Below are 115,343 nucleotides of genomic sequence, written 5' to 3' on the forward strand. Positions count from 1 at the left end.
CCTTGTACGGCTCGACCGAAAAATACAACACGGGGCAAGGCTGGCTGAACTACCAGGCTACCTCGGCGCTGCTGGCGGGTGTCGGTTATAGCTACACGAAGTCGAGCGGCGACACGGACGCGACCTACCATCAAGTCTCGGTGGGTGCGGACTACTCGCTATCCAAGCGTACCGACATCTATGTTACGGCTGCCTACCAGCACGCCAGCGGAGAAACGCGGGCGACGGTGACCAACCCCGACGGCACAACCACCACGGTGGTAACGGCCGCGCAAGCTTCGATCGGTTCGTACGGCTACAACGGTACGAACACGCAAGAGCTCGTGAACCTGGGTCTGCGTCACAAGTTCTAAGCGTCTAGTCGCTTGTTGCAAGGAAAGCCAGTCAGTGGTTTCACCACTGACTGGCTTTTATTTTTCCTGGGTTCGAAAATTACCGCTTTGCAAACCTGCATGTAACAGGATCGGTAACTTCTGCTGATTCATACGCGCAGCGCAATCGCGTAGTCGGAGTCACAGGCCGATGCTGCACTCCAATGCCACGCCCCGTGCCGCAGCGTTATATCCCGCCTCATGCCGCAGCGCCACACCACACCCCATGCCGCTGCATGCTGCCCCCGCGCTCAACGCGCCGACTTGTAGATCCATTCGAGCAGCGCATCGTGGGCCGCGCGCCCGGCCTCGGAGCGGGGATCGTTGATGAAGCTCACGACCACGTAGCTATTGCCGTCCTGGCTTGCGACATAGCCGGCGATCGCCCGGACATCGGACAAGGTGCCCGTCTTGATATGCGCATTGCCGACCACGGGCTGATTGGCCAGGCGGTGGCGCATCGTGCCGTCGACGCCGGCGATCGGCAGCGACTCCACGAAGGCCTGCGCGACCGGGCTTGAGTTGGCGGCCTGCAGCAATTCCGCGAGACCCACCGCCGTGATGCGTTCGTCGCGCGAAAGCCCCGAGCCGTTGTCGAGCACGAGATCGGGAATGGCCAGGTGGTTGGCGATCAGCCAGGTATGAACTGCCGCGGCGGCATTCGCCGTTGTCGCGGGCGCCTTGGCCTGGACCGCGCCGATCGTGAGGAACAGATTGCGCGCCATCACATTGTTCGAGAACTTGTTGATGTCGCGCACGATGTCCCTCAGCGGCGGGCTCTGGTGCAGGCCGACTGACTTTGCGCTCTCAGGTGTCGCACCCTCGCGGATCGTGCCGTGAAAGGTGCCGCCGGTCTGCTTCCAAAGTGCGAGGAAGCCGCCGCCGAAGAAGGTCGTGTGGTCGAGCACCGCGATATTGGTCACATGGTCGCCACAGCGCGCCGAATAGTCGCCTGAGAACACCGCGTCGACCGTGCCGTCCGGCTGAGGTGTGAGATCGGGTGTCAGCGCGACGCCGACGCAGGGTCCGCGGCTCAGACGCAGCTGGTTGCTCACATGCAGTTGTGCGAGCGGCGGCAAGACGTCGATGTCGACCTGCCGCGTCGCGTCGTCCGGACGGAGCGTGAACGACAGGGACTTGAACGCGTAGAGCAGGGGATCGGGCCCGACGTTGTACGGCGCGTTCGCATCGTCGTCGAGCGGCGGCGCATTGCGTGTCGAATCGGCGAAATAGCGCTTGTCGAGGACGAGATCGCCTTCAAGGTCGACGATGCCGGCCTCGTGGATCTGGTTGACGAGGTCGATCAGCTCTTCGGGTACGAGCTTCGGATCGCCACTTCCCTCGACATAGAGATTGCCGTGCAGGACACCGCCGACCAGGTTGCCGTCGGCATAGGCCCGGGTTTTCCAGCGAAAGTCGGGGCCGAGCATCGACAGGCCGGAGAAGGTCGTCACGAGCTTCATCGTCGAGGCGGGCTGCATCGGCTTGTCGCCGTTGACATCGATCAGCGGCGCCGTCGAGCCGATCTTTTCGACATAGATGCTGACGGACGACAAAGGAATATGTTCGCGTGCGAGCGCCGCGGTCACGACCGGCGGCAGTTGCTGGATAGCCGGCAGCACGATGCGCGTGCGTTTGTGCAGCGACGGTCTGGCGCCCGATTCATTCCCGACCTTGTTGCCCGAGACGCGGGCGCTCGCCTGCGCCTCGGCGGTCGCGAGCAGCGAGGCACCGAGCACCAGGCCGACGAACCATCGACGGTCGGAAAACGGGGAAAGCCGGGAACGCCGGGAACGCGTCGAAACGGGCAACGTTGCCAAGAGAGGGAACGATGCGCAAGCACGGGACAATGCGGCAGCAACGAACGACGTGGCAGCGCGGGACCACGCGAAAACAGGAGTGACGGCGGAAGCAGGAGAAAGCGCGAGGCGCGGGACGGATAGGGGCGGGCGAAAAACAAAAGGCATTGGATCGAGGCCAGGCGGACTGGGTGAAACCGAACAAGTGCAAACCGGGTCCGGACCGGACAATCCGGACCGACAGGCAAGCGGCGCCACGCGAGCGGCGGCGGCCGTGCTGCATGCTGGAGCCGTCGCGCGCCTGCGATGGATCATTGTAGAGATAAAATCACCGGAACCGTGTGCGGGGATGGCGATCCGTACCGTCTTGCCGATGCCACGTTCAGAGGACCTAGCCGTGCGCGTATTGCTTGTTGAAGATGACCGGATGATTGCCGAGGGCGTGCGCAAGGCGCTGCGCGCCGACGGATGTGCGGTCGACTGGGTTCAGGATGGCGCCGCGGCGATCTCGGCCGCGGGCTATGAGCCCTATGATCTGGTGCTGCTCGATCTCGGGCTGCCCAAGCGCGACGGCCTCGAGGTCCTGCGCGCGCTGCGCGCGAGCGGCCGCGATGTGCCGGTCATGATCGTGACGGCGCGCGATGCGGTCAGCGACCGCGTGAAGGGGCTCGATGCCGGCGCCGACGACTATCTCGTCAAACCCTTCGATCTCGACGAACTCGGCGCGCGCATGCGCGCGCTCGTGCGGCGGCGTGCGGGGCGCAGCGACGGACTGATCCGCCACGGCACCCTGACACTCGACCCCGCGACCCATGAAGTCACGCTTCACGGCGAGCCCGTTGCGCTGTCGGCGCGCGAGTTCGCCCTGCTTGCGGCCTTGCTCGCGAGGCCGGGGGCCGTGCTCTCGAAATCGCAGCTCGAAGAGAAGATCTATGGCTGGGGCGAGGAGATCGGCAGCAATGCGGTCGAAGTCTATGTTCACGCGCTGCGCAAGAAACTCGGGCCGGACCTGATCGGCAATGTGCGCGGTCTGGGCTATATGATCAACCGTCCCGTCGAATGAATTCGATCCGCCGTCGTCTGTTGCTGTGGCTGTTACTGACCGTCCTGATCGGACTGGCCGTCGCCGGCTGGCGCATCTATTCGCAGGCGCAGGCCGAGGCCAACGATATCTTCGATTTCCAGCTTCAACAGACCGCCGCGGCACTGCCCTCGGAGCCGTTCTCGTCGGTATTCGGCAACAATGGCGACACCGACGAAGGGGTCGTGATCCAGATCTGGAGCCGCACCGGCGTGCTGCTCTACTACTCGCGGCCGAACGCGCAGCTTGCGCCGAACGCGGCGCTCGGCTTCAGTACGCAGCAGACACCACATGGCGACTGGCGCGTCTACGGCGCGATGGTGGGTGACAATGTCGTGCAGCTCGCCCAGCCGATGAGCGTGCGCGATCATCTGGCGGCAATGATGGCCTGGCGCACGATCCTGCCCTTGCTCGTCCTGCTGCCTTTGCTGGCCCTGATCGTCTGGCTCGTGGTCGGGCGCGGGCTTTTGCCACTCAAGCGTTTTGCGCGCGCGCTCGATGCGCGGCGCCCCGATGCGCTCGAACCGCTCGACGATGCGCAGGTGCCGCTCGAGGTGCAGCCGCTTGCGGCTGCGCTCAACGGCCTGCTCGGGCGGCTCGGCCAGTCGCTCGATGCGCAGAAGGCCTTTGTCGCCGATGCTGCGCATGAGTTGCGCACGCCGCTTGCTGCGTTACGGATCCAGTTGCAATTGCTCGAACGCGCGCGCGAAGATGCGGATCGTACCGAGGCGCTCGACGATCTCAAGCAAGGAGTCGATCGCACGACGCACGTCGTCGAGCAGTTGCTGACGCTGGCGCGTGCTGAGCCGGGTAACGACATGCCGGGCACGGCGCGGCAGCAGGTCGATCTCATGTCTCTGCTCGGCGAATGCGTGGCCGCGCATGCGCCGATCGCGCGTGGCAAGCAGATCGACCTTGGCGTCAGCGAGCAGGACCGTGTCGAAATCGAAGGCGACCCCGCGGCGCTGCGCGTGATGCTCAACAACCTGCTCGATAACGCGGTCAAATACACGCCTGCTGGCGGCCGCATCGATGTGGCAGTGCGTCGCGACACCACGTTCGCGAAGCCCCGTGCCCGCGTCGAGATCGTCGACAGCGGCCCGGGCATTCCCGCCGCCGAGCGCGGGCGTGTGTTCGACCGTTTTTATCGAGGCGAGCCCGCGAGCGATTCGAATCCACCGGGCAGCGGGCTCGGGCTGGCGATCGTGCGGCGTATCGCGGAACGCCATGGCGCAAAGGTCGAGCTCGGCGACGCGGGGGAGGTCATGGCGAGCGGCACGGGCCTGCGCGCGACGATAGAGTTCCCGCTCGCACCGGCACGAGACAAGCCGTCCATGCCTTCGTGAATAGCAAACGTGCGGATATTCCTTTGCCGACCAACGACTTAAGTTTGTTTTAAGAGACGTCCCTTAGTCTTCGACCCATCGAATCGAAGTTGGAGCGAGGAGCCCAGAATGCAAAACAAGCAAATTACCCGCAGCCTTATCGCGATTGCTGTTGCAATCGCCGTCTCGGCCGGATTCGTAGCGGGCCGCCACGGAGGCGTCCCCCAATGGATCGACGCCGCGCATGCGGCGGGCGCCGTGCCCGAACTCAGCACCTCCGCTCCAGCGAACGGGCCGGCTCCGTTGATGCCGGCCGAAGCCGCCGCGAAAACGGGCATGCCCGACTTCTCGGGCCTCGTCGACGCCTATGGCCCGGCGGTCGTCAATATCAGCGCCGAACACATCGCCAAGCGGACCGCCGCGGCGCCCCAGCAGCGCATGCCGTTCGGCCAGCAGATGAGCCCCGACGATCCGTTCTATCAGTTCTTCAAGCGTTTCTACGGCAACCAGATGCCGGGCCAGGACCAGGGCCAGGGCCAGGACGGCGACGGCGCGCCTGATCAGGACCAGACCAGCATGAGCCTCGGCTCGGGCTTCATCATCAGCGCTGACGGCTATATTCTCACCAACGCCCATGTCGTCTCCGGCGCCAACGTGATCACGGTCAAGCTGACCGACAAGCGCGAGTTCCGTGCGAAGGTCGTCGGCTCCGACAAGCAGTCCGACGTCGCGGTCCTGAAGATCGAGGCCAAGGCGCTGCCGACCGTCAAGATCGGCGATGCGAGCAAATCCAAGGTCGGCCAGTGGGTCGTCGCGATCGGCTCGCCGTACGGCTTCGACAACACGGTAACCTCGGGCATCATCAGCGCGAAGGCGCGCTCGCTGCCGGACGAGACGTATATCCCGTTCATCCAGACCGACGTGCCGGTCAACCCGGGCAACTCGGGCGGCCCGCTGTTCGACATGTACGGCAACGTGATCGGCATCAACTCGATGATCTATAGCCGGACCGGCGGCTTCCAAGGTCTCTCGTTCGCGATTCCGATCAATTTTGCGATGAAGATCAAGGACGACCTCATCAAGACCGGTCATGTCGAACGCGGCCGCCTCGGTGTCGCCGTGCAGGATGTGAACCAGTCGCTCGCACAGTCGTTCGGCCTGCCCAAGCCGCAGGGCGCGCTTGTCAGTTCGATCGACAAGAACGGGCCGGCTGCGAAGTCGAGCCTGAAGCCGGGCGACGTGATCCTCCAGGTCAACGGTGTGCCGGTCGATCAGTCGGCCTCGCTGCCCACCATGATCGCCGACCAGAAGCCCGGCTCGATCGTGCATCTGCAGGTCTGGCGCGACAAGGCTTACAAAGACGTGGCGGTCACCATTGGCGCGTTTCCGGGCGCCAAGGTCGCGACGGACGACTCGAACGCGTCACAGGTGAAGCTCGGCGTCGCGGTACGGGCGCTGACCGCGGACGAACGCCGGCAGGCATCGGTTGCGGGCGGCCTGCTCGTCGAGCAGGTCGCGGGACCGGCCGCGGCCGCGGGCATCCAGCCGGGTGACGTGATCCTCGCGATCAACGGGCAGCCCCTGACCGCCACCGACCAGCTCAAGGACCGCCTGGCGCACACGGGTGACTCGGTTGCGCTTCTGATTCAGCGCAACAATCAGCAGATCTTCGTGCCGGTCGATCTGAACTAGTCGCCGCGAGCCGGCCCCCGAGTGTGATCTCGGGGGCCGGTTTTCTTTTGGGCGGGGCTGGGGAGAGCCCGCGGGTCGGGTGGAATCACAGGCTCGCTTCTTCCAGGTGCCCGAACGGCTCCCGGCGAATGGACCTCCGGAGGACGGCGGGGCTGGAGCCCGGCTCGTGTCAACGGGCTCGCTTCTTGCGGGATTCACTACCCTGGTCCACGAGGAGCGAACGATGAAGCGATACAAACAGTCACGCTGGGTTCAGGGTTTGGCGGCTGCAGCGGTGGTCATGACGCTGGGTTTCGGTGCCGCAAGCCATGCGCTGGCGCAGACCGACGACAGTGCGCCGACCGGCATGCCGGCGATCCAGCATGCGGGCGACATCAGCTACGTCACCGGTGGTGTCGGTCTCGACGAATCCCATGCCCTGCGTAGCGCCGCGCCGCGCTGGCCGCTCGAACTGATGTTCGCGGGCCCGACGTCGGAATATTTGTCCGATGTTCGTGTCGATATCACGAGGGGCGGAAGCAGCGTCTTTCAGGCAAATGCGGACGGCCCCTTCATGCTGGTCAAACTGCCGCCGGGCGATTATGTCGTGCGCGCGAGCTACAAGGGACAGGAAAAGACCCATGCCGTGAAGATCGGTGGCGGCCACCAGAAAGCCGACTTCCGCTGGGGGACCCAGTAAGCGCCTCGGCTGGCCAGAAGTGAAGATGGGGCAGTCGACAGGTCGACAGATCGACAGCAGCCCGTGGGGCGCGTGGCCTTGAGCCCTCCACTGCAAAACAGCGGAAGGCGGAAAGCGGTATGCGCACTGCAGGACGTAGCGGTAAAGTTTTCAAATGGCCGGCAGGGATGCCGGCCAATTTGTTTTGAACTGCCGGATTCAGATCGTGCAGCCCGACTCCGAGGTCGACGGTTCGAACGCCTCGCGACGTTGCCGTACATCGATGCCGTGCTTGACCGCCGTCATTTCCGAAAGGATCGAGACGGCGATCTCGGGCGGCGTGCGCGCGCCGATATGCATGCCGACCGGACCGTGCAGTCGCGTGAGTTCGAGTTCACTGACATCGAACAGCTTGAGACGCTCCTTGCGCTTCGCCTGGTTCGCGCGGGAACCGATCGCACCGACATAGAAAGCCTCGGTCCTGAGCGCTTCCATCAGCGCCATATCGTCGAGCTTCGGATCGTGCGTCAGCGCGACGATCGCCGTGTGCGGGTCGACGCCCATGCCGAGCACCACGTCGTCGGGCATTTCACGTGTGAATTCGACACCCTCGATATCCCATTCAGCCGCATATTCGTCGCGCGGATCACAGACGATCACGCGGTAATCGAGCGCCTGGGCGAACTGCGCGACATAGCGCGAGAGCTGGCCCGCACCGATCAGCAACAGTCGGTAACGCGAGCCGAACGTCGCGATCAGCGAACGACCGTCGAATTCGAGTTCGGGGCGGTGAACGCCGGGCGTCACCGTAGAGGCACCGCTCGCCAGATCGAGACGCCGCACGACGAGCCGGTGACGTTCGATCGACTCGAGCAGCAGATGCAACTGAGAGTGTTCCGTGATGGGCTCGAGCACGAGCTGCAATGTGCCGCCACATGGCAAGCCGAAACGGTGCGCCTCTTCGGCACTCACGCCGTAGGTCGTCACCTGTGGCAACAACGGTGCACCCGCCGGAAACAGTTGGCCGTCGCGCGCACGGTCGATCAAGTCGTCCTCGATGCAGCCGCCGGAGACCGAGCCCTTCACATGACCGTCGTCGCGAACCGCGAGCAGGGAGCCAACCGGACGCGGTGCCGATCCCCAGGTGCGCACGACGCTCGCCAGGGTCACGCGCCGGCCCTGATCGAACCAGTGCGCGGCCGTTTTCAAAACTTCGAGATCGACGCTGTCCATAAGATTGTCCATTGTTGCGGTCGAGCCGGTGCGCTGCAATTTCCCGATCGGACCCTTGAACCCGGGCGCGCGAAGCGTTTTTTGCCCAAACCGGCCGATCAAGGCTATCCCGGAATTATAGGGCGGTCAGCAATCCTATGCCGTTCATGAAAACGATGATGCACCGCAAAGCCGCGCACGCCGCGGCCGCGCGCTCGGGAGGGTCACGCGGGGCCAACTGGTCCGTGACAGCGAAAGATGTGTGTCCTATGCTGGACGCAGGCCCCCCAATGCCTGTCGCCCCGCATCAGGCGATCGACTGCCTGGATCGGGATACTGCACGAAGAGAAGGACTACCTTCCATCCGATGGAGACAATGCTCATGACTGTGTCTGTGACGCTGACCGTCAATGGCCAGCAGCATCACGCCGATATTCCCGCTGAAACCCTGCTTGTGGAATTCCTGCGCACCAATCTGCAGCTGACTGGCACCCATGTCGGGTGTGATACCTCTCAGTGTGGCTCATGTACCGTGCTGATCGACGATCAGGCGATCAAGTCGTGCACGATGCTCGCCGTGCAGGCCGAAGGGCGCCAGGTCAGGACCATCGAGGGCCTGGCGGCCGCCGACGGTACGCTGCATCCGATGCAGGCGGCATTTCGCGAGAAGCACGGTCTGCAATGCGGCTTCTGCACGCCGGGCATGGTCATGTCGGCCTGCGAACTGGCGTCTCGCCCAGGCCCGCTCAGCGACGATGAGATCCGCCATGCGCTTGACGGCAACCTGTGCCGCTGTACCGGCTATCACAACATCGTGGCAGCGGTGAAAACCGGCCTTGCGGCGATGCAGGCCGCGCGTGGGGAGACGCCGCGCGAGCCCGCATCGACTATCCAGTCGCAGACCGCTCAGGAGAGGTCACAAAGCCCGTCGGCCGCTCCGGCCGCGGTTTAAACACAGGACCGCATCGCGCCGAACGTCCAGCCTGAAGCGTGCCTCGGTGTAGCGGGGGTGTGCCGGGCGGGACGCGAATGTGCCGCGAGTGTGCCAAGGCTTTGGCGCATTCGCCGCGGACGGTTCTCGTGCACCGATCCGCCTGGAATCTCACCGACCATGACTGCCGGAGTCCGACCATGAATGACCTGTCCGCCGGGAATACCTCACCGTTGGGCGCTTCGCTGCCTCGCAAGGAAGACTATCGTTTCCTCACCGGTAGCGGCCGCTACACCGACGACGTCACGCTGCCTCACCAGACTTACGCTTATTTCCTGCGCTCGCCCCATGCGCATGCCAAGATTCTCGGCTATCGGCTCGACGCGGCGAAGGCCGCGCGCGGAGTCGTCGCGATCTTTACCGGCGACGACATCAAGGCCGCCGGCATCGGCGGTCTGCCGTGCGGCTGGCTGATCACCGACGTCGAGGGCCAGCCGATGAAGGAGCCGCCGCATCCGGTGCTCGCGATCGACAAGGTCCGCTATGTCGGCGACCACGTGGCGCTCGTCATTGCCGATACCTACGAACACGCACGCGATGCGGCCGAACTGATCGATGTCGACTACGAGCCGCTCGAGGCCGTGGTTCATGTGTCCGACGCACTCAGGCCCGGCGCGCCGGCGGTGCACGATAGCGCGCCCGACAATCGCAGCTTTGTCTGGGCGCTCGGCGACAAGGCAGCCGTCGACGCGGCCTTCGCGAAAGCCGCGCATGTGACGACCCTCGAGTTCGAGAACAACCGGCTGATCCCGAACGCGATCGAACCGCGCTCCGCGCTCGCGCACTATTCGCGCGCGGACGACAGCTACACCCTCTATGTCTCGAATCAGAATCCGCACCTCGAACGCCTACTGATATCGGCCTTCGTGTTGAACCTGCCCGAGCACAAGGTGCGCGTGATCGCACCCGACGTCGGCGGCGGCTTCGGTTCGAAGATCTATCTCTATGCGGAAGAGGCGGCGATGGTCTGGGCGAGCCAGAAGATCAACCGACCGATCAAGTGGACCGCCGATCGTTCGGAAGCCTTCGTGTCGGATGCGCACGGCCGCGATCACGTTTCAAAGGCCGAGCTCGCGATCGATGCGGACGGTCATTTCCTCGCGCTGCGTGTCGATACGAAGGCCGCGGTCGGCGCTTATCTGTCGACGTTCGCTTCGGCGGTGCCGACGATTCTCTACGGCACCCTGCTCGCCGGGCAGTACAAGACGCCCGCGATCCACGTGACGGTCACCGCCGTGTTCACCCACACGGCCCCTGTCGATGCCTATCGCGGGGCTGGACGGCCCGAAGCCACCTATCTCCTCGAACGAATCGTCGAGACGGCCGCGCGCGAACTCAAGCTCGACCCGATCGAACTGCGCAGGCGCAACTTCATCACCGAGTTTCCGCATCAGACACCGGTCGCGCTGAGCTACGACGTCGGCGACTATGCGGCGAGCGTCGACAAGGCCCTCAAGCTCGCCGACATCGCGGGTTTTCCGGCGCGCCGGGAGCAAGCGCAGCAGCGCGGCAAGCTGCGCGGCATCGGTTATTCGTGCTACATCGAGGCATGCGGTCTCGCGCCATCGAATATCGCGGGAGCGCTCGGTGCGCGCGCCGGGCTCTATGAGGCGGGGCAGGTTCGCGTGCACCCGACCGGCAAGGTGACGATCTTCACGGGTTCGCACAGCCACGGACAGGGTCATGAGACGACCTTTGCCCAGGTCGTCTCCGACCGGCTCGGCATACCGTTCGAGGATATCGACGTCGTCCATGGAGACACGGGTCGGGTGCCGTTCGGCATGGGGACGTACGGGTCGCGTTCGCTGTCGGTTGGCGGCAGCGCGATCGTCAAGGCCATCGACAAGGTGATCGCGAAAGGCAAGGAGATCGCCGCGCATGTGCTCGAGGCATCGGCGGGCGATATCGAGTTCGAGGGCGGCACCTTCAAGGTCGCGGGTACCGACAAGAGCATTCCGTTCGCCCAGGTCGCGCTGACCGCGTACGTGCCGCACAACTATCCGCTCGACAAACTCGAGCCGGGACTCGACGAGACGGCATTCTACGACCCGACGAACTTCACGTTTCCGGCCGGCTGCCACATCTGCGAGGTCGAGGTCGATCCCGACACCGGCGAAACCTCGGTCATTGCGATGACCGCGGTCGACGACTTCGGCAACATCGTCAACCCGATGATCGTGGAAGGGCAGGTTCATGGCGGCCTCGCGCAGGGGATCGGGCAAGCCCTGCTGGAAGGGTGTGTCTACGACCGCGAGAGCGGGCAACTGCTGACCGGCTCGTACATGGACTACGCCATGCCGCGTGCGTCCAATTTTCCGAACTTCTCGGTCGGCACGACCTGCACGCCGTGCTCGCATAACCCGCTCGGCGTGAAGGGATGCGGCGAGGCCGGCGCGATCGGTTCGACGCCGGCTGTCATCAATGCGATTACCGATGCGATCGGCGCGCGCGAATTGACGATGCCCGCGACACCCGAGCGGGTCTGGCGAGCGTTGCAAACGGCGCAGCATGCATGACAGGAGCACCTTGCGCGCGGGTGAGTGTACCTGCGAGGGTAACGGTTACGTTTCTCGGAGACACTGATGAAAAGTTTTGCATACCACCGTCCGACCGCGCTGCCGGATGCCGTCAAGCTTGCCGGCGACCCTGGCGCCGATGCACGCGTGATCGCGGGGGGCCAGAGCCTGCTGCCCGCCATGAAGCTGCGGCTGTCGCAGCCGACCGACTTGATCGATCTCGCGGGCGTGGCCGACCTCAATGGCATCCGCATTGAAGGCGGGACGTTGAGCATCGGCTCGATGACCACCCATGCGAGTGTCGGCGCATCCGATGAGGTCCGGCGCGCGTTTCCCGCGCTCGCCGCACTTGCCGGCGATATCGGCGACCGGCAGGTCCGCAATCGCGGCACGATCGGGGGCTCGCTCGCGAACAACGATCCCGCCGCCTGTTACCCGGCGGCTGTGCTCGGCAGCGGCGCGACGGTCCATACGGACCGGCGTTCGATCGTCGCCGATGATTTCTTCGTGGGTCTGTTCGAGACCGCGCTCGAACCGGGTGAGCTGATCACCTCGGTCGGGTTTCCCGTCCAGCAGCGCGCCGCCTATGTCCGCATCCGTCAGCAGGCCTCGCATTTCGCGCTGGTCGGGGTCTTCGTCGGTACAGGGCCGGATGGCGGCGTGCGTGTCGCAGTGACCGGGGCGGGGCAGAACGGCGTGTTTCGTGTCGACGCATTCGAGAAGGCGCTCGCACAACGATTCGAACCGGCCGCGCTCGACGGCATCGGGGTCGATGCCGGCATGCTCATGACAGACCTGCATGCGGGTGCCGACTTCCGTGCGCATCTGATCGGGGTGCTGGCGAAACGCGCGGTTGAACAGGCGAGGGCTCGCACTTCGCGATGACGTTCGCCACCATCGAAGCAGTCCAGGCCGTGCTTGCATCGGCCGACTATGTCGCCAGCCGCGCGCTGGCGACGACGGTGTTCCTCGCGCTCAAGATGGAGCGGCCCTTGTTTCTCGAGGGCGATGCGGGTGTCGGCAAGACTGAGGTCGCGAAAGTGCTGGCGCGCGGGCTCGGTCGCGAGCTGATCCGTCTGCAGTGCTATGACGGGCTCGATGCGGCGAGCGCGGCCTATGAGTGGAACTTTCCGCGCCAGATGCTCGAGATCCGGGCTGCGCAGACGGGCGAATCGCCGGGTATCGGGCAGGTTTCCGCGCAGGGCGCGGCGCTCGATCTCTACGACAGCCGCTTCCTGCTCAAGCGTCCGTTGCTGCGCGCGCTCGAACCGCATGCGGGCGGGCCGCCGGTGCTGCTGATCGATGAGCTCGACCGGGCCGACGAGCCGTTCGAGGCCTATCTGCTTGAAGTGCTCTCGGACTTCCAGCTTTCTATTCCGGAGCTCGGCGTGATCAAGGCGGCACAGCCGCCGATCGTGGTCATCACCTCGAATCGCACGCGTGAGATTCACGATGCGATCAAACGGCGCTGCCTGTACTTCTGGGTCGATTATCCCGATGCGGCGAGCGAACTCGAGATCCTCAGGCGCAAGGCGCCTGAAGCACCGGCCGAACTGTCGCGGCAGATCGTCGCCTTCGTTCAGAGGCTGCGCGGTGGGGATCTGTTCAAGGCGCCCGGCATTGCCGAGACGATCGACTGGACGCGCGCGCTGACGACGCTCAATACCCTGACGCTCGACCCGCAGGTCGTCGATGACACGCTCGGCGCGCTGCTCAAATACCAGGACGATCTGGCCCGCGTGCAGGGCGCGACCGCCGCGGCGCTGATCGCCGAGATACGGGCCGAGGCGGCGCCCTCATGAATGTCCACGAAGGTCGGCTTGCAGAAAACCTCGTGCATTTCACGCGTGTGCTGCGTGTCGCCGGGCTGCCGGTTGGTCCGGGGCAGATGCTCGATGCGCTCGCGGCGGTCCGGCTCGTCGGCGTCATGCGGCGTGAGGACTGGCAGGCCGCGCTGGCCGCGGTACTTGTCAAACGGCGCGAGCACCGAGAAGTGTTCGACCAGGCGTTCGCGACCTTCTGGCGAGATCCGGACCTGCTCGGCAAAGTGCTTGCCGCCATGCTGCCGCATGTCGAGGGGCGCTACGATGCGCCGACCGTGTCGCCGCGTGTCGCACAAGGTTTGTCTCCCCACCGCAAGGCTTCGCATCCGGGCGTGTCGCGTGAACAGGAACCCGATCTCGTGGCCTTTGGTGCCTCACGGATCGAGCAGCTTCAGCACACCGATTTCGAAAGGATGACGGCTGAAGAGTGGCAGGCCGTCGCGCGGATGCTCGAAACGGTGCCGATGCCGGTCGAACCGCGGCGGATCCGTCGCTACCGGTCAGCGGCACGCGGCGGCATCGATCCCCGCGCCACGCTGCGCGCGGCCATGCGTACCGGCGGCGATTCACTTGCCTTGCGCTATCGGTGCCACGTCCGTCACACCCCGCCGTTGGTCGTCCTTTGTGATATCTCCGGTTCGATGCAGCGCTACTCGCGCATGTTTCTGCACTGGCTTCACGGCATGGTGCAGCGCGAGCCTTCCGTGTCGGTCTTTCTGTTCGGCACGCGGCTGACGCCAATCACACGCCTGCTGCGCACGCGCGACGTTGATGCCGCGCTTGCGGCGGTGGCCGCGGGTGTATCCGACTGGTCGGGCGGCACGCGCATCGCAGCTGCGCTCGAACGTTTCAACCAGGACTGGTCGCGGCGCCTGCTTGCGCAGAGTGCGGCCGTGCTGCTCGTGACAGATGGACTCGAATGCGATGAGGAGGGGGACCTCGGCGACGATGGACCTGCTCGCGGCGGCGGTGGCGAACGGCGGGACATTCGGGCACGCGAGGGGGATGCGCGAGGGCGCGGGCAGGGCGCGGCGCATGGGGCGCAAGACGGCCTTCATGCCCGGCGGCGCTCGTCTATCGAGCGGCTCGCTTTGGCCGCTGAACGCCTATCGAAGAGTTGCCGCGAACTGATCTGGCTGAACCCCTTGCTTCGTTACGAGGGCTTCGAGCCGAAAGCTGCCGGAGTGCGCGCACTGCTGCCCAGTGTCGACCGGCATATTCCTGTTCACAATCTGGCCGCCTATGCGCAGCTCGCGGCCGCCCTGGGGGAGACGACACGATGGAAATGAGCGAGTCGCAGGTCTTGCCGGTTTCGCAACAGACCGCCTGGGAGGCCCTCAACGATCCGGATGTGCTGAAGCTGTGCATTCCCGGTTGCGAATCGATCGAGCGCACGGCCGAGAATGAATACGCGCTCGCGATGGTCGCCGCGGTCGGGCCGGTCAAGGCGCGTTTTCAGGGCAAGCTTCAGCTCAGCGATCTCGATCCGCCGCGCGCCTATACGCTGTCGTTCAACGGGCAGGGCGGCGCGGCCGGCTTTGGCAAGGGAGACGCGAAAGTCATGTTGACGGCCGAAGGCGCGGCAAGCACGCGGCTCGCCTATGAGGTGCACGCACAGATTGGCGGCAAGATCGCGCAGATCGGCTCGCGGCTGATCGACGGCGCCGCGCGCAAGCTCGCTGGCGGATTCTTTGCGGCATTCGATGCTCTGCTGCGTGAGCGCTATCCGGCCGAGGCAGGTTCGGGTGAAGGCGGTCCGAGTGAGGGCAAGGTAGGGAGCGAGACAGAAGGCGCCGCGGTGAGCGCGGGTGAAGGCCGCACGGGCGATGGAACCGAAGACGACGCCTCTGCTGCGGTTCTGGATGCGGCCGCTACGCTTGGCGCACCCGTTCCGGACCCGACCCTGACACCGGTGTCGCGCGATGCGGTCAGGGGAATCGGCGGGGCCGGCGAAGATGCGGTCGAAGCCGCGGCCCGCGTGCCGCGCGTGAGCGCATTGCCGGCCGGCATCGGCTCGGCGACGGCCGGAATGCCTGATACCGGGAGGCCATCACATCCGTCAACACCGCGCGCGATGCCGGGCTGGGGCTGGGCCCTCGTGGTCGTGGTGGCGGCGATCGTCTGGTATGTGACGCGTGCCCATTACATGGGCTGACGGTGAGGCGGGGGTTGCATTCGTTGAAGTGGGAAGCCCCTCCTAAAGGACTAGTCTTCGTTACGGCGTTGCGCGACGGCCTCACGTTCTACGATCGCGCGGGCTTCATGCGTCGACATTCCGACCGTTGTCGAGCGTGCAGCGGCCCGCGTGACCCCGGCCGGCGAATTTTCCGGGACCTCGTAAACATCGGGCGCGCGTCCGGGGCTTTGTGCAGCTTTCCCCCCTCAAACACCACTACATCAATCCGGCCAGCCTGCACTACCTTCACTGAGAGCGGCACCGCGTACCAGCCGTAGCATTTTGCGCCGCGCTTTGATAAGATATCTACCGTTGATAGATACCATGGAGAGCCAGATGCAGAACGCGAAGCTTTTCAAGAGCGGGCGGTCACAAGCGGTGCGACTCCCCAAAGAATTCCGGTTCGACGGCACCGAAGTCCGCATCCGGCGGCACGGAGCCGCAGTCATCCTCGAACCGGTTGCAGACGATTGGGCGTGGCTGGACGCACTCAGTGGAAATGTTGATGCCGACTATGAACAGGCTGCGCTCGAGCACGTCGGCGAACAGGAGCGGCCAGAACTGGAGAGCCTTTTTAAGTGAAGTACCTGCTCGACACCAATGCCGCCATCGCGCTCCAGAAGCGCGATGCGAGAATGATCAAGTTCCTGAAGCAGCATCATCCGTCCGATTTCGGAATGCCCGTTATTGCGCTGTATGAACTGCTGTACGGCGCGTACAAGAGCGAGCGGATAGAGCACAACGTCGCCAACGTAGAGGCACTCAAGTTCGAAGTGCTGGAACTCGACCGCGAGGATGGTGAGGATGCTGGGAAGATCCGCGCTCACCTCGCCAGGAAGGGAGAGCCAATCGGTCCGTACGACGTGCTGATCGCCGGTCAGGCACGCGCGCGAGGGCTGGCAGTCGTCACGCATAACACGAAGGAATTCGAACGGGTTCCTGGGCTTACCGTCGTGGACTGGACGAAGTAGCGACCAGCCGACAATACCTATCCCGCGACTCGCCGACCAGCATCGCGGGCACCGTTCGACGCAGCCCGCTACCTGACCGACGACGAGAGGATCCGGCATTATCTCGCTCAGACGTTCGAAGCGGACGACCCCACGCTGATCCGAAGCGCACTGCAAAACACGGTCTCCTGCGGTTTACAATCGGAGTTAGGGGTAATCCTCAGCCTTCAGGTAGGGGGGATGTCAAGCTTTTGTCGTGTGGTTTCGCTAGTCTGTCGCTGGAGCTTGCCGAAGGGAAGGCGCTTGCCTGACCATATCGAACAGGGCATCGACATAGGTTGCCGCGCCATAGCGAAGATCGAGCTGTTCGGGGTTCAGCAGCCAGTCGGACAATATGCCGCCAATAAAGGCATGCAACATGATCGCGGCACGCCCCGCATCGAGATCGGCGGGGAGTTGTCCCTTGTCGACCGCATTCTGAAGTCCTGCGGCGATTTTCTCGCGGGAGTCGTGAATGGCTTCCTGATGACGAGATAGCACGCCGCCCATCTCATCGGTGAACTCGCATTTGAAAAAGAGGATGTTGATTACGCGCGCACGCTGCGGATTGGCCGCGGTCCCGGCCAGACACATCATGACGAGCTCGCGCAGGCGCCCAAGCGGATCGGGTTCGTGCACATCGAAAGTCGAGTTGATCACTTCGTCCATCGGCAGCTTGATGCGCGCGAGCATCGCCTCGAACAAATCTCCCTTGTTCTTGAAATGCCAATAGATCGCGCCGCGCGTGACGCCTGCAGCTTCAGCGATATCGGTCAGCGAAGTGCGCGAGACGCCCTTTTCGAAGAACACCTGTTCCGCGGTGTCCAGGATTCGGCTACGCGTTTCCTGCGCCTCTTCCTTGGTTCTGCGCACCATTTCTTGCACTCCTCGATCCATTTACTCCGAAGTCTTGCTTGAGAGTACGGATTTTAGTAATAATTGGTTAGATACATACATGCATGATTGTATCTATAATGCGAACTTTTCGACGTCTGCCCTGGCAGGAAATTTAGGGTGGGCGGCGTTCTTGCGGTTAAGATCTTTCATTTTTCCAGCGCGGCAAGCGCGATGACCGGAGCGTGTCTGCAAGCACCGTCATCGGTCGATGGAACGCAATAAGGCGCGGGCGGCCCATCTGGGCGCCAGGCCGAACATCAATTCTCAGTCAATAGAGGTCGTTCATGCACGTCGATCGGGTACCTGCACGATTCATCGGTATTACCGGCACCGCGGCTGCAATTCTCGCAGTGTTTGCCCTGTCCGCCTGTGGCAAAAAGGAAGCACCGCCGCCGCCTCCGCCGCCCGAAGTCGGCATCGTCACCGTCCAGCCTCAGCCGGTCGAAGTGATCGCGGATCTGCCCGGCCGGACGTCTGCCTATCTGGTCGCGCAAGTGCGCGCTCGTGTCGACGGCATCGTGCTGCGGCGGGACTTTGTCGAAGGCGCGAAGGTGAAGGCCGGCCAGCGCCTCTACCAGATCGACCCGGCGCCGTACCGGGCGCAGCTCGACAGCGCGAAGGCCTCACTCGCGAAGGCGCAGGCGAATCTCGCCTCGCAAACCGCGCAGGCTCAACGCTTCAAGGTGCTCGTCGAGCAGAACGCGGTCAGCCGACAGGACAACGACAACGCCGTCGCCTCGCAAGCCCAGGCCGCGGCCGATGTCGCGACCGGCAAGGCAGCCGTGCAGACCGCGTCGATCAACCTCGGCTACACCGACGTGGTCGCGCCGATCTCCGGCACCATCGGCATTTCGCAAGTGACCCCGGGCGCCTATGTGCAGGCGAGCGCGGCCACGCTGATGTCGACGATCCAGCAACTCGATCCGATCTATGTCGACGTCGTCGAGTCGACGACCGACCTGCTCAAGTTGCGCCGCGCGGTGGCCAATGGCCAGATCCAGGCGGCCGACTCGCATTCGGTCAAGGTCACGCTGACGCTCGAAGACGGCTCGACCTTTGCGCAGCCGGGACGTCTTGAATTCTCCGACGTGACCGTCGACCAGACGACCGGTACGGTGACCCTGCGCGCCTTGTTCCCGAACCCGCAGCAGATATTGCTGCCGGGCATGTTCGTCCACGCGAAGCTCGCTCAGGGCATCAACGCGAAGGCGATGCTGGTGCCGCAAGTCGGCATCACGCACACGCCCAAGGGCGACCCGACCGCGTTGATCGTCAATGCCGACAACAAGGTCGAAGTGCGTCAGCTGAAGACCTCCGGTACGCGCGGCTCCGACTGGATCGTCGAAGGCGGCCTGCAACCCGGCGACAAGGTGATTGTCCAGGGCGTGCTGAAGGCGCCCCCGGGTGCAACGGTCAAGCCCGTGCCGGCCAACCTGCCGCCGCCGGCCACGACCGGCGAGGAAGCCGGAGTGAGCGGTGACGTTGGCGTAAGCGGTTCGGTGGCCTCCAGCGGCACCGCAGCGGCAGGCGGCGCAGGCGGCAACGCGGCAGCCAACAGCGCAGGCACATCCGGTGGCGGCAGCGCCGCCCAGGGTGGCAATGCTTCGAGCGCCCACGCGCAATAATCGGGAGCCCGTAAATGGCCAAGTTTTTTATCGATCGCCCCATCTTTGCATGGGTTATCGCGATCATGCTCATGCTTGCCGGCGCGCTGTCGATCACGCGCCTGCCTGTGGAGCAGTATCCGACGATCGCGCCGCCTTCGATCCAGATCAGCGCAAGCTATGCGGGTGCGAGCGCGAGCACAGTCGAAAACACCGTGACGCAGGTGATCGAGCAGCAGATGAGCGGGCTCGACCACTTGCTCTACTTGAGCTCCACGTCGGATGACTCGGGAACGGCGACCATCACGCTGACGTTCGCGGCCGGGACCAACCCGGACATCGCGCAGGTGCAGGTGCAGAACAAGCTGTCGCTTGCCACCCCGCTGTTGCCGTCCGCGGTTCAGCAGGCCGGCATCAAGGTCTCGAAGTCGAGCAGCAGCTTCTTGCTGGTGCTGGCGTTCGTGTCGGAAGACGGCAGCATGTCGCGGACCGACCTTGCGAACTTCGTGGCCTCGCGCATCCAGGATCCGATCAGCCGGGTCGATGGTGTGGGTACGGTGACGGTGTTCGGCTCGCAGTATGCGATGCGCATCTGGCTCGATCCGCTCAAGCTCCACAATTACGAACTGACGCCGGTCGACGTGTCGACCGCGCTCCTGGGCCAGAACGTCCAGGTGCCGGCGGGCCAGCTTGGCGGCACACCGCCGATGCCCGGCCAGATGCTGACCGCGACGGTGACCGAAGCGACGCTGCTGCGCACGCCCGAGCAGTTCGGCAACGTGCTGCTCAAGGTCAATCCGGACGGATCGCAGATCCGTATCAAGGACGTCGCGCGCGTCGACCGAGGCCAGGAAACGTACGTCTTCGACACGAAATACAACGGCAAGCCTGCCGCCGGCTTCGGTATTCAGCTCGCGACGGGCGCCAATGCGCTCGCGACCGCAAGGGCCGTGCGCGCGCGCATCGCCGAGCTCCAGCCGAACTTCCCGCACGGCCTCGTCGTCCAGTATCCGTATGACACGACGCCGTTCGTGCGCCTGTCGATCGAAGAAGTGGTCAAGACCCTGTTCGAAGGGATCGTGCTGGTGTTCCTCGTGATGTATCTGTTCCTGCAGAACCTGCGGGCCACGATCATCCCGACGATCGCCGTGCCGGTCGTGCTGCTGGGTACCTTCGCGATCATGGGCGCCGCGGGTTTCTCGATCAATACGCTGTCGATGTTCGGGCTCGTGCTCGCTATCGGGCTCTTGGTCGACGATGCGATCGTGGTGGTCGAGAACGTCGAGCGCGTGATGACCGAGGAAGGCTTGTCGCCGCGAGATGCCACCCGCAAGGCCATGGAGCAGATTACCGGTGCGCTGGTCGGCGTGGCGCTCGTGTTGTCGGCGGTGTTCGTGCCGATGGCGTTCTCGAGCGGATCGGTCGGTGCGATCTATCGGCAGTTCTCGCTGACGATCGTGGCGGCGATGGTGCTGTCCGTGCTCGTCGCGTTGATCCTGACGCCGGCGCTGTGCGCGACGCTGCTCAAGCCGGTCGAGAAGGGTCATCACGAGATCAAGACGGGCTTTTTCGGCTGGTTCAACCGGACCTTCGAACGCAGCCGCGACAAATACCATGACGGCGTGCACCATGTGATCCGTCATGCGGGCCGCTGGTTCATCATCTATGCGGCGCTGGTCGTCGCGGTCGGGCTGCTGTTCGTGCGCATGCCGAGCTCCTTCCTGCCCGACGAAGACCAGGGCACGATGTTCGTGCTCGTGCAGACGCCCCCGGGTGCCACCCAGGAGCGCACGGCCAATGCGCTCAATGCGGTGGCGCAATACCTGCTCAAGAACGAGAGCAGCATCGTCAGCGCGGTGTTCGAAGTCAACGGCTTCAACTTCGCGGGCCGCGGCCAGAATTCGGGCCTCGTGTTCGTGCGGATGAAGGACTGGGGGGTCCGCACTCGAGAGGACCAGAAAATCCCGGCGCTGATCGGCCGGCTGTTCGCGCACTTCGGGAGTTACAAGGACGCGATGATCATCCCGATCAACCCGCCGCCGATTCCTGAACTTGGCACCGCCGCGGGCTTCGACTTCGAACTCCAGGACCGGGTCGGTGCCGGCCACGCGCAGCTGATGGAGGCGCGCAACATGCTGCTCGGCCTGGCCGCCAAGGACCCGAATCTCGCGCTCGTGCGGCCGAACGGCCTGAGCGACCAGCCGTCGTACCAGGTCGACATCGATCGCGAAAAGGCGAGTGCGCTGGGCCTCAAGTCGACGGACATCGACCAGACCTTCTCGATCGCGTGGGCATCGGCGTACATCAACAACTTCCTCGATACGGACAACCGGATCAAACGCGTTTATGTGCAGGGCGACGCGCCGTACCGGATGAACCCCGAAGACGTCGGCCTTTGGTACGTGCGCAACGCGTCGGGCACGATGGTGCCGTTCTCGTCGTTCGCGACCGGTCGCTGGACCTTTTCGTCGCCGAAGCTCGAGCGCTACAACGGGATTTCAGCGGTCGAAATCCAGGGTGCGGCGGGCCCGGGCAAGAGTACCGGGGATGCGATCGCGGCGATGGAAGCGCTCGTGAAGAAGCTGCCGCCTGGCTTTGGTTTCGAGTGGACGGGACTCTCGCTGCAGGAAAAAGCCTCGGGTGCGCAGGCGCCGGCGCTCTATGCGATCTCGATTCTCGTGGTGTTCCTGAGTCTCGCGGCACTGTATGAGAGCTGGTCGATTCCGTTCGCCGTGATCCTGGTGGTGCCGCTCGGGGTGCTTGGCGCGCTGCTCGCGGCGACCGGGCGAGGACTCACGAATGACGTCTACTTCCAGGTGGGGCTGTTGACCACGGTCGGGCTTTCCGCGAAGAACGCGATTCTGATCGTCGAGTTCGCCAGGGACCTCCAGAACGAGGGCATGAGCGCCTTCGACGCGGCGACCGAGGCCGCGCGGTTGCGGCTGCGCCCGATTCTGATGACCTCGCTCGCCTTCATTCTCGGGGTGCTGCCGTTGGCGGTCTCGAACGGCGCGGGCTCGGGCAGCCAGCATGCAATTGGTACCGGCGTGATCGGCGGGATGCTGAGCGCGACCTTCCTCGCGATTTTCATGATCCCGATGTTCTTTGTCGTGATTCGCAACAAGTTCAGCAAGGGCAAGGGCGCCGCAGGCGGCGGCAGGATGCAGCCGGCCACTTCGCCGGCGCTGCCCCCGGATCCGGACGCGCCGAACCGGGAGGGACATTGATATGAACAACCTCAACACGCGCCTGAAGCGGGCGGGTTTCAAGTCCGGCTTCAAGCCCGGGCTCAAGCCGGCCCACGCGCTGAAGGCTTCATCGCTCGCCTCGCTCGTGCTGTTTGCCGCATGCACGATGATCCCGAAGTACGAGCAGCCCGCAGCCCCGGTGCAGGCTGCGTATCCGACCGCGGGTAATGCGGAGGAGGCAATGGGTAGGACGGGTGGGATGGCCGCAGCGGATATCGGTTGGCGCAATTTCTTTTCCGATCCGCGGCTGCAGCAACTGATCGAACTCGCACTGCAGAACAACCGCGACCTGCGTGTCGCGGCGCTGCAGGTCGACTCGCTGCGTGGGCAATACCAGATCCAGCGCGCGGCGCTGTTCCCCGCGTTCAATGCGACGGCGAGCGGCTCGCGTTCGAAGGTGCCGCGCAACCTGTCATTCTTCGGGCAGCAGATCACGTCCGAGTACTCGGTCGGTTTTACCCAGGCACAGTGGGAGATCGATTTTTGGGGCCGCGTGCGCAGCCTGTCGGAGGCCGCATTGCAGACGTACTTCTCGACGGCGCAGGCGCGCAAGGCGACTGAGATCCTGCTGGTATCGCAGGTCGCCGATCAGTATCTGACGACGCTCGCCTTCGACGAAGAGCTGAAGGTGACCGAGCAGACCCTGATAACTGCGACCGAGTCGTACCGGATCACCAAGCTGCAATTCGATGTCGGCACGGGTGCGGAACTCGCGCTGCGTCAGGCGGAAGGCGTGGTCGAACAGGCCAGGGCCAACTACCAGAGCCAGATCCGCTTGCGCGCGCAGTCGCTGAACGCGCTGCAATTGCTGGTTGGGGAGCCGATTCCCGACGATTTGCCGCCGGCGCTGGCGCTGGCCGACCAGAACCTGCTCGCCGATATCCCGGCTGGCCTGCCGTCGGATCTGTTGACGCGACGCCCGGACGTGATGGAGGCCGAAGCCACGCTCAAGTCAGCCAATGCGAATATCGGTGCGGCGCGCGCGGCCTTCTTCCCGAAGGTTACGCTGACGAGTTCGGCGGGCACGCTGAGTCCGACGCTTGGCGGTCTGTTCAAGCCAGGGCAGAGTGGCTGGAGTTTCGCGCCGGAAATCACGCTGCCGATCTTCGATGGCGGCGCGAACATCGCGGGGCTCCAGGTCGTCAACGCGCAGAAGAAGATTGCGATCGCGCAGTACGAGAAGGCGATCCAGTTGGCGTTCCGCGAAGTGGCCGACGGTCTTGCCGCGCGGGGGACCTACAACGAGCAGATCGCGGCCGAGGAGCGCTTTACAGCGACGACGCAGCGCCAGCTCGACTTGTCGAACCTGCGCTACAAGAGCGGTGTGGACAGCTACCTCAATGTGCTGACGGCGCAGACCAGTCTGTACTCGGCGCAGTTGTCGCTGATCGCGGCGCAACTCGCGCGCCAGGCAAATCTCGTGGATCTCTACGAGGCGCTTGGCGGTGGCTGGATCGAACACACCGGCGACGAGCCGCGCCCGGCGGAAGCCGAGTACGGCACCGCGCCGGCTGCGCCGGCCAGTGCGGCTTCAGCGGCATCGGCGGGCTAGGTTCAGAGTCGGCTCGGCTTCGGGCCACTTGCTTCTTCGGGTATCGCCAATAGAAACCCCACGCTTTGCGTGAACTGCGCCCCAAAGGTTGGATCGGTGTCCAACTTTACGGGGTCAGTTCAGCGGAGCGTGGGGTTTTTTTGTGCGTCGAGGGAGGGGGGCGTGTCACCACGTCAAGGCCAAAAAAAGGTGGCCGTGGTCATCAAGGCGCGAGGCGCCATGGCGGAGGGCACAGGGCACAGGGCACACGGGACAGGGGACAGGGGACAGGGGACAGGGGACAGGGGACAGGGCGTCGGACTGGCACGATTTGACTGTTATGTTATACCATCTGCCCTGACCCTGGCGCGCACGGACGGACCGCTGCGTTGCCTGTCTGCCCCTGGAGCCCATCGATGAATGCCGTGCTGCGCCGCTTGACCCATTTGACCCGTCTGGCCTTTGCCGCCACGACACTGAGCGCCGCCCTTGCGACTGGCGTTGCCACTTCGGCGCACGCCGCGACGAGGATTCCCGTGGTCGCCGCGGAGAGCTTCTATGGCGATGTGGTCAAGCAGATCGGTGGCGACCATGTCGCGGTCAAGAGCATCATGAGCAATCCCGATCAAGATCCGCACCTCTTCGAAACGAGCCCCTCGACGGCTCGCCAATTGTCAGCCGCGCGCGTGGTCGTCTATAACGGCGCCGCCTACGACCCATGGATGGACAAGCTGCTGAGCGCCTCGCCGCGACCCGACCGCGTGGCGATCGAAGCGGCCGCGCTCGTCGGCAAGAAACCGGGCGACAATCCCCACCTCTGGTACCTGCCCGCGACCATGCCCGCCACCGCGAAGGCCGTTGCCGACGCGCTCAAGCAGGCCGATCCGTCGAGCCAGGCCGATGTCGATCGCGGGCTTGCCGCATTCCTTGCATCGCTTGACCCGATCAATGCGAAAATCGCGGCGATGCGCGCGAAGTACCAGGGCCTGCCGGTCACGGCGACCGAGCCCGTGTTCGGCTATATGGCCGATGCGCTCGGCCTCGACATGCGCAATATGCATTTCCAGGTCTCGGTGATGAACGACACCGAGCCTTCCGCAACGGACCTTGCCGCTTTCCAGCAAGATCTCCGCGAGCGGCGTGTGAAGGTGTTGTTCTACAACTCGCAGGTGTCGGACGAGATGACGAGCAAAATGCTCGCAATCGCGAAATCGGCGGGCGTCGCGGTGGTCAGCGTGACGGAAACGGAGCCTAACGGCATGAACTATCAGAGCTGGATGCTGCATCAACTCAATGCGCTCGATGCGGCGCTGTCGCCCAAGCCGGGCGCGAACGCCAAGTGACGGCGGTCATCGAACTCGATCGCGTGACGCTCGAACTCGGTGCTCGCGCGGTGCTCGAGGACGTGAGTCTGTCGATCGGTGCAGGTGAGTTCATCGGGGTGCTCGGCGCCAACGGCTCGGGCAAGACCAGTCTCATGCGCGCACTGCTCGGTCTGCTCGAGCCCGTGAGCGGTTCGATCCGTGTGCTCGGCAAGCCCGCCTCGCGCGGCAATCCGGCCATCGGCTACATGCCGCAAATCCGTGCAACCCTGGCTGAGCGGCGTCTGCGCGGACGCGACTTTGTCGCGTGCGCCTTCGAAGGACATCGCTGGGGCACCTCGCTCGGCGGCGCGAGCGCGCGGCGCGCGGTCGACGAGGCGCTCGCACGGGTCGATGCGCTTGCGCTTGCCGAGCGTCCACTCGTCTCGATGTCGGGGGGCGAGCGTCAGCGCCTGCTGCTGGCGCAATGCCTGCTCGGCGAGCCGGGGCTCCTGCTGCTCGACGAGCCGTTGATCAGCCTCGATCCGCATCATATGCAGGCCACGGTCGATCTCGTTCACAAGCTGCAGCGCGAGTCCGGCATCACGGTGTTGTTCAGCGCGCACGAACTGAATCCTCTGCTGCACACGCTGGATCGCGTGCTCTATCTCGGCCGCGGCCACGCCGCGCTCGGCACGGTCGACGAGGTGATCAACGGGCCGGTGCTCTCGCGGCTCTATGGTTCGAAGATCGACGTCATGCGGCTCGGCGGCCGGATCTTCGTGATGTCGGGCGCGGCCGATCTCGAGCATGACGAGCACCGTCACGAAGACGGCGCACACGAACACCGGCACGATGGGGTTCATCATCCTGCCCATCACCACGCTCACCACAATTGACCCGTATCATCTCGTCTACTCCTTCAGATCCGACTCCGCATGTTTGACTACGATTTCATGATCAATGCCTTCGCGGCGGCCGGTGTCGTCGCGATCGTAGCCGGGATCGTGGGCTTTTTCCTCGTGATGCGCGGCCAGACCTTCGCGGGCCATGCGCTTTCGCATGTCGGATTCACAGGGGCAACGGGTGCCGCGCTGATCGGCATCTCGCCGCTCTGGGGGCTGATCGGTTTCACGATGCTCGCCGGCATCGGCATGGGTGCGCTCGGCGAACGGCTCGCGGGCCGCGATCTCGCGATCGGGATGATCCTTTCGCTGTCGCTCGGTTTCGGGCTGCTGTTCCTGCACTTCTTTACGGCGTATGCGACTCAGGTCACGGCGCTGCTGTTCGGCAACGTTCTCGGCGTGAGCCACGAAACGCTGAAGGTGCTGCTCGCGCTCGGCATCGTTTGCCTCGCGGCCCTCGCGGCGATCGGGCGGCCCTTGCTGTTCGCGACGCTGCAGCCAGAGCTTGCCGAAGCGAAAGGCGTGTCGCTGCGCTGGGTCTCGATCCTGTTCCTGACGATCGTGTCGGTCGCGGTTGCCGAATGCGCGCAGATCGTCGGCGTGCTGCTCGTCTTCACGCTGATGGTCGGCCCCGCCGCGACCGCGCAGAATGTGACGACACGGCTCGCGTGGGGTATCGCGCTCGCCGCGGCCATCGCACTGGCCGAGGCCTGGCTCGGCATCGCTCTCGCCTATTACACCGACTGGCCGACGAGCTTCTGGATTACCTTGTTGTCGGCGCTGGCCTATGTGGCGAGCCTGCCGATGCGCTCGCGCAACTGAGGCAAGGGCGCGGCGAAATGGTTGGGGGTGGGAGGCTGGACACGACAGCGAAGCTGAGGGCAAGCTGAAGCAGCGTGCCGTGCCGAAAAGCGCGAGGCGCTCGAGGCAGGCGCCCGTGACGAAGCAGTGGGGCGGCTTGGTATTATCCTGCCTGAGCCCTTCACAACAGATACAAGACGAGACACCATGACCACCGTACCTTCCTTGCCCCGCCTGCTGGTCTTCGGCGAAGCGCTGACCGACTTCGTTCGCACCGGCGAGAACACCTGGCAAAGCGCGGCGGGTGGCTCAGGCTGGAACGTCGCACGCGTTGCGGCGACACTCGGCTTGCCGACGGGCTGGGGCGGCGCAGTCAGCCACGATCTGTTCGGCACCGAGATCGTCGAGAAATCGAAGAGGGCGAATCTCGACATGCGTTTCCTGCAGGTCGTCGAAAAGCCGCCCTTCATGGCGATCGTCCACAACGCCAATCCGCCTGAATACTTTTTCCTCGGTACCGATACGGCCGACCTCGCCTTCGACGAACGCAAGCTTCCCGAGGGTTGGCTCGATGTATGCGAGATCGCGCATTTCGGCTGTATCAGCCTGGTGCGCCAGCCGCTTGCCGCGCGCCTCGTGACGATCGCCGAGATGCTCAAGACGCATGGCGCGAAAATCAGTTTCGATCCGAACTATCGCAACTTGATGGGGCCGGATTTCCCTGCGTTCTTCGAGCGGATGGCGACCTTGTCGGACATCGTCAAGCTGTCGGACGAGGACATGAGGAAGATCTATCCGAAGGTGAGCGCAGCCGATTCGCTTGCGCATATCCGCCGGCTCGCCCCAAAGGCCCTGATCATCTACACGCGCGGCAGCGAGGGGCTGACGCTGTACACACCGGACGGTGTGTTCGAACAGCCCGCGTACCGCGTGACGGTGGCCGATACGGTCGGAGCGGGTGACTCGTGCATCGGCGGTTTTATCACGAGCCTGCTGACGGCCCCTGAAGGCGGGTGGCAGCGCCATCTGCAATTCGCGGCGGCGACGGCGGCCGTGGTCTGTGCGCACACGGGCGCCTATGCGCCGACGCAACTCGAAGTCGAGACGCTGATCGGCGCGACGGCCTGAGTGCATCGGGGGTTCGAACGGCTTGAGCCGCCTGATGGCACATGGGCTGAGCACATGAGCACATGAGCACATGAGCACATGAGCACATGAGCACATGAGCACATGAGCGGGCCGATGCCGCCGGCCCCATCTTCGTGACGGCCCTAACCCGATGAGGCGAGCGGCCTAGCCGCCCGAGCGACTACCGGATGACTTTGAGCACTTCGTAGCAGGCGCCCATCGTGTGGTAGTCGACCTTGCCGGCGGGGCTCTTTTCGTCACTGTACTTGCGGTTCTCGGGCGTCAGGATCCGATACCACGCGCCATACTTGTGATCGACGAAGTGGTTCCACGAGTAGTCCCACAGCTTGTCGTACCACTGCCAGTATGGCGCGTCACCGGTGCGGTCCGCGAGCAGTGCGGCGGTTGCGAGCGATTCGGCCTGGACCCAGAAGTATTTGTCTTCGTCATAGAACTTGCCTTCCGTGTCGAAGCCGTAAACCAGCCCCCCATGGCGGGGGTCCCACGACAGTTCGACCGCCCGGTCGAACAGCTCGCGTGCACGCGGCAGATGCCAGTCGGCCGGCGCATGGCGATCGAGAATCAGCAGCAGCTTCGCCCATTCGGTCTGATGACCGGGCTGGAAACCCCAGGGGCGAAAGATATTGCTGCGGTCGCCCTTGTTGTATTCCCAGTCGATCGACCAGTCCTTCCGGTAGTGTTCCCAGACGAGGCCGCCGGATAGCGCGGCCTGACGGTTGACCATATTGTCGGCCAGCAGCTTCGCGCGTTCGAGATAGCGCGCTTCGCGGGTCGCCTCGTAGGCCGCAAGCATGGCTTCGCACGCGTGCATATTGGCATTCTGGCCGCGGTAGTCGGAGACTTTCCAGTCAGCCGTGGCTTCATCCGCATAGAGACCATATTGCGGGTCCCAGAAGCGTTGCTCCATCAGGTCCCAGGTTTCGTCGAGATAGCCGCGCGCTTCGTCGAAGCCGGCTTCGATCGCCTTCGCATAGGCGAGCACGACGAACGCAAGACCGTAGCAGTGGTTGGTCGCATCGTCGACCTTGCCGTCCTTGAGCTGCCACGCATAGCCGCCGGTCTGCGCATTGCGATGGACGTTGCGCAGGTAATCGATGCCATGGCGCACGCCGCCGCGATATTCGTCACGGCCGAATTGTTGCCAGGCCATCGAATAGTTGAAGACGAAGCGCGTGCTCGAGACAAGGTGACGCGTCGAACGATCATAGACGCTGCCGTCGTCGCGATAGAAATGATAGAAACCGCCGGCCGGATCGAGACAGGCCGGGTGGTAGAACGCCATCGTATGGGCGATGTGATCGAGCAGGAATTCGCGGGTACGGAAGTTGGGCATCGTCAGGAGGCGTCTCGATATTAGTATGGGTTCGCCCGGCGCGGGTTGCCATGCACAGGCTAACGAGCGTCGCTCGATGCACTGACATGGACAGGCTCAGCTGGGTCGGGGCGCGTCAAATTCTAAACCATCGGTGCGAAGCAGAAAAATGAGAACGCTCCAAGGTGCAAGCGTGCCCCATAAAGGTGAAAAAAAGCCGCTACCGGAGTTGCGGTAGCGGCTTTCTTGACTATCAGCGCCTGCCCCCTGCGCGAGGGGAGGCTACTTGACCGATCGGCTAGCCGAGGCTTACTTCGGCAGCGAGCCGTCGACGCCTTGAACGAACCAGTTCAGGCGTTGCAGTTCCGGATCGGTGAGGGTCGTGCCCTGCGCGATCTTCACAGCACCCGACTGATCCTTGATCGGGCCGGCGAACGGATCGAACTTGCCCGTTGCGATTTCGATGCGCTTGGCGGCGAGCGCCTTTTGCGCTTCAGGCGAGACGGCCTCGGTGTTGACGTCTTCGAAGTCGAGCGCCTTCTCCTTGAGGCCCCACCAGATCGGCGTGTTCTTCCACTTGCCGGTGAGCACCTGGTCGATCGCCCAGTTGTAGTAGACCCCCCATTCGCTGACGCAGGCGCCCAGTTGAGCATGCGGCCCGAACTTCCTCATGTTTGAATCCCAGCCGATCGCATGGACCTTTTTCTCTTCGGCGGTCTGCATCGTCGCGGTCGAGTCGGTGTTCTGGATCAGTACGTCGGCACCCTGGCCGATCAGCGTTTCAGCGGCCTGCTTTTCCTTGCCCGGATCGAACCAGCTGTTGATCCAGACGATCTTGGTCGTCACCTTGGGATTGACCGAGCGCGCGCCGAGCGTGAACGCATTGATGTTGCGCACGACTTCGGGCACCGGCACCGAGGCCACGAAGCCCAGCGTGTTGGTCTTGGTCGTATAACCCGCTACGACGCCCGCGAGATACGCGATCTGATAGGTTCGCACGTCGTAGGTGCCGAAGTTCGGCGCCTTCTTGTAGCCCGTGGCGTGCAGGAAGACCTGGTCGGGGAAGTCCTGCGCGACCTTGAGTTCAAAGTCCTGGAAGCCGAAGCTCGAGCCGATGATGATCTTGTTGCCCTTGGTCGCGAGGTCGCGGAACACGCGCTCGGCGTCGGCCGACTCGGGCACGTTCTCCACGCGCGTGACTTTGATCTTGTCACCGAATTTCTTCTCGACCTGCTGCACGCCCTGCTCGTGCGCATAGGTCCAACCCGCGTCGCCGGGGTTGCCCAGATAAACGAAGGCAACACCCACTGGTGCCGCGCTGGCGGCTGGCGTCACGGCGCCGAACGCGAGTGCGGCCGCAACGGCCCCGATCATTTTATAAAGCTTTTTTGTCATACCGATCTCCGGTCGTGTGAAGTCAATCAAGTGGCTGCGACGCGAAAGCCGCCTTACCGTAGTGCCATGCCGCAGTGAACTACGACTTGCAATGCCTTGTCGCAACCGACCGCGAAGGCAAAGCAAGCCCTGGACCATCCTGCCAAATTCCCGGTATATCGATTCCCGGATGGAAGCGTGTTTACAACCATTCGCTGAGGTCGTGCGGACCCGGGCTGTCGGCGGCCAGGGTACTCAGATACTCGCCTTCGACGTAGCGCACATCGTATTGACGCAGCACGCGGAACTGCGCCTCGTCGCGAATGCGCTTGAAGATCAGCGGTACCTTGAGCCGGTTTGCATAGCCGACGAGGGGCTTGACCATCGAGTCGCGGATGGCCGCGCTCGTGTCGATCTTAACGAAATCGAGGCGGCTGTCGGCAGCGGCGATGATCTGGCCCGCGTTGGAGAGGTTGCCGGCGACTTTGAAGCCATAGCTCTGATAACTCTTGGTCAGATAACCAAGAAAGGTCTTATGTGCGGATGCGGCTTCTGGAATCTCGATGACAATGCGGCCGGGATTCAGCCCGAACGAAAGAAGCACGAGCGAGAAATAGCGTCCATGGTCGTAACGCACGCTCTTAAGCAAGCGCTCGTGGACGTTGAGAAACAGCAGGCCGTTGCGATGCGTGCCGAAGAAGTTGATCGCATGGAGCGTGCGCGCCAGCCGGTCGAGCGAGACAATCTGCTGGTCGTCGCGCAGCGTGGCGAACAGGTCGGCCAGTGAGAGAATCTTGCCGGTCGCTTCATCGCGTACACGCAGCTTCGCTTCGAAGCCGACCTCATCGCCGAACTCGCCGACCCCTGACATCGCCGGCGCAGCCGAAGCGTAGGAGGCGAGGTCGTAGATCGCGAGATATTCGCTGCTCATGCCGACGCCATGCGCATGCGCTTCGACGCCGTCGCCGCTCGCCTGCAGGGCGCCCGCGAGTTGTGGATGCGAGGAAGCGAGTTCGAGCAACTCACTGACTGAATGGTTAATCATGAAATGGCACCGCGGGCGCGAGGGCACCGCCCCACGAAACGTTCATCGTAGCAGCGGCGGGAAAGCGGTCCGTGAATATTTCCGTCTATGCAAAACGCGTTCGCTTGAATAAGGAAGCGATCGGCCGAAGGCGCAACGTTATCTCCAATCGCGATGCAATAGAAAGCTATCCGCCTCGAAAATACAGATGAACAAGGGTAAACGAGCACACCGCGCCGGCGGCGGAATCGTACGTCCGCCTGCCTGCCACAGATGGGGCGCACACGTCCGGGACGCGCCACGGGGCCGCCGGCGGTCCACCTGCGGGCCGATTCTGCGGCAAAAACAAAAAATCGCTTGTCGCCGGGGCGCGGCCCGCGTCGGCTCCTGCCGGATCCTCTTGAGATTCTCACCCAGAAATCGTTGACGAAATGCTGATTACTCAAAATGAGTTCGACGTGTCAGGCATAGAGATAAGTCCGGTTAGTTATTCGGACAACGCTGAGATCATCGAGGCGTCTGGTGAATTTTGGATCGGGTCGAGCGGAGTAGAGAATCGTCTGCTGCTCTTCGTCGTAGGAAACCTGGACTGAGGCAGTCGCCTGTTTGACATCCGCCATGGGGAAGCGGACCGCGGCCGGCCCACGAGGCTTGGCGCTCGGGGCGAACCGAACCACGATAAAAAGGACGCGAAAGATGAAAAGAGTACTCATAGTCGATGACCATCCGATCATTCGCATGACACTCGCCAGCGAACTCGAGCGCAGCGGCGAGTTCGAGCTGGTCGGCCAGGCGCCCGATGGAGAGGAGGCGTTGCGGCTCGTCACGCATTGCCGGCCCGAACTGATGGTGCTCGACCTGGAATTGCCGAAGCTCGATGGTCTTTCAGTGCTTGAACGTCTGCGCTCACAAGGCAATCGCCTGCCGATTCTGGTTTTGTCGGCCAAGGACGAACGCGTGATGGGCACGCGTGTGCGGGCCGCGGGCGAGAACGGATTCGTGAGCAAGCTGCGCGACGTGCGGGAACTGCTCACCTCGATGCGCATTGTGCTGTCGGGCTATCAGTGCTTCTCGCAAAGCATCTACGAGTACCGCCTGACCGACAAGGACCTGCGCCTGCGTGACCTGTCGCAACGCGAGCTCGAAGTCCTGCGCTACGTATCGCGCGGTTTCAGCAACAAGGATATTGCCGATCGCCTGCTGATCAGCGACAAGACCGTCAGCACCTACAAGATGCGGCTCATGAAAAAGCTCGAAGCCGGATCGGTCTTCGAGCTGACTGAACTGTCACGCGCGCATCATCTGATCGACTAGCGGCCGGCAATCCGGCGGGCGGTTTTGGCCGCGCCGCCGTCGCAGGCGCCTGGAGGGCGAGGCTTCAGGCGCCTCGGCGTTCAACGATGATAGTTGTCGTACCTGCCGTGACCGTGGCCATGATACCCGTGGCGGGGCGGCGGGGGACGGTGCCAGTGATCGCCGCCGTAGTAGACGATTGGCGGTTGCGAATAGACCGGCTGGGGTGCATAGATCACCGGCGGCGGAGCGGCGACATAGCCCGGCACGCCAATTCCGATGCTCAGGTCGACGCGTGCCGATGCGGCAAAGCTGGCGCTGGCGGCAGCGATGCCGACCAGGCTCAGCAAGATCAGCTTTTTCATGGTGTTCTCCTATACGGGTGGCTGGACGCCATGGACGAGTGTCCCCGGCGGTCCTGGGATTGCCCTCTTAATTGCCCTTATAGGTGTCCGATGCCGGATCGGCCGGCGCTGCGTGCTTGCTCTTGCCCTTGCCCATCGAGTGCGGTTTGCCGGCACCGTTGCGGAAGGCGACGTCGGCGGCCTTCTTTTGTGTATCCGACAGGGCCGCGTAAAGCGGTTCGAATGCGCTTTCGAGATTCTTCACGCTGTCGGCGTGGGCCTGTGCAAGGTCTCCATAGGATTTGAGGTCGTCGACGGCAGTGAAGGAGTCGACCTTCGACATGCGTGCCTCATACAGGCCGCGCATCGTCTGGGCATTCGAGCGCATCGTGTCGGCAACCTTTCCCCACAGGGGTTCCTGCTGCGGCGTGATCTGGAGTTGCGTATGCAGGTCCTTGATTCGTTCCTCGAGACGCTTGTCGGCCTTCTGTGCCTTGGCGGACATGGCCGCGCTTGACGGCGCGGGTGCGCTCGCGGCGGCTTGTGCCCATGCGCCCGAAGCGAATGCCAGCGACGTGGCGGTAGCGAGGGTGGCGAGTACCAGTTTCATCGATTCTCCTTCTGTGGTGTGCTTCAATGTGTCGCCTGCGCACGGCCCAACCGCGGCCGACACGCAACACGCGAACGGAAAGACCGCGTCAATATGGCGTTCTTGCCAAGTGCGGACATTCTGCTCAGACCATTCGCGACGAACCGCCGGGGAGCCGAACGCGACGATGCTCCTTGTGCCGATTGACGCGCGAGCCGGGTCCGGCGTTGACCAGCGTTACAAGTGTTGCAGGATCGATTGACGCTTTGACGAAAAAATCCTTACGTGCCCAAGCAATTGCGGGTCCCGGTGTTTGAACGGTCGCGACTGCGACGGAATTCGAGTGTCGAGATAGGATAGATACTTCGTCCCCGATGTCCCTCTTCGCAGGAGCCCCTCGATGAGCCCTACCGAACTGTCGGCAGACCTCTTGCACGCCAGCGACCGCACGTCCCTTAGCAAGGACTCCTTCAAGCGCGCGTTTATCGACAACCTGTTCTATACGCAAGGCAAGTTCCTGCAGGTCGCCACCCACAAGGACTACTATCAGGCGCTTGCCTATACGGTGCGCGACCGGCTGCTCTACCGCTGGGTCAGCACCGCGACGGCCTATACCGGTCAGGTTTCCCGCACTGTCAGCTATTTGTCAGCTGAGTTCCTGATGGGTCCCTCGCTTGGCAACACGCTGATCAATCTCGGGATTCTCGATGAAGTCCGGCAGGCCGTGGGCGAGCTCGGCCTCGATCTCACCGATCTGCTCGACCAGGAGGCCGAACCGGGCCTCGGCAACGGCGGCCTTGGCCGGCTCGCGGCCTGCTTCATCGATTCGCTCGCGACACTCGAATTGCCCGCGCTCGGTTATGGCATCCGCTACGAGCACGGCATTTTTTACCAGACCATCGTCGATGGCTGGCAGGTCGAGAACACCGACAACTGGCTGCGGTACGGCAATCCGTGGGAGATCCGGCGGCCCGAATGGTCGGTCGAGGTCAAGATCGGCGGCTTCACCGAGACCTATACCGACACGGAGGATCGACATCGCGTACGTTGGGTGCCCGCGAAGACGGTGGTCGGCGTGCCCTTCGATTCGCCGATTCCCGGTTATCGCGTGAACACGGCCAATACCTTGCGTCTCTGGAGCGCCGAAGCAACGCAGTCGTTCGACTTCGAGGTGTTCAATCGAGGCGACTATCTCGGCGCGGTCAACAAGAAGGTGACCTCCGAGAACCTGACGAAGATCCTCTATCCGAACGACGAGACGCCGCAGGGCAAGGAGTTGCGCCTCGAGCAGCAATACTTCTTCGTCGCATGCTCATTGCACGACATGATCCGGATTCTCAAGGGGCAGGGCGGCTCGATCGAGCGCTTCCACGAGAAATTCGCGGTGCAGCTCAACGATACGCATCCGGCGATCGGTGTCGCCGAACTCATGCGCATCCTCGTCGACGACTACCTGCTGCCGTGGAACGACGCCTGGTCGATCACGACACAGACCTTCGGTTATACCAATCACACGCTGCTGCCTGAAGCGCTCGAACGCTGGCCGCTCGACTTGTTCAGACGCCTGCTGCCACGCCATCTCGAACTGATCTTCGAGATCAACGAGCGCTTTCTCCACGATGTGCGCGTCGCGTTCCTCGGCGACGAGGCCAGGGTGCGCGCGCTGTCGCTGATCGACGAAACGGGTGAGCGCTATGTGCGCATGGCGCATCTAGCGACAGTCGGAAGCCATGCGGTGAACGGCGTCGCGACCCTGCATTCCGACCTGCTCAAGAAGGATGTGCTCGCGGACTTCTACGCGCTGTCGCCGCAGAAATTCCACTCGATCACGAATGGTGTGACACCGCGGCGCTGGCTCGCGCTCGCGAATCCTCGCCTGTGCGAACTGTTTCGCGAGACGATCGGCGACGGCTGGGCGAAAGAGCTCGATCAGTTGCGCAGGCTCGAACGCCACGCCGACGACGCGGCGTTCGCCGAGCGCTGGCGCGCGATCAAGCTCGACAACAAGCGTCAGCTGGCCGATCTGATCGTGCAGCGTACGGGGATCGAGGTCGATCCGGAATCGATGTTCGACGTGCAGGTCAAGCGCATCCACGAATACAAGCGCCAGCATTTGGCCGTCCTGCAGATCATCGCGATGTATCACCGGCTCAAGTCCGATCCGAATGCCGAGGTTCTGCCGCGTACATTCATCTTCAGCGGCAAGGCGGCGCCCGGCTATGCCATCGCGAAGCTCATGATCAGGCTGATCACCGCGATTGGAGACGTGATCAACTACGATCCCGAGGTGCGCGGGCGGCTCAAGGTCGTCTTCATGCCGAACTTCAGCGTGACGACGGGCCAGCGCATCTATCCCGGCGCCGACCTGTCGGAGCAGATCTCACTCGCAGGTAAGGAAGCGTCAGGCACGGGCAATATGAAGTTCGCGATGAACGGCGCCTTGACGATCGGCACGATGGACGGGGCGAACATCGAAATCTGCGAGGAAGTCGGCAGCGACAACTTCTTCACGTTCGGGATGACGGCTGCGCAGGTCGAGGAGCGCCGGCGGGCGGGCTACGATCCGCGCGAGGTGATCGAGGCGAATCCGGAACTCCATGCGGTCGTCGAGCTGATCCGCAATGGCTTGTTCTCGCGCGGGGATACTGAACTGTTCAAGCCGATCATCGACGGCCTGCTGTGGCACGACACGTATATGCTGGCGGCGGACTATGCGTCGTATTCGGATTGCCAGCTCGAAGTCGATCGCGCGTATCGCGATACGGCGCGCTGGACGCGCATGTCGATTCTCAATGTCGCGCGTTCCGGCAAATTCTCATCAGACCGGTCGATCCAGGAATACGCGGACAAGATCTGGAAAGTGACGCCCGTTTCGGTTCCGCTTTTGTAAGGCGGTCAAAAGATCAGCGGGCGTACGTGACCAGCACGGTGCGCGCGGCATTCTGTGCGACGGGGTCGGAATCGAGCCAGTTGGCGATGGCTTCCGCGGCGGGCAGCGCACCGTCGGTCGAGACGCCGGCCGGTTCGGTCGCGAACGACATGCCCTTGACGCTATTGTCGAGCATGATCGCGCTGAAGATTCCGAGAAAGGCGACCACCAGCGTTGCGGTGACGCCGAGCATCAACCGGGACGGGAACGTTCCGCCGTGCGAGTCGGCAACGTGGGGTTGCGGCTCGGGCCGGCGCACGTGCGCCGACTGGCTGGCAGATTCGTTTCTGGACTTGGCACCGGTCGAAGGACCGGCTTCACGCGGAAGCGGGCAGTATGTGCAGGCACTCATGGCGACACCCTATTGCTATTGATTATGATCTGTGGACCGCATTGTCTCGCGCGGACGGGTTCGGATAAATGGGCAAATCCGGTAATCACTATTCAGAAATTCGCAACAGCGGCGGGCACGATTGATCTCGCGTCACGCGCCGATACCGCTCCGAAGCAAGCGGGCCGGACTTGTGCGCTTGTGCGCGAGGTAGGGGCCGCGCGATGAATACGGGTCGCCAAAGGGTCGCTTGGCCGGGTGCGCGCATCGCCGCAGACGGCGATTCCGGCTCTCGGCGGCCTGGAGCGTGCTCGAATTCGGCAAGCGCGAACGCGCGGCGGCGTTCATCGTGGGGCATTTCCTCTTTGCCCTGGATCCCCCGTGTTCGATCGAACCCGTCCGTCCTCCCGTCAGGTCGACGGGGCGCTGCCGTCGGTCCCGGCGCAGGCTGTCCCGTGCGCTTGCCGCGATCGGGGGCTGGAGCGGATCGGACGCCTGATCGCGTATGGCGCGGTGCTCCTCCTCGGGGTGTTGCCGGGCGCGGCCTTCGGCTGGGGCGCGACAGGCCATGCGGTCATTGCCCTGATCGCCGAACAGCACCTGCAACCCGCCGTGCGGCGGGAGGTTGAACGCCTGCTGGCGTCCGACACTTCGGGCCTTGCCGATCCCGACGATATCGCCGACCAGGCGAACTGGGCGGACCGGTACCGGGATTCGCGGGGCCGGGGCGCCCGCTATCAGCACACTCGCCGCTGGCATTTCGTCGATCTCGATCTGCACGCGCCTGATCTGACGGCCGCATGTTACGGTCGGCCCCCTTTGCGCGAAGGGCAGAATCCCGCTTCCGGACCGGCGCACGCATGCGTGGTCGACAAGATCCTGCAGTTCCGGCACGCCCTGGCCGACCCAGGCCTATCCCATCGCGCCCGGCTACGTGCGCTGCAGTTTCTTCTCCACTTGGTCGGCGACGTCCACCAGCCCCTGCATGCAAGCAACGACGGCGACGCGGGCGGCAACGACCGGCGCGTGTCCTTGCCCGGACTGCGCACGGGTTCGCTGCATCACTACTGGGACACGGTATTTGTCGAAGGGCTTGCGACGCGGCTGGCCGAAGGGGCCGCGCAAGCTCACCGTGAAGTTCACACTGAAGCCCGCCCCCAACGACCTGCCGCACGAGACGCGTTACGGCTTGTCGCCGAACGCGTCGAAAGGTCTGGCAGGGTGGGGCCGGATGCGCGGGGCGTCGACGCCCGCGCGATCGCCGAGCTGCTCTTGGCTCGGATTCGCGATGCCGACATCGTCGAATGGTCGATTCGCGATCCGCAGGCCTGGGCCTGGCCCTGGGAGGCGTACCGGGTCGCGAAGAAAGATGCGTACGGCCGGCTGCGCAAGCCTGGGCGAAGGCGCATCCACCGCCTCACGAACAACTATACCCACCACGCGGCCGAAGCCGTGGCGCTCCAACTGTCGCGCGCGGGCATCCGGCTCGCGGGCCTGCTCAACGAGGCGCTTGCAGGCAAGGCTGCGGGCACCTGAGTGCGGCCACCTGAGCGCGGCGCGGCCGGACCCGGGTGCCGTCGTTGCTGGAGACGGACGGCCGCGAATTTATCGAAACGGGGTACGAGGCCGTGAAGATGACGCAGATAGCCGTGCAGGGTTCTTCGATCATTCGGGGGAGCCGTCTCGAAGCCCGTGCCTTGACGGAACGAACCTGGCCCTCTACGCTCCTTGGGCGCCAGGAACTGTCGATGTCGACTGGCTGCGTGGGACCGACGCCGCGAGCCGGACGGCGCGGCCCGATAACAATGACTAATCAGCTATCGAGCGGGGAGTGCGATGCGTATCACACGTGCATTCAAGCGGCGCGACATTCGCTTCAGGATGGCGTCCGATCAGTTCGACCGATACTGGCTCGACGGGGATTGTCACCGCACCCGCTTCTACGATGCGCTGTCGATCATGTTCCCCGAGGGCGAGCGATTCTTTATCGAATCCGTGCGCTACTGGCGTGACAAGGCCGAGGGCAATCCGAAGCTCGAAGCCGAGATCGTGGCCTTTATCGGCCAGGAAGCGATGCACCGGCGCGAACACATCGAATACAACACACGCCTCGCCGCGCAAGGCATGCCGGTAGAAGCGCTCGAGAAATACATCACCTACCGGCATGACCGCGCACGTGCGAAGCTGAGCAAGGCGGGCTTGCTAGGCATGACCGTCGTGCTCGAACATTTCACCGCGATGCTTGCCGACCAACTGCTGCGCCATCCGGACAACCTCGCCGGGGCCGATCCGCAGATGGCGCGGATCTGGCGCTGGCATACGCTCGAGGAAGGCGAGCATCGCTCGGTCGCCTTCGACCTGTATTCGCTGGTGCGCGATAAGCCAGTGCAGCGGTATTTCTATCGGTGCCGCGCGATGCTGCTGATCACGCCAATCTTCATTTCGCAGGTGTGGGCGTTCACCTGGGCGCTCGTCAAGGCCGACGGTCGGCAGGGCGACTGGCGCGGGTGGCTGCATCTTCTCTATTGCCAGTTCATTTCGCCCGGCCCGCTCAGACGGTTGATTCCCCATTGGTTTGCATGGTTCAAGCCGGGTTTTCATCCGTCCCAACACGAGAACGAGGCGCTCATCGATCGTTATCGCGTCGAATACGACCGCCTGGCTGCCGAACAGGCCGAGGCGGATGGGGCGAACGCGAGCAAAGCGCCTGCCGCGACACCCGGCTGAAGATCGCACTCGAGTCAGGGGGCATCCCCCTGCCTCTCGTTTTTTTATCTGCTCTTGGAAAACGGCGCGCCCGAATGCTCGCGCAGTTCGTTGAAGGTGATGTCCGGCCACGCTTCCTTGGCCGCCATGATTTCCGCGACATGGCCGGCGAGGAAGGTCGGGGCCTCCGACGCGTCGGTCGCGAGGCGGTCGCTGTAGAAGTCGACAAACTTCTTCAGGCGCAGTGGATCCTCGGCGGTGATCCAGCGCGAGAGCCGGAAGCGCGCGGGCCCCATACGCACGTCGACCTTGTACTCGTTCGAGAGCCGGTGTGCGACCACTTCGAACTGCAGTGCGCCGACCGCGCCGAGCACCGTCATGCCCCCCATCATCGGCTTGAAGACCTGAATCGCGCCTTCATCGCCCAGCTGCTTGAGTGCTTCACCGAGCTGCTTGGCGCGCATCGGGTCCTTCGCCTCGACCGTCTGGAAAATTTCGGGTGCGAAGAAGGGCAGCCCGAGAAACTGCAGCGGCTCGCCCTCGGACAGGCTGTCGCCGAGACTCAGGGTGCCGTGGTTGGGGATGCCGATGATGTCGCCGGGGTAGGCGTCCGAAACCGTCTCGCGGCGCTGCGACAGGAAGGTCACCACGTTGTTCGCGCGGAAAGTCTTGCCCGAGCGCGTCACGCGCAGTGCCATGCCGCGCTCGAAGTGCCCTGAGCAGACCCGGATGAACGCGACGCGGTCGCGGTGCGCAAGGTCCATATTGGCCTGCACCTTGAACACCATGCCGGAGAACTTGGCCTCGTCGGGCGACACCGCACGCTGCGCGGTCATGCGGCTCGACGGCGGCGGCGCGAGGTCGATCAGCGAGTCGAGGATCTCCTTGACGCCGAAATTGTTGATGGCCGACCCGAACAGCACAGGCGACTGGCTGCCTTCGAGGAACGCCGCGCGATCGAACTTCGGCGTCGCGCCGGTGATCAGGTCGACTTCCTCCTTCGCCTTGCGCCAGGCATCGCCGAAGCGCTTGATGCCATCCTCGTCGGTCAGGCCCTGGAGCGTCTGGACGGCGCCGCCGAGCGTGCTGTCGCCCGGGCGGAACACCCGGACCTGGTCGGCCGCGATGTCGTAGACGCCCTGGAAGTCCTTGCCCATCCCGATCGGCCAGGTGAACGGAATGGCCGCGACGCCCAGATGCTGTTCGATTTCGTCGATCAGGTCGAGCGGCTCGCGCACTTCGCGGTCGAGCTTGTTGATGAAAGTGACGATCGGCGTGCGGCGGCTGCGGCAGACTTCGAGCAGCTTGAGCGTCTGCTCCTCGACGCCGTTCGCGCCGTCGATCACCATGACCGCCGCGTCGACCGCTGTGAGCACGCGATAGGTATCCTCGGAGAAGTCCTGATGCCCCGGGGTATCGAGCAGGTTGATCACCGCGTCGCGATACTCGAACTGCATGACCGAGCTCGCGACCGAGATGCCGCGCTGCTTTTCGATCTCCATCCAGTCGGAGGTCGCATAGCGGTTGCTCTTGCGGCCCTTGACGGTACCCGCGATATGAATCGCGCCCGAAAACAGCAGGAGCTTTTCGGTCAGGGTGGTTTTCCCCGCGTCAGGGTGCGAAATCACCGCGAAGGTGCGCCGCCGTTGAACTTCTGAGAGTGACATCTAAGCCGTCGATAACGTTGAGCATGGGGCGTGCCGCGGGGCGCCCGGGCGGGCCCGGAACGGCGCGCGCCGGCTGCGAAACGGCAGTCGAGCGCGCATTTTACCTGTAAGCGGTGCGGGGCTCCGGCACCCGGCCCGGGAACTTGCTATCATCGGCGCCCGGCCCCCCGCGTTCCGGCAAGTTTCGTTGCCGCGGACCGCTGCCGGACTGAATCAAACGGCGCGCCGGCCGTCGCCAGGCCGCCGGCACCGAGGCCCTATCATGTCGACGCCCCCCGAGATCAAGCCAGGCCAGTCGGTCGAGCTGCTGAAGGAACTCCATATCCTGACGCGCGACGGGAAAATGAACCAGGACAGCCGTCGCAAGCTCAAGCAGGTCTATCACCTCTACCAGTTCATCGAGCCGTTGCTGGCGGAAATCCGCGCCGATCATCCGGACCTCACGCTGGTCGATCACGGCGCGGGCAAGTCGTATCTGGGTTTCATCCTCTACGATCTGTTCTTCAAGGGGCTCGATTTCAAGCCAGGCGAGCCGGCGCCGCACATCTACGGCATCGAGACGCGCGACGAACTCGTGCGCAAGTCGCAGGAGCTCGCCGAACGGCTCGATTTTCAGGGCATGTCGTTCCTGAACCTGTCGGTCGCCGAGGCGACCGAATCGGCGCAACTGCCGCAGACGGTCGATGTCGTGACCGCCCTGCACGCGTGCAATACGGCCACCGACGATGCGATCCATTTCGCGCTGAAGAAAAAAGCGAAGTTCATCGTGCTGGTGCCGTGCTGCCAGGCGGAGGTCGCTTCCGTGCTGCGCAAGAACAAAGGGCAGGCGCTCGGCAAGAGCGCGCTTACCGAATTGTGGCGACATCCGCTGCACACACGCGAGTTCGGCAGCCAGATCACCAATGTGCTGCGCTGCCTGCAACTCGAAGCCCACGGCTACCAGGTCAGCGTGACCGAGCTCGTCGGCTGGGAGCATTCGATGAAGAACGAACTGATCATCGCGACGTTCAAGGACTTGCCGCGCAAGCGCCCGGCCGATCGCATGCATGAGATCCTGCAGACACTCGCGCTCGAAGAGATGCAGGAGCGCTTCTTCGTCTAGCGCTCGCCGCGTGCTTGCGGTTCCGGTTGAATCCGGATCCGGCAAGGAGGCGCGCAGGCCGTCGCTGGCGCCGGCGCATCCCTGGCAAATCCCTGGCAAATCCCTGGCAAATCCCTGGCGCAGCCGGTATCCCGAAGTGCAACTAGCCTCGGCTCAGATCGAGGTGCGTGAGGTAAAGCCGCAAGTCGAATTCGAATTGCGCGTACCCTGGCTGCATATATTCGCAGAGCCGGTAGAACGCTTTGTTGTGCTCGCGCTCCTTGAGATGGGCGAGCTCGTGGATCACGATCATTTCGAGGAATTCGGGCGGTGCGTCCTTGAACAACGAGGCGATCCGGATCTCCTTCTTGGCCGTCAGCTTGCCGCCTTGCACACGCGAGATTGCGCGATGCTGGCCGAGCGCGTGATGCAGCACATCGAGCTTGCTGTCATACAGCACCTTGTCGATCGCCGGCGCGACGCGCAGGAAACTCTGCCGGATGCCGTTCGCATAGGCATAGAGCGCCTTGTCTGTCTGGATCGCGTGGCGTTCCGGATAGCGCTTTGCAAGGTGCACGCCGAGACGGTCCGCGCGGATCAGTTCGCGCACCTGCTCCTGCAGGACGGCGGGGTAGGCACCCAGATATTTCAGGTCGGACATGTCGAACGGGGAGTGCTGTTTTGGGGCGGAAAAGACCGTGTGGATTAGGCGCGGATAACGCGAACCTGACGGGAATGTAAGCAAAATTCTCCGACAGTCGGCCGAACTATGTCGTTTTCGTGACTTCTTTCAAGTTTTTTGAGAGGAAAAAAACGGTCGTTGTGCGGATGCTACGAGGCGGAGGTGCAGATGTGAAATATAAATAATTTGTCATGATTGGGTTGGTAATCTGCGGCCAGCTATCGCGAAAGGGGTGCTTCGCGCATTCGCGAGCGGCTGTAACCATACATTGAGATTACTGAACAAATGAAAAAATCGCTCATCACGCTTGCTGTCCTTGGTACTGCCGCCACGGCTGCGCAAGCTCAAAGCAGCGTTACGCTGTACGGCCTGATCGATGCAGGCGTGACTTACGTGAACAGCACGAAGACGGCGACCGGCGGTCATTCGCTCGTCGCCATGCAAGACGGCGCAACGGCCGGTCTGTCGGGCAGCCGTTGGGGCGTGCGCGGCCAGGAAGACCTTGGCGGTGGCTCGAGCGCGATCTTCGTGCTCGAAAGCGGTTTCAGCTACAACACCGGTGCGTCGGGCCAGGGTGGCGCGCTGTTCGGTCGCCAAGCGTTCGTCGGTCTTTCGAACACCACATACGGTGTGGTCACGCTCGGTCGCCAATATGACACGGGTGTCGACCTGCTCCAGCCGCTGGCTGCCTACGGCACGTGGGGTAACCTGACCTCGCATGCCGGCGACATCGATAACATCGGCAACCTGAACCGCATCAACAACGCGGTCAAGTACACGAGCGCGACCTACTCCGGCTTCAAGGTCACGGGCATGTACAGCCTCGGCGGTGTCGCGGGTGACGTGACACGCAACAGCCTGTACTCGCTCGGCGCGAGCTACGCGATGGGCCCGGTCAAGCTGGCCGCCGACTACCTGTACGCGAAGGATCCGAACTCGGGCTTCTTCGCGATGAATCCGGGCCAAGTGTCGACCGTCAACAACTTCGGCAGTACGCACACGGCCTACTCGGGCTTCTCGACGGCAGGCGGCGAACAGATCATCGCCGCGGGCGGCAACTACGTGTTCGGTCCGGCCACCCTCGGCCTGATCTACTCGAACGTCCGCTTCAACAACCTCGGCGGCAACCCGAACGGAACCACGAACACGTTCCAGAATGGCGCCGACGCCTCGTTCAACGATGTTGAAGCGAACGTGAAGTACCAGTTCACTCCCGCGCTTATCGGGGGCTTCTCGTACAACTACACGAAGGGCAACTCGATCACGACCGTCAGCGGCATCGAAACGGGTGCAACGTACAACCAGTTCAACCTGGGCGTCGACTACCTGCTGTCCAAGCGCACCGACGTGTACCTGCTGGGTATCTATCAACACGCAAGCGGCGTCGATTCGACGGGCCAACGCGCTGTTGCTGCGATCACCGGCGAAACGCAATCGACCACGCCGAATCAGCTCGCTCTGACGACGGGTCTGCGTACGCGCTTCTAAGAAGCGGGATGGCTGGACCGCGCGGGTTGCGCTCCGCGATCCGGTGGCTGGCGATTAGGGTCGATCGCCGGCTGCACGGTTCGAGATGTAAAGGAAGCGAAAGATAGCCTCGGCTCCCAGCCCTTCACTTCTCAACGTGTTGAGGGGAAACCAAGCGGGGCAAGGCTGATTGAAGGGCGCAGACCAAAATCTGTGCCCTTTTTTATACCTTGCGGCGTAAAAGAGAAGTACAGGATTTCGCGGGCGGCGACAACCGTGCGCCAGCCCAAGGGGTATGGGCGAGACTTTCCTGTTTCTGGCGCTGGTCAGGCGCCAATCGTACCGTTTTCAATCTGTTGTGCAGATGTGGTTCGGGGACGCGCTCAGAAGAGCTGCGCGTACGCGTTCAAATCAAGACAGCGGTATCCGGCCTTCTCGAGACCGGGTGTCTCTTTCTTGGAAAATGTCGGCGAAAATAGCACCTTTTCGACTTCCCAGCCGGTGAGCTTACGCCCCTCCACGGTCGACATGAATCCCGCTATGTGATTCTCGAAGGCGGCCAGCGCCCCGTTGTCGTGCGCGCTCGCGCTTCGTTTGCAGGAGCCAAAACGCACACGTTTATCCTCGCTGTTCAATGCCACGACGTCAATCTCGACAAGTCGTTCGATTGAACGAGCGCGGTTCCAGAAGCCCACCTCTATAGAAGTGATGGGAAAGTCGCCCTTGCCCTTTCTTGAACACTCGACGTGCAGTTGCCGGATGAGCTTCTCAAACGCAAAACCCTCGAGCGTTTCGCTACGAGGTTTTGCCTTTTCCAGCACCCGCTCGCGAAGCTGCATTCGCGCCGCGTCCCGCGCGGGCCGGACAACCGCAATCCACGCCTGCAAGAAGTTATCCGTCACGTAGTATCGGGCGTTGCGGCTGCGACTGTCCGAGAACACAGGATGGCGTCGGTCAATCATCCCGTAGTTGTCGACCAGCTTCTTGAGCTGTGCGCCCAATGAACGGCCGGTGTCGGTCGGCCAGTGCACGCTCGCTACGAGTTCGTTGTGGCCGGTGCCCGGGTGGTCCGCCACGAAGTGCAGGATGGAGAGCAATTGTCCTTTCATCTCGCGCAGGAACGAGGTGTCCGCTTCTTCCGAGAGCGGGCTGCCTTCGTTCAGGAACAGGCGGACAAGAAGTTCGTTGCGCAGCGTGTCGGAGAAAGCATCGAAAAGCCCTTGTCCGTGGGCATCTCTGTAGAACTTCGGTACGCCCTCAAAGTAAGTCCACAAGAGGAGCCACTCGTACGGGTCTTCCAGGCCATGGTCGTTGTACACGGCAAGCAGGTCTTCGAAATCCCAGTGGTCGAGACGAAAGGAGTGGGTCAGTCTGCCGTACAGCGGAGCCGCCTTATCGTCGAGCAGCGCGCTCATCTCGGATTGCAATGAGCCCAGCACGAAGAGGCCGCCGCTCTTCGATTCACGCAGGACGTCTACCTCGGCCTGCAGGAACGAGTTGAACGCGGCAAGCTGTGGAGAAGTGAAGTACTGGAATTCGTCCAGAACGACGATGATGCCGGCGCGATTCATCGTGGCGATTGCGCGCGCCATTGACGCGAAGTCGTGCACGTCATTTGCCAGCGCCTGGACGGTATTCGAGAGACTGTCCTGCAGCGCGCGCCGGAACTGGCTGGCGACATCTATCTGGTCGGAGTCTGGAATCTGGACGTAGACGAGGCGCTCGACAAGCGCTTCCTCGTCCCGCGCCAGTTCGCGCAGCAGCGTCGTCTTGCCAATGCGTCGGCGGCCCTGAATCCGGCAGAAGAACCACCGAGGCTGCTCCAGCAGCCCGCGCAGTTGGTCCAACGTGCTGCGCCGTCCGTAAAAACGCCAATCCGCCATACCACCCTCGCTAAATTAGCATACTAAATTGTACGCTAATCGTTTTTCATTTCAAGTTGTTGAACTTAAACGGTAAACCAGAATCGGCTCGTGTCCGCCAAGCGGTATCGGCCGCATGGCGCGATTGTGCGGTCTCATTGAGTTCGAGGCTGACACCTTAAAATAGCATACTTTTTAGTACGCTATTGTTCATTTACGTATATATTATTGATTTAGCTAGGAAAAATTCGCAATCCTGCGTGGCGCAGCTCCCTTCGCAAGCAGGACAAAGCCCGCCAATGATGGTTGGCACCGAGGAGGTTTGGTCTCGGACGTGCAGTCGAAGGAAGGCGTGGCAGCAGTCGTTTGCGATGAGCGGGTGTGCAGGCTTTGATGACGGCACTTGCTTCTGATAGGTGCTCGCCCCTTGTCGTCGCGCACGAAGAATCTGTCGGCGATTTCGGCGGCGGGGCGGGAGATTCTGGCTTGGCGCCAGCAGAAAATTCTTCGGACAAGATAATGCCCCGGAAGCCTACTCGCGGGGCATCGTAGGAAATCACAGCCGCTTCATCAACACGTTAATTGAAGGGCTGGGCCTCGGCTCCCTTTTTGTATTTTCAGGCTTGTCTCAAAGCTGGGCCGGGCATGTCGATGTGAACGAGGTGGATGCCACCGGCATGCGAAGCAGGGATAAAAAAACGCCGGCTTGAGGCCGGCGCAAAAATACTACTGAACGATTCGCGCGCGTTCAGTCGTTGTGACCGTGCCCGTTGTCGTGGTCATTGCCATGACCATTGTCATCACCGTGGTCATCATCGTTGTCGTCACGCGAGCAGACCGCATCTTCGTGGGTCTGATCGTGGTCATGCGACTTCGACTGCGATTTCGACTTCGTTTCATCCAGCTGTTGCGCGACGAGCGTCGGCAGATCGCTCGGATCGAACGCGAACACGAAATACTTGTTCGGGTTGTCGATGCCGTCCGGATGGTTGCTGTCGGTGACGGTCGGGAGGAAGTCGTTGTCGTTCGTCACGAACAACGTGTGCTTCTTCACGCCGCCGATCGTCACGTCCGGGCCGAACGCGAGACCTTCGAGCTTTGCCGGGATATTGATCGGGTCGAAGCCGTGTGCGCTCAGCACCGCGACGATGTCGAGGAACAGCGTCTTCGTCACGGCATACGGCTCGAGGCCAGCCTCGCCGCTCGCATGCGTCACATCCTGCGCGTGGCCCAGGTCGATACGGTAGACATGCTTGAATTTCGCGACCGAGTTGTCGGCGAGGCCGTGTCCGTCGCGTTCGTCCACCAACAGCTCATGGTCGTTGATGGCGAGCACATCGCTGATGGTCGGGTAGTTCGGCTTGGCCGCGGTGCCCGTATTGGTCAGGGGATAGGCGTACTGCGTGGTCTTGCCGGTACGCAGATCGACCTTGAGAATGCGTGTGTAGGCGCCGTTCGTACCGCCGTCCTGCAGCAGTGGGCTTTGCATCGCACCGAACAGCGTATTGCCGTCCGGCGAGATCGCGAGACCTTCCATGCCCTTGTTCGCGACGCGGCCCGAGGTGTTCACGCTGATCTCGGTGGCGCCAACCGGGCTCAAGGTGGAAACGGCAAACGCATCGGGCACCTTGTAGGTATCGAGGCGGCGGCCGCTGCTGCGGTCGAAGCGATAGATGTAGGGGCCGTACTCGTCCGAGATGAACACGCTCTTGCCGTCGTTGCTCACGCGGATGCTTTCCGGGTCGAGACGGGCGTCGCGGTCGTTGTTCGACAGATGTGTCGGATCGAAGTTGTCCGAGCGGCCCGTGAAATAGAACGTGCCGTTCTTGCGGTTCAGCTTCGGTGCGCCGTCAGGCACGCCGTAGGCGGCGCCATTGCCGTAGACGAGCTTGTCTGACGTATGCAGCAGCGTCGTGTCGACGAGCTGGGGCGTGAGCGTGAACGGCAGGTCGGCGCCTTTCGAAGCGGGTTTCAGGCGCAGGTGCAAGGTCTGGAAGCGATCGATGTACGAGGCGGTGTCGTCGATTGCCGAGTTGTACGGGATCGCGTTCGGGCCACGGTCCGGCAAGGCGAGGAAGGTATGGCAGCCGGCGTAGGCGAAGCCCGAGCCCATGCCGCCGAGCAGATTGCCCGGAGCACCGTTCTCGAGCGGGGCCGATGTTTCCTTCGAAAGGTCGCCGCGGTTGCCGTCGATCTGAGCGAAAGCGATCAGGTCGACGGTGGCGTGAGCGGATGAAATGGCAAAGAGGGAGGCGATTGCGGTCAGCGCAAACAGTTTGGGTCGGAGCACGAGCGTCTTCCTGAAACGGAACTGCCGTTGTTGGTATCGTCGGCGTCCGTCCCGTTCGGGGGAAGGACGGGACGGTGCCGGCGCTTTTTTGATGCGAGTGTGAGACGTGCTTGCAGAGGTGAGACGTGCTTACAGAGGGTGAAAACTTACATGTTCCGGTCGATGACCTTACGGAAGCGTTATTTCAGGTTTGTGACTTGGGGCGGGGCTCAGGGTAAATCAGGAAGCCAGCGCGGGGAGGGGAAGGGGGATCAAGCGGGAAGGCAGCGGGGCAGATCGCTAGCGAGCGATGCCCCGTGTCGGAATACGAGTCTGACCTACGAGTGAAGCGCCAGACGATGCGGGCCGCTGTGAAGTAAACCAGTAATTGTCATGGGTGGTATCGATGTCTGCAACGTGCAATCCTCCCTACAGCACGTACTGCGCGAATGCACCGACAGCCCCCACTATCCCGAACGTGATGGCTATGGCCGTCGCAATGAACCACTGCAAGCTGTCGAACCTGCGATTAAGGCAATATGATTTCCCCCGAGTGCATCGCGACATGGCTGCGCACACTTGCATACTTCCTCCCAAGAGTATCGGAAACAATCGAGAGGCTACGCCTGAGTGGATGAATTCTCCTGTTTGGTTGCGTGCTAGGAATAGCGTTAACTATATGAAACTAAAAGAAGTTCATATTCTGCGCACGGCGAACTTCTCATAGCCTCGAACGACGTTGGGAACTCGCCGAGGCTTGCGTCGAAAGCGTCCCACAAACCCTAGACCTTTCTCTGCTGAAGTGCCCGGATTCTGCTCATCGCCGGCTGGTTCGCGGTTGCCGCGTCGTACATCTTCGCCAGGTCGGCCTTGAGCCGCGTGCGCGACCCCGCGTCAAGATAGACCATATGCCCAGACGGATAGAAGCGCGCCGACAGGTTTGCCCGCGCGTCCTTGTCGATCAGCGGCATCTGCTGAAGGTCGAGCACGGTCTGGTAGAACGGTGTGACGAAGTCGTAGTACCCGTTTGCCGACAAGACCTTGAGATCGACGTTGAGCGCCATCACCGCGGCAAGGTCCCCCGCCGTGTAGAGAATGATGTTGCCCTTGTCGTCCTTGCCCTTCTGCGCACCGGTCGGGTCGATATGGCCGAAGTCCCAGTTGAGGAAAGCCTGATCGTTCAGGTCGGTGAAGGCCGAGTTCGACGTGAACTTGAGCTGCTCGTTCAGATAGGTATTCCACATGCTCGTATAGACGCCGGTGACCGCCGTCATCGTCGGGTCGTTGCCGCCCGAGTTCGGATCGATCTGGCCGGCGATGCCGGTGCCGATCGCGGTCACGCGCCCATCGTACGAACCGAGCGACAGGCCGCGCGATTTGAGCAGCGTCGTCAGAAACAGCGAATTGCCCCGGCTGTCATACGAAGCCACGTCGAGACTCCAGGCAAGCAAGGTCGTCTTGTCGATACCGGTGTAGGCCGCGAGCTTCGTCACGGCCGCGTCGTCTTCATGCGGGAATTTGCGCAAGGCCGCGAGATAGTCGGTCCGCGCAAACTCGGCGACTGTTTCCGCCAGTGTCGCGAGATCGGACGGCACGGGTTTCTCGCCGAGCTTCTTGTGATACCAGGCATCGGCGGCTGCCGTCGGCAGCGCGCCGACAGGATTGCCGGACTGCGTGTAATCGAGGATCGATGACTGCAGCGTGACGCCGTTGAGATCGACCCCGTCCTCATGCAGCCGATAGGCAAGCACACAGCTGCGTGCCGTCCCATACGATTCACCGTACAGAAACTTCGGCGAATTCCAGCGGTTGTTCTTCGTCAGGAAGCGCTTGATGAACTGCTTGATCGAATCCGCATCCTGGTCGACACCCCAGAAATCGCGGTTCTTGCGCGGCGCGATCGCGGCCGAGTAGCCGGTGCCGACCGGATTGATAAAAACGAGGTCGCTGTGATCGAGCAGGCTGTCCGGATTGTCCTCGATCGCATACGGCGCGGGCGGGGTGAAATCCGGCATCGACGTCTTGATCCGCTTGGGGGCAAACGAACCGAGCAGCACGAAGACGGAAGACGAGCCAGGCCCGCCGTTGTAGAAGAACGTCACCGGCCTCGATTCTTCGGACTGGCCGTCCTGTGTGAACGCCACATAAAACAGCTTCGCATCGGGCAGGGAACTGCTCGGGTCGACGGTCACGAGATGGCCGACTGTTGCCGTATAGACGATCGTCTTGCCGCCGATCTTCATCGTGTGATGTGTGATCGCAGCTGCCTCAGTTGTATCGCTTACGGAATCGTCGGGGCCGTTGCCATAGGCGACCGGGTCGAAGAAAGGCTGGTCCGCGGGATGCCGGCCGGCTGCCGGGGAAGAAGAAGTCATGAATGCTCCAGTGGTCTGTTCGAGTTGAATGACTGACTTGCAAACATCATGCGGAGTGCCCGCCCGACTATTTCACGGCCGCCGCGAGCGTCGCACCATTGGGGCTGCCGAGCCCGGTGCAGGCATCCCAGCCCGTGGACGCCTCGTAGCTGCCGTTGTTGCCCTGCGTAATATCACGGCCGGCGGCTTTTGCCGCATACAGCTTTGGCTGCAGGAAACCGGCCGGACTTCCTTGCGTGGCATTGATCCGTGCAATAAGCCCGGCCCACAGCGGGGCCACCGCGCTGGTGCCGCCGACGACGGTCCGCGAGCCATCGATCAGGATCTCGTAGCCCGTTTGCGGCGAGGCATTGCCGGCCACGTCGGGCACCCCGCGCTTGCCAAGGGTCTTCATGCCGCCCTGCGTCAAGGTGGCGGACAGCCCTTTCTGCCAGACAGGCAGCGCGAACACCGTGCTCACGCCGCCTCCGCCCGCGCCACCCTGCGCGCCGTCGTTCCAGACCACCTCTCGCGAGATCGTCGTGTCTGTCGTGTCGAGTTGCGTGCCGCCGCAGGCGAGCACATAAGGGCTCGACGCCGGGAAGTCGACCTGGTCGCTGCCGTCCGTGCTGCCGTCGCTCGAGCCGCTGTCGCCCGAGGCGGCGCAGATCGTCACGCCGAGCGCCGCGGCGCTTTGCAGCACATCGTTGAACGACTGGATCGACTGGCTCGTCCATGACGATTCCGGGGCGCCCCAACTGATCGAGATGACCGAAGGCTGGTTCGCCGTGTCGTGGATCGCGCGATTCACCGCGTCGATGAAACCCGCATCGCTGTTCGGCGAAAAATAGACCGCGAGTTTCGCCGCGGGAGCGATCGCACCGGCGACCTCGATATCGAGCGTCACTTCTCCGTCGGGGCCGCCCGGGTCGCCCGTCGGGGTGTTCTTTGCCTGGTCGACACTGACTACCACGACGGTGGGCGTGACAAGGCCCAGGCCGGAGAAATAGCTCGACAGGTCCGACGTGCTATAGCCGCCGCCGAGTTCGATGATGCCAATGCACTGCCCCGCACCGTCGCCATCGGGAAAGCCGTAGAGGCGCGCAAGCTCGAGCGGCGTGAACGACGTCGCTTGCCCCGCGCGCGCAGGCCGGATTGGCGGCCGGATGCGGAAGTGCGGGTGTGCCTGCGGCCGGCTGTCGAGGCCGAGCACGGCCTTGACCATATCGTGGATTTCGTCGGGTAGCTGAACGGCGCCCGCATGGCCGCGATAGGCGCCGCTCGCATGGTGTTCGAAGCGCTCGAGCTTGACCCCGAATGCCGCTTCGAACTGCGCGACCGCGCCGCTCAACACGACACTGCGGGTGGCGACTTCCGCCCGGACGACCTGCAATTGATGCTGCTCGGCGAACGCCTCGACCTTTGCGATGTCGTTAGGTGCTGCACCGAAGCGCTGTTCGAATTCCTCACGTGAGACGGGGACCGGCGGCGCCTTGCCCTCATCGACTTTCTGCATAAGCGCGCGGAACCCATCTTCGTCCCGCCGCCGCAACATCACGACGACTTCGATCCTTTCGTTCGGATCGCACTGGCCCACACACTGGGTGCCTTCGGGCTGTGCCTTGTCGCTGCCCGCTACCGGATGCTTCGCCATGTATCGGTACTCCTAGTTCAAGGGGGTTGTACCAATGTATCCGTGGCGCAGCAGGGCGGAAGGAGAGTTACATCTGGTTTCCGGTCAGCGGCATTCGGCGGCGGCCTCGTAACAATCGACGGCTTGTTGAAAGCAACGATGCGCTCGCAGCCGCAAGTGCGCCCGCCGGTGCCCCATTACTCGACCCACGCCGCGCCTTGCGGAAAATGAAAGCGCTCAAGCGACGCTTCAATCATCTCGATGCTGTAGCCCGGCAGTTCAGGTGGCATGTACCGGCCGTCGCGAATCACGACCGGGTCGATAAAGTGCTCGTGCAGATGATCGACGTATTCGAGTACGCGATTCTCGAGCGAGGCCGAGACGCAGATGTAGTCGAACAGTGAAATATGCTGGACGTATTCGCACAGCCCTACACCACCCGCATGCGGGCACACCGGCACGCCGAATTTGGCGGCCATCAGCAGCACGACGATCACTTCGTTCAGACCGCCGAGCCGGCAACTGTCGATCTGGCAGAAGTCGATCGCGCCGGCCTGCAGGAGCTGCTTGAACATGACGCGGTTATGGCAGTGCTCGCCCGTCGCAACGCCGATCATCGGCGCCAGCCGCCGGCGTATCGTCGCATGGCCGAGGATGTCGTCGGGGCTCGTCGGTTCTTCGATCCACCAGGGATCGAATTGCGCGAGACGGCGCATGTTCGCGATCGCCTCGTCGACTTCCCAGACCTGGTTGGCGTCCATCATCAACTTGCGATCGGGGCCGATCTCCTCGCGCAGGATCCGCGCGCGCCGGATGTCCTCTTCGATGCTGCCGCCGACTTTCTGCTTGAAGTGGGTCCATCCCTGCGCGACCCCTTCGCGTGCCAGGCGCCGGATCTTCTCATCGTCGTAGCCGAGCCAGCCCGCCGACGTCGTATAGGCCGGATAGCCGTGCGCGCGCATTTCGCTTTCGCGCTCGCCGCGCGTCGCCGCATGGCGCCGGAGGATCGCCAGTGCTTCCTCGGGTGTCAGCGCATCGGTCACGTAGCGGAAATCGAGCGAACGCACGAGCGCTTCGGGACTCATGTCGACAAGCAGCTTCCAGACTGGCTTGCCTTCGCTTTTTGCCCAAAGATCCCAGACCGCGTTGACGACCGCGGCGGTCGCAAGATGGATCGCCCCCTTGTCCGGGCCGATCCAGCGCAACTGGCTGTCAGTGGTGAATGCGCGCCAGAACGCGCCCATGTCGGAGACGATGTCCTCGAGGCGCTTGCCGATGATCAGTGGAGCGAGCGCATGGACTGCGGCGACGCAGATCTCATTGCCGCGTCCGATCGTGAAGGTGAGGCCATGGCCGGCCAGGTGTTCGGGTGAATCCGTCTCGAGGATCACGTAGGTCGCCGAGTAGTCGGGCGCCGCGTTCATCGCATCGGAGCCGTCGAGCGAGCGGGAAGTCGGGAAGCGGATGTCGCGAACGCTCAGGTTCGTGATGGTGGTCATCGGATTTCCTCAAACGGATCGTGGACGGGCCATGCCTCAGCCTGTTCGTTTTGCTCAGTTTTCTTGCTTGCTGAACGCTTCGAACGCCTTCGCGTAGTCGGGATGCCAGCGTGACAACGGCGGCCGGTTCTCGACCAGATCGCCCGCGGCCCAGAGAATGCGGCGTTCGTCGAGCGAGCGCGGCACGTCGTTGTCCGGGCAGAGGATGTAGAAATCGCCCGCATCGAGCCGTTCGAACATGAAGTCGACCGTCTGGTCGGCTGTCCATGCGCCGGCCGGCTTTTCGGCGCGGCCGCGCGCGGTGAGCTCCGTGAAAACAAAGCCCGGGATCAGCAAGTGCGCGCTCAGCGACGCACCGGCGGTGTTGCGAAGTTCATGCTGAAGCGCTTCTGTGAATGCCTTCACGCCTGCCTTGGCGACGTTGTAGGCCGGATCGCCGGGCGGCGTCGTGATGCCTTGTTTGGAGCCGGTGTTGATCACGAGGCCGGGCCGCTTGCGCTCGATCATCGCGGGCACGAAGACCTGGGTGCCGTGGATCACGCCCCACAGATTGACACCGAGCACCTTTTCCCAGTTTGCCGCGGGGCCGAACATGCCGGTACCGGGCTGCACGCCCGCATTGTTCATCAGCACGTCGGTACCCCCGAAGCGCTCGCGCACCGCGGCTTCAAGGTGGCGCACTTGCTCGATGCTGCTGACGTCCGTCTCGAGGCTCATGACCTCGGCACCGGCCGCGGCGGACCCGGCGACTTCGCTCGCCGCGCGGGCGAGCCGGTCGGCACCGAGGTCGGCGATGCACACGTGCAGGCCGAGTTGAGCGAAGCGGACGGCGGCAGCGAGGCCGATACCCGATGCGCCGCCGGTGACGACAGCGACGGAACCGGGTTGGAGGGCGGAATGCGGCATCTTCAATCCTTTGTGAGTGGGAGGGCAATTCGACATTTTATGCGCACTCTTCCTTGCCTGTGCGATCGGTAAGACGGGATCGCCAAGATGAGGGCAGCAGGGCGAGGGTTACAAGGCAAGGGCAGGAAGAGGGAGGAGGGCGGCAAGCCAGGAGCCGCGGGAAAGCATCAACCAATAGGGACTGGCAAACGGGAGCGAGCTCAGGCCCAAAACGCGAGTCAGGCGCTCAATCGCGTCCGTATGACAGGAGCTTGCCGTCGCCCGCAGGCATCGTCGTGGAAGGACGGCTTTCAATGTGTACGTAGTTCGCGTGCACATCGGCCATGCGCGCGTCTTGCCCATCGCAGGCCCGCTCGCCAAAGCGCGACAGCAGGGATTCGACGCTGAGGCGGGCCGCATCGTCTTCGCTGTGCAGGTGCAGCGACAGACCCAGCGCAAGTTCGCCGAGGGCAAGCGGGACAGCCGCGCCTTCGCGCGCGGCCAGTGCAGGGTGGGCACGATTGCGGCATTCCTCGGCGAGCGCGAGCTCGAGCATCATCGGCACGACCAGTGCCGACAGCGCCGTACCGACTTCGGTATCCCCTTGCGGCGAGAGCGCCCAGTCGATGGCCGCGCGTGCGTCGTCGAGTTCATCGAGCAGCGTATCGCGGGCATGTTCGAAGGGGAGCTCGGTCAGCTCCGAACGAATGGCCTTGAGATGCCTGAGCATGTAAGACGCATGCGCGGCCGACAGCATCCGCCGCTCACCTGCGTGGTCGAGGCGGTCGAATGCATAGGAGCGTGTCGACTCGAGCAGGCGAAAATGTGTGGTCGCGGAGCCCAATCCGCGCATGAGCAAGGACTTTTCGACCAGTTCGCTGATGTGATCGGTCGTGCCGGCCCCATCCGAGCCGTCCGCCGCCGCGACGGCGCATGCGGCTTCGAGCGTGAAGCTTCCGGTGAACATGGCGAGCCGCCGGAACACCGCCTGACAGGCCGGGTCCAGCATCGCATAGCTCCAGTCGAAGGTCGCCCGCAGGGTCTGGTGGCGCGGCAAGGCGGTGCGATGACCGCCGCTCAGCAGATTGAGACGGTCGTCGAGCCGGTGCAAAAGACTGGCGACGCCGAGCGTGGCCGCGCGCGAGGCGGCGAGTTCGATCGGCAGCGGAATACCGTCCAGACGCCGGCACACTTCGCCGATCTGCTCGATCGAGCTCGAGTCGCCCGCCAGGCGGGGCTCGACCGCATGCGCACGCGCAAGAAACAGGCGCACGGCCGAGGAGCTCAGCACCTCGTCGGCCTGTGCATCGATCGGCGGCACATCGAGCGGCGCGACGGCGTATTGCTGTTCGCCTGCGATACGCAAGGGCTCGCGGCTCGTGACGAGCAGGCGAAGGCGGGAATGGCGCTGGATCAATGTCTCGGCAACCCGCGCAACGATGTCGACCAGATGCTCGCAATTGTCGAGCAGCAACAGCATGCGGCGCGAAGCGAGGGCGTCGCCGAGGCGCTCGGCAGTGACCGTCCCGCCCGGAAACTTGAGGCCACATGCTTCGGCGATCGCCGGCGGTACGAGCCGCGGTTCGGTCAGCGACGCGAGTTCGACGAGCCAGACACCATCGGGAAATGCGGCGGCGTTTTGCCGCGATACTTCAATGCCGAGTTGTGTCTTGCCGATACCGCCCGCGCCGACGAGCGTCACGATCGGCGTCTTCGCAAGCAGGCGGCCCACGTCGGCAATCGCGTACTGACGGCCGAACAAGGCCGAGCGTTGCAAGGGCAGATTGTGAAGTACGGCCGGCCACGCATCGATGCCCGTTTTGAGCGGGGGCGCAACGGCCGGCCTTTCGCCTTTTCCGCAGAAACCTACGAAGCGGTAGCCGCGCCCCGGCACGGTGATGATCAGATCGCGATCCTCGCCGAGCGTCTTGCGCAGCGCGGACATATGGACCTGCAGATTATTTTCCTCGACGATCGTTTCCGGCCAGACCTGGCGAAAGATCTCTTCCTTGCTGACAAGCGCCCCCTGCGCGTTGACGAGGACTTCGAGAATGTCGAAGGCGCGCGAGCCCATGCGCACGCGTGCACCGTCGATGCGGAGTTCGCGTGTCTGAAGATCGAGTTCGAGCCGGCCTATCTGGATCATCTTAGATACGTTTGTCCGGTTGTCGTTGTCTTTTATGACGATGGTCGTCACATCGTCAACAGATACGCGCTCGCAATCCTCGTGCTTCGGCGGCCCTTTGCCTGTCAGGCTTGCAACTCTATTACTGTAAGGCAGGGTAGAAGATAAATAGTCGCCATGCAAGCGTGGCGCCGCCCGCGGACAGCCCGCACGGTGGCCGGTCCCCACTCGCCTGCCCGATGGCACGGCAAGGATTTGCGTGCTAACTAGAAGGGGGTCTGACGCTGGCGCCAGCGTACAGGACTCTCGCCGACCAGGCGCTTGAACACGGTCGAGAAATGGGCCTGGCTCTGAAAGCCGACGCTCAGGGCGACGTCGACCACGGGTAGATCCGAGTTCGCGAGTGCGGTCTGCGCGTGTTCGATGCGCCTGTGTTGCACGTACTTAAGAGGCCGCAAGCCCGTCGATGCCTTGAAGAGCGCCGCGAAGTGCATCCGGCTCAGACCGCTCGCCGAGGCGACATCCGCGAGCGACATCTTCTCGCCGAGGTGGGCTTCAATATAGTCCGTCGCCCGGCGAAGGCGCCATGGCGCAAGCGTCGAGCCGACCATGCGTGGCGCAGGCGGCGCCGGCGGAGGCACGGGAGAATGCGCAGGTGCAAACATCACACTCGATGTCTGCGCGAGGGGTGGGGTGGTACGGCTGCCAAACCGGGTAAGGAGCCCCGGTGGGAGGGTGGCGTCGGCAGTCCGCAACGGGCCGCTCTGGCCTTGCGTTGGGTCGCTCATCAGAATATCGCTCACAGAAGGCGTGGGCCGCGCGCGAAGTGCTCCGCCTGACACGCCGGACAGGTATGCGTCGTATCGCCGGCGCACGCCAGGCTGAAAGCGCCAATCGATTCCGCACAACTCAAAGCTTAACCGGCCGAACGATTAAGGTCCTTTACGTGTTCTTAAAAGCGCTGATATGACCGCATCAGGTCAATCGTGAGGTCGGCCGCGGATTCACCGCTTGAGGAGTCCCGTCAGGGCGCCGAGCTGATCGGCGCAGGACGCATAAGCCTGCGCCTCGATCGCGCGATACAGCCGAATGATCTCTTCGCCGACAGGCGTCAGCACGCTGCCTCCGCCCGTGTTCCCGCCATGTTCCGAGATCGTGGCCGGCGAGGAGAGGGACTGGTTGAGCTGGTCCATGAGCATCCATGCGCGGCGATACGACATATCGAGGCTGCGGGCCGCGGCCGAAATCGAACCCTGATCGCGTACGGCTTCGAGCAACGTGACCTTGCCGGGCCCTAGGGCGATCGCGTCGTCTCGCGTGATGCGTAGGCGGAAGCGCACTTCGGGCGCATGAGGCGAGGGGCGGGGAGCGGGTGTCTTGACCATGAGCGAAAGGATAGCCGAAGCCGGGGTCGCCTTGCTACGGTGTGGTGGCGTCTCCCGCGACGCGGCCCGCTCCTTGTTGACACGGGAGCGACACACCCGCGCTCCGGTATGTGCGCGTCCTATCGCGGCTGCGATTGGGCCACGCCCATCTGCCGGCTCGTCGCCCGAATCATCGACGTCTTGACGCTTGCCACATGCTGTCGCATCAGGTTCTCGGCCTCTCGCGGCTCGCGCGCGAGGATCGCGTCGTAAATGCGATGGTGGAAGCGATGGCGTTCGCGGATGTCGTCGATCTGGAACGCGATGATGTTGTGAGCCAATGCCTGTGGAATCTGATGGCACAGGCGCAGCACGTCGGCGACGAGTCGCGAGTTCGCGGCTTCGTGGATGATCGTGTGAAAAACCTCGTTGATCGCCGCATATTCCGTGCGCTGAACATTCGGCCCGCTCTTGTCCGCGAGAATCTGGTCGCCGCGCGCCAGCGCTTCCTCGATTTTCATGCGAGCTTCGTCGGACAGCCCGCGTTCGGCGGCCAGTCTGGCGGCAAGCCCTTCGGCCAGTGCACGCATTTCGTAGGCGTCGACGATCTCCGACAAGGGGAACGCACGCACGGTGAAGCCGCGATTGGGGGTGTAGTTCAGCAGCCCTTCACCCGCCAGCATCTGTAACGCGGCGCGCAGCGGCGTGCGCGACACATCGAGCTGCCGGCTCAGCGTGACCTCGTTGATGCGTGCGCCCGACGCAAGCAGTCCATCCAGCAAATCCTGCCGGATACGTTCCGCGAGATCGCTGGAAAGCGTCGCTGCACGGATTCGTTCAATCATCGCGGTCCTTGTGGTTGAGACGGCATCGATTATAGGGCAAGAGTGAGCACAATTTCATCGCTTTGAGCGGCTGTGAGGTGCAGGTCGATCCCTCGAATTTCGGCACCTCGCTGCCGTATGTATCCTGCTCCACGCCCATTTCAAGCGGGTGGAGCGAGGATTCGACCACGAGACCAAGGGTTTTTACTTAGATCACAATCTCATTCAAAGTGAATACACTTTGATATTGACATTGAAATATTGTGCACAGATCATCGTTTTTGACGACTTTTTACAGTTTGGAGAATTAGCTTGACCGTGAACTCATCCCCCTATGCCGTTGCGTTGGCGACGCCTGTCCTGTCCATCGCCGGTACCAGCACGGTGTTCCCCGTGCGCCGCGTCTACTGCGTGGGCCGCAACTATGTCGAGCACATCCGCGAGATGAAGGAAGGAGACGAGCGCGACCTGCCATTCTTCTTTCAAAAACCCTCCGACTCGGTTGTCCAGGACGGCGCGGAGCTTGCCTATCCGTCGTGCACCGAGGATTTCCAGCATGAGATCGAGTTGGTCGTCGCGATCGGCAAGGACGCCTCGAATGTGTCCGTTGACGATGCGCTTGAGCACGTGTTCGGTTATGCCGTGGGCATCGACATGACGCGCCGCGACCGTCAGCGCGAGGCACGTGAACGCATGCTGCCGTGGGAAATCGGCAAGGCATTCGACGAGTCGGCACCGTGCGGGCCGCTGCATCCGGTCGAGCAGACCGGTCATTTCAGCAAGGGCGCGATCGGGCTGTCCGTCAATGGCCAGCCGCGTCAAAAGGGCGATCTCAGCCAGATGATCTGGAATGTGCCCGAGATCATCGCCAACTTGTCGACCCAGTACGTGCTAAAGGCTGGCGACGTGATCTTCACCGGCACGCCGGCGGGTGTCGGTCCGGTGGAACCGGGCGACCGGATCGAAGGAACGATCGACGGACTCGGCGCGATTCACTTTTCCATTGGTAACAGGAGCTATTGAGCATGCTGCCGAACGAACGTCTTGCCTATTCACCCATCGTCGGCCGGCCGAAGATTGCCTTGCCGGGCGATGCGAAGCTCGCCGTATGGGTGATCGTCAATATCGAAGAGTGGAACCCGCGCGAGACCATGCCGCGCACCGTGCTGACGCCGCCGGCCGGCGGTGCGCCGACCCCGGATATTCCAAACTGGGCCTGGCATGAATACGGCAACCGCGTCGCGTTCTGGCGCATGGTCGATGTGCTCGACACGCTTGGTATCCGTGCGGCGCTCGCGATCAACGGTTCGGCGATTCGCACCTACGAGCCGATCTCGCAGGCTGCGCTCGAGCGGGGCTGGGAATTCGTCGGTCACGGCTATAGTCAGAAAAACATGCAGAAGGTCGAGGACGAGCGCGCCGACATCGTGAAGACCACCGCGGCGATCCGCGATTTCACCGGCAGCGCGCCGCGCGGCTGGCTGGGACCGGGGCTGACCGAGACATGGGAAACGCCCGATATCCTGGTCGAGGAAGGGTATGACTATGTATGCGACTGGGTGCTCGATGATCAGCCGGTGATGCTCAAGACCCGCACCAAGCCGATCGTCAACGTGCCCTACACGCAAGAGTGCAACGACGTCGCCATGATGCTGATTCAGCACCACACGGCCGCGGAATACCGCAACCGGGCGATCGACCAGTTCGAACAGTTGTACGCGGACGCGCAGAACGAGCCGCGCGTCATGGCGCTCGTCGTCCATCCATACATCATGGGCGTGCCGCATCGTCTGCGTTATTTCCGCGAAGCACTGGCGCATATTCATTCGCGTCCGGGCGTGGTGTTCACGACAGGCAGCGAGATCTGCGACGCGTATCTCGCCTCGAAGCCCGCATAAGGCTGAAGCAAGGCTGACGCAAGCCGCCTGCTTACCCCATCGGCTTTTTCCGTGATTGGCGGCGGCTCCACGAGCCGCCGCGTTTTGAGATGTTCATGAACAGTCCCGCTTACCGTTCTGCTTCCGCTTCGGGTGTGCCGGCCGCTTCCCGGGCAGCCTATTCCGGCCTTGCCGCTGTGATGATGTTCGCCGTGCTGCTGGCGTCGTATTCAATCAACGCCATGGACCGGCAGATTTTCCCCTTGCTCGCCGCCGACGTGCGTCACGAGTTCGGTTTTGGCCTCGCGGACATCGGTCTGCTGTCGACCATCTTCACGCTCGGCATGGCGGTCGCCGGCGTGCCCACGGGCTTCCTGCTCGCCCGGCTCTCGCGCAAGAGCGCGACGATCATCGGCATCGCCATCTTCTCGATCGGCACCATCCTCACGACGAGCGCACACGGTTTTGCCGACATGCTGCTGTTTCGCGCCGCGACGGGCATCGGCGAGGCCATGCAGTTGACGGTGATCATCGGGATCGGCACCAGCTATTTCACGCGTTTCCGTTCGACCGCCGTGGGTGCGGTCAACTTCGCGTTCGGCGTCGGGGCGATCATTGGCCCGGTTGCGGGCGGCAAGCTGCTGGCGATTCACCATGCATGGCGCTTCCCGATGATCGTCTTCGGCGCGCTGGGATTTGTCGCGATCCTCGTGATTCTGATCGCGGTTCGAAAGGGATTCAGCGAAACGCTCGCCCTCGAAAATACGCAGGTCCAGACGCAGGCGGCGCCGACGCTCTGGAACCGCAACACCATCCTGCTGACCGTGTTGAGCCTGATCGGCGGGCTGATCATCTACGGTTATCTCGGCATGTATCCGACCTTCCTGCGCGAGCATCTGGGCTTTACCCCGGCGTTGACCGGACGGGTCATGGGTGCCTATGGCCTGGGCGTATTCGCCTCGATCGCGGGCGGCTGGGTCGGCGACAGGTTCTCGGCGCGCAAGGTGCTCTTCGTGTGTTTCCTGATTGCGGCGGCACTCGGCTACGGGCTCTTCCATGCGGCGACGACCCTGCTCGAGCAATCCGTGCTGTCGTTCTTCTGGGGTCTGGTCGTCAGCGGCACGATCTACGTGAACCTGGCGGGCTATCACATCCGCTCGGTCAGCGGCCATCTCAACAGCAAGGCATCGGGTGTATTCGTGTCCAGCCTGTACGGCTCGGCTGCCGTCGCGGGCTACACGATCGGCTGGCTGGCCACGCACGCCGGCTGGTCGGCCGCCGGGCTCACCCAGATCTCCCTCACGGCCTGTGCAGGCGCGCTGATCTCGCTCGCCCTGCAACCCTCGCGCATGGCACTGCGGGCTCGCCGAGCGACACCCCTGTCCGCCGCCGACCCTGCCTGACGAATCACCGCATTCGATAACTTCAATAATCTGTATCTAGAAGGATTACAAATGTTAAGCTCTACGAAAAGTATGCTAGGGAAAGTCGCGTGCACAGCGTTCATGGCATGCATGATTCCCGCGGTTCTTGTGACCTCAGTGCAGGCTCAGACCCAGGCAGCGGCAGAGCCCAAGCCCCAGGGGAGCGCACCGGCGCTCGGCGAGATCACCGTCAACATATTTCCGGGTGGATTCAACTGGCCCAGCTATGTTGCGCAAGATAAGGGTTTCTTCGCGCAGCACGGTATCCAGGTGGACCTGCAGAGCACGACCGGCTCGGTCGCGCAGATGACCGATCTGTCCAAGGGCCGCTTCGATATCGCGATGACCGCGATCGACAATATCGTTGCCTACGTCGAAGGCGAGGGTGAGGCGCCGATCGGCCCGCAGCCCGATTTCGTCGCGGTAATGGGCAGCGACAGCAGTTTTCTGAGCCTGGTCGCGGCACCCGAGATCAAGTCCTATGAAGACCTGCGCGGCAAAACCCTCTCGGTCGACGCGCGCACCACCGGCTATGCATTCGTGCTCTACGACATGCTGGCGCGCAAAGGCCTGACGCAGAACGACTACACAATCGAAACCGCGGGCGGCATGGTCCAGCGCTGGAACGCGCTGCAGGCGCACAAGCAGGTGGCCACGTTGTTCTCGGCGCCGTTCAACATTCTTGCGCGCAACAAGGGTTTCAACCAGATCGCGACTGCGACCGATGTCATCGGTCCGTATCAGGGCAATGTTGCTGCGACCCGCCGTTCATGGGCCAAGCAGAACAAGCCCAAGCTCGTGGCTTTCATTCAGGCCTATGTCGAGGCGATCGACTGGCTGTACGACCCGAAGAATCACGACGAAGCGATTCGCATCCTGCTCAAGAACGTGCCGCAGATGTCTCCTGAGCTGGCCGCGACCACCTACGGTGAACTGCTCGATCCGAACTCCGGCTTCTTCCACAAGGGCCGTGTCAGCGTGCCGGGGATCCGCACCGTGCTGGCGCTGCGTACGCGCTATGCGATGCCGCACAAGGTCCTCAAGGACCCGATGAAGTACTACGACCCGACCTACTACCGCGCGGCAGTCCACTGACCCGCGGCATGAACAAGAACGATATCCGGCTTACGGGGAAAACAAAAATGAAAAGGCATCTTCGTTGTGCATTGCCGGCGGCCACGCTTGCCGCCGTGTGCTGGAGCGGCGTGGCCGCTGCGCAATCCAGCCTGACGCTGTATGGCGACGTCGACGCCTTTGTCGGCGCGAAAGCGGCGCTGGGCGGCAAGACGGCGTACGAGGAAGGCAATGGCGGCCTGACCGCCTCGTTCTGGGGAGTGAAGGGCTCAGAGGATCTCGGCAACGGTTACGCGGCAATCTTCAAGCTCGAAAGCTATTTCTCGGTGCAGAACGGAAGCTATGGACGTTATGCGGGCGACACGCTGTTTTCGCGCAACGCGTGGGTCGGCATTCAGGGGCCATGGGGGCAGGTCGTGCTCGGCCAGATCGGTCCCTTGTACTGGAACTCGACGATCTGGTTCAATCCGTTCTTCAACTCATTTGTGTTCTCCCCCGCGGTGATCCATACGTATGCCGGGGTCAACGGTCAGGGTGTCGGCGGTGGTGGTGGCGAGTGGAGCAATGCGGTGACGTATTCGAGTGCACCCTATCGCGGCCTGCAACTCAACACGCAATATGCGTTCGGCAATGCGGCGGGCGAACCCGGACAGAACAAGTGGGCGGCCCAGGTCGTGTACCACGATGGCCCGCTGGCGGCCAACGTGGTCTACCAGCAGATCAAGTTCAACAACGTGGCGGGCGATCTGGCTGCCACGGTGCCGGGGCTCACCACGCAGTCGGCCACTCAAGCCGGCGTCACCTATGAAATCGGGCCGGTGAAGCTGTACGGGCAGTATCAATACATAAAGAACTCGATCACGAGCGGCGACGTCCATGAGAACTTCGGCCAGCTTGGTACGGCGATCCAGGTCGGACCCGGTAAGATTCTCGCGTCGGACGGGTTTTCGAAGAGCGGGGGTCAAGGCGATTTCATTCGTAATACGTTCTCCGTGGCTTATGATTATCCGCTGTCCAAGCGTACGGATGTCTATGGTGCCTTCCTCGTCGACCACGCGACGCACTATTCTTCGGGCGATACAATCGGTGCAGGCATTCGTACCGTGTTCTGACGCCAAGTCAGACAAACTGAAAATCCTTGAAGAGCATGACTGAATGAGCACTAGCAACCATCGATTCCTGAACCCGGTTCGCGGTCGCCGCGGCATGGCGGTCGCGCCACATGCGCTCGCCGCGCAAAGCGCGGTGGCGGCGCTGCGCGACGGCGCCAACGCGATGGAAGCCATGATCGCCGCAGCGGCGACCATCGCGGCCGTCTATCCTCATATGAACGGCCTCGGTGGCGACAGTTTCTGGCTGGTGTCGCCGCCGGATGGTCCCGCGTTCGGTATTGATGCATGCGGTGCGGCAGCGGCTTCCGTTTCCGCTGCGGAGTATCGGGCGGCCGGCCACAAGTCGATTCCCTTTCGGGGTCCGCTCGCGGCGAACACCGTCGCCGGTACGGTCTCGGGCTGGGATACCGCCTATCGCATCTCGCGTGAGCATATGGGCGGCAAACTTCCGCTTTCCCGTCTGCTTGACGATGCCGTGTTCTATGCGCGCCACGGCATGCCGGTGACGCGAAGCCAGTCGTCCGCGACCGCGGCAAAACAGGCCGAGCTCGCGGGCGTTCCGGGCTTTGCGGAAACGTATCTGGCCGATGGTGCGGCGCCCGAAGCCGGCGCGCTGTTTCGCCAGCCGCGTCTTGCGCAGACCCTCGAGCAACTCGCGCGTGCGGGTCTCGACGATTTCTATCGCGGCGACCTGGCAACGCGCATCGCCGCCGACCTGCGTGCGGCCGGTAGCCCCGTTAGCAGTGCCGATCTCGCCGCGCATCGTGCGCTCGTCGTCGAACCGCTCGCGCTCAAGCATTCGCTCGGCACGGTCTACAACATGCCGCCCCCGACGCAGGGCCTGGTTTCGCTGTTGATCCTCGGCCAGCTCGATCGCCTGCTCAAGCCAGGCATGGATCCCTTGGGCGCCGATTTCATTCACGCCTGCGTCGAATCAACCAAGCAGGCGTTCGCCATTCGCGACCGGGTCGTCACCGATCCGGCCTATATCAAGGACGATATCCAGGAGTGGCTGGCACCTGGACGGCTCGATGAACTCGCTGCCGGGGTTTCCCCGTCGCGGGCACAGCCATGGGGCCTGGGCAAAGGACCTGCCGACACCGTCTGGATGGGCGTGGTCGATCGCAACGGCTGCGCGGTCAGCTTTATCCAAAGCCTGTATCACGAGTTCGGCAGCGGCATTGTATTGGGCGAGACAGGGATCAACTGGCAGAACCGCGGTTGCAGCTTCTCGCTCGACGAGCGGGCACTGAACCCGCTCATGCCGGGGCGCAGGCCGTTTCATACGCTCAATCCGCCGGTCGCGCGCTTCGCGGACGGCCGGGCGCTGGTGTACGGCAATATGGGCGGTGACGGACAGCCGCAATCACAGAGTGCTGTATTCAGCCGGATCGCCCGTTTCGGGATGAATCCCCAGGCCGCGATCGACGCACCGCGCTGGCTGCTCGGACGAACGTGGGGCAATGCATCGGACTCGCTGAAACTCGAAGACCGGTTCGCACCGGACGTGATCGAGACGCTGCGTGCACGAGGCCATGACGTCGAGTTGTTCCCTGCCTACGACGAGGCCATGGGGCACGCGGGCGCCATTCTCGTCGCAGCCGACGGCAGTCTCGAAGGCGGCTTCGATCCACGCAGCGACGGGGGTGTCGCCGCCTGGTGAGCATGGCCGGATCGCTTCTGGCGTGCGATGCAATGGGTACGCGTCACCGGTGCAAGGCGGGGCGCGTGTCCTGACCTGCCCGGGGCCCATCGAGTCTTCTCGCGCGAAAGTCGATCGGCGACATGTCGTAAGCACGGCGAAAGGCGTGGTTGAAATCCGATGCGCTCTTGAAGCCGAGGCCGAAAGCGATTTCGACCACCGCCCTGTGCGGAAATTTGACAAGTTCGTCGGCTGCCTCGCGCAGCCGGCGGTTGCGAATATAGGTAGCCAGACCGCCTTCGTGCTCGAACAGGCGGTACAGCGTCGGACGGGACAGTTGCGATGCCTTGAGCACGCTGTCGGGAGAGAGTTCCGGCTGGTGCAGGTTCTCCTGGATATAGCGCCTCGCCGTGCCGAACATGGCCGCGCGCGCGGCGGCGCGCGCGTTGCCGCTCAGGCGCGTCTCTTTACCAAACGCTGCGGCGATCAGGCAGGCGCAGGTCTTTAACGCATCGTACCCTTCCTTCGCGCTCAGGCTCGGCAGGTCCCGGCTCAGGGCAGCGAGGTGAGCGGGGATCATGCGCGAAAGCGGCGAGTTGTATTCGATGACGCGGCCATGTATCGCCTCCCCATCCGGAACGACGGATTCCACGATCGCGCGCGGCAGGAACAAGGCCATGACCCGGCATGCGGGGCGTTCCATGGACATCGGCTGATTCAAATCCAGCGCGAGGATGCCCGGCATCGCTTGAACGGATTTCCGTTGAGGGTACAAGCCGGTCCGAGTCTCGATTGTTCCTTCCAGCACGATGTGAAAGACATAGTCGCGTACCGTGTCGGTGGAAATCCGGGCCACCGAGCGGCTCTGCCGCAGGGGATCGGTGTGGCAGTCCAGAAACCGCAGGTCCTTGATCGAGTAGCTGTCTATCGCGCCGCGAAAGCCATTGGCCATTTGCGCGCGCGAGACCGGCATGTCCACGATATGGCTGACGCGTTCCCGCATGGCGAGCGCTTGCCGGTGCAATGGTTCGTGGTACGTGTTGAAGTGTTGGCGAACGGGAGCCGTGGGGAGCGAGTCGCCGTTCAAGAGGGTGGTTGTCATGGGTTTTTCTTGTTGTCCCAGTCCGATAGTGTCGCAAAAAATCCGGGCTTGTCCCAGTTTCTTTAATAAAACGATTGGAGGATGACAAAAATTCCTTGAAATTTGAGACGCACGATCAATTCCGTCACAATAAATCGCCTAAACTCGCGTCGTCGGTGTATCGGGGGATTGCGCCGACCTTGCCACGGGGTTTGGCTGCGAGTATCAGGATTGCGTCTCTGTGATCTTTTCTTTTCCGCGTTGCGCCTTGGCACGACCTTCGTGCTTTATCGTTTCCCTATATGCCCATTGCCCCAGGCCGACACGGCCAGGTGAGCGGGTGCGCCTGTCATCGGCGCAATGGAAGCGATCTGCCGAACGTCTATTCCTCCGTATGTATATTGGAGATACCGTGCCGCATTCACCTGAGGTAGCGACCGTTCCGCCCGGACGATCGCGAACCATGGGGCTTTCCGGTCCCGCCCACGAACGACCCGCATAAGCCGATTACCCGAACGGTTAAGCCTGTACGAAATACCTCTCGTATTCGGAAGCCGGGTGGGATGTTACCTGTCAGGAGAGTCAGGGTTACGGACGAAATTCTCCGCCAAAGCCGTTGGTTCGGGTCACACATGGGGCATCGACTTTATAAATAAACGGCTGTCATTCGAGTGGTCGAAATAAAAACGTCACGAATCGACGCGTCGTCGGGGATATGCGTCGATTATGTGACAAGTGCTGGCGGTGAGTCTCGGGATCAGAATCGGGTGGTGATGCCGCCCTGACTATCCTTGAGTGGCGCGGCGCTGCATGAGGGGCATGGCTTTTCGCCCTCCGTATTTCCTATCCCCACCGTTTGTCTGCCGTTCGCGATGAGCCATCGCGGACCAACGATTTTCTAAACGCATTAACGCTTTCTTATTCGCGGAGAAGTCCATGTCCAATAGTTTGCAGCAGTGGGTGGGACGCAATCGCCCCCCGCGCGTTCAGATCACCTATGACGTTGAACTCGGCGATGCGGTCGAGAAGCGCGAACTGCCGATGGTGGTGGGTCTGCTCGCCGACCTGTCAGGCCAGCCGGCCACACCGCTGCCCAAGCTCAAGGAACGTCGTCTGGTTGAAGTCGATCGCGACAACTTTGACGAAATCATGAGCAACATCCGTCCGCGCCTCGACCTCTCGGTGCCGGACACGCTCAAGGGCGAAGGCAATCTGAAGGTGGAGCTGCATTTCGAGAAGTTCTCCGACTTCCATCCGGAAAGCCTGATCAGCCAGGTGCCGCGTCTCGCGAAGCTGCTCGAAGCACGCCAGCAACTGCGCGACCTGCTGGCCAAGCTCGACGGCAACGACGAACTGGACTCGATGCTCGAACGCATCGTGCAGAACTCGGAAGAGCTGAAGAAGGTTCAGACGCAGGCGCATGAGGGCGACACGCCCGCAGCACCGGTGGCCGACGACGCCCCGGCCGCGTAACCGAACATTCTCCGCGTCGCTGACGCAACGAATTCCAAAGGAAGAACCAGATGGAAGCCCAATCCGCATCTGATGCAGCGGTAGTCGAGACCACGACGAGCAGCGACTTGAGTCTGCTGGATCGCATCGTTCAGGAAGGCAATATGGCGGTCGAGCCTTCGCAAGGTCTCTACGCCAAGAAGCTGATCGGTCAGCTCGCATCGCAGATTCTCGACGAAGGCATGCGCACCAGCCCCGACAAGAGCGTGGTCGCGATGATCAACGAGCGCGTCGCCGAAATCGACACGCTGTTGAGCGACCAGTTGAACGCGATCATGCACGACTCCGCCTTCCAGGCGCTCGAAGGCTCGTGGACCGGCCTGCACGACATGGTGTACGGCACGGAGACCAGCACGCGCCTGAAGCTGCGTCTGCTCAACGTCACGAAGAAAGAGTTGTTGAAGGATCTCGAGTCCGCCGTCGATCACGACATGAGCGTGCTGTTCAAGAAGATCTATGAAGAAGAGTACGGCACGTTCGGCGGCTATCCGTATTCGCTGCTGATCGGCGACTACTCGTTCGGCCGGCATCCGCAGGACATCGCCCTGCTCGAACGCATTTCCAAGGTTGCCGCCGCCGCGCACGCGCCGTTCATCGCATCGGCCGCGCCCGCCCTGTTCGACATCAAGTCGTTCACCGAGCTGGGCGTCACGCGCGATCTGGCGAAGACCTTCGAGAGCGCCGAGCTGACTGCATGGCGCAGCTTCCGCGAGTCGGAAGATTCGCGCTACGTGACCCTCGTTCTGCCGAGCTACGCGGCGCGCCTGCCGTATGGCGCGAAGACCAAGCCGGTCGAGAACTTCAACTTCGAAGAAGACGTCGACGGCACCGACCACGGCAAGTATCTGTGGGCGAACGCAGCCTACCAGCTCGGCCTGCGCATCACCGATGCCTATGCCAAGTACAGCTGGTCGACCGCGATTCGCGGCGTCGAAGGCGGCGGCAGGGTGGATGGTCTCGCCGCGCACGCCTTCAAGACCGACGAAGGCGATGTCGTGCTCAAGTGCCCGACCGAAGTCACGATCACCGACCGCCGCGAGAAGGAACTCAGCGATCTCGGCTTTATCGCGCTGGTCAATTCAAAGGGTTCGAACTTCGCGACCTTCTTCGGCGGCCAAACGGCCAACAAGCCCAAGGTCTACAACAAGGATGCGGCGAACGCGAATGCGCAACTGTCGGCCCGCCTGCCGTTCGTGCTCGCGGCCTCGCGTTTTGCGCACTACATCAAGGTGATGATGCGCGACAAGGTCGGCAGCTTCCAGACGCGCACCGACGTGGAAATGTATCTGAACAACTGGATTGCGGACTATGTGCTGATCAACCCGGCAGCCTCGCAGGCGCAGAAAGCACGCTTTCCGCTCGGCGAAGCGCGGGTCGACGTCACCGAAGTACCGGGCAAGCCGGGCGCCTATCGCGCGACCTGCTTCCTGAAGCCGCACTTCCAGATGGAAGAGCTGACGGCTTCGATCCGCCTCGTCGCGGATCTGCCCGCAGCGGCAGCCTGATGCAGGGTGTGCGGCCACGGGCCGCACACCTGTCATTACCCCTAACACCTAACCGGCGCGGTCATGGACACAATCATTCTGCAACTCGGCACCATCAAGGGCAATTCGACGATCAAGGGATTTGAAAACCAGATCATCCTGCAGTCATTCTCGCACGGCGTCATGTTGCCGATCGGCATGGATACGGCGAATACGGAACGGACGATGGGTCGTCCCAATTTCAGCGAATTCATGGTCAACAAAGCCACGGATCAATCGACGCCCGCCATGTATTCCGCCTGCGCGGCCGGCACCAAGCTCGGTACGGCGACGGTCTCCATCGGTCGTAACGAAGGCGGCGTGTTCATGCTGCAGATGAAATACGTGCTGACCAATGCGATGGTCGCGTCCATCAACACGAGCGGCGGTGGCGAGATGATGGACAGTGTATCGCTGCACTTCTCGGGGATCACGTCTGAATACACGCAGCAGAACGTCGATTCGACCAAGAAGGGCAGCGCGCCGTTCGGTTGGGACCTGTCGGTCAATGCCGCACTGGCTGTCGCCGCTTCTTCGTAGAGATCGTCCGCCCGCCTCGCGGCGGGCGAGCGATCCACCCACGAACCCGAGTTCATTGCACCATGCCCGCCAATGCAAACGGCTTTCCCATGCCTTTGTTCGATCGTCTCGACGCGAGCGGCGACGCATGGCTGCAGGGTGACGATGCGCTTCGGCAATCGGTCGAGCAGGAGCTCTCGCGCCTGCTCAACACGCGTTCGCATCTCACCTTCGAGGCGTTCGGCCTGAGCGAGGGCACGGTGATCGACTACGGCGTGCCTGATTTCTCGGAGCGTTCCTTGCGCTCCGACACCGATCGTGATGCCATCGCGGCGGCGATCCGGCACGCGATCACGCTATTCGAGCCGCGCCTGTCGGGCGCGACCGTCAATTTCAAATTTGCTGCCGGCCCCGACAAGAATCCGATTCTGGTGATCGGCGGGAAGCTGAACGCGAGCACGTCGGTCCGGCACGTCTTCTTCGAAATGGCGCCTGGCGGCCAGGGCGCCGCGGACCCGCGCTGGGCGGAGCAAGCCTGATATGCCGCCGGACGATATCCTTCAATACTACGAGCGCGAACTCTCCTACCTGCGCACCCAGGGGGCGGACTTCGCGCAGCGCTATCCGAAAGTCGCTTCGCGGCTTGCACTGCACGGCACCGAATCGCTCGATCCGCATACGGAGCGGCTGATCGAAGCCACGGCGTTTCTTGCCGCACGCGTGCATCGCGACCTCGACCAGGAGTTTCCGCAGATCGCGTCGGCTTTGCTCGCCAATGTGTGTCCGTCGCTCGTGCAGTCGATTCCGTCGATGACGATCGCGCAGTTCGATCTGGATCCCACGCAGGGCAAGGTGACCGCCGGGTTTCGCGTGCCTCGCCATACCGGGCTGAGCGTGCGTGCGGAAACAGGGGAGTCCTGCCGGTTTCGCACGGCATGGGACACCGTGCTCTGGCCGCTGAAGATCAGTCGCGCCGTGCTTGCCGAAGACGCGACCTTGCGTCTGACGCTCGAATGCGAGGAAGGCGCTGATTTCGGCGAACTCGAACTGTCGCAGTTGCGCATCCATCTCCAGGGAGACTGGATGGTGACGATGCCGCTCTATGAATTGCTCGTGTCGAGCGTCGCGGACGTCTCGGTGCGTCCTGAGGGCAAGCCGGCATTCATGTTGTCGCCGTCCGCCTGGCACGAAGTGGGCTATGCCGAGGAAGACGGCGTGCTGCCGCAACTGCCGCACGCCAATCCGGCCTATGGCCTGATGCAGGAATACTTCGCGTTTCCGCGCAAGTTTCATTTCTTCGACCTCACACTGCCCGCCGGCCGTCTCGGCTCGGGCCGCAGCTGCGAGGTCGTATTGCATCTCGACCGTACGCCGCGCGGGCTCGGCATGCTCGGCGCGCAACACTTTCGCCTCGGCTGCACGCCGATCGTGAACCTGTTCTCGCAGACCAGCGAGCCGATCGTGATCGATCACCGCCACTACGAATACCGCCTGGTCGCCGATCAGCAGCGCGAGGCGACCACGGAGATTCATTCGATCACGTCGGTGGTCGCCTCCGATCCGTCAATGGACCGTTCGATGAACGTGCCCAGCTTTGCGGCGATCGACCATCTCGAAGCCAACGGCGCGACGACCTTCTGGTCTGCGCGCAGCGAACACAGCCTGCGCGGGAATGCGCCGGGCACGGATATGTATTTGAGCTTCGTCGATGCGAGCCACGCGACGAGCCGGCCCGCCGCGCCGATCGTCTACGCGAACGTGCTCTGCACGAACCGCAGGCTTGCCGAGCAGGTGCAGGTCGGTGCGCGGATGCTGGTCGAGAAGGTCTCGCAGAATGTCCGGGTCAGGTGCCTCTATGAACCGACGATCCAGCGCAGCCCGCCGCTCGGCAGCGAAACATTGTGGCGGCTGGTGTCGCTGCTGACGCTCAATTACCACTCCCTCGTGAGTGGTGCGACGGGTCAGCGGCAGTTGCAGGAAATGTTGCGCCTGTTCGCCTCGGATGGTCCGCGCGAGCAGGACCAGATCCGCGGCATCAAGAGCATTCAGGCGCGCAATGTCACGGCGCATGTCGGTACCGATACGTGGCGCGGCTACTGCCGCGGCACTGAAGTCGAAGTCGAGTTTCACCCCGACGCGTTTGTCGGCGGTTCACCGTTGTTGATGGGCGCCGTGCTCGCGCGTTTCTTCGCGATGTATACGTCGGTCAATTCCTTTGTACGGCTGGTCGTGCGCCGCGGAGACGAGATATGGAAGCAATGGGAGCCGATGACCGGCTGCCAGCAGTTGCTTTGATCGCCCGGCTTCTCGATCGGCCGCAAGGCTTCGATCTGTTCCAGGCGATCAATCTGCTCGAACGCGCCGCGCCCTGGGCACGATCGCTGGGTCAAGGCGACGGCACGGGCGAGGCGGTCAGGCTGAGTGGTTACGTGTCGCTCGCGTTCGAACCGAGCGACATCCGCAGCGTGCGGCAAAACGCGGCACCGGCAGAGAATGCGTCGAACCTGGCAATCAACTACGCGGCGCGTGCCACGTATACGATCTCGACCCCCGTGCTGACGCTGGCGGGGGCAAACGGTCCCTTGCCGCTGCCTTACACGGAGAGGGTGCTCACGCGCCGGGCCGCGCACGATTCGGCGACCGGCGATCTGCTCGACATCTTCAACCACCGCTTTCTGTCGTTCCTGTACCGCAGCCGTAAGAAGCATGCCCCCGGTCTGAACGGGCGCTCGCCTGACGACTCCGCACTGGCGGCCTGCGTCGATGCGCTCGGCAACCTCGGCCTGCGCGACGGCGAGCGTGGCCCGCGGGGCCAGCGCCTGTGGATGCGTCACGCCGGCCTGCTCGGTGCCGCACCGCGCTCGATGACGGCGCTGCTCGCGCTGCTGTCCGACCGCCTGGGTCTGCGCGTGCGCGGCGCACAGTTCGTCGGCGGCTGGCGTGAAATCGATCCACGCGATTCGTTGCGGCTTACACGAGCCGGCACGCGCGCGCCGCGTCTGGGCGGCCTTGGCGTGCTGGGACGGCGGACCTGGGACCAGGCCGCGGGCATTCGCATCGAGTTCCTGGATCTGCCGCATGCGCGCTTCACGTCCCTGTTGCCGGGTGGCGACGATCATGAACTCGCCGCGTGGCTGATCCGCTGTCATCTGCAACAGGATCTCGAGGTGGAGTTCGTGCTCCACCCTGCACAACAACGTGCCGCCTGCGCGCTCGGAGGGCGCTCGGCTTCTCGCCTGGGATGGACGTCGTGGCTCGGCGCTCCAGCGGCTGCCGGCACCCCGGGTTCCGCTCCCCTGTCTCCCCCCGCACCGGTCAGGCTCACCCTGCGCGCGGCCGGACCTGCCGCATTCATGCGAACTGCGCAAGCGATCAAGAGCTGACGATCAAGACATGGACATCGATATTCGAACACTGCTGAGCCGGCTCAACCCCGCATGCAAGTATGCGATGGAGCAGGCCGCCCAATTGTGCGTACGGCAGACACATTACAACGTGGACGTCGAGCATTTGCTGCTTCAATTGCTCGAGTCCGATGCGCCAGACCTGCGCGCGATCCTCGAACGCTTCGGCGTGCCGCCGGCCGACGTCATTGCCCAGCTGCAACGGGCCGTCGATCAGTTCAAGCGTGGCAACGGCCGTACACCGGCCCTGTCGCCGAACTTTTCACCGCTGTTCCAGGAAGCGTGGCTGCTGAGCTCGATGCTGCTAGGCGAACAGCAGATCCGTTCCGGCACGCTCGTGCTTGCCCTGCTCGAAGTGGACAGCCTGCGCGGGCTGCTGCTCGACTCGGCGCCAGCCTTCCTGAAGATCCCGCGCGCCGAACTGCGCGATGCCTTGCCCGCCTTGCTCGCGGGGTCCTCCGAAGACGGCGGCCAGGCCGTGCGTGCCGCCGAACCCGGGGTGGCCGGGACGGGCGGTGCAGCGGCCACCGCGGGTTCGCCATCGCCATCGACACAGACCCCGACACAGACCCCGACGCCGGCGATGCCGTCGGCGGCTGCGGGTAACACCCGGCGTGCCGCGCTCGATCAGTACACCGTCGACCTGACCGGCCTCGCGCGTGAAGGCGCGATCGATCCGATTCGCGGACGCGATGCGGAGATCCGCCAACTGGTCGACGTGTTGCTGCGCCGCCGTCAGAACAACCCGATCCTCACGGGAGAGGCCGGCGTCGGCAAGACCGCGGTGGTCGAGGGTTTTGCGCAACGTATTGTCGACGGCGATGTGCCGCCCGCCTTGCTGAACGTCTCGGTGCGCTCGCTCGATCTCGCGCTGTTGCAGGCGGGCGCGGGCGTCAAGGGCGAATTCGAAAACCGTCTCAAGTCGGTTATCGCCGAAGTGAAGGCCTCTCCCGTTCCGGTGATTCTCTTCATCGACGAAGCGCACCAGCTGATCGGTGCGGGCGGCAGCGAGGGGCAGGGCGACGCCGCAAACCTGCTCAAGCCGGCACTCGCGCGTGGCGAACTGCGCACGATCGCGGCCACCACCTGGGCCGAATACAAGAAGTACGTCGAGCGCGATCCGGCACTCGCGCGGCGCTTCCAGGTCGTCAAGGTCGAGGAACCGAGTGAAGCCGTCGCAATCGACATGTTGCGCGGCATGGTGCCGAAGCTTGCCGCCCACCACGGCGTCGAGATTCTCGACGAAGCCGTGCGCGACGCCGTGAAGCTGTCGCATCGTTATATCTCGGGACGCCAGTTGCCGGACAAGGCCATCAGCGTGCTCGACACAGCCTGCGCGCGCGTGGCGATCGGACAAAGCGGCCTGCCTGAGGAAATCGAAGCGCTTGGCCGGGCGGTCGAGACGGCCGAAAGCCAGTTGCGGATCTTCCGTCATGAAGCGGCCACCGGCGTGGACCACGCCGCGGCCATCGCGGCCACGTCGCGCGAGCTCGAGGAACAACGTGTCAAGCATGCACGGCTCACCGACAAGCTCGCGACCGAAAAGCGCGCGGTCAACGAGATTCTCGTCTGGCGGAGCAAGATCGCGCGCCATCTGTCCAACGGCGATATGGCCCGCGAAGGCGAGGATGGCGAGGCGCTGATGGCGAATCTCGGCCGCCTCGAAAAGGGACTCGAAGCCGTGCAGAGCGACGAGCCGATGGTGCCGGTCTGCGTCGATTCCGGCGTCGTCGCCAAGGTGATCTCGGGCTGGACCGGCATCCCGGTCGGCAATATGCTGGCCGATGAATTGCACACGGTGCTGTACCTGCAGGACAAGCTCGCCGAGCGCGTGGTTGGGCAGGACGAGGCGCTCGATGCGATCGCACGGCGCGTGCGAACCTTCCGTGCAGACCTCGACGATCCGGGCAAGCCGGTCGGCGTTTTCCTGCTGGTCGGCCCGAGCGGTGTCGGCAAGACCGAGACGGCATTCGCGTTGGCCGACACGTTGTATGGCGGCGAGCGCAACATGATCACCGTCAATATGTCCGAATTCCAGGAGGCGCACAGTGTCTCGGGCCTCAAGGGGGCGCCGCCCGGCTATGTGGGATATGGTCGCGGCGGCGTGCTGACCGAGGCCGTGAGGCGGCGTCCGTACAGCGTCGTCCTGCTCGACGAAATGGAAAAGGCCCATCCCGATGTGCTCGAGCTATTTTTCCAGGTGTTCGACAAGGGCGTGATGGAAGACGGCGAGGGTGTGCTGATCGACTTCAAGAACACCTTGATCCTGCTGACGTCGAATGCTGCGCAGGAGGTCATCACGCAGGCCAGCCAGGGCGGCCATCGCCCGCCGCCGGAAGAACTGATCGCCCGTCTGCGGCCCGCGCTGCTCGAACGCTTCAGCCCGGCATTCCTGGCCCGGCTCGTGCTCGTACCGTACTACCACCTCGGCGATGCGCAGATCACCTCGATCGTCGACCTGAAACTGACGCGGCTCGCCGAACGCTTCGAGCGCAATCACCATGCGAGGTTGACGTGGGATGACGCTTTCGCCCAGTTGATCGCGCAACGTTGCAAGGAAGTCGACAGCGGTGCACGCAATGTCGATCACATCCTCACGCAATCGGTGCTGCCCGAGCTCGCGCGCCAGGTGCTCGAACGGATTTCGATCGCGGAGCCCTTCGGCACGGTCCATCTCGCGCTGACACCGGCGGGCAACATCACCTTCCACTTCACGTCGAAGGATGGAGCGTAGGCGATGCCCATGACGACGACTCAGGTTGGTTGCTTGCTTTCGGTCACGACACCGCTCGGTACGGACGTGCTGATGCTCGACGGCTTCGCTGGTCGCGAAGCAATCTCCGAGTTGTTCCGGTTCAATCTGCGCATGCGGTCGGCCGACAAGGCCATCGATGCGACGAAGCTCGTCGGCAAGACGGCGACCGTGACGGTGCAGCAGCCGTCCGGTCCGCAACGGTTTTTCAGCGGAATCGTCACGCGTTTTGCCCATACCGGCGCCGATGTGAACAACGGGTACTACACGGCGGAGCTCGCACCGCGCCTTTGGCTGCTGACACTCGGGCGCGACCGGGCCATCTTCCAGAATTTGAGCGCGCTCGATATCGTCAAGCAGGTGTTGAACAGCTTCGCAGTGACGTTCGAATCAAGCATCAGCGGAACTTACACGGTGCGCGACTACTGTGTGCAGTATGACGAGAGCGCGTTCCAGTTCATCTCGCGGCTGATGGAAGAAGAAGGCATCTTCTATTTCTTCGCGTTCGCTGACGGTACCCATACGATGGTGCTCGCCGACAGCCCGGCCGCGCACACGCCGGGTACCCACAGTGCGCAGCTCTATTTTTCGTCTGATTCGACGGCGCACGGCCAGGTCGAACGCATCGGTGAATTCGAAATGACGCTCGGCCTCGTGGAGTCGGAGCATGTCGTCGCGGACTACGACTATGTGAGCGCGACCACCTCGCAGGCATCGTCGACGACTTCGGGGGGCACTTCGACGGGCAGCCGCTATACCTTCCCCGGCAAATACGCGAGCGCATCGGACGGCACTCGGATCGCGGGCGTGCGGCTGGCGGCGCAGCAGATGGAGCAGCAGACGGGCCGGGGTCTGAGCTATTGCTACAGCCTGACAGCCGGCACGAGCTTTACGCTGGACGGACACGCGAACCCGGCACTCAGTGTTTCCTACGTCGTGCGCGCGGTCACGCATTCGGCATCGAACGATGCCTACAGCAACGAGTTCGAAGTATTCCCCTCGGCCGTGCCGTTTCGTGCGCCCCTCGTGACGCCCCGGCCCCTTGTCGCGGGCACGCACACCGCGCAGGTCGTCGGCTCGAGCGGCGAAGAAATCTGGACCGATGCGTACGGCCGGATCAAGGTCAAGTTCCACTGGGACCGCACGACCGAAGCGGATCAGAACAGCTCGTGCTGGGTACGCGTGTCGCAGGCTTCGGCGGGGCAGGGATGGGGTCATCTGTTCCTGCCGCGCGTCGGGCAGGAAGTCGTCGTCAGCTATGTCGACGGCGATCCCGACCGCCCGCTCGTGACCGGCAGTGTCTACAACAAGCAGGAAACGGTGCCCGTCACGCTGCCAGCCAATCAAACCCAGAGCGTGATGCGCTCGCACTCGTCGAAGAACGGCACCGCGGGCAACGAGATCCGGATGGAGGACAAGCTCGACTCCGAGGAACTGTATCTCCATGCCCAGAAAGACATGACGGTCGTGATCGAGGACGCGCTCTCCACGACGGTCACCAACGGTGCCGAGACGCATACCCTCACGAAGGGCGATCGCACCATCGATGTCCAGACGGGCAAGGAGACGCATTCGGTCAAGGGTACGCGGACGCTTGAGGTGACCGGCGACGAGACCCACACGAATCACGCCGCATTTACGCAAAACGTGAGCGGCAACTACACCCTGAAGGTCACCGGGAATCTCGTCATCGACGTGAGCGGCTCGATCAGCATCAAGGCCGGGACGTCGATGAAGAACGAAGCGGGCACGACGCTCGACAACAAGGCGGGTACGGCATTGACCGGCGAGGGCATGACGATCGAACACAAGGCCTCGGCGACGCAGACCGTGGACGGCGGCGCCATGCTTGTGCTCAAGGGCGCGATGATCAAACTCAACTGATATCCACACGCAGACCCAGACGCGACATGAGCGATACCCTGTCCCCACCCGCACCGCCAGCATCACCCGCGAGCCTGCCGCTCGCGGCGGATGCGCGCGCGAGTGTCGTCGAGCAACGGGATGCGAGCGGCAACCTCGTGGGACGTACGTCGTTGCTCAACGGTGCCCCGCATGGGGAGATGGTTCGCTATGGGCCCGCGGGGGTGCCCGTGCTCGAGGCGAATTTCGCGAACGGCGTGCTGCACGGACCGATGAAACTATTCGACGCGCAAGGCGGGCTCATGCAGGAGTCCCATTACCTGGGCGGCAAGCTGCATGGTGTCACGACGATGTATCAGGATGGCCGCATCGCGAGCCGCCAGCATCATGTGCTCGGTGCCCTGCATGGAGAGAGCGTGTGCTACGCACCCTCCGGTCTCGTGACGTCGCGGATGAGCTACGAAGCTGGCCGGCTCGAGCGCGAAGCCCTGTTCATGCACGACGGCGTCGTCGTGCGGCGCGCGCGTTACAGCCACGGCTTGCTCGACGGCGAGACGCGTAACTACTCGGCCGAGGGGGCGCTCGCCCAATCCTCGCAGTATCGCGCGAACCTGTTGCACGGCACGGTGCGCCGCTTTGGCGCGGACGGACAGGTCTTGCAGGAACGGCGATACCTGCAGGGCAAGCCGCAAGGCGAGTGGCGCAGCGTCGCCGCGGCGGCGACACCCGGCGAACGGGCAAACGGCGGTCCGCGTCTCGTCAAGCATCTCGAGAAATGGGTGAGGGGCTGACATGGGCATCCAGGTGACGACAGGTTCCATGCTCCAGTGCAGTTTCGGCGTCGCGCCGGCGTCGCTCAATGTGCTGCCGCTCGCGCGCGTGACGGCCGGCACACCCGCGGCCAGCATCATGGATCACATACCGATGGTCAACGTCATGCCGTTCGGTACGTGCAGTTGCACGGGCAACCCGCAAGTCATCGCGGCGACGGCCGCCGCGCTCGGCGCGCTGACGCCGATGCCCTGCATACCGATGACGATGGCGCCGTGGATGCCCGGCTCGCCCACGGTGCTGGTCGGCGGGCAACCGGCCTTGAACAACAGCTCGAAACTACTGTGCGTGTGGGGCGGCGAGATCCAGATCGTCTCCACTGCGCAATCCACTACTTCGATTCCTTAAGGCGAGGCGCGATGCAATACGTTATTTCGATGACCTCGCGGATGGTGACGATCGCCGCATGCTGCGTGCTGTTGCTGTGCGTGCTGCTGTTCCTGTTGGGTTTCGAGATCGGTGCGCGATTTGTCGCTCCGCCGGCCCCCCTCACGGCGCAATCCGTCGCACCGACGCTTGCCATCACGCCAGCGCCCGCAACCGCACCGGAACCTCCCGCAGGGGCTTCGTCACCCTCCGCGGGCGAGACAGACGCTGCTCCTGCTTCTTCGACTTCTTGAGACTGTAATCACCATGTCGTTTCTGATCTCACGCTTTCTCTCTGTCAACGCAAGACGGCCCCGCGCGGCGGGTCCGGTTCGCGGTATGTGGCGTCGGGTTGTCGCCATGCTCCTCGCGTTTGCCGCGATCACGGCAGCCGGCATCGCAACGAGCAGTGCAGCGACGGCCGCCAGCGCCAACATTTCACCAGCCAGTGAGGCCACCGTGGCGAGCGCAGCGGCAGCGGCAGCGGCGGCCAGCGCCCCCGCGTCCGAAGTCGCACTCGTCACAACCGCGAACGGGCTCGTGCAAATGCCCAACGGCCGACTGCTCTCACCGGAGTTCGCTCGCATCGCAAGCCGGGGCGAAATCGTGGTCGCCGTGCTCGGCGTCGACCAGCCTCCTTTTTTCCAACGCTACGAGGGCGAGCTGTCGGGCTTCGACATCGATCTCGCGAATGAGATCGCGCAGAAGCTCGGCGTGAAGGTCCGCTTCAACCGCGATGCCTGGACCTTCGACGGGGTGGTGAACCTGCTGGCGAGCGGGCAGGCCGACATTGCCATTAGCAAACTGTCGCGCACGCTGCCGCGCGCGGAACTGATCAGCTTCAGCGTTCCCTACGTGCAACTGCATCGCGCCCTGCTGCTGAACCGCCTCAAGTTCGCGGAGCTCGCGCATGACCGTTCCGTGCCGGAAGTGATCCGCACGTACGACGGCACGATCGGGGTGGTGGTGAATTCGTCCTACGCCGATTACGTGGTGAGCAATTTCCCGCATGCGAAGGTCGTTGGCTATCGAAGCTGGGACGAACTGGTCAAGGCGTTGAACGCGGGTGACATCACGGCAGCCTATCGCGACGAATTCGAAGTCAAGCACGTCCTCAAGCAGGATCCGACCGCTTCGCTGCGCCTGCGCGTCGTCACGCTCGAAGACCTCAACGACACGATTGCGGTCGGCGTCAATATTTCCTCGCCGGCGCTGCTTGCGTTTGTCAACCAGTTCCTCGAGGAACGCAGCAGGAAGCTCGACGTCAACACGCTGCTGCAAGCGACGAAAAACTGAACGACCGCAAGAAAACAAGCCGCAAGAAAACAAGCCAGAAGAGACCAAAAGAAAATGAATGCCAGCAAACTCTATGCTTTCGCGGTCAACCCATGGGCGGTGATCGGCAGCCTGGCGCTCGGGGGCGCCTTCGGACTGCTCCTGCCGATCGAAGCCCAGAAGCTCGGCCTCGTCGGGGACATCTATGTCAACTTGCTGAAGATGACGACCTTGCCTTTCATGATCTCGGCGGTCATCTTCAGCCTGCAGCGCCTGTTTCGCGAAGGGGGCGGCACCTCGAAACTCCTGGTCCGGGTTCTCACCGTCTTTGTCTGCGCCTCGGCCCTCGTTGCCGTGGTCGGCGCGATCGTGCTGCTCGTCATGCGCCCGGGTGCGAACCTGTCGAGGGTGACCATGCAGGCGTTCGGCATGATGGTCGGTAATGACACCTCGTCGAACGAAACGATCATGAATCTCTACGGCGGCGACCTGACCGAAAAGAGCATGAGCTTCATCGACGTGCTAAGCAGCCTCGTTCCCACGAATATCTTCGCGGCGCTCGCCAACGGTGACGCATTGAAGGCGCTGGTGTTCGCCCTGCTGTTCGGTCTCGCTGTCGGGCGCGTTCCCGAACGGATCTCAGTCGGGCTCAGCCAGTCGCTTGAAACGATTTACCACGCATGCCAGAAGCTGATGCACTGGCTCAGCTATCCGCTGCCGCTGATCCTCTTCTGCATGAGCGCGGCACAGCTCGGCAAGTCGGGTGTCGGGCCCCTGCATGCGATGCTGCAGTTCGTGATCGCCTTCTTCATCGCCTGTGTCGTGCTGCTGGTGTTCGCCGCCGCAGTGATCTGGAAGCGCTCCAACCATTCCCTCGGCGTGACGCTCGATGCGCTGCGCGCACCGTTCGCGCTCGCGCTGGCCACCCGCAATAGCGCGGCGTGCATGCCGAGCATGATCGAGAGCCTGGTCGACGGTCTCGGCTTCGCGCGCTCGCGCGTCGAGCTGCTCGTGCCGTTGACGGTGTCGCTGCTGCGTGTCGGACCGATGGTCTATTACGTCTGCGCAACCCTGTTCATCGCCCAGTTGTATGGACATGACCTGAGCGCGGTCGATATCGCGACCGTGCTGTTCGCCTCGGTGCTCGCCGGCTTTGCCTCGGCGGGCATGACGGGACTCGTGACGGTATCGCTGATCGGCATGACATGCGTCTACCTGCGCCTGCCGTTCGAAGCCGCGTTCATCCTGTTCCTCGCGGTCGACCCCTTGTGCGACATGCTCCGTACCGTGGTGCTCGTCATTGGCAACACGGCCGCGGTTTCGATCATCTGCCCCCGTCCCTTGAAGATCTAGAGAACACTATGGCACTCATCGGCGTTCTCGGCGGCATGGGGCCGCTCGCCACGGTCGACTTCATGGAGCAGGTCATCCTGCTGACCAGTACGGCCGGGGCGACTTCCGACCAGCAGCATCTGCCGATGCTGGTGGCGAATCTGCCGCATACGCCCGACCGTTCGGCCGGCATGCTCGGCCTCGGCGAGGACCCGCTGCCGGCCCTGCTCGACGGCATCGACCTGCTCAACCGCAACGGTGTGGAGCTCATTGCGATTCCCTGTAATTCGGCTCACTTCTGGTATTCCGCGATGCGTGCGCACAGCCCGGTGCCGATTCTCCATATCGTCGAGACCTGTATCGCCGCCGTGCCAGGGGGCGCACGCAGGGTGGCGGTGCTGGCGACGGGCGGCACGCTGTCGTCGGGACTGTTCCAGCAAGGGCTGACGACGCGCGGCATCGAACCCGTGGTGCCCAATGCGATCACGCAGGTGCATATCGAGGCCTGTATCCGGGCCGTCAAGGCGGGCGAGCTCGACGAGTCGGCCGTGCATCTCGCGGCCGCGCTCGATGAGTTCATTTCGCGCGGCGCGGATGCCGCGGTGATGGGATGCACCGAAATTCCGCTGGCCGCGCGGCATATCGCGAAGCCCGCGCTCACCCTGGTCGACAGCACGCTGGAGCTCGCGCGCGCCACGGTGTCCTATGCGCTCGCGCGCGGCTGGAATACGCCTCGATGAAAGCCTGGAAGTCCATCTCGAACAGTACGCTTGCACTGCTGGTGTGCTTCGTGATGGGGGCGATCGTCGGCATCGTCGCCGCGCCGGTCGGTGCGGCGGCCTACTTTGTCGGGCAGCTCTACCTCTCGGTGGTCAATATGGCTGCCGTGCCGCTGCTGGTCGTCGCCATGTTTTTTGGGTTGAGGCAGTTGCTCGCGATGTCGCGGCCCGGCGTGCGGATCGGCACGATGCTGATGCTCGCGGTGGTGCTCGTCGCCTTGTGCGCGGCGGGCGGCGTCGCGTTGGCCGCCATTGCGATGCCCGGCCAGCATCTCTCCAGCGTGGCACATGCCCGACTCGGCGAACTCGTCCTGCAAAGCACAAGCGACACCCGCGTCGTGCTCTTTGGCCATGCGGCATCGAGTGCCACCGTAACGCCCGGCGGCTTCTCGCTCGGCGACCTCGTGCCCGACAATTTCTATCACGCGCTCGCGCAGGGTCGGGCGCTCGGCATCCTGACCGGTACGATTCTCTTTGGCATGGCGTTCGCTGCGCTCTCGAGCGAGCAGACCCCTATGCTCAACAGCGTCTTCGAGGGCATCTACCGCGCGCTCGAGTCGGTGATCGGGTATGCGAACCTGTTGCTGCCCGTGCTGGCCTTCGGCATGGCCGCGCATCTGAGCGCGCATGTGCAGCGCGCGACGATCGATGCAATGAGCGGCTTCCTGCTGTGCTTCGTCTTGTCCGCGCTGCTACTGTCCGCCCTGGCGCTGGCGGCCATCGCCCGGCAAGCGGGCACCTCGTTCGGCCGTGCGCTCACGAGCCTGAAGACACCGATGCTCGTCGGCCTCGCATCGGGCAGCGCGACCGCGCCGATTCCCCACACGATCGAAGCGATGAGCACACGCCTGGGGTTCAGCCGCGGCGTCGCCGAACTGGTGGTGCCGTTCGGCAGTGTCTTCGTGCGCGCCGGCTCGGCTTTGTATTTCGCGCTGGCGGCGGTATTCGTCGCGAATCTTTACGATCGGCCGATCGGCATGGCCGATATCGTCGTGATCGGCGTGGCGTCGACTGTCGCGGCCTTGATGTCGGCCGGGCAGAATGGTGTCGTGAGCGTTGGCTATATCGGTGTGGTGCTGTCGCTGTTACAGTTGCCGGTCGAGGCGGCGGGGGTGCTGTTCATCACTATCGATGTGATCTGCGAGGGGCCGCGCAATCTATTGAGCCTCTTGTCGATCTGCACCGTGGTCGCGCTCGTATCGGCGGGTTTGCCGTCCGAGCGTACACCGCTTCCGGCCGCGCTCGCAGCCGCAGGGGCCCGACCCGTGTTCCGATTCACGTTCTCGCGTGCGCAACTCGTGCTCGCGATGAGCTGCGTCGTCGCCGCGGCGTCGCTGATCGTACTAATGGGCATTGGCGTAGGGGCGAAATGACGAACTACCAATTGGCTTTGAGAAACGGGCAGCGTGCTGGAACGTCCGGCGCCTGCCCAGGCACGCCGGAACGGCGGCCGGCGCAGCGGCGGGCATGGCTCCCGAATAGCATGAAGAGCGACATGAACAGCGGCACGAAGAGCGGCACGAAGAGTCGCCTTGCAAACCTGTCGATGACGGTTTGCTCCATGGTCCTGATGTGCTGCCTGCTTGGCGCTTGTGCGATGCCATCGTTCCTGAGCTTCAAGGGCGACAAGGTGAAGTGGACGCAGGTCACGCTGAGCGCGAGCGACGACGTCAACAATAACAGCCCGATCGCGGTCGACGTCGTGCTCGTGACGGATGACACACTGCTCGCCAAGCTCGCCGAGCTGCCCGCATCGAAGTGGTTTGCCGCGCGCGCCGATCTGGTCAACACCTATCCCGACGGGGTGCGCTACCGCAGTTGGGAGGTGGTGCCCGGCCAACAGCTCACCGTGCCAGGCGAAACCTTCGCGGGCCCGCGCGTCGCGGGTGCTTTCGTTTTTGCAAATTATCCCGCCCCGGGTGCGCATCGTATCCGGATCGAACAGTTCGGCGGCCGGCTTGCCCTGCAGCTCGACAACAACACGTTTTCCGTCTCGGCCGTGAAATGACAGTGTATGAGCGTCCTGTGAACACATTCCATCCGAACCTCAGGAGGGTCGACCATGTCTGATCGCGCGATACCCGTGGTCGACCGTATCGAGTGGTTCGAAGGCCTGCTGCTTTCGCCACAGCATTTTCAGTTGATGACCTCGCGCATCGACTCGCTCGTCGCATGGCAGACGCTCGCGGCCGCGCCGTTCAGCTGGGGCGTGCGGCGCCTCGTGTTCGACGCCGGCCTGCTGCCGGGCGGCACGGTGCGGGTGTTGCTGCTCGATGCGATCATGCCGGACGGCACAGCCGTGTCGTACTCGGCGGAAACGAGCGAGGGCGCGCGGCTCGAGCTGTCACTCGAATCGCACTCGGAGCAGCTTGCCAACGGGCCGCTCGATTTCTACCTGACCTTGCCGGTCGCCACGACGATGCGGCGCGACACGCAGATGAAGCGCTTTCGTTCGTCGGCAGGCGCGCCGGTCGAAGACGAAGTGTCGGATGCGCCGGCCGCGGACATCGCGCGCCTCGTGCCCAATCTCGCACTGTCGGCCGGAGAACTGCCCTCGGCGATGTATGTCCATTTGCGGCTGGGTTCGGTCTACAAGGATAACGAAGTCGTGCGGCTCGGCGAGCGGCTGCCGCCCCTGCTCGAAGTCGCGCGCGACAATCCCCTGTGGACCGGCGTCGCTTCGCTGCTCGGCCAGTTGCGCGGCAAGGCGGCGTTCGTTGCACGGCAGACCGCGATTCCGTCGTCGAAGGTCGACGACCGCCTGACCCAGCTCGAGCTCAAGGACCGCTTGCGTAGCCTGCTGAGCGGACTGCCCCTGGCCGAGGCGGTCTTGCGCACGCCGCACCTGCATCCGCTCGCGCTGTACCTGTCGCTCGCCTCGCTGATCGGCTCCCTGAGCATGCTCAAGCCGGGAGGCTTGCCGCCCGTGCCGCCCGACTACGATCATGCCGATCCGCTGGCCGTGTTCACGCCCTTGTTGCGTGCGCTGCGCGATGAGATGTCCGAAGTCAGCGAGGACTATCGCGAGCACAAATTCGAATTCAAGCAGGGCGCGTTCGAAATCGCGCTGCAACCCGACTGGATCGGCGAGCGGCTCGTGGTCGGCCTACGCGGCCAGTCCGATCGTGATCTGCTCGCGTGGATGGAAGGTGCGGTGATCGGTTCGCGTTCGGTCCATGCCTCGCTGCGCAGCCGCCGCGTGCTCGGCGCATCGCGCCGTGTCGTCGAGTATGCGCAGGAGCTCGGGATTCGTTCGGGGTCCGGCTATCTGCTGTTCGAGATCCAGGCCGATCCGAACCTCGTGCTCGCCAGCGAATCGCTGATCATCGGCAACCCCAACGAAGGCGCGAACGCCCAACGGCCGCAGGAAATGCTGCTGTTCGTCAAAGGCTGACATCAAAGTGAAGGTACGTTGAGCATGGCACGCAATCGACCCGCATCCGAAGAGGACGACCTGGTGACCGGGCCGTTCCGCGCATTTCTCGATGAACTCGTGAAAGCGCAGAAGCGCTTCTCCGAAGCCCCGGATGCCGATCCCGAACTCGCCGCACAAGGCTTGAGCCGGCATTTGCTGAACCTGCTGGAAATCCAGACCTTGCAGTCGCGCCGCGACAGCACGCGCTTTGAGATGGAGAACGTCGCGGATGCGCGTTACCTCAAGGCCGTGCTCGCCGACGAGATCCTGCTCAATACGCCATGGACCGGCCGCGAACGGTGGACGGCCTATCTGCTCGAATCGACCTTGTTCCGCACGAACGTGGCGGGCGATCTCGTGTTCCGCAAGATCGAGCAACTGCTTTCGGACCGCGAACCTTCGCGCCGCGGCGTCGCACGACTCTACCTGTTCGGACTCGCGATGGGATTCCAGGGCAAGTTTCGCGACACGGACGCCGCCGCGCAACTGCGCAACTACCGCGAGGAGCTCTACGAATTCGTCTACCAGCGGCGTGCCGATCTCGGTGGCCGCGATCGGGTGGTGGCCGACGCGGCCTATGCGAACACGCTGTCGCATATCGCTCCGCGCAAGCTGCCGACCGTGAGCCGCTGGACGGTGATGTTCGTGCTCGCATTCGTGTCGATGCTCGCGATCTCGGAAATGCTCTGGCTCTGGCAATCGTGGCCGGTGCGTAACGCGCTGCATGGCGACGCCGTGACGGGGGTGAGCCCGTGAGGCACCTGTTCCTGATGTCGTCGCATTGCCTGTCTTCCACCGGAGCCTATTCATGCTGACGAGCAATCTATTCCTGCTTTCGCTCGGCGTTTTGATCCTCGTGGTCTGCGTGGTGCTTGGCGCGGTCGTGTATTTCGCGGCCCAGGGCGCGCAGAACAAACCCGCGGCCGAGCGCAAGATCGTCCGGCTGCGTTCCGATTCCCTGCGCAACGCGTTTCGCCAGGCGGTCGAGCTGATCGAAGGGAATATCGCGTCGCGTACCGAACGCTACAACATTCCATGGATCATGGTCCTCAGCGAAGGGGACGATCCGCATGCGCTGCCGATCGCGCAGGCCGGCGTCGCGAGCGTGCTGAGTTCGGAGGCCGCGAATTCCGCCGCCACGCAGGGCATCTCCTGGCATTTCTTCGACCGTGGGATTGTGATCGACATCAAGGCCGCCTATCTCGGCTCACCCGACGACGAGAGCGACGAGAAGCCCTGGGACGAGTTCCTGAGCCTGTGCCGGAGCTACCGGCCACAGCGGCCGTTCGACTCGGTGGTCATCACCGTGCCGGCCGCGACCCTGCTCGCCGACGATACCGATGCGCGGCTCGAACTGGTTCGTCACGCGAAGCTCGCGCATCGCCGGCTGTGGCTCGCGCAGAATCGCTTCGCCATGCGCTTCGCGGTGTATGTGGTCGTCACGGGTTGCGAGACGCTCACGGGTTTCCCGGCGTTCGCGCGGGCGCTACCCGAACCGCTGCGCGCAAGCATGCTCGGCTGGTCCTCGCCGCATGATCTGTCGACGACCTATCAGGCAGACTGGGTCGAGACGGCGATGAACAGCATCATGCGTTCGGTGTCCGATACGAGCGCAGAGCTCATCACCCTCGATACGGGGCAACTCGATGCACGCGAGTCGCTGTTGTTGCCCTCGCGCATCGAGGCGATGCGTGAACAGCTGCAGCTCTACGTCGATGAGCTGCTGCGACCGAGTGCCTATCACGAGCCGTTCTTCTTTCGTGGCATCTACCTGACCGGCGACAGCGGCGAGCTCGCGCAGCTCGGTGCCGGCCAGCGCGCGGTGGTCGATGACAAGGGCCTCGAAGCCTTCGACGATCCGTACGGCAGCGATCACGCGCCGTCCATGAGCGCAGCAGGCGGGCGAGATGCCGACGCATCCGACGCGGGCGAGCAGGACTCGCAGATCAACGAACTGATGTTGCAGCCCGCTTTCCTGCGCGACCTTTTCGACAAGAAGATCTTCCTGGAATACGGACTCACGCGGCCCTCACGCTCGCAGCATCTGACGCGGCCCGTACTCAATCGCGCGCTGCGCTGGGGCGGCATCGCGCTGCTCAGCGGCTGGGGTATCGGCCTCGTCATCGCGACCCTGCAACTGGATCATCGGAATGTCGAACTCGTGTCGGCGCTCGATGAATTGCACACCGATGCGCAGGAGCGGGCCACCGCGGCGCAGGGTGGGCAGGACCTGGCACCGGACTGGTATCGTCGCAAGGCGCTCGCGCTGATCACGCTGAACGACCGGCTGCGCATGGATAGCGCGTGGACCGTGTTCATGCCCGGCGCATGGAGCTTCGTCGACGATCTCGACGACCGCGTGAAGGAACGTTTCGAGCGCGAATTCGGCGAGATCGCGGTGACCGCGCTCGAACGCGAAATGTACGCACGGGTGAGTCAATTGACCGGGGTGGTTCGCGACCCGAGCACGGGCCAGCTCATCATCGGCGACGACTGCACCCCGCCTTTGGGGGCGAACGGCAATCAGCGCGCGAGCGACAGCCTCGCGGTGGACGATCTTCCCGAGATGGACTCGCTGCAACGCTATGTCGGCGCGGTTGACCAGTTCGGTGCGGCGCTGCAGGCCATGCAGCGTTTGCAGCGTCCGTCGCCCGGCAACGCCGAGGCATTGCGACTGGTGGTCCGCTATGCGTTCGGCACCGAGCTGCAGGGCAACGTTGCCGGAAGCCTGCCGTACTTCTATCGCAATTCGGTCATCGACGGCGTGCATTCGACCGACGCGGTGGTCGGCCTCAATATGCCGGTCTTGCGGCAGGCCTTGAGTTGCGCCTTCGACAAGGGCGCGCGGCAACTCGACGATCGCATGTTCACCAACAATGCGCTGCTGATATCGGAGCGCTCGGTGTCCGATCACTTGACACGCCTTGCCGGTACCGATGCCGGCGCGACCGATTTTGCGCAGCTGATCGGAAACTACCGCGCCGTCGTGGCCGGCATCAACGCGCAGCAGGACCTGCTCGCGTCCGGCAAGGGCGCCTGGATGCATCAGGTGCAATTCTCGCTGGGCCCGGTCTATGACCGTACGATGGCGCGTGCCGTACAAAGCCCGCTGCTCGGCGCCGAGCTCGTCGCGCATGTTCGCGATCGTTCGAACACGGCGTTCCAGGCATTCAAGAGCGAGATGGCACTCCGCTTCGGCGGACCGGACGGCGGCGTGGTGTGGCTCGACAAGGACGCGCACTTCGCCGTCGCACCCGCGCGCCTTGCCTTGCGCGACAGCCTGGCCAACCTGCTGAACCAGCCGTTCATGGCGGAACCGCATGACGTCTCGCTGCCGTCGCTGCCCGACGGAGCGACGCTCGCGTGGGACCGCGCCCAGCTCGACCAGGCGCTGACGCTTGGCGATGTGCGCAAGCGTTTCCTGACCGAGGGTCTGGCGAATCTGCCGGCCTCGCTGCGGCCCGCGATCGAGCAGGCGTTGAACGTTCAGTTCGCCCGACTCCTGTTCGACCAGACGGCGGCCGCCGCGACCGTCACGTTCGCGCAGGGCGAGCCCGACAGCGCGGGATTCGAAGCGGCGCGTACGCGGCTCTTCAAGATCAGCGGGATCCTGACCGATATGGGTGCCAGCGCGCAACTCGACGACCTGAACCGGTTCGTGTCGGATGACGCCCTCGCGAATCTGCATCGGGTCGACGATGAGCTCACGCAGTCCGAGCTGTATGCCACGCGGACGACCGGCGCATCCGGCGGCCCGCGTACCGTGCTCACGGCATTCGGTATTGCCGATGCCAGCGCGCTCGGCACTTACCTCGACCAGCAATCGGTGCGAGCGCTGGCGTTAGGCAAGCAGGCATCGGTGTACCTGGCCGCGCTCGACGCGACCGACGCGACGGCACCGCTTGCGCAGCGCTGGCAGGCGATCGATCGCGACCTCGACCGCTATCAATTGAAGAACCCGAACAGCAGTCTCCTGATGCTCGAGCAGTTCGTGCAGGCGGTGGCCGCCGATACGAGTACCAGCAACTGTCTCGCGAAATTCCCGCCGCGGCCCTTCGTCAACGGTGCCGACGATTACTTCTCCGAGATTCACTTGCGGCTCTACAACAGCCTGCTCGCACGTTGCAGCCAGGGCGACATGGACGTGCTGCGCCAGCAATGGGAAAGCTTCTCGTCGGCGTTCAACGAAGGCGTGGCGGGACGGCAGCCGTTCCGTAGCACCACACGCTCTCTGCAAGCCGATGCGGGCGCGGCCGATGTCGGCGAGCTCGGTCAGGTGCTGCAACGCTACGACCGCGTCTCCGGCATGGTCAAGCAGGTGCGTACGGGTGCGGCGCAAGGTGTGCAGATGAGCGCGCCGGTGCGGCGCTTCATCGACAATTTCGATCAGGTCGATACCCTGCTTGCACCGCTTTATCCCACGACGGACGGCACGGCGACCGGCTACGACATCAGCATCGATTTCCGCGTCAATCGCGTCGCCGAAGTCGCGGCCAACCAGGTCATCGACTGGACCCTCCAGGTCGGCGACCAGACCCTCTCGCTGAACGATGCACCGCATTCTCTGCATTGGGACTACGGCATGCCGGTTTCGCTCGTGCTGCGCTTCGCGAAGGATTCGCCGCTGACGGCCATGAACGATCCGCAGCAACGCGCGTTGTCGACCGATGGTCGCACCTTGACCTGGGAGTTCGCCGACCCGTGGGCACTGATCTCGTTCATTGCACAGCAACGCGTACCCGATGGAAGCCTGCGCGGTAGCGCAACCGCGCAGATGCTTCGCTTCGAGTTTCCGCTCGGTGCCGTGACGGCTACCGACCAGGCTCAACTCCCCAAGCAGGCGCATGGGCGGGTGTTCCTGCGCATGACGCTGATGGCGGCCGGAAAGAAGATTCCCTTGCCCTGGCCCGGGAGCTTTCCATCCCGCGCGCCTGACTGGAGCACCCTATGATGCTGGCCGATCCGAGCACCCTTGCCGCTGCCTTCGACGTCGACCTGGAGAACTTGTTCGCTCCGATTCCGGGCGGCGAGGGCGCCGGGGTGTCACTGCGCAGCGAGCCCGTTTATCAGCAGATCAGCGATGCCCGCCGGCACGACGATGCGAGCCTGCCGATGGGCGAGTGGGAGCGTCCCTTGGTCAAGGCCGACTGGAAGACGGTGGCTGCATTGAGCAGTGAGGCGCTGCGTACCCGCTCCAAGGACTTCCAGCTTGCGGCATGGCTGTGTGAAGCGTGGACGCATCTGTACCGGGTTGAAGGTTTCATCGCCGGCACGCAGCTGCTGACGGGGCTGGCCGAACGTTACTGGGATGCGGCCTATCCCCTGATCGATGACGGCGACGCCGATGCGCGAGTCGCGCCTTTTGTGTGGATCAACCATACGCTCACGCTCGTTCTGTCGTTGCATGTGCCACTGATCGTGATCGAAGAGCGCGAGCCGCCGGCCGTCAGTCTCGACGAATTCCAGCGCACGGCCGGCGCCTCCGCGCAGGCGAGTGGGCATGCGCAGACGCGCGAGTTGATCGACAAGCACGTGACGAAGAGCGGCAATCTGGTCGCGCTGGCGGTGCTGCGGCGGCAACTCGCCGTTGCGCTCGACGCATGGGACACACTGGCGCGGCTGATCGATCTCCTGCTCGATGCCGATGCGCCGAGTTTCGCGGCAGTCGCGGATGCACTGGCGCGCTTGTCTCGGGCCGCGACGAGCCTCATTGGCGAACACCGTGTGCCCGGCGCACAAAACGCGGGCGACGAAACATACGGGGCTTCCATTCACGAAGGTAGACTCGAACCGGACACCGCCAATCACGTATCCGAGTTAGCGGGTTCATCCTACGACGCCCATGGTTATTCGCCGTCGTCCGGCGAATTGTCGTCTGACGCATCCTTTACGACCGCAGGTAAGTTGCCCATGCCACAGATCGCTGCTGGAGGCGCCGTCACGAGCCTCACCGGACTGATTGCCGACCGTGCGCACGCTTATCGCCTGCTCGATGAGATCGCAGCCTACCTTGAGCGTCAAGAGCCGCATAGCCCGACACCGTACCTGCTTAAACGGGCGGTGTCATGGGGGCAGATGCCGCTTGCCGACCTGATGCGCGAAATCGTGCAGCAGGAGGGAGACCTCACACGTTATCTCACGCTGCTCGGACTCGAGTGATCGGGTTGCCCCTCGAGGTCAGGAGCAGCCTGATCCGCCACGTATTTCAGCCGCTATTCAACCAACACAATGGGGAGCCGTTCATGGCCAAACCAGTCGCCGACTTGGCAGCATTGCAAATTCTCGCGGGGCAGTATGCCGGGAGGACTTACGGAAAGGTACTCAGCGAGGTACTCGCCTATGTCGATGCCGTGGAAACATGGAAGGAGGTGCCCACAGGCGGCAGCATCGTACCGTTCCAGCGCCAGGGCGGGAGTCGGTATATTTGCGAGTATCAGAAGGGCAACCTGGCGAATATCGTGCATGAGTTGACTCACATCGCTGTGTACGAAGGCTACGGCAACGATATGCTCAACTACCTTCCTACCGCTAAAGATGCGAACAAGCCCGCTGCCGTCCTGGGCACGGGCGGATATGTCTCGAATCTCTCTTTGCGACAGTTGCCCGATAACGCGGCAATGGCGCCTTTGGAAGCGACAATGCAGGGAATCGCTGCGTTGTGCGCCGGCTCCAACATGGGCAAAGCTCACAAGGAGATGGTTCAGGTGAAGACGACCTACGCGGCGACGTTACCGCACCTCGAGTTCGATACCTGCATCAATCACATCCTTGCCTATATGGTGGGATGGGGCTATCCCAAGACCATTTCATTCATCAAGACCAAGATTGGCTCATCGCATTTTGGTTCAGCCAATGCCTTGTTCAGCCAGGTGGAGCGTGTGGCGCTGCAGCGCCATCAACTGCGCACCGGGCAAGCGGTTACCGGCTGAACGGATTCAGTGGAAATGGACACCTACCTGACGAACCAGAAGAACACGGACGGTGTCCGGGACCGCCATCAGGGATGCGGAGACTATTGCTTTGCGTATTGAGGCCCATATGACGGGAGGCAATTTGAGCAAAGTTAGGGATCCCATCCTCAATCCCTATGCGCCTGGAGCGGGGAGCCCTCCGCCGGAACTGGCCGGACGCCATGCAGTCCGGGCCGCGGTGACCCTGTGCATCGAACGGATGCGGCACGGCAGACAGGCCAAAAGCGTCCTGATGGGTAGGCTTGAGGGGCGTGGGCAAGACCGTCCTGTTGGACCGAGTGCATGTCCCGCATTCACTGGCGTGCATAGACAAGCCATCGGTTCCTGTCCGCGCCGAACATGTGAATCGTAGGTGCGTTCGCTCTTTATTTCTCTGACTTCATCACTACCGAGAAAGTGACGGGCGCGGAACTCGCCAGCACGTCCAGCTTCATCAAAGTGCGTAGTGCCTCAACGCCATCCTGCAGTCCATAGTCCTTCAGGTTCACGACAATGGGTGCGCTAGTCGAGACCTGCAACGCCCCGGACGGGAGTTTGACGATACGCAGGCTCGCGGTCAGCGGGTTGCTCTGACCATCGATGGTCAACTGCCCGTTCACGTCGACATCTGCGAGCGCGCCCACGCGCATTGCCTTGAAGCGGCGTGCATCGACCGTCCCGGCGAAGACCGCCTTCGGGTTGCCGGCAACCTTGAACAGAATCTCTTTCAATCGCTCATTGCGCAGTGGAATGTGGGTCTCGACGCTCCCGAGATCGACGTCGAACTCCAGCTTGCCGTCATCGCCGAGCGTGCCATCGATCTGCTTGAACTTCTGTACCTCCACGATCGCTGCAACGCCCTGTGCGGGAGCCTTTGTGGTAACAAAATTGAACGTCGATGCGCTATTGTCGACGCGCCACGCGGCGTGAGCCGACGATAGTCCGAACATCAACGCAACTGCCGCTGCATAACCGATGAATTTTCGCACTTGGAGATTTCCTATTTCTGGTGGAGTGGGATGCCGTTGCTGCGTATTCGAACAGCAAGAAGCGGGTGGTTTCTATAGCGACGCTGCGCCTGGTTCGTGTGATGGACAAGGCGTCACCCGCGTGATACCAAACGCGTTCGATACTGAGCAATGGTAGAGCAGGCCATCGTGCCCGTCAGCGCAGGCGTTCCCATAAACGGAAACAACAGAGTGACGACCCGTCTTGAATCGTACCTGCACGCGTCTGAATCGATGAAAGTAAGCCGCCAGCAATACCGAACCGCTCGATCGCTCCACCATTCGTCGTCAAGGCCGCACCTGCTGCCGGGCTCGTCAGAAGTTGCCAGCGATAGTGGCGCGGGCTCAGCGAAGAAGGGTGATTACATCTTCCTTGCTCCGCTGCATGGTCGTCGATAGAATGCGAATAATTCTTATTCGTACGGCGGCAAGTTCCTGGTCTGCATCATTGCTGTATCACCGGTTCGGTCGCCGCAGTCATGAGACCCTTGCTCGTTCGCCTGCATCGATGGCTCGGCGTCGCGACGGCGCTGTTCCTGTTCGTCTCCGGATTGACCGGCGCAATCATCGCGTGGGATCACGAACTCGACGCGGCGCTCAATCCGTCGTTCTTTCATGCGCGTACGACGGGTCCGGCGCTGTCGTCGCTGGAGCTGGCGCGGCTTGTCGAAGCCGCCGATCCACGCATCGAAGTCACGTATCTGCCGCTTGGCGTGGAGGCCGGGCATGCGCTGCAGATGATGGTGCAGCCGCGCACCGACCCCGCTACCGGCCAGCCTTAAGCGGTCCGCTTCAATCAACTCTTGGTCGATCCCGCCACCGGCGAGCTCCAGGGCCGTCGTGAGCGGGGTGCGGTGTCGCTCGCGCGGCTCAATCTGCTTCCGTTCATCTACAAGCTCCATTACACGTGGCATGTGCCGTTCGTCGGCGGGATCGACGTGGGGACGTGGCTGCTGGGGATTGTCGGCATTGTGTGGTTCTTCGACAGCGGAATCGCGCTGATCCTGTCGTTTCCCAGCGTGAAGGCGTGGCGCCAGTCGTTCGCTTTCCGCATGAGGCGCGGCGGCTACGCGCTGACGTTCGACATGCACCGCTCCGGCGGCGTGTGGATCTGGGGTTTGCTGGTCGTCATCGCGTTGACATCAGTGTCGATGAATCTCTCGGATCCCATCGTTCGTCCGATCGTTTCCGTATTTTCGACACTCGCGCCGTCGATCACAAGCCATCCTGAACTCGCGCCTTCGGGCGTTCCTGGGGCGCGGCGGCTTATGCGCGAACAGATTCTGGACACGGCCGTCAACGACGGCGCGCGGCACGCCCTGACGGAGCCGCCGGGCGCGCTGTACTACGCGTCGGCGTTGCATGCCTATGGCGTGGGCTTCTTCGCACCCGGTCAAGACCACGGTGATGTCGGCCTCGGCAACGCCTGGCTGTACTACAACGCGAGCACGGGCAAGCCCGCTGGTTCGTCGATTCCCGGACGTGGCTCGGCCGGCGACATCTTCATGCAGGCGCAATTTCCTCTGCATTCCGGCCGGATCGCCGGAATAGGCGGCCGGATCCTGATCAGCGCAGTGGGCGTCGCGGTTGCGGTATTGAGCGCGACTGGGCTGATGATCTGGCTCAGGAAGACGTCGGCTCGCCGCCGTTCGGCAGCGCTTTCGGCGGCGAGCGCCGCGAAGAACATATCGATCCCGTCATCGTTCTGAGCGGGTGCTCGTTGATGTCGGGTTCTTGTCTGAACCTGTTCTCGCACGTGGACCAGCAGGGACCGGACATAGGGGACACGGCCCACAAGACTGCCGCGGTCCAACTTTTTTTGGTGGCAAGTGCGAGGGCATGGGTGCCCCCCGATGTTGATACGTAGTCATGCTGAGCGTGACGCCGATGCATCGAGCTCAGGTTTTTTCAATGGCGCTCATCAGCACCCGCACGACCTCAGGCTTGCAGATGTCGGAGTGCCCGGTAATCACGCTATCGCTGTTCAGATTGTGCAGCTTGCCCGCAACGAATGTATTCGCCGCGCCAAGCGCGGGGAGCTTGAGCGTCGTGGCTTCGGGAGTGTGTTGCGCGCCATTGCGGCCAAGTCCGCCAAATGGGTCGTTCGCATCCCCCAAAGCCGCCGCGTTCTGCCCTGCGATCAATGAAGCAAGCGGGTAGGCTAGCCCGACTGCCTTGTCATTCACCGTGAACGTGATGGCGATCGGACCTGAGATTCGCCCTTCCGACACAACGCGGCGGAAGAATCCATCTTTCTTGCCGTCGAATTTTTGTGCGAAGCCGTTGTGTGAGAAAGCTGCCTGAAGCAGTGTCATGGACGAAAATTTGAGCGGCGGCTGTCCATCCGGACCGAGCGCGGCTGATGTCACCAGGCGCGCGCCGAAGCTGTGCCCGACGAGATGGACCTTTACCTTCGGCGCTTTAGTCAGAATCTCGCGGACGAGATCGTGCACCGCGGTTTTTCCCACGAGCCCCGCACGCTCTTTCATCTGATAGTAAGTCGTGAAATTGAGCAGATTGCGCGCAGCGGATTCAACGCCGCTGAAGACTTTTCCGAGTCCCGCCGCTCCGCCTGGCGAAACTCCGAGGTCCGCCGCGCCGCCACCCGCCCGCTTGATGGGCGGCGGCATGACTGGCTTGGCCAGGAGATCCATCAATTCAGCGCCCGTGAGTTTGAATAAGCGATCGGATGCGTCTTCGGCATTGCCTGTCTTGTCGAGCGGCAGTTCGCGCACGAGATCCGCGAACTGCTGTCGTGCGGCCTGGCTGTTCTGAAGCTGGGGAATCAGCTTGTTCACTTTGGCGAGAATCTTGTCGGCATCGGGGTGATCGAAGACGCCCTTCAGATCGGCAACTTTCTTATGGAGCAGGGCGCCTGTGATCGGCGAGCCGGCGCTGGCGGCACCGCCCGGTATCAGTTCCTCGTCAGTGAACTTCTTCGAAGGCCACAGCACGGCGAGGATAATGAATTTGCGCGCGAGAGATGCTGAGCCATCGTCAGTCAGTTGTTTTCGGAACGCCGTGAAGAAATTCCGATAGAGCTCACGCGCATCCTCCATATCGTTGTTCCGGCCGTGAGACATCAACACAATGTCGGACGTCTCGCCCGCCACCGCGAACTCGAGGGCTTGCTTGCGCGCGGCTTGATCCACCGGCGTACCCTGCCTGTCGACCTCGAACTCGAAGTACGGAAATCCTGCCAGCGTGGCCATTGCGTTCTCCTCGAATTCGAACCGCTTGCTGGACATCAGACGGACTGAATCGCACGCATCAGATCGACCAGTCCACATCCCTGAAAATATCGGTCGCGCTTGAGGTCGATTGCGGTCGACAAGAACACTTCCTTGACTCGCTCCGGTCGCCCGATAAATTCGCCCCGCACGGAGAGGAACGCCGCTATCACGCCGGACACATGAGGCGCCGCCATGCTCGTTCCGCTATCTTCCTTGTAGTGAGCCGTGACCTTCGCGGCCCGCTTGATCCCCGAGCCTGTCTTGGTGCTTGCGCTCGAAGCTTGCGGCTTGTTCCACGCATTGATCTTGCGCGTCAATGCCGCTTCGTTCTTCCTGTCCGCGGCCGCTCCTTGGGGCGTGATGGTGCCATCGGGATCGACGCTATGCCATGCCGAAGCGCAGGACACGATCTTCTCGCCTGGCGCGACCAGATCCGGTTTGGCGCGGCCATCGCCCGTCGGGCCTTTCGATGAGAAATACGACACGCCATAGACGTGGGGCATGTCGCGGTGGGTTGAGCCAACCGTGATCGCCAGATCCGCGTTGCCTGGGTCGTTGATCGTCAGTCCGAGTCCGGCGAGCACGGTGCCCTTGGCCGCGCTTTGCGCGAAGCCATAGCCGGTATTGCCCGCGGCGACCACCACCACCACGCCTGATTTGACGAGTCGGTCGACTTCAACGCACAAGGGACTTTGACCACACGCGAACCACTCCGGCTCGAAATCGTAGCCGACGCTCATGTTCACGCCGTGCACACGGATATAGCGTCCATAACCGTTGATGCGTTGTATTTCCTCGATCGCCGCAATGAGGCTGCTAGCCTGCCCATTGCCGTTCTCGTCGAGCACCTTGAGGCTAAGCAACTTGCACTGCGGCGCCATTCCGGAAATGGCGGGGGGGTGATGAATCTGCTCTTTCACTTCACCGGCTTCGTCGCGATAGCGTGTCGTCGCAACAAGATCGCCGTCTTGCTCAGACATCGTGCCCGCTATGATCCCAGCCACATGGGTACCATGCCCGAACTTGTCGATGAGCGCACCGTTGCCATTGTCGTTGAGCGACGTGAGGTCGCGGTGCGCCAATGGAGGCATGCCGCTCAGATTGAGATTGTCGTATTTGATGAAGTGCGGGTGCAGGGCGTCGATGCCCGAATCCATGACGGCCCAGATGATGTCGTGCCCGGTGGTCGAGAACGATTTGAGCGCCGCATCAGCCTTGACGGTGCTGATGGACTTGTTCAGCAAAGCCTTGACGGGGAAATCAGGCCAGATGCGATAGACCGCCTGCTTCGTGACTGAGGGCGAATCGGATGCGTCCTCTGGACCGCTCGCTCGATCGCGCCGGATCAGTTCCTGGATCACGCGGCCTTCGAGTGTCGCGAACAGGTATTGCTCGGACATCCGGGTCTTGGGCTCGTTGATGCCTTGTTCGGACTCGATGATCTTCCATGCTTGTTTCTTGTCCCGGAAGATATCCGCGATCAGTTTCCGGACCCTCGTACGCGCCGAATCTCTACCGCCGGGGTACTCGAGATGCAGGTCGATGATGACCGGATAAAGCCGGCGCTTCGTACCCGGAGTCTCCGCGAGCCGTTTCTGCTCGGCGATGAGGTCTTCGAGCAAGGGGATGGCGACCGCCGTTCGATCAAGAACCTTGGGTGTGAATGGCTTTTCCTGAGGATCGCCTTCGGTCAACGCCGGCGCCGATGTGGAACGTCGAGGCGCGTCATTTTCCCTATCAGCTCGTTTGCGTCTCGTCCCTGATGCTGGCTTTCTAGTGGCCATTGCGGCGTGCTCCTTACGGTGAAGCAATCGCTGTTACGTGCATCCTTTGCGCGGGAAAGACAGGTGTCCAAACTTTCACCGGGCGAACCGCATTGAGTTCAACGTCGAGTTGACTGATCGGGCCTTCCGAGCATATTCGACAGGCAGACGGATTTCCAGATTTTTCAGGGCGGCCCGATGGAGCGGTTGCCCTGTCAGGCCAGGGCAACCATCGCGCGCCTATGAACCGGATCCAATAGTTTCAGTTCGCACGGTTCTCACTGCACGGACTTGGCGTGCTCCGCAGCCGGCGGCGTCTCCGGGAATGCCGTTTCCCAGCCACCGCCGAGAGCCTTATAGAGCGAGACGAGATTGATCGAGGCGATGGCGCGGCTCTCTGCCAAATCGCTTTCGGCGTTCAACAGGTCTCTCTGCACGGTGAGTTCGTTGAGGAAATCGATCGCACCCTCGCGATAGCGCTGCTGCGCGACCCCAAGCGCGATCTGGTCCTGCTGCACCACCTCCTTCAACTCGTCGCGACGGCGCTGCTCGGCATCGTAGGCCGACAGCGCATCATCCACTTCATGCCAGGCCTGCAATACCGTACGGTGGAAGACGATCGCCGCTTCCTGTTGCTGAGCCTTGCGCAACTGGAGCGTGCCCTTGAGTCTTCCGCCCTCGAAAATGGGCAGTGAGATCGAAGGACCCAGGACGAACTGATGTGACGCCCAATCGCCCAGGCTGGAAAGCTGGAGCGACTGCGCGCCAAGGCTACCCGTCAGCGTGATCTGAGGATAGAAGTCAGCTTTCGCGACGCCAATCTCTGCGGTCGCGGCGTGCAATTGTGCTTCCGCCCGCCGGATGTCGGGGCGCCGACGTGCCAGTTCCGACGGAAAGCCGATTGGCGCGTGAACCGGCAGGGACGGAATGTCGCGCGCGTCCGCCAACGTCTTTCCGAGGGCACCGGGTTCTTCGCCGAGCAGGAAGCTCAGCGCATTGATCAACGTATCGCAGCGCGTCTGCAGCGGCGGCAGGCGCGCTTCGATCGACGCAACCTGGGCCGACGCGTTGGCGACATCGAGGTTGGTCGTCACGCCCTCGGTCAGCCGCAGGCGGGTCAGCTTGAGGCTGTCGCGGGCGACTGCGAGATTCTTGTTCGTGATGTCAAGCAAGGTCTGCGTGGCACGCAACTCGATATAGTCGCGCGCAAGCTCGGCTTGCGCGGAGAGCAAGACAGCGCGGCGGTCCTCAACCGATGCCTGCACGGCCGCGTTCGCCGCTTCCACGCCGCGCCGAGCATGGCCCCACAGGTCCAACTCCCAGGACGCGTCGAAGCCGTATTGCCACAGGTTATAGGGCGGCGATCCGCTCGTGCCGGGCAGGCTCGAAACACCGAATGCGCTGTCGCCATTCGCGGTTTCGGGCTGGGCTCCGGCAGGCGCCACGCCCAGTAGCGAAAGAATGCCAGTCGGGCTCGCCTGCTCGCGGTTGTAGGACGCCGCACCGCCTATCGTCGGATACTGGTCCGCACCCGCGATGCGCAAGCCGGCGCGGCTCTCCAGGAGCCGCGCCGAAGCGGCCTGCACGTCGAGATTGTCGGTGGCGAGCCGCGATTCCAGCGCGACCAGATCCGGGTCGCCCAACAAGGCCCACCACTCGGGCGCGAGCGTTGCCTCTACGGGCTGGCTCGGCGCCTGGGCGTGACTGGCGCGGGTGAAATCATTCGGTGCCGCTACGGGGGGCCGCTGGAAGTCCGGTCCGACCGTGCAGCCGGCAAGCATGGCACCCGACAGCAGGGTCAGCAGAGCGGCCCGAATGGAAAGTACACGCGCCGTCAATTTGTCCCCATCCCCTGTACCGATGCGTTGCTTGCGGCGACGTTGACAGTCGCCTCGACCGAAAGACCCACGCGCAATCGGGCGATCCCGGCTTGTCCGGGATCGAGGGTGATCTTGACCGGCAGGCGTTGGACGATCTTGGTGAAGTTGCCCGTCGCGTCGTCCGGCGCAATCGGCGCGAACGAGACGCCCGTTGCCGGCGCAAGGCTATCGATATGGCCCTTCAGGACAAGATCCGGAACGCTGTCCACGGTGATGCGCACCGGCTGATGCGGACGCATGCGGGTAAGCTGATTCTCCTGGAAATTGGCGACGACAAAGGCCTGCGAGAGCGGCACCACGGCCAGCAACGGCGTGCCCGCACCAACGATTGCGCCTACGCGGATCGAGCGCTGACCGACCATACCGTCGATCGGCGCGCGGATTTCCGTATAAGAGAGGTTGAGCTTTGCCTGATCGAGCGCGGCCTGCGCCCGGGCCAACGTACCCAGCGCCTTGTCGCGCCCCGCACGCAGAATATCCAGCTCCTGCTGGTCAGCGAGCAGCGCGGCACGGTCGCGATCCTGGCCGGCTTGCTGCTCATCGAGCGCAGTCACGGCGTGCTGCTGATCCTCCATCGTCCCTGCGCCGCCCTCGGAGAGATTGCGGTAGCGCGTGGCGTTGGCACGCGCGAAGCCGATGGCGGCCTGATCGGAGTGCAGGGTCGCCTGCGCCTGTTCGACGAGCGCGGGATGCTGTGCAATCTTCGCATCGAAATCCCCCACCGTGGCCATCGCTACCTTCAGGTCCCCCTGCGCGCTGGCCAACGCGGCGCGATAGTCCCGGTCATCGATACGGGCTAGAAGCTGGCCCGCTTTCACCATCTGATTGTCCTCGACCAGCACTTCAGCGATCTGGCCGGCTATACGCGGCGCAACGAGCGTGAAATCAGCGGTGACATAGGCGTCGTTCGTCGTCTCGGCACCGGGTTTGGAGAGCAGTTCTGTACCACCCCAAACGCAAGCGACCAATAGCAGGGCCACGGCCCCTAGCAAGACCGGCTTTCGGGATGGTTGACTAGGTAATGACATTTTTCGATGCGTTCAGCGGGAAGTTGTCTGGGCGACTGCGCGCGGCGGACGAACGCGCACAGGCACAATGGGAACGAGCAGCACAAGGGCGGTGGCCATGGCCGCCATGACGACATAGAGGTCCGCCGACGTCAGCACGACAGCCTGCTCGTGAATCCGCGCGGCCAGATCGGTAAACGTCCCCGTGCGATCGGCGGCTTGCCCGGCGACCAACGGTTCGTCGCCCAGCCGGTCGACGAGCATCGCCGAGTGGTAGTGTTCGCGCGCGGTGCCCAGCCCTTCCACGAGGCCAGTGCCGGCCGCCGCGGCAAAGCCCTTCACCATGTTGAACATGGCAGAGGCGAATGGACCCTCGGTTGGCGGCAGGCCGGTCGTCACTTCCATCAGAAGTGGGATCACGGCCATCGGCTCGCCGACCGTCAGAAGCGCTTCCAGCAGGTAGAAGTTCTCGCGTATCCAGGCCGAACTCATGAAGCTGCCCAGGACGCAAGAGGTGCCGATGAGAGTCAGGCCAAGCCCCAGCACCCAGCGGCAATCGACGCGCTCAATGTTGAGGATCGCAGCCGTAACCGGCAACGCGATGAGCTGCGGCAGGGCAACGACGAGTGCCAGCGGTGCGATCTGCAGCGGCCGATAGCCGTGGACCTCGACGAGATAGTCGCTGGGGATGACCGCCACGCCCAACAGAACCACCAGCACGCCAGCCAGCGTGACCAGCGAATGCGTGAAATTGCGTTTGGCCAACATCCGCAGCTTGAAAAAAGGCAGCGGGTGCGACCACTCGTTCAACAGGAACAGGCAGAACAGCAGGCCTCCTCCACCGAGCAGGAAGCGAATCAGTGGCGAGTTCAGCCAATCGAGCCGGTCGCCCTGATACAGCCCGATCACCAGCATCGAGATCGCGGGAAAACCGGTGAGGAAGCCAACCCAATTGAACGAGCGGATGCGTTCCAGTCTCAGCGGATCTTGCGGCAGGCCATAGGCGATGGCCGCGCTGCTCGCGAGACAAAGGGGCACCACCTGCCAGAACACCATGCGCCAATTGACGTATTCGGTCCAGAGAGCGGCTAACGGTGTGCCCAGGTTGGGTCCGAACGTAGCGGTGAGCGCATAGCCGGCGAGGCCATAAAGCTTGATGTTGGGTGGCAGGTAGCGCAGCGCTGCCGTCATCAGCATCGGCGGCAGGCACCCTCCCGCCAACCCCTGCAGCGCCCTCAGGACGGCGAGCGACTCGACATTGGGGGCAAACGGGCAAAGCAGGCCCAATAGCCCGAACGCGAGCGTGGCGCCGATGGTGAAACGCCGCAGCGAAAAGGTGATGGAGCACCAGGGTGCGAACGCCATGGCGGAGACGTTGGTGGCCTCGAAGAGGGCCGTCAGCCAGGTTCCCTCGTCGTGGCCGATCGAGAGTGCGCCGCGCACGTCCATCATTGCCACGTCGGTGACGTGCTCGTTTAGTCCGGCCGTAAGCGAGGTGAGCAGCATGCCCACCAGTCCGATCGCAATCTGTAGCCCGAAAGCGGGAGGTGCAGGCGGAGCGGGAGGTGCAGGCGGAGCGGGGGGCGCAGGTGGAGCGGGTGGCGGAGGCGGCGCGAGTGCCGCGGGCGGGGAGGGCGGTGCAGGCGCCATGGGCATCCGCTGGCTCGGCGCGGGTGCCTGAACGTCGGCAGCCGTCATACGGATGGAGCGGCAAACGCGAACGAAGCCGTGGCGGCCACGCTTGCGCGGACCGCCTCAGGGCGGTCGGAGCGGCTGAGCGCTGTTTCGGGCGCAGCGCCGCAGATAGGCTTGGACAGGGGCCAGCGAGTAACAAACAAATTTTGGCGCGGACTCGGCACAGCTTACACTCTGCGTGTGTAGTGGATTACCCTAGTCTAACAATTCCGACTTTGGCCGTGTCGTTAAAAAATGCCAATGTTCGTCGCAATACGGACAGTGTTCCAAGATTCATTACTCAATCGCTACACAGTCAACCTGACTTCGGAATAGCTACATTCGTCGCACTATGGAAAGTTTTCGAACCGCAGAGGATTGCCACCGCTCGCCCCGCGCGGTGACGGCTCTGGCAAGCGATTATCCGCATGGTTGTTACATTGGTCCGCACCGCCACCTACGCGCGCAGTTGATTCACGCCCTGACCGGCGTGATGACGGTCATGAGCGAGCACGGGAGTTGGGTCGTGCCGGCGGGACGCGCCTTGTGGATGCCGGCCGGGTCCGACCATGCGGTGCGGGTCTTCGGCGACGTCAGCATGCGCACGGTCTTTGTGGCCCCGGATGCCCGCCCCAGTCTTCCGGGCGGATGCGAGGTCATCGAAGTGTCGCGGTTTCTGCGCGAGGCAATCGTCGCCGCGACGCGCATACGGCTCGACTATGAGCTCGGCGGTAGAGACCACCGCGTCATGGAGTTGATCCTCGACGAACTCGACACCGCGCCACGGCTGCAGTTGCATGTGCCTATGCCTGGAGACGCGCGCCTGATGCGCCTGTGCGAGCAGTTGATCGCAAACCCTTCCGAAGCGGTGACACTCGCAGATCTTGCGGCCGGGATCAACGTCAGCGAGCGAACGCTCGCGCGCCTGTTCCATCGTGAACTCGGGATGAGCTTCGGGCAGTGGCTGCGCCGCATGCGCCTGTTGCTAAGCCTGCCCCGTCTCGCGGCCGGCGTGTCGGTGTTGCAAGTGGCACTGGAGCACGGCTATGACAGTCCCAGTGCCTACTCCGCGATGTTCCGGCGCACGCTCGGCCTCGCTCCGACCGCTTACCTGAACGCGCAATAGCTGAGTCGTTGTCGCCCGTACCGGCCGGCCGCGCCACGGGCACCCATCGAAACGAGATCCCTACGCGAAATAGTTAGACGATTAAACCGATACATCAGATTGTAAATGCATATGCGAATGCTTCTTATTAATATAGAATCAGCGCGCTTAGCCCGATTCCTGGGTTAGCGCCGGCACACGCTACAGCGACCAATCACAAGCGGTCGCATTAAAAACAATTCGATTGGGGGATTTGACATCGTTATGTCCAGTACACTCCTTGCTTCGTCGCGCGTGCGGCCTTTGCATGCCGCCGTTCGCGATGCATTCGTTTGCGCAGCCTTTCCGCTCACGCTGGGCGCCTCGATGGCGGCCCATGCGCAGTCCGACACGCCGACCGGCGCGGCCGACAACACCTTGCCCACCACGCGTCGTTTTCGATGCGCATCCGCCCGTTGCCGTCGAGCGTTGCCGTCACGCGCTGCGAGCGGCCTTGCGTCGGCCAGCTGAGCCACGCGTGATCGCGATCGTGAAAACGCAACGAGAGCACCTTGTGCGCGCCGGGCTGCGTCGCGAGCACCTGATCGATCATCTGCGGCGCATCCTCGACGCGGATCAGTTGGTTGACAGAAGCGGGTGGCGACACCCAATCGGTCAACCGGTCCTTGAACATCGTGACCGCGCCGGCGTAGAAGCAGATGAAAAGTGCAAGACCGCAGATCACGCCGGTCCACGTGTGTACGGTCTTGTAGACACGTATCAGGTCGGTACGCATGGAAGAGTTATTTGCTTGCTTCGAAGAGCGCGAGCGCCAACAGGCTGACGGCACCAAGACATAGCCCCGCGCGCGGTCCTGTGCGGAACAGGTACGCGGCCGAAAACACCGCAGTCCAGACGAGCGGCACGGCAAGCATCGCTGTTTCCGCCTTCGCGGCATCGCCGCCTGAGCCGGGCGTGAGCCGCACGAGCAGTCCACTCGACGTGAGCGCGAGCGCGAATCCGCAGACGATACCTGCGGTCGTCTTGCCGATCCAGTGGCCGGCGATTATCGGTTTCGTTGTGGCGACCTTCAAGGTTTCAATCCCCCGGCGCGGCCGCGAGTGCGCAGTGCGCCAATGGATGGAAACGCAACCAGGCAAGCCATCTGGGTCGTGAGGACGACAAAAAGCGTGGGCGCCAGATCATCACGATCGACGCCAGCAAACAGCGCGCCGATCGCAGTGACGATGGCCGCCTTACGGCTGGCACGCGGCCACAGCGGTGACGCGCGCCATTGCTGGCCGGGAGAACCGAGATAGAAAAGAAGCGCACTGGCAAACGCAAGCGCGACGGGCAAGTACGCGCGCGGGGCGTAGCAGCGGTTATGTAGATAATGAGAATCATTATCACACAGTTCCGGCGGACGCTCGACCTCGTCCCCCGCCTGCCTGAACGCGCAATAGCTGACGCCCGGCAGATCACTTCCGGTTGACGCCGTGGCCTTTGGGCCGTCGATCCATCAACGCGAAGACGGCCGCAGGCCAAGCCGGCGCGGTAACTGACCGTAAATCGGCGCGACCACTTGATATGGTAGACTCGCGGGGGTTTACGCGTCCTCCAGCAGCGTCCATCTTAAATTTCGGCAAAACAGGACTGGCCGAGTGAACGGGACCTATTCTGTGTTGTCCAGTAAATCGTTTCCGATCGGGCAAGACCCGGCACGTGTGAACACCACCGAAGGCGTTCACCTTGATTTGGGCTGTGGCACACGCCCACACAACCCGTATGGAAAATCGAAGGTCTACGGCGTCGATATACGGCCACTCTCCGTTGTGGGAGCAGTTGAAATCAAATGCGCCAATCTGGCTGTCGAAAAAATACCCTTCGACAGCAATCAGTTTGATTCGGTCTCGGCCTTCGATTTTCTGGAACACATACCAAGGATACTGTCGAGCGCCGACGGGAAGTCCACGATTAATCCATTCATCACCTTGATGAATGAAATTTGGCGCGTGCTCAAGCCTGACGGCCGATTCTATGCCCTGACGCCATGTTATCCATCCAAAGCCGCGTTCCAGGATCCCACCCACGTCAATATTCTGACGGAAACTTCCCATGAATATTTTACGGGCGCGGAACCGCTAGGGAGAATGTATGGATTCATTGGATCTTTCCGCGTGGTCAAAGCTGAATGGACGATACCGGAGCTGGTGCAAACTTCCACCAAACTGAGCTTTCGTCAGGAGGCGTCTAGAAAGCGTCGTGCAAAACGGGGAGCGCTTTCGTATTTCCTATGGGATTTTGAGGCTCAGAAATAGTTTTTCGAAAAGCATTCGTCAGATTCAGAGAGAATAAATTGAAACCGAAAGCCAGTCTTTTGCTTCTCACGTACAATCAAGAGTCCGTCATCAAAGAAGCGGCGCTTGCCTGTCTCAATCAAGACTATGAGTCACTTGAGATAATATTTTCAGATGACGCATCGACGGATGGCACTTTTTCGGTTCTGGAAAAAATCGCTGAATCCTACGAAGGCCCTCACAAAATAGTAGTGAGGCGAAACCGCAAGAATTGCGGAATCGGGGGGCACTATAACGAAGCCATTTCCGCGTCGACGGGCGACATCATAATAACGGCGGCAGGCGACGATATTTCTGAATCGACTCGAGTCCGCCAGTTGATCGAGGCCTGGGAGTCGGCCGGCAGAACGCCCGACTTGATATCCAGTCATTTTGTCATTATCGACAGCAACGGCCGGAAGTGGGACCGGGTACACACCCACGATCTTGGACGTGCGTCCTTGTCGACCTGGTCGAAGGAGCATCCGTTCACGGTCGGCGCGACTCATGCTTTTACCAGACGTCTAATTGACGAATACGGCCCGCTTGGTGCGGACGTCTGGTACGAAGATCCAGTCATTCTGCTTCGGGCCCTGATGAGCGGGGGAGCGATAACGGTACCGCAGCCTCTTGTGCAATACCGCGTGGGCGGCAGTTCGCAGCAGCCCGCTTTTGGATCGGCTTCGGCGTTAAAAAATTGGCATAGGACTCAGAGCAAGCGCATTCTGGCCGGCATCACGCAAATGCTAAGTGATGCATCGAAGAGGGGACATCACGGAGTCGTTCTGAATACGCTCTCGGACCAAAAGCGGAAAGAGGAATACATCTACTCGATGATCGCCGAGAAAACCGTGCTTGGCCGATTTAAGGTACTCATGGCGCGGCCGGACATTCCCGCCGGATGGAAAGCGCGAAAGCTCCTGACATTCAGTTTTCCAAGCTTTGCCGTCAACCTCAAGAAGGCAAAGAGCAAGCTCCGGCGTCCGCGCAAGTATATCGGCGATATCGATGTCTCCTTGCTCGACGGCACTTCGTAGGTGCGGCTCTTGATCGTCATGTCGTCCCGCCGTCCGATGGGCAAAACGTCGGGCGGCCGAAGCGAGCCGAGCTACAAGTCAAATGAGGGCGACGTCGCTGACACTGCCGTGAGGACCAGAAGGCAACGCCGCTTGCTGGCGAGTTCAGAGTAAGTGTCGAGATTCATTCAATTTTGAACGGGTCGTGTCGCCGGCACGAGGCTTTCCGGGTATGCTGCCCAATCAACTTTGAACCCTTGGTTCGCTTAAGTTTGAACTATCCGGAGCGTGGTGCGGTCCTCTCGATCGATAAATCAAGAATAGACAACGCTCCGCATTCTGGGGTGTTTTTCAGCAGAATCGACCCTCAAGGGACACCTCCGATTGCCTCGTTCCCTACCTGGATAACCGAAACAGCGATCTGCAACAGCAACTGCACTTGGCGACGCATAATAGCGGCTATGTGCTTTTTGAGCACCATTTTTAGGATTCCCCATGGAAATTAAAGTCAACTTTCTCGATAAGCTACGCCTTGAAGCCAAGTTCGATGACTTCACGGTAGTGGCCGACCAGCCTATTCGTTATAAGGGCGATGGCTCGGCGCCTGGTCCCTTTGATTATTTTCTGGCCTCATCGGCCTTGTGTGCAGCTTACTTTGTGAAGTTGTACTGCGTAACTCGAAATATTCCTACCGAAAATATCCGCCTGTCGCAGAATAATATTGTCGATCCGGAAAACCGGTACCAACAGATTTTCAAGATTCAGGTTGAGCTGCCGTCGGATATCCTGGAAGCAGACCGTCGGGGTATTTTGCGCTCTGTTGAGCGTTGTACGGTGAAAAAAGTGGTGCAAGCCGGACCCGAGTTTTTAATTGAAGAGGTAGAGACCTTGGATGCCGATGCTCAGTCGTTGTTGACGTTGAAGCCGGCTTCTGACTCCAGCACCTATATTGCGGGCAAGGATCTGCCGTTGGAGCAAACCATCGCCAATATGTCGGGCATTTTGGCGGATTTGGGCATGAAGATTGAAATCGCTTCGTGGCGCAATATCGTCCCCAATGTGTGGTCACTGCATATCCGCGATGCGCACTCGACGATGTGTTTTACCAATGGCAAGGGAGCGACCAAAGAAAGCGCCTTGGCGTCGGCGTTGGGAGAGTTTATCGAGCGCCTGAATTGCAACCATTTCTATGGCGGTGCGTTTTGGGGCGAAGACATCGCGAATGCGGCATTTGTACATTACCCGAACGAGCGCTGGTTCAAGCCGGGCCCTGAGGATGCGCTGCCGGCTGAAATTCTGGATGCGTACTGCCTGCAAATTTATAATCCCGATGGCGAGTTGTATGGCTCGCATCTGTACGACACCAACTCCGGCAATGTGCAGCGCGGTATCTGCTCGCTGCCGTATGTGCGGCAGTCGGACGGCGAAGTGGTGTATTTTCCGTCCAACCTGATCGAAAACCTGTTCGTCAGCAATGGCATGAGTGCCGGTAATACGCTGGCCGAAGCGCAGGTGCAATGCCTGTCCGAAATCTTCGAACGGGCGGTAAAACGTGAAATTTTGGAAGGTGAAATCGCATTGCCTGATGTGCCGCATGAAGTGCTGGCGAAATACCCCGGCATTCTGGCCGGGATTCAGGGGTTGGAAGAGCAGGGCTTTCCGGTGCTGGTAAAGGATGCGTCGCTGGGTGGGACCTACCCGGTGATGTGCGTCACATTGATGAACCCGCGGACAGGCGGTGTCTTTGCCTCGTTCGGCGCGCACCCAAGCTTCGAGGTGGCGCTGGAACGGAGTCTTACGGAATTGCTACAGGGGCGCAGTTTTGAAGGCCTGAACGATTTACCTCAGCCCACCTTTGTCAGTAACGCCGTGACTGAATCAAATAACTTTGTTGAGCACTTCATTGATTCCAGCGGTGTAGTGTCGTGGCGCTTTTTCAGCGCCAAAGCGAATTTCGAGTTTGTAGAGTGGGATTTTTCTGGCCAGGGTGAAAACTCCAATGCCGAGGAAGCCTCAACGTTGTTCGGAATTCTCGAAGACATGGGCAAAGAGGTGTACATGGCGGTGTATGACCAACTGGGCGCCGTAGCCTGCCGGATTTTAGTGCCCGACTATTCAGAAGTTTACCCGGTAGAGGATTTGATCTGGGATAACACAAACAAGGCGCTGTTGTTCCGCGCCGATATTTTGAACTTGCATCACCTGGACGATGCGGGCCTGGCAGCAATGCTTGGGCGGTTGGATAACAGTGAACTAGATGAGTACTCCGATATTGCCACTTTGATCGGCATCGAATTTGACGAGAATACGGACTGGGGGCAGCTAACAGTTCTCGAGTTGAAGCTGCTGATCCATCTCGCCCTGAAGCAATTTGAGGCAGCGCAAGAGCTGGTGGGAGCCTTCCTGCAGTACAACGACAACACGGTCGAGCGCGGATTGTTTTACCAAGCCTTGAATGTGGTGCTGGAGGTGCTGCTCGATGAGGACCTGGAACTGGACGATTACGCGGTGAACTTCCGTCGGATGTTTGGCAACGCTCGGATGGACGCGGTAATGGGGTCAGTGGACGGCAGCGTGCGCTTCTATGGCTTAACGCCAACGAGTATGAAACTGGAGGGTCTCGATCGGCATCACCGCCTGATCGACAGTTACAAAAAATTGCATGAGGCGCGGGCCTATGCGGTGGCTATAGCGAGTTAGGGTGACGAGCCACGGCTGGCTGGCCGTTCGGTGAGGCTCGATAGGAACGTATTCATGACTTGGGCCTTCCGGAAAGAATCGGCCTTTCATACTAGGCGCTGAACGGACCCTTTGCGAGCTGAAACGCCGCGTCTTGAAACGGAGCGCGGGTACACTTGGTAGATCACGCCTTGCTGCCACCAGCTCAGTGCTGTCATCGTCTCTCCGGGCGGAGCATCGAACCAGTCCACCACATTCATTGCGCATGTTAAACGACCTCTGGTACAAAAACGCGATCGTCTACTGCCTGTCGGTGGGCACCTACATGGATGCGAATGGCGACGGCGTCGGCGATTTTCAGGGCTTGGTGCGCCGGCTCGACTACCTGCAGGGCCTCGGCATCACGGCGCTCTGGCTGATGCCGTTTCAGCCTTCGCCGTGCCGCGACAACGGCTACGACATTTCCGATTACTACAACGTCGATCCCCGCTATGGCACCCTCGGCGACTTTGCCGAGTTCACGCACGCGTGCCGGCAACGCGGCCTGCGGGTGATGATCGATCTGGTGGTGAACCACACGTCCGATCAGCACGCGTGGTTTCAGAGCGCGCGCCGCGACCCGGAGTCGAAGTATCGCGACTGGTACGTGTGGTCGAAGAAGAAGCCCGCGAACGCGACAGATGGCATTGTGTTCCCCGGCGTGCAGAAATCCACCTGGACTTTCGACAAGGAAGCGGGCCTCTGGTATTTCCACCGCTTCTACGACTTCCAGCCCGACCTGACCACGGCGAACCCGCACGTTCAGGCGGAATTGCTGAAGATCATGGGCTTTTGGATCCAGCTCGGGGTATCAGGTTTTCGTATGGACGCCGTGCCCTTCGTGATCGCGACAAAAGGCCCACAGGTGCTGCAGCCCGTCGAGCAGTACGACATGCTGCGTACGTTCCGCGAGTTCCTGCAATGGCGTAAGGGCGATGCGATCATCCTCGCCGAAGCAAACGTTCTGCCCGACACCGACATGCAGTATTTCGGCGACGAGGGCGAGCGTCTGCAGATGATGTTCAACTTTCAGGTCAATCAGGCCACGTTCTACACGATGGCGAGCGCCGACACTGCACCGCTCAGGAAGGCGCTTCGCGTAACGAAGCAGCGCCCGGCGACAGCGCAATGGGGCGTGTTCCTGCGCAATCACGACGAACTCGACCTGGGACGTCTCACGCCGGAGCAGCGCGACACCGTATTCGCCGCATTCGGCCCGACGCCTGACATGCAACTCTACGAGCGTGGCATTCGCCGAAGGCTCGCGCCGATGCTCGACGGCGACCGGCGTCGCCTCGAACTCGCCTATAGCGTGATGCTCACGTCGCCGGGAACGCCGCTCTTTCGTTACGGCGACGAGATCGGCATGGGTGACGATCTACGCCTGCCGGAGCGCGAATGCGCGCGCACGCCGATGCAGTGGTCGACCGAGCCGCACGGCGGTTTCACGAAGCATCCAAAGCCGGTCGCACGGGTCATTTCAGGCGGCCCATACGGCTTTGAACGCGTGAACGTCGCGAGCCAGCGCCGCGATCCAGATTCGCTGCTGAACTGGATGGAACGCCTGATCCGCATGCGCCGCGAAGTGCCGGAGATCAGCTGGGGCGATTTTTCGATCCTGCGGATATCGCGCAAGGACGTGCTCGGCTTGCGCTACGACTGGCGCAATAACTCGGTGGTATGTCTGCATAACTTCAGCGCGGTCGCGTGCACGGTCAGTTTCAAAGCCGGGGCAGGCGATCCAGGTGACGCGCGGCTCGTCAACCTGCTCTCCGATGAACACAGTGAGGCCGATGCAACCGGACGGCATACGGTGGTGCTCGAGCCCTATGGCTATCGCTGGTATCGCGTGGGAGGTCTCGACTATCTGCTCAAACGCAGCGAGGTCTAGGATGCCGTCGGTGTGCCAGGTCCGCACGCAAAGTGATGCCACTCTCGCTGCGCCCGATGTACGCCCGCAACGCATCGCTCACGGCGCATTTTTGGCAGGTGTGCGCCTGCTGCGACATGACTCAATTAACGCATCAAGTTGTTCGAGATTGGCTGGCTTGACCAGGTGACAATCGAAACCAGCCTGCTGGCACCGCTCGGCATGCTGTTCCCCTCCATACCCGCTCACCGCGATGACGACAGCATCGGCCAGTGCTGGCATCGTACGTAACCGCTGTACGACCTCATAGCCGTCCATTCCGGGCAGGCCAATGTCGAGCAGTACCCCGTCGGGGGCAAAAATTCTCTGCGGCCTGCAACGCGGCTGGTGATCACAGGTTTGGATCGCAGCTCTACAACTATGCGCTGATGTCGATACATGAGGTCCTTCGCAGGGTATACGCCGACTGTGAAGAACTGGGGCGAGGAAGCTTTGCGTGTGGGGCAGCGTTTTGGCGGCAAGATTGCGCGACTTGATTTGTTGAACCCTGCGACTTTTTCAGCCGTGAACACTTTCCTGTGCTTTTGGTTGAAGTGCTGGCACTCAGAGACAATGGGCTAGCTAAGCTGCTGATAACACGAGAATTGCTCCGCCTAAGTCCATCTGTGCCGACGCTGGCAGTTCAGACTTGAGTGAACCGAGTTCAAAGTTGAGAGAATCTCGACAACTCGGACCGGCCCCCTTGAATTCCGCCCTGCCGGTCCCTATACTTAGCACTCGTTAGCCGAGAGTGCTAACACACCCGGTTTCCGGCATCCCGCCGTTTTGGCTGGCTTGCCCAATCCAGCGTTTCAAGTATCGAACTCATAGAGGAGTGTGTATGAACCTTCGTCCGTTGCACGATCGTGTCATCGTCAAGCGCGTGGACCAAGAAACGAAGACCGCCTCGGGCATCGTTATCCCGGAAGCGGCTGCTGAAAAGCCGGACCAGGGCGAAATCCTGGCCGTCGGTCCCGGCAAGCGCGACGACAAGGGCGCCCCGATCGCGCTCGACGTCAAAGTCGGCGACCGCATCCTGTTCGGCAAGTACGCTGGCCAGACCGTCAAGGTCGATGGCAACGAACTGCTCGTGATGCGCGAAGAAGACATCATGGCCGTGCTGGTCAAGTAAGCATCCCTGCCTACTTTCTAGATCGCATGGCAAGAGTGTCCACGTAAGCGGGCACTCGCTTCATTCCTGATTGATAAGATTCAAGGAGCCACAAATGGCAGCTAAAGACGTCGTGTTTGGCGACATCGCTCGCGCGAAGATGGTCGAAGGCGTAAACATTCTCGCCAACG

At 62.7% G+C, this 115,343-nt stretch carries 93 protein-coding genes and 1 pseudogene (2 of these 94 only partly in view); 62 read left to right on the forward strand and 32 right to left on the reverse strand.

Going from position 1 to position 115,343, the window contains the following annotated elements; genetic code table 11:
• Positions 1–353, forward strand: partial view of a porin gene (locus tag HV670_RS05095; RefSeq protein ID WP_175103545.1) — the end only. Its footprint begins 859 nt before the window's first position; 353 of the gene's 1,212 nt are visible here — the last part of the coding sequence; its start codon lies off the left edge, out of view; it ends in the stop codon at positions 351–353.
• A 269-nt stretch (positions 354–622) separates the two neighbouring features.
• Here HV670_RS05095 and dacB read toward each other — a convergent pair whose 3' ends face one another.
• Positions 623–2,182, reverse strand: a complete 1,560-nt coding sequence (gene dacB / locus HV670_RS05100) for a D-alanyl-D-alanine carboxypeptidase/D-alanyl-D-alanine endopeptidase (protein WP_246257038.1) — start codon at positions 2,180–2,182, stop codon at positions 623–625.
• A 385-nt stretch (positions 2,183–2,567) separates the two neighbouring features.
• Here dacB and HV670_RS05105 point away from each other — a divergent pair, with 385 nt between their 5' ends.
• The 4 genes from HV670_RS05105 (at position 2,568) to HV670_RS05120 (ending at position 6,947) form a co-directional block, all read left to right on the forward strand.
• Entirely contained in the window at positions 2,568–3,233 is a 666-nt protein-coding gene (locus tag HV670_RS05105; RefSeq protein ID WP_175103547.1) for a response regulator, read from the forward strand.
• Complete coding sequence (locus HV670_RS05110; RefSeq protein ID WP_175103548.1) at positions 3,230–4,597, forward strand: sensor histidine kinase; 1,368 nt, start codon at positions 3,230–3,232, stop codon at positions 4,595–4,597. The genes HV670_RS05105 and HV670_RS05110 overlap by 4 nt, the downstream gene beginning before the upstream one ends.
• 108 nt (positions 4,598–4,705) lie before the next feature.
• Positions 4,706–6,268, forward strand: a complete 1,563-nt coding sequence (locus HV670_RS05115; RefSeq protein ID WP_175103549.1) for a DegQ family serine endoprotease — start codon at positions 4,706–4,708, stop codon at positions 6,266–6,268.
• Positions 6,269–6,491: 223 nt separating this feature from the next.
• The gene (locus tag HV670_RS05120) at positions 6,492–6,947 is read left to right on the forward strand and encodes a peptidase associated/transthyretin-like domain-containing protein (RefSeq protein ID WP_175103550.1); all 456 of its coding nucleotides are present in this window, start codon (positions 6,492–6,494) and stop codon (positions 6,945–6,947) included.
• A 198-nt stretch (positions 6,948–7,145) separates the two neighbouring features.
• Here the strand turns inward: HV670_RS05120 and HV670_RS05125 are convergent, their stop codons facing one another.
• The gene (locus HV670_RS05125) at positions 7,146–8,159 is read right to left on the reverse strand and encodes an XdhC family protein (protein WP_175103551.1); all 1,014 of its coding nucleotides are present in this window, start codon (positions 8,157–8,159) and stop codon (positions 7,146–7,148) included.
• A gap of 367 nt (positions 8,160–8,526) precedes the next feature.
• On the opposite strand from HV670_RS05125, the gene HV670_RS05130 reads away from it, so the two are divergent.
• From HV670_RS05130 to HV670_RS05165, 8 genes are all read left to right on the forward strand, one after another.
• Positions 8,527–9,090: a (2Fe-2S)-binding protein gene (locus HV670_RS05130; RefSeq protein WP_175103677.1), complete on the forward strand. Its 564-nt coding sequence runs from the start codon at positions 8,527–8,529 to the stop codon at positions 9,088–9,090.
• Between the two features lie 179 nt (positions 9,091–9,269).
• Positions 9,270–11,645: a xanthine dehydrogenase family protein molybdopterin-binding subunit gene (locus tag HV670_RS05135; RefSeq protein ID WP_175103552.1), complete on the forward strand. Its 2,376-nt coding sequence runs from the start codon at positions 9,270–9,272 to the stop codon at positions 11,643–11,645.
• A 66-nt stretch (positions 11,646–11,711) separates the two neighbouring features.
• Positions 11,712–12,530, forward strand: a complete 819-nt coding sequence (locus HV670_RS05140) for an FAD binding domain-containing protein (RefSeq protein ID WP_175103553.1) — start codon at positions 11,712–11,714, stop codon at positions 12,528–12,530.
• Positions 12,527–13,447, forward strand: coding sequence for an AAA family ATPase (locus tag HV670_RS05145; RefSeq protein WP_175103554.1), 921 nt, complete (start codon positions 12,527–12,529; stop codon positions 13,445–13,447). The genes HV670_RS05140 and HV670_RS05145 overlap by 4 nt, the downstream gene beginning before the upstream one ends.
• The gene (locus HV670_RS30880) at positions 13,444–14,757 is read left to right on the forward strand and encodes a vWA domain-containing protein (protein ID WP_246257009.1); all 1,314 of its coding nucleotides are present in this window, start codon (positions 13,444–13,446) and stop codon (positions 14,755–14,757) included. Before HV670_RS05145 ends, HV670_RS30880 begins: the two co-directional genes overlap by 4 nt.
• A complete protein-coding gene (locus HV670_RS32190) occupies positions 14,748–15,623 on the forward strand; it encodes an SRPBCC family protein (RefSeq protein WP_175103555.1) in 876 nt (291 codons plus the stop codon). Before HV670_RS30880 ends, HV670_RS32190 begins: the two co-directional genes overlap by 10 nt.
• Positions 15,624–15,980: 357 nt before the next feature.
• Complete coding sequence (locus tag HV670_RS05160; protein WP_175103556.1) at positions 15,981–16,226, forward strand: antitoxin; 246 nt, start codon at positions 15,981–15,983, stop codon at positions 16,224–16,226.
• Positions 16,223–16,615, forward strand: coding sequence for a type II toxin-antitoxin system VapC family toxin (locus HV670_RS05165; RefSeq protein ID WP_175103557.1), 393 nt, complete (start codon positions 16,223–16,225; stop codon positions 16,613–16,615). Before HV670_RS05160 ends, HV670_RS05165 begins: the two co-directional genes overlap by 4 nt.
• A 246-nt stretch (positions 16,616–16,861) precedes the next feature.
• Here the strand turns inward: HV670_RS05165 and HV670_RS05170 are convergent, their stop codons facing one another.
• A complete protein-coding gene (locus HV670_RS05170; protein ID WP_175103558.1) occupies positions 16,862–17,509 on the reverse strand; it encodes a TetR family transcriptional regulator in 648 nt (215 codons plus the stop codon).
• 305 nt (positions 17,510–17,814) lie between these two features.
• On the opposite strand from HV670_RS05170, the gene HV670_RS05175 reads away from it, so the two are divergent.
• From HV670_RS05175 to HV670_RS05205, 7 genes are all read left to right on the forward strand, one after another.
• Complete coding sequence (locus tag HV670_RS05175; RefSeq protein WP_175103559.1) at positions 17,815–19,155, forward strand: efflux RND transporter periplasmic adaptor subunit; 1,341 nt, start codon at positions 17,815–17,817, stop codon at positions 19,153–19,155.
• Between the two features lie 14 nt (positions 19,156–19,169).
• Positions 19,170–22,361: an efflux RND transporter permease subunit gene (locus tag HV670_RS05180; protein WP_175103560.1), complete on the forward strand. Its 3,192-nt coding sequence runs from the start codon at positions 19,170–19,172 to the stop codon at positions 22,359–22,361.
• A gap of 1 nt (position 22,362) precedes the next feature.
• On the forward strand, positions 22,363–23,934 hold the full coding sequence (locus tag HV670_RS05185) for an efflux transporter outer membrane subunit (RefSeq protein WP_175103561.1): 1,572 nt from the start codon (positions 22,363–22,365) through the stop codon (positions 23,932–23,934).
• 395 nt (positions 23,935–24,329) lie between these two features.
• On the forward strand, positions 24,330–25,256 hold the full coding sequence (locus HV670_RS05190; RefSeq protein WP_175103562.1) for a metal ABC transporter solute-binding protein, Zn/Mn family: 927 nt from the start codon (positions 24,330–24,332) through the stop codon (positions 25,254–25,256).
• Positions 25,253–26,113, forward strand: a complete 861-nt coding sequence (locus HV670_RS05195; protein WP_175103563.1) for a metal ABC transporter ATP-binding protein — start codon at positions 25,253–25,255, stop codon at positions 26,111–26,113. Before HV670_RS05190 ends, HV670_RS05195 begins: the two co-directional genes overlap by 4 nt.
• A 39-nt stretch (positions 26,114–26,152) precedes the next feature.
• Positions 26,153–26,941 (forward strand): metal ABC transporter permease, encoded by a 789-nt coding sequence (locus HV670_RS05200; protein WP_175103564.1) that lies wholly within the window; start codon positions 26,153–26,155, stop codon positions 26,939–26,941.
• 186 nt (positions 26,942–27,127) lie between these two features.
• Entirely contained in the window at positions 27,128–28,048 is a 921-nt protein-coding gene (locus HV670_RS05205; protein ID WP_175103565.1) for a carbohydrate kinase family protein, read from the forward strand.
• A gap of 181 nt (positions 28,049–28,229) precedes the next feature.
• Here the strand turns inward: HV670_RS05205 and HV670_RS05210 are convergent, their stop codons facing one another.
• The 3 genes from HV670_RS05210 to HV670_RS05220 all read right to left on the reverse strand — a co-directional run bounded on the left by HV670_RS05210 (position 28,230) and on the right by HV670_RS05220 (position 31,800).
• Positions 28,230–29,402, reverse strand: a complete 1,173-nt coding sequence (locus HV670_RS05210; protein WP_175103566.1) for an AGE family epimerase/isomerase — start codon at positions 29,400–29,402, stop codon at positions 28,230–28,232.
• Between the two features lie 288 nt (positions 29,403–29,690).
• Positions 29,691–30,776, reverse strand: coding sequence for a BMP family ABC transporter substrate-binding protein (locus HV670_RS05215; RefSeq protein WP_175103567.1), 1,086 nt, complete (start codon positions 30,774–30,776; stop codon positions 29,691–29,693).
• A gap of 181 nt (positions 30,777–30,957) precedes the next feature.
• On the reverse strand, positions 30,958–31,800 hold the full coding sequence (locus tag HV670_RS05220) for an EAL domain-containing protein (protein WP_175103568.1): 843 nt from the start codon (positions 31,798–31,800) through the stop codon (positions 30,958–30,960).
• A gap of 675 nt (positions 31,801–32,475) precedes the next feature.
• Here HV670_RS05220 and HV670_RS05225 point away from each other — a divergent pair.
• Positions 32,476–33,093 carry a response regulator transcription factor gene (locus HV670_RS05225; protein ID WP_175103569.1) on the forward strand — a complete coding sequence of 206 codons (618 nt, stop codon included), beginning with the start codon at positions 32,476–32,478 and terminating at the stop codon, positions 33,091–33,093.
• 80 nt (positions 33,094–33,173) lie between these two features.
• Here HV670_RS05225 and HV670_RS05230 read toward each other — a convergent pair whose 3' ends face one another.
• Both HV670_RS05230 and HV670_RS05235 read right to left on the reverse strand, forming a co-directional pair.
• Positions 33,174–33,437: a hypothetical protein gene (locus tag HV670_RS05230; protein WP_175103570.1), complete on the reverse strand. Its 264-nt coding sequence runs from the start codon at positions 33,435–33,437 to the stop codon at positions 33,174–33,176.
• A 67-nt stretch (positions 33,438–33,504) separates the two neighbouring features.
• Complete coding sequence (locus HV670_RS05235; protein WP_175103571.1) at positions 33,505–34,026, reverse strand: Spy/CpxP family protein refolding chaperone; 522 nt, start codon at positions 34,024–34,026, stop codon at positions 33,505–33,507.
• A gap of 379 nt (positions 34,027–34,405) precedes the next feature.
• On the opposite strand from HV670_RS05235, the gene HV670_RS05240 reads away from it, so the two are divergent.
• The gene (locus tag HV670_RS05240) at positions 34,406–36,895 is read left to right on the forward strand and encodes a glycogen/starch/alpha-glucan phosphorylase (RefSeq protein WP_175103572.1); all 2,490 of its coding nucleotides are present in this window, start codon (positions 34,406–34,408) and stop codon (positions 36,893–36,895) included.
• 13 nt (positions 36,896–36,908) lie between these two features.
• Here HV670_RS05240 and HV670_RS05245 read toward each other — a convergent pair whose 3' ends face one another.
• Positions 36,909–37,286, reverse strand: coding sequence for a hypothetical protein (locus tag HV670_RS05245; RefSeq protein ID WP_175103573.1), 378 nt, complete (start codon positions 37,284–37,286; stop codon positions 36,909–36,911).
• A 360-nt stretch (positions 37,287–37,646) separates the two neighbouring features.
• Between HV670_RS05245 and HV670_RS05250 the strand changes: the two genes are divergently transcribed.
• Positions 37,647–38,801, forward strand: a complete 1,155-nt coding sequence (locus tag HV670_RS05250) for a S1/P1 nuclease (RefSeq protein ID WP_175103574.1) — start codon at positions 37,647–37,649, stop codon at positions 38,799–38,801.
• A gap of 300 nt (positions 38,802–39,101) precedes the next feature.
• Positions 39,102–39,992: a metal-dependent hydrolase gene (locus tag HV670_RS05255; protein WP_175103575.1), complete on the forward strand. Its 891-nt coding sequence runs from the start codon at positions 39,102–39,104 to the stop codon at positions 39,990–39,992.
• 44 nt (positions 39,993–40,036) lie between these two features.
• Here HV670_RS05255 and HV670_RS05260 read toward each other — a convergent pair whose 3' ends face one another.
• Complete coding sequence (locus HV670_RS05260) at positions 40,037–41,638, reverse strand: peptide chain release factor 3 (protein WP_175103576.1); 1,602 nt, start codon at positions 41,636–41,638, stop codon at positions 40,037–40,039.
• 262 nt (positions 41,639–41,900) lie between these two features.
• Here HV670_RS05260 and HV670_RS05265 point away from each other — a divergent pair, with 262 nt between their 5' ends.
• Positions 41,901–42,740 carry a class I SAM-dependent methyltransferase gene (locus HV670_RS05265; RefSeq protein WP_175103577.1) on the forward strand — a complete coding sequence of 280 codons (840 nt, stop codon included), beginning with the start codon at positions 41,901–41,903 and terminating at the stop codon, positions 42,738–42,740.
• A gap of 142 nt (positions 42,741–42,882) precedes the next feature.
• Here HV670_RS05265 and HV670_RS05270 read toward each other — a convergent pair whose 3' ends face one another.
• Positions 42,883–43,380 carry a M48 metallopeptidase family protein gene (locus HV670_RS05270; RefSeq protein ID WP_175103578.1) on the reverse strand — a complete coding sequence of 166 codons (498 nt, stop codon included), beginning with the start codon at positions 43,378–43,380 and terminating at the stop codon, positions 42,883–42,885.
• Between the two features lie 306 nt (positions 43,381–43,686).
• Between HV670_RS05270 and HV670_RS05275 the strand changes: the two genes are divergently transcribed.
• Positions 43,687–44,889, forward strand: coding sequence for a porin (locus tag HV670_RS05275; protein ID WP_175103579.1), 1,203 nt, complete (start codon positions 43,687–43,689; stop codon positions 44,887–44,889).
• 362 nt (positions 44,890–45,251) lie between these two features.
• Here the strand turns inward: HV670_RS05275 and HV670_RS05280 are convergent, their stop codons facing one another.
• The 10 genes from HV670_RS05280 to HV670_RS05325 form a co-directional block, all read right to left on the reverse strand.
• On the reverse strand, positions 45,252–46,751 hold the full coding sequence (locus HV670_RS05280; protein ID WP_175103580.1) for an ATP-binding protein: 1,500 nt from the start codon (positions 46,749–46,751) through the stop codon (positions 45,252–45,254).
• Positions 46,752–47,478: 727 nt separating this feature from the next.
• Complete coding sequence (locus HV670_RS05285) at positions 47,479–49,020, reverse strand: esterase-like activity of phytase family protein (protein WP_175103581.1); 1,542 nt, start codon at positions 49,018–49,020, stop codon at positions 47,479–47,481.
• A gap of 761 nt (positions 49,021–49,781) precedes the next feature.
• Positions 49,782–51,374, reverse strand: coding sequence for a S10 family peptidase (locus tag HV670_RS05290; RefSeq protein ID WP_175103582.1), 1,593 nt, complete (start codon positions 51,372–51,374; stop codon positions 49,782–49,784).
• Positions 51,375–51,441: 67 nt separating this feature from the next.
• Positions 51,442–53,007, reverse strand: a complete 1,566-nt coding sequence (locus HV670_RS05295; RefSeq protein WP_175103583.1) for a S53 family peptidase — start codon at positions 53,005–53,007, stop codon at positions 51,442–51,444.
• A gap of 176 nt (positions 53,008–53,183) precedes the next feature.
• The gene (locus HV670_RS05300) at positions 53,184–54,485 is read right to left on the reverse strand and encodes an L-fuconate dehydratase (RefSeq protein ID WP_175103584.1); all 1,302 of its coding nucleotides are present in this window, start codon (positions 54,483–54,485) and stop codon (positions 53,184–53,186) included.
• Between the two features lie 54 nt (positions 54,486–54,539).
• On the reverse strand, positions 54,540–55,391 hold the full coding sequence (locus tag HV670_RS05305) for an SDR family NAD(P)-dependent oxidoreductase (RefSeq protein WP_175103585.1): 852 nt from the start codon (positions 55,389–55,391) through the stop codon (positions 54,540–54,542).
• A gap of 226 nt (positions 55,392–55,617) precedes the next feature.
• Entirely contained in the window at positions 55,618–57,516 is a 1,899-nt protein-coding gene (locus tag HV670_RS05310) for an ATP-binding protein (RefSeq protein WP_175103586.1), read from the reverse strand.
• A gap of 245 nt (positions 57,517–57,761) precedes the next feature.
• Positions 57,762–58,283: a helix-turn-helix domain-containing protein gene (locus HV670_RS05315; protein WP_246257010.1), complete on the reverse strand. Its 522-nt coding sequence runs from the start codon at positions 58,281–58,283 to the stop codon at positions 57,762–57,764.
• A 216-nt stretch (positions 58,284–58,499) separates the two neighbouring features.
• Positions 58,500–58,880, reverse strand: a complete 381-nt coding sequence (locus HV670_RS05320; RefSeq protein WP_175103680.1) for a winged helix-turn-helix domain-containing protein — start codon at positions 58,878–58,880, stop codon at positions 58,500–58,502.
• Between the two features lie 119 nt (positions 58,881–58,999).
• A complete protein-coding gene (locus tag HV670_RS05325) occupies positions 59,000–59,704 on the reverse strand; it encodes a GntR family transcriptional regulator (RefSeq protein ID WP_175103587.1) in 705 nt (234 codons plus the stop codon).
• Positions 59,705–60,001: 297 nt separating this feature from the next.
• On the opposite strand from HV670_RS05325, the gene HV670_RS05330 reads away from it, so the two are divergent.
• The 6 genes from HV670_RS05330 to HV670_RS05355 all read left to right on the forward strand — a co-directional run bounded on the left by HV670_RS05330 (position 60,002) and on the right by HV670_RS05355 (position 66,833).
• Positions 60,002–60,706 (forward strand): fumarylacetoacetate hydrolase family protein, encoded by a 705-nt coding sequence (locus tag HV670_RS05330; protein ID WP_175103681.1) that lies wholly within the window; start codon positions 60,002–60,004, stop codon positions 60,704–60,706.
• Positions 60,707–60,708: 2 nt separating this feature from the next.
• A complete protein-coding gene (locus HV670_RS05335) occupies positions 60,709–61,581 on the forward strand; it encodes a polysaccharide deacetylase family protein (RefSeq protein WP_175103588.1) in 873 nt (290 codons plus the stop codon).
• A gap of 95 nt (positions 61,582–61,676) precedes the next feature.
• A complete protein-coding gene (locus HV670_RS05340) occupies positions 61,677–62,963 on the forward strand; it encodes an MFS transporter (RefSeq protein ID WP_246257016.1) in 1,287 nt (428 codons plus the stop codon).
• 111 nt (positions 62,964–63,074) lie between these two features.
• Positions 63,075–64,079 carry an ABC transporter substrate-binding protein gene (locus HV670_RS05345; protein ID WP_217478361.1) on the forward strand — a complete coding sequence of 335 codons (1,005 nt, stop codon included), beginning with the start codon at positions 63,075–63,077 and terminating at the stop codon, positions 64,077–64,079.
• Between the two features lie 47 nt (positions 64,080–64,126).
• The gene (locus HV670_RS05350) at positions 64,127–65,170 is read left to right on the forward strand and encodes a porin (protein WP_175103590.1); all 1,044 of its coding nucleotides are present in this window, start codon (positions 64,127–64,129) and stop codon (positions 65,168–65,170) included.
• Between the two features lie 43 nt (positions 65,171–65,213).
• Positions 65,214–66,833, forward strand: coding sequence for a gamma-glutamyltransferase family protein (locus HV670_RS05355; RefSeq protein WP_246257018.1), 1,620 nt, complete (start codon positions 65,214–65,216; stop codon positions 66,831–66,833).
• A 43-nt stretch (positions 66,834–66,876) separates the two neighbouring features.
• On the opposite strand, the gene HV670_RS05360 is transcribed toward HV670_RS05355, so the two are convergent.
• Complete coding sequence (locus tag HV670_RS05360; protein WP_175103591.1) at positions 66,877–67,914, reverse strand: helix-turn-helix domain-containing protein; 1,038 nt, start codon at positions 67,912–67,914, stop codon at positions 66,877–66,879.
• Positions 67,915–68,829: 915 nt separating this feature from the next.
• Here HV670_RS05360 and tssB point away from each other — a divergent pair.
• From tssB to HV670_RS05465, 21 genes are all read left to right on the forward strand, one after another.
• Entirely contained in the window at positions 68,830–69,366 is a 537-nt protein-coding gene (tssB, locus tag HV670_RS05365) for a type VI secretion system contractile sheath small subunit (protein WP_175103592.1), read from the forward strand.
• Positions 69,367–69,416: 50 nt separating this feature from the next.
• Positions 69,417–70,910: a type VI secretion system contractile sheath large subunit gene (gene tssC / locus HV670_RS05370; RefSeq protein WP_175103593.1), complete on the forward strand. Its 1,494-nt coding sequence runs from the start codon at positions 69,417–69,419 to the stop codon at positions 70,908–70,910.
• Positions 70,911–70,973: 63 nt separating this feature from the next.
• Positions 70,974–71,468: an Hcp family type VI secretion system effector gene (locus HV670_RS05375; protein WP_175103594.1), complete on the forward strand. Its 495-nt coding sequence runs from the start codon at positions 70,974–70,976 to the stop codon at positions 71,466–71,468.
• 62 nt (positions 71,469–71,530) lie between these two features.
• Positions 71,531–71,986: a type VI secretion system baseplate subunit TssE gene (gene tssE, locus HV670_RS05380; protein ID WP_175103595.1), complete on the forward strand. Its 456-nt coding sequence runs from the start codon at positions 71,531–71,533 to the stop codon at positions 71,984–71,986.
• Position 71,987: 1 nt separating this feature from the next.
• On the forward strand, positions 71,988–73,742 hold the full coding sequence (tssF, locus tag HV670_RS05385) for a type VI secretion system baseplate subunit TssF (RefSeq protein ID WP_175103596.1): 1,755 nt from the start codon (positions 71,988–71,990) through the stop codon (positions 73,740–73,742).
• Positions 73,697–74,830 carry a type VI secretion system baseplate subunit TssG gene (gene tssG / locus HV670_RS05390; RefSeq protein ID WP_175103597.1) on the forward strand — a complete coding sequence of 378 codons (1,134 nt, stop codon included), beginning with the start codon at positions 73,697–73,699 and terminating at the stop codon, positions 74,828–74,830. Before tssF ends, tssG begins: the two co-directional genes overlap by 46 nt.
• Positions 74,831–74,840: 10 nt before the next feature.
• Complete coding sequence (tssH, locus tag HV670_RS05395) at positions 74,841–77,585, forward strand: type VI secretion system ATPase TssH (RefSeq protein ID WP_175103598.1); 2,745 nt, start codon at positions 74,841–74,843, stop codon at positions 77,583–77,585.
• Between the two features lie 3 nt (positions 77,586–77,588).
• Positions 77,589–79,487, forward strand: coding sequence for a type VI secretion system tip protein TssI/VgrG (gene tssI / locus HV670_RS05400; protein WP_425511384.1), 1,899 nt, complete (start codon positions 77,589–77,591; stop codon positions 79,485–79,487).
• Between the two features lie 26 nt (positions 79,488–79,513).
• Positions 79,514–80,257: a toxin-antitoxin system YwqK family antitoxin gene (locus HV670_RS05405; protein ID WP_246257019.1), complete on the forward strand. Its 744-nt coding sequence runs from the start codon at positions 79,514–79,516 to the stop codon at positions 80,255–80,257.
• Between the two features lies 1 nt (position 80,258).
• The gene (locus HV670_RS05410) at positions 80,259–80,645 is read left to right on the forward strand and encodes a DUF4280 domain-containing protein (protein WP_175103600.1); all 387 of its coding nucleotides are present in this window, start codon (positions 80,259–80,261) and stop codon (positions 80,643–80,645) included.
• An 11-nt stretch (positions 80,646–80,656) separates the two neighbouring features.
• The gene (locus tag HV670_RS05415; RefSeq protein ID WP_175103601.1) at positions 80,657–80,917 is read left to right on the forward strand and encodes a hypothetical protein; all 261 of its coding nucleotides are present in this window, start codon (positions 80,657–80,659) and stop codon (positions 80,915–80,917) included.
• Positions 80,918–80,930: 13 nt separating this feature from the next.
• Positions 80,931–81,959, forward strand: a complete 1,029-nt coding sequence (locus HV670_RS05420; protein ID WP_425511385.1) for an ABC transporter substrate-binding protein — start codon at positions 80,931–80,933, stop codon at positions 81,957–81,959.
• Positions 81,960–82,013: 54 nt separating this feature from the next.
• Complete coding sequence (locus HV670_RS05425; RefSeq protein WP_175103602.1) at positions 82,014–83,291, forward strand: dicarboxylate/amino acid:cation symporter; 1,278 nt, start codon at positions 82,014–82,016, stop codon at positions 83,289–83,291.
• 8 nt (positions 83,292–83,299) lie between these two features.
• Positions 83,300–84,010, forward strand: a complete 711-nt coding sequence (gene cuyB, locus HV670_RS05430; RefSeq protein ID WP_175103603.1) for a cysteate racemase — start codon at positions 83,300–83,302, stop codon at positions 84,008–84,010.
• Positions 84,007–85,422, forward strand: coding sequence for a dicarboxylate/amino acid:cation symporter (locus tag HV670_RS05435; RefSeq protein ID WP_175103604.1), 1,416 nt, complete (start codon positions 84,007–84,009; stop codon positions 85,420–85,422). The genes cuyB and HV670_RS05435 overlap by 4 nt, the downstream gene beginning before the upstream one ends.
• A gap of 122 nt (positions 85,423–85,544) precedes the next feature.
• The gene (locus tag HV670_RS05440; protein ID WP_343054334.1) at positions 85,545–86,057 is read left to right on the forward strand and encodes a hypothetical protein; all 513 of its coding nucleotides are present in this window, start codon (positions 85,545–85,547) and stop codon (positions 86,055–86,057) included.
• Between the two features lie 54 nt (positions 86,058–86,111).
• Positions 86,112–87,443 carry a type VI secretion system baseplate subunit TssK gene (gene tssK / locus HV670_RS05445; RefSeq protein WP_175103605.1) on the forward strand — a complete coding sequence of 444 codons (1,332 nt, stop codon included), beginning with the start codon at positions 86,112–86,114 and terminating at the stop codon, positions 87,441–87,443.
• A gap of 24 nt (positions 87,444–87,467) precedes the next feature.
• Complete coding sequence (locus tag HV670_RS05450) at positions 87,468–88,220, forward strand: DotU family type IV/VI secretion system protein (protein WP_175103606.1); 753 nt, start codon at positions 87,468–87,470, stop codon at positions 88,218–88,220.
• Positions 88,221–88,272: 52 nt separating this feature from the next.
• Positions 88,273–92,415 carry a type VI secretion system protein gene (locus HV670_RS05455; protein ID WP_175103607.1) on the forward strand — a complete coding sequence of 1,381 codons (4,143 nt, stop codon included), beginning with the start codon at positions 88,273–88,275 and terminating at the stop codon, positions 92,413–92,415.
• Positions 92,412–93,623, forward strand: coding sequence for a type VI secretion system protein TssA (gene tssA / locus HV670_RS05460; RefSeq protein ID WP_175103608.1), 1,212 nt, complete (start codon positions 92,412–92,414; stop codon positions 93,621–93,623). The genes HV670_RS05455 and tssA overlap by 4 nt, the downstream gene beginning before the upstream one ends.
• Before the next feature lie 83 nt (positions 93,624–93,706).
• Positions 93,707–94,393, forward strand: a complete 687-nt coding sequence (locus HV670_RS05465; RefSeq protein ID WP_175103609.1) for a hypothetical protein — start codon at positions 93,707–93,709, stop codon at positions 94,391–94,393.
• 407 nt (positions 94,394–94,800) lie between these two features.
• Here the strand turns inward: HV670_RS05465 and HV670_RS05470 are convergent, their stop codons facing one another.
• On the reverse strand, positions 94,801–95,403 hold the full coding sequence (locus HV670_RS05470) for a YceI family protein (protein ID WP_175103610.1): 603 nt from the start codon (positions 95,401–95,403) through the stop codon (positions 94,801–94,803).
• Between the two features lie 497 nt (positions 95,404–95,900).
• Here HV670_RS05470 and HV670_RS05475 point away from each other — a divergent pair.
• A pseudogene (locus HV670_RS05475) lies at positions 95,901–97,130 on the forward strand (PepSY-associated TM helix domain-containing protein).
• Between the two features lie 189 nt (positions 97,131–97,319).
• Here the strand turns inward: HV670_RS05475 and HV670_RS05480 are convergent.
• The 5 genes from HV670_RS05480 to HV670_RS05500 form a co-directional block, all read right to left on the reverse strand.
• Positions 97,320–98,633, reverse strand: coding sequence for an alpha/beta hydrolase family protein (locus HV670_RS05480; protein ID WP_175103611.1), 1,314 nt, complete (start codon positions 98,631–98,633; stop codon positions 97,320–97,322).
• Positions 98,634–98,668: 35 nt separating this feature from the next.
• Entirely contained in the window at positions 98,669–100,348 is a 1,680-nt protein-coding gene (locus tag HV670_RS05485) for a S8 family peptidase (protein ID WP_217478362.1), read from the reverse strand.
• A 347-nt stretch (positions 100,349–100,695) separates the two neighbouring features.
• Positions 100,696–102,255, reverse strand: coding sequence for an efflux transporter outer membrane subunit (locus tag HV670_RS05490; protein WP_425511386.1), 1,560 nt, complete (start codon positions 102,253–102,255; stop codon positions 100,696–100,698).
• The gene (locus HV670_RS05495) at positions 102,252–103,325 is read right to left on the reverse strand and encodes an HlyD family secretion protein (RefSeq protein ID WP_175103613.1); all 1,074 of its coding nucleotides are present in this window, start codon (positions 103,323–103,325) and stop codon (positions 102,252–102,254) included. Before HV670_RS05495 ends, HV670_RS05490 begins: the two co-directional genes overlap by 4 nt.
• A gap of 12 nt (positions 103,326–103,337) precedes the next feature.
• Complete coding sequence (locus tag HV670_RS05500; RefSeq protein WP_175103614.1) at positions 103,338–104,810, reverse strand: MFS transporter; 1,473 nt, start codon at positions 104,808–104,810, stop codon at positions 103,338–103,340.
• Here HV670_RS05500 and HV670_RS30890 point away from each other — a divergent pair.
• Together HV670_RS30890 and HV670_RS05510 are read left to right on the forward strand one after the other, a co-directional pair.
• Positions 104,809–104,985 (forward strand): hypothetical protein, encoded by a 177-nt coding sequence (locus HV670_RS30890; protein ID WP_175103615.1) that lies wholly within the window; start codon positions 104,809–104,811, stop codon positions 104,983–104,985. The two genes, HV670_RS05500 and HV670_RS30890, sit on opposite strands and share 2 nt — an antisense overlap.
• 345 nt (positions 104,986–105,330) lie before the next feature.
• A complete protein-coding gene (locus HV670_RS05510) occupies positions 105,331–106,104 on the forward strand; it encodes an AraC family transcriptional regulator (RefSeq protein WP_175103616.1) in 774 nt (257 codons plus the stop codon).
• A 328-nt stretch (positions 106,105–106,432) separates the two neighbouring features.
• Here the strand turns inward: HV670_RS05510 and HV670_RS05515 are convergent, their stop codons facing one another.
• From HV670_RS05515 to HV670_RS05525, 3 genes are read right to left on the reverse strand one after another with little or no spacing between them, the layout of a single operon-like run.
• Positions 106,433–106,858 carry a PepSY domain-containing protein gene (locus tag HV670_RS05515; RefSeq protein ID WP_175103617.1) on the reverse strand — a complete coding sequence of 142 codons (426 nt, stop codon included), beginning with the start codon at positions 106,856–106,858 and terminating at the stop codon, positions 106,433–106,435.
• Between the two features lie 7 nt (positions 106,859–106,865).
• The gene (locus tag HV670_RS05520) at positions 106,866–107,156 is read right to left on the reverse strand and encodes a hypothetical protein (protein WP_246257022.1); all 291 of its coding nucleotides are present in this window, start codon (positions 107,154–107,156) and stop codon (positions 106,866–106,868) included.
• Positions 107,153–107,419: a hypothetical protein gene (locus HV670_RS05525; protein WP_246257023.1), complete on the reverse strand. Its 267-nt coding sequence runs from the start codon at positions 107,417–107,419 to the stop codon at positions 107,153–107,155. The genes HV670_RS05520 and HV670_RS05525 overlap by 4 nt, the downstream gene beginning before the upstream one ends.
• Before the next feature lie 304 nt (positions 107,420–107,723).
• Here HV670_RS05525 and HV670_RS05530 point away from each other — a divergent pair, with 304 nt between their 5' ends.
• The 4 genes from HV670_RS05530 (at position 107,724) to HV670_RS05545 (ending at position 114,023) form a co-directional block, all read left to right on the forward strand.
• On the forward strand, positions 107,724–108,380 hold the full coding sequence (locus HV670_RS05530) for a class I SAM-dependent methyltransferase (protein ID WP_217478364.1): 657 nt from the start codon (positions 107,724–107,726) through the stop codon (positions 108,378–108,380).
• 38 nt (positions 108,381–108,418) lie between these two features.
• Positions 108,419–109,435, forward strand: a complete 1,017-nt coding sequence (locus HV670_RS05535) for a glycosyltransferase family 2 protein (RefSeq protein WP_175103618.1) — start codon at positions 108,419–108,421, stop codon at positions 109,433–109,435.
• A 474-nt stretch (positions 109,436–109,909) separates the two neighbouring features.
• The gene (locus HV670_RS05540; RefSeq protein ID WP_175103619.1) at positions 109,910–112,114 is read left to right on the forward strand and encodes an OsmC domain/YcaO domain-containing protein; all 2,205 of its coding nucleotides are present in this window, start codon (positions 109,910–109,912) and stop codon (positions 112,112–112,114) included.
• A 244-nt stretch (positions 112,115–112,358) separates the two neighbouring features.
• A complete protein-coding gene (locus tag HV670_RS05545) occupies positions 112,359–114,023 on the forward strand; it encodes an alpha-amylase family protein (protein ID WP_175103620.1) in 1,665 nt (554 codons plus the stop codon).
• Between the two features lie 78 nt (positions 114,024–114,101).
• On the opposite strand, the gene HV670_RS05550 is transcribed toward HV670_RS05545, so the two are convergent.
• Positions 114,102–114,539, reverse strand: a complete 438-nt coding sequence (locus HV670_RS05550) for a response regulator (RefSeq protein ID WP_175103691.1) — start codon at positions 114,537–114,539, stop codon at positions 114,102–114,104.
• 343 nt (positions 114,540–114,882) lie between these two features.
• On the opposite strand from HV670_RS05550, the gene HV670_RS05555 reads away from it, so the two are divergent.
• Together HV670_RS05555 and groL are read left to right on the forward strand one after the other, a co-directional pair.
• The gene (locus tag HV670_RS05555) at positions 114,883–115,173 is read left to right on the forward strand and encodes a co-chaperone GroES (RefSeq protein ID WP_175103621.1); all 291 of its coding nucleotides are present in this window, start codon (positions 114,883–114,885) and stop codon (positions 115,171–115,173) included.
• 94 nt (positions 115,174–115,267) lie between these two features.
• Positions 115,268–115,343, forward strand: the 5' end (the start) of a protein-coding gene (groL, locus tag HV670_RS05560) for a chaperonin GroEL (protein WP_175103622.1). Its footprint extends 1,565 nt past the window's final position; 76 of the gene's 1,641 nt are visible here — the first part of the coding sequence; the start codon lies at positions 115,268–115,270; the stop codon falls past the right edge of the window.

Origin of the sequence: Pararobbsia alpina, from assembly GCF_902859895.1 — a bacterium.
GTDB lineage: Bacteria > Pseudomonadota > Gammaproteobacteria > Burkholderiales > Burkholderiaceae > Pararobbsia > Pararobbsia alpina.

Bases quoted from the DNA above. Each gene is read 5' to 3' on its own strand.
- HV670_RS05455 (WP_175103607.1), top strand. From the start codon at position 88,273: ATGCTGACGAGCAATCTATTCCTGCTTTCGCTCGGCGTTTTGATCCTC.
- HV670_RS05300 (WP_175103584.1), bottom strand. From the start codon at position 54,485: ATGACCACCATCACGAACCTGAGCGTTCGCGACATCCGCTTCCCGACT.
- HV670_RS30890 (WP_175103615.1), top strand. From the start codon at position 104,809: ATGCCCACCAGTCCGATCGCAATCTGTAGCCCGAAAGCGGGAGGTGCA.
- HV670_RS05190 (WP_175103562.1), top strand. From the start codon at position 24,330: ATGAATGCCGTGCTGCGCCGCTTGACCCATTTGACCCGTCTGGCCTTT.
- HV670_RS05410 (WP_175103600.1), top strand. From the start codon at position 80,259: ATGGGCATCCAGGTGACGACAGGTTCCATGCTCCAGTGCAGTTTCGGC.
- HV670_RS05265 (WP_175103577.1), top strand. From the start codon at position 41,901: ATGTCGACGCCCCCCGAGATCAAGCCAGGCCAGTCGGTCGAGCTGCTG.
- HV670_RS05205 (WP_175103565.1), top strand. From the start codon at position 27,128: ATGACCACCGTACCTTCCTTGCCCCGCCTGCTGGTCTTCGGCGAAGCG.
- HV670_RS05355 (WP_246257018.1), top strand. From the start codon at position 65,214: ATGAGCACTAGCAACCATCGATTCCTGAACCCGGTTCGCGGTCGCCGC.
- tssE (WP_175103595.1), top strand. From the start codon at position 71,531: ATGCCCGCCAATGCAAACGGCTTTCCCATGCCTTTGTTCGATCGTCTC.
- HV670_RS30880 (WP_246257009.1), top strand. From the start codon at position 13,444: ATGAATGTCCACGAAGGTCGGCTTGCAGAAAACCTCGTGCATTTCACG.
- HV670_RS05210 (WP_175103566.1), bottom strand. From the start codon at position 29,402: ATGCCCAACTTCCGTACCCGCGAATTCCTGCTCGATCACATCGCCCAT.
- HV670_RS05510 (WP_175103616.1), top strand. From the start codon at position 105,331: ATGGAAAGTTTTCGAACCGCAGAGGATTGCCACCGCTCGCCCCGCGCG.
- tssC (WP_175103593.1), top strand. From the start codon at position 69,417: ATGGAAGCCCAATCCGCATCTGATGCAGCGGTAGTCGAGACCACGACG.
- HV670_RS05320 (WP_175103680.1), bottom strand. From the start codon at position 58,880: ATGGTCAAGACACCCGCTCCCCGCCCCTCGCCTCATGCGCCCGAAGTG.
- HV670_RS05115 (WP_175103549.1), top strand. From the start codon at position 4,706: ATGCAAAACAAGCAAATTACCCGCAGCCTTATCGCGATTGCTGTTGCA.
- HV670_RS05345 (WP_217478361.1), top strand. From the start codon at position 63,075: ATGATTCCCGCGGTTCTTGTGACCTCAGTGCAGGCTCAGACCCAGGCA.
- tssI (WP_425511384.1), top strand. From the start codon at position 77,589: ATGCCCATGACGACGACTCAGGTTGGTTGCTTGCTTTCGGTCACGACA.
- HV670_RS05140 (WP_175103553.1), top strand. From the start codon at position 11,712: ATGAAAAGTTTTGCATACCACCGTCCGACCGCGCTGCCGGATGCCGTC.
- HV670_RS05360 (WP_175103591.1), bottom strand. From the start codon at position 67,914: ATGACAACCACCCTCTTGAACGGCGACTCGCTCCCCACGGCTCCCGTT.
- HV670_RS05215 (WP_175103567.1), bottom strand. From the start codon at position 30,776: ATGACAAAAAAGCTTTATAAAATGATCGGGGCCGTTGCGGCCGCACTC.
- HV670_RS05420 (WP_425511385.1), top strand. From the start codon at position 80,931: ATGTCGTTTCTGATCTCACGCTTTCTCTCTGTCAACGCAAGACGGCCC.
- tssG (WP_175103597.1), top strand. From the start codon at position 73,697: ATGGAAGCAATGGGAGCCGATGACCGGCTGCCAGCAGTTGCTTTGATC.
- HV670_RS05440 (WP_343054334.1), top strand. From the start codon at position 85,545: ATGAACAGCGGCACGAAGAGCGGCACGAAGAGTCGCCTTGCAAACCTG.
- tssK (WP_175103605.1), top strand. From the start codon at position 86,112: ATGTCTGATCGCGCGATACCCGTGGTCGACCGTATCGAGTGGTTCGAA.
- HV670_RS05540 (WP_175103619.1), top strand. From the start codon at position 109,910: ATGGAAATTAAAGTCAACTTTCTCGATAAGCTACGCCTTGAAGCCAAG.
- HV670_RS05120 (WP_175103550.1), top strand. From the start codon at position 6,492: ATGAAGCGATACAAACAGTCACGCTGGGTTCAGGGTTTGGCGGCTGCA.
- tssF (WP_175103596.1), top strand. From the start codon at position 71,988: ATGCCGCCGGACGATATCCTTCAATACTACGAGCGCGAACTCTCCTAC.
- HV670_RS32190 (WP_175103555.1), top strand. From the start codon at position 14,748: ATGGAAATGAGCGAGTCGCAGGTCTTGCCGGTTTCGCAACAGACCGCC.
- HV670_RS05465 (WP_175103609.1), top strand. From the start codon at position 93,707: ATGGCCAAACCAGTCGCCGACTTGGCAGCATTGCAAATTCTCGCGGGG.
- HV670_RS05125 (WP_175103551.1), bottom strand. From the start codon at position 8,159: ATGGACAGCGTCGATCTCGAAGTTTTGAAAACGGCCGCGCACTGGTTC.
- HV670_RS05200 (WP_175103564.1), top strand. From the start codon at position 26,153: ATGTTTGACTACGATTTCATGATCAATGCCTTCGCGGCGGCCGGTGTC.
- HV670_RS05295 (WP_175103583.1), bottom strand. From the start codon at position 53,007: ATGGCGAAGCATCCGGTAGCGGGCAGCGACAAGGCACAGCCCGAAGGC.
- HV670_RS05500 (WP_175103614.1), bottom strand. From the start codon at position 104,810: ATGCTGCTCACCTCGCTTACGGCCGGACTAAACGAGCACGTCACCGAC.
- HV670_RS05290 (WP_175103582.1), bottom strand. From the start codon at position 51,374: ATGACTTCTTCTTCCCCGGCAGCCGGCCGGCATCCCGCGGACCAGCCT.
- HV670_RS05255 (WP_175103575.1), top strand. From the start codon at position 39,102: ATGCGTATCACACGTGCATTCAAGCGGCGCGACATTCGCTTCAGGATG.
- HV670_RS05375 (WP_175103594.1), top strand. From the start codon at position 70,974: ATGGACACAATCATTCTGCAACTCGGCACCATCAAGGGCAATTCGACG.
- HV670_RS05305 (WP_175103585.1), bottom strand. From the start codon at position 55,391: ATGCCGCATTCCGCCCTCCAACCCGGTTCCGTCGCTGTCGTCACCGGC.
- HV670_RS05135 (WP_175103552.1), top strand. From the start codon at position 9,270: ATGAATGACCTGTCCGCCGGGAATACCTCACCGTTGGGCGCTTCGCTG.
- HV670_RS05145 (WP_175103554.1), top strand. From the start codon at position 12,527: ATGACGTTCGCCACCATCGAAGCAGTCCAGGCCGTGCTTGCATCGGCC.
- HV670_RS05425 (WP_175103602.1), top strand. From the start codon at position 82,014: ATGAATGCCAGCAAACTCTATGCTTTCGCGGTCAACCCATGGGCGGTG.
- HV670_RS05415 (WP_175103601.1), top strand. From the start codon at position 80,657: ATGCAATACGTTATTTCGATGACCTCGCGGATGGTGACGATCGCCGCA.
- tssA (WP_175103608.1), top strand. From the start codon at position 92,412: ATGATGCTGGCCGATCCGAGCACCCTTGCCGCTGCCTTCGACGTCGAC.
- HV670_RS05450 (WP_175103606.1), top strand. From the start codon at position 87,468: ATGGCACGCAATCGACCCGCATCCGAAGAGGACGACCTGGTGACCGGG.
- HV670_RS05325 (WP_175103587.1), bottom strand. From the start codon at position 59,704: ATGATTGAACGAATCCGTGCAGCGACGCTTTCCAGCGATCTCGCGGAA.
- HV670_RS05495 (WP_175103613.1), bottom strand. From the start codon at position 103,325: ATGTCATTACCTAGTCAACCATCCCGAAAGCCGGTCTTGCTAGGGGCC.
- HV670_RS05515 (WP_175103617.1), bottom strand. From the start codon at position 106,858: ATGCGTACCGACCTGATACGTGTCTACAAGACCGTACACACGTGGACC.
- HV670_RS05180 (WP_175103560.1), top strand. From the start codon at position 19,170: ATGGCCAAGTTTTTTATCGATCGCCCCATCTTTGCATGGGTTATCGCG.
- HV670_RS05310 (WP_175103586.1), bottom strand. From the start codon at position 57,516: ATGATCCAGATAGGCCGGCTCGAACTCGATCTTCAGACACGCGAACTC.
- HV670_RS05245 (WP_175103573.1), bottom strand. From the start codon at position 37,286: ATGAGTGCCTGCACATACTGCCCGCTTCCGCGTGAAGCCGGTCCTTCG.
- HV670_RS05280 (WP_175103580.1), bottom strand. From the start codon at position 46,751: ATGGCGGATTGGCGTTTTTACGGACGGCGCAGCACGTTGGACCAACTG.
- HV670_RS05405 (WP_246257019.1), top strand. From the start codon at position 79,514: ATGAGCGATACCCTGTCCCCACCCGCACCGCCAGCATCACCCGCGAGC.
- tssH (WP_175103598.1), top strand. From the start codon at position 74,841: ATGGACATCGATATTCGAACACTGCTGAGCCGGCTCAACCCCGCATGC.
- HV670_RS05275 (WP_175103579.1), top strand. From the start codon at position 43,687: ATGAAAAAATCGCTCATCACGCTTGCTGTCCTTGGTACTGCCGCCACG.
- HV670_RS05315 (WP_246257010.1), bottom strand. From the start codon at position 58,283: ATGAGCGACCCAACGCAAGGCCAGAGCGGCCCGTTGCGGACTGCCGAC.
- HV670_RS05335 (WP_175103588.1), top strand. From the start codon at position 60,709: ATGCTGCCGAACGAACGTCTTGCCTATTCACCCATCGTCGGCCGGCCG.
- HV670_RS05170 (WP_175103558.1), bottom strand. From the start codon at position 17,509: ATGGTGCGCAGAACCAAGGAAGAGGCGCAGGAAACGCGTAGCCGAATC.
- cuyB (WP_175103603.1), top strand. From the start codon at position 83,300: ATGGCACTCATCGGCGTTCTCGGCGGCATGGGGCCGCTCGCCACGGTC.
- HV670_RS05270 (WP_175103578.1), bottom strand. From the start codon at position 43,380: ATGTCCGACCTGAAATATCTGGGTGCCTACCCCGCCGTCCTGCAGGAG.
- HV670_RS05235 (WP_175103571.1), bottom strand. From the start codon at position 34,026: ATGAAACTGGTACTCGCCACCCTCGCTACCGCCACGTCGCTGGCATTC.
- HV670_RS05340 (WP_246257016.1), top strand. From the start codon at position 61,677: ATGAACAGTCCCGCTTACCGTTCTGCTTCCGCTTCGGGTGTGCCGGCC.
- HV670_RS05480 (WP_175103611.1), bottom strand. From the start codon at position 98,633: ATGGCCACGCTGGCAGGATTTCCGTACTTCGAGTTCGAGGTCGACAGG.
- HV670_RS05220 (WP_175103568.1), bottom strand. From the start codon at position 31,800: ATGATTAACCATTCAGTCAGTGAGTTGCTCGAACTCGCTTCCTCGCAT.
- HV670_RS05175 (WP_175103559.1), top strand. From the start codon at position 17,815: ATGCACGTCGATCGGGTACCTGCACGATTCATCGGTATTACCGGCACC.
- HV670_RS05435 (WP_175103604.1), top strand. From the start codon at position 84,007: ATGAAAGCCTGGAAGTCCATCTCGAACAGTACGCTTGCACTGCTGGTG.
- HV670_RS05260 (WP_175103576.1), bottom strand. From the start codon at position 41,638: ATGTCACTCTCAGAAGTTCAACGGCGGCGCACCTTCGCGGTGATTTCG.
- HV670_RS05350 (WP_175103590.1), top strand. From the start codon at position 64,127: ATGAAAAGGCATCTTCGTTGTGCATTGCCGGCGGCCACGCTTGCCGCC.
- HV670_RS05555 (WP_175103621.1), top strand. From the start codon at position 114,883: ATGAACCTTCGTCCGTTGCACGATCGTGTCATCGTCAAGCGCGTGGAC.
- HV670_RS05185 (WP_175103561.1), top strand. From the start codon at position 22,363: ATGAACAACCTCAACACGCGCCTGAAGCGGGCGGGTTTCAAGTCCGGC.
- HV670_RS05240 (WP_175103572.1), top strand. From the start codon at position 34,406: ATGAGCCCTACCGAACTGTCGGCAGACCTCTTGCACGCCAGCGACCGC.
- tssB (WP_175103592.1), top strand. From the start codon at position 68,830: ATGTCCAATAGTTTGCAGCAGTGGGTGGGACGCAATCGCCCCCCGCGC.
- HV670_RS05545 (WP_175103620.1), top strand. From the start codon at position 112,359: ATGTTAAACGACCTCTGGTACAAAAACGCGATCGTCTACTGCCTGTCG.
- HV670_RS05110 (WP_175103548.1), top strand. From the start codon at position 3,230: ATGAATTCGATCCGCCGTCGTCTGTTGCTGTGGCTGTTACTGACCGTC.
- HV670_RS05160 (WP_175103556.1), top strand. From the start codon at position 15,981: ATGCAGAACGCGAAGCTTTTCAAGAGCGGGCGGTCACAAGCGGTGCGA.
- HV670_RS05225 (WP_175103569.1), top strand. From the start codon at position 32,476: ATGAAAAGAGTACTCATAGTCGATGACCATCCGATCATTCGCATGACA.
- HV670_RS05230 (WP_175103570.1), bottom strand. From the start codon at position 33,437: ATGAAAAAGCTGATCTTGCTGAGCCTGGTCGGCATCGCTGCCGCCAGC.